The following is a 115343-nucleotide window of genomic DNA, read 5'->3' as shown; positions in this document are numbered from 1 at the left end:
CGCTGAGCACCACCAGCACCGGCCCGAAAATTTCGGTGCGGTAGATATCCATATCGGTCGTTACATCGGTGAAGATCGTCGGGCCGATGAAGTTACCGTCTTCGTAACCCGGCACCTTCACCGCGCGGCCATCGAGTGCAAGCGTCGCGCCCGCCTTCACACCCGATTCGATCAAGCCGAGCACGCGCTGCTTCGCCGCACGCGAGACGACCGGCCCGATGTCGGTGCCCGCTTCGTGGCCCGCGTTGACTTTCAGCGTCTTCGCCTTCTCGACGAGTTCGGGCAACCATTGCTGTGACGCTCCGACCAGCACGACCACCGACGTCGCCATGCAGCGCTGTCCCGCCGCCCCAAAACCCGCCCCGGCCAGTGCATTCAACGTCTGCTCGCGATTCGCATCGGGCAACACGACGGCGTGATTCTTCGCACCCATCATCGATTGAACGCGCTTGCCGTGTTCGCTGCCAAGCCGGTACACATGCGTGCCGACCGCCGTCGACCCGACAAACGACACCGCCTTCACGAGCTCATGCGAACACAGCGCATCGACGACTTCCTTACCGCCGTGCACGACGTTCAGCACGCCCTTCGGTACACCGGCTTCGAGCGCGAGTTCAACGAGCGCCATCGTCGACATCGGGTCTTGTTCCGAAGGCTTCAGCACAAATGTATTGCCGCAGACGATCGCCATCGGGAACATCCACAGCGGGATCATCGCCGGGAAGTTGAACGGCGTGATGCCGGCGCAGACGCCAAGCGGTTGCCGCAGCGTGTAGGTGTCGACACCGCCCGCGACATTCTCCGAGAATTCACCCTGTTGCAGCGTGCCAATCGACGCCGCGTGCTCGACCACCTCTAGCCCGCGGAAGATATCGCCCTCGGCATCGGGCAGCGTCTTGCCCTGCTCGGCGGTGAGAATCTTCGCGATGCGCGGCATATGTTCGCGGATCAGCGCCTGGTACTTCAGCATGATGCGCATGCGCGCGCCGATCGGCGTGTGTTTCCACGTCGCGAAGGCCGCATGTGCGGCACGGATCGCGGCATCGACTTCAGCGGTCGTGGCGAACGGAACGCGCGCGAGCACGTCCTGCGTCGCGGGGTTCACGATGTCGCGCCATTCGGTGGTGTGCGATTCGACGAACTCGCCGTCGATCAGCAACTTCACCGTTGCAACGCCTGCCTTCGATGCCTGAGTGACTGCATTCATCATTGACTCTCTCTTCCGGAACAAAACGGGTTAGCTGGCATGTGTACGCATCATGAGCGTACAACCCAGCGCGACGATACCTAGTGCAACCATGTAGACCACGACGTAATGCGGACTGCCGCCGCCCGCGACGAGCAACGCCGTCGCGATCATCGGTGCAACGCCACCGCCCAGTACGCCTGCCAGTTGAACCGACAACGAGATGCCGCTGTAGCGGATCTCGGCGGGAAACTGCGCGGCGAACAGCTGAGATTCCGGCGCATACAGAATCGGGAACACGACACCGGTGCCGAGCACCATCGCCCACCACACCATCGCCGGATTCCGCGTGCCGAGCATCGCAAAGAACGGCGCCGCGAACAGACACATGATGACGAGGCCGATCAGGAACAACCTGCGCTGACCGATCTGGTCGCTCAACCAGCCGCAGAACGGCATCGTGAACAGCGACAGCACGGCGCCCGCGGTAATCGCATGCAGGATGTCGGCTCTGGGAATCTTCAACTGATTGGCTGCGTACGCAAGCGCGAACGCCACCACCAGATAGAACCAGGTGTTCTCGGCGGTTCGCGCACCGAGGATGATCAAGAGTTCGCGCGGCTGGCGTCGCAATGCAGCGAGCACCGGTGCCTTCACCGGCGCACCGGCCGCTTTCACACGCTCGAAGTCCGGCGATTCCGGCACGCTCACGCGAATCACCCAGCCGATCACGACCAGCACGATGCTGGCGAGAAACGGAATGCGCCAGCCCCACGCGAGCAGTTGCGCTTCGGGCAGGCGCGTCACGGCCGCCATCGCCAGCGACGACAGAATCAAGCCGAAACCGACGCCCGTCTGCGGGAGACTGCCGAAGAAACCTTTTCTGCCCGGAGGCGCGTGCTCGACGGCCATCAACACCGCGCCGCCCCACTCGCCGCCAACGGCCATCCCTTGCAGAAACCGCATCGTCACGAGCAGCGCTGCCGCGCCGTACCCGATGCTTTGATAAGGCGGAATCAGTCCGATCACGATGCTCGGAATACCCATCAGCAGCAGCGTGACGAGCAACATCGATTTGCGTCCGATGCGATCGCCGAAATGGCCGAACACGATGCCGCCCATCGGCCGCCCGATAAAACCGACACCGTAGGTCGCGAACGCCGCGAGCGTGCCGAGCACCGGGTCGAGCGTCGGAAAGAAGATCTTGTTGAATACCAGCGCCGCGGCTGTGCCGTAGAGGAAGAAGTCGTACCACTCGATGGTCGTGCCGGCCATGCTGGCCCAGCCCGCGAAGATGTAGTCGCGGGCGCGCCTGGGCGGCTGCCTCGTCGAGGCCAGTCCATCGGGCGTTGAAGGTATCTGCATGCGGTGTTGTCTCCGATTGTTTTTATGTCGCCAGCCGCGCACGGCTCACGCCACCGGTATTGCGGCAGCATACGGACGAGTATAGTTACTCGAATATTCACAGGGAATACGCGAAAAAGCCCATCCGATATGCAAAAAAACACAAGCCGGCTGCCACAGAACCTGAACTGGGACGATCTGCGCTACTTCCTCGAAGTGGCGCGCACGCAGCGCGCCAGCGGCGCCGCGAAGCGGCTCGGCGTCGATCACACCACCGTGGCGCGCCGCGTGCGGGAACTCGAGACGGCTCTCGGCACGGTCCTGTTCGACAAGTCGCGCACCGGCGGCTTCGTGCTGACCGCCGAGGGCCAGCGTCTGCTCAGCTACGCGGACGCCGTCGAAACAACCGTGCATTCGGCAAGCGAACAACTGGCGGGCAGTACGCAGTCACTGACGGGGCATGTGCGGATCGGATCGACGGAAGGCTTTGGGTGCTTTTTTCTGGCGCCGCAGCTCGCGCGCTTTAGCGGCAGTCATCCGGACGTATCGATCGATCTGCTGCCGGTGCCGCACTTCGTGAGTCTGTCCAAGCGCGAAGCCGATCTGGCGATCACGCTGGAGCGGCCCAAGCGCGGCCAGTATGTCTACACGCGGCTGTGCGACTACCGGCTCAAGCTGTACGGCACCGCCGATTATCTGAAACGTCACGCACCGATCCGCACCGTCGCCGATCTGCGGCAGCACGCGTTCATCGATTACGTCGAGGATCTCGCGTTCAGCCATGAGTTGCTCTATTTGAACCGCGCGGTGCCGAACGTGACGGCGAATTTGTGCAGCACCAGTGTGATCGCGCAATACCACGCGACGTTGCAGGGCAACGCGCTCGCGATTCTGCCGTGTTTCATGGCTGGACCGAACCCCGCGCTGGTCCAGGTGCTGCCCGACGAAGTGGTCGTGACCCGGCGCTTCTGGCTGTGCAGCCGCGAGGATCTGCGCAAGCTGCGCCGGGTCACGTCGCTGTGGGACTATCTGCGCGCCGCCGCCGAGGCTAACCGGCCGCTGCTGATGGGGGAATCGGCGGAAATGCACTACGTGGACGCTACGCAGGCGATCGATGCGATGCCGTTCGCGTAACCAGTCCGCCGTTCGCATATGCACCGACGTCGCGACCCCGTAGTCCCTACGATGGGCTATCGGGCGACCCATCCGGACTCGCCGCTTCTGCTTTCTGGCGAGGAACGAAACGATGGAAGACGTCGTGGTGATTGGTGGCGGCCCCGCGGGCGCAGCCAGTGCGTTGTGGTTGCATCAACTCGGGCTGCGCGTGATGTTGCTCGAGGCCGGCCCCGCTGTCGGCGGATTGCAGTTGCGCAGTCCGTATTCGAACAGGTGGATACCGGGCTTGCTCGGCAAGTCCGGACAAGAGGTCGCCGGGCTTCTGCAAGAACAGTTGCGCGCCGCCTCGGTGCCGCACATCCTCGGATTCAGGGTGACCTCGTTTCGTCATGTGGACGCGTCTGCTGTCTGGGAAGTCTCGAACGGCACCCGGACGTTCCGCGCACGCTATGTCGTGATTGCAACTGGCTCGAAACCGCGTAGCGCAGGGTTCGTGGAATCGGATTGTGTCGCGATTGGGCCCGGCATATCGATGGAGCGGGTTTCGGTTGAGGGCCGGCGGGTAGCCATTCTTGGGGGCGGCGACAATGCGTTCGAGCAGGCGAGTTCGGTGCTGCGCCGAGGGGCTGCCAGTGTGGACATGTATTGCCGTCGTCGGCCGAATGCGCAGTTGCTGTTGCAGCGCCTGATTCCTGCACGACATGTTCACGTCGGACCTTTCAAGGCCGATCAAAGCAGCATGACCGTCAACGGCATTCCCTATGACGTGCTCGGCGTTCAGTTCGGCTTCGACGCCTGTATCCCTGGAGGCCTCGATGTTCCTCTGCGATCAGGCTGCATCGATGTCGACCAGCAAGGCGCGATCCCTTCATTGCCGCGCATCTATGCAGCGGGTGAAGTGACGAACTATTGGCATCCCTGCGTGACGACCTCGTTTGCGCATGGCATCCAGGTGGCGAAGTCCATTCAGCTCAACCTGCTGGCAGAGGCGGCTGAAGGTGCTTCCGAAGCTGCGCGCGAGGTTCTGGTGGTGGATTGAATGCCTGGGGCCTGGGGCAGTTCCTGCCCTGGGTGTGATGACGAAGGCCACATGCGCTTCCTTCCGCATGTGGCCTTCGACGTAACCGTATGCTGCGGCGAACGGTGCAGGTCTATCCCTGGCACCGTCCGCTAACAGGTTTAGCTCAGTGCATTCGCATTCGTATTTGAGCCGCCCTGTCCCATGCCACCTTGTGCGGCCCACTGGAAGTCGTTCACGCCGGCGATGCCATCCGAACCCGCAACATCGTGCGTCTCGATCTGGTTGTACACGCTTGGGTTCTGCAACATCCACTTCGCGGCACCCGAATCGGTTGGCGTCGCATTCGCCGGCGGGTTGTACGCGAGCTGGTACAGCGCGTTCGGGTCCATCGGCGGTGTGTTGTTTGCGCTCATGTAGCTTGCCAGCGCACCCGACGCGCTTTGTGCATTGAACTGCTGACCACCGGTGTTCTGCTGGCCACCGTAGTTCTGCTGACCGCCGTAGTTCTGCGATCCACCGTTCTGGTACGGCTGCACCACCGGACCGTGCCCCAGCGGGATCGTATTGCTGAATCCGCCATTGAAGCCGCCACCGAAGTTAGACGCCTGCGAGGGTGAACCGGTATTCGAGCCACCACCAGGCGCTCCGTTTGTTCCACCGGTGCCGCCCGCGCCACCCATACCGCCCTGCGCGGCCCACTGAAAATCGTTCGCACCCGCAATGCCGTCCGAGCCCGCGACGTCATGCGTTTCAATCTGATTGAACACGCCCGGATTCTGCAGCATGAACTTCGCCGCCGCCGAATCGGTTGGCGTCGCGTTCGCTGGCGGGTTATACGCCAGCGCGTACAGCTGGTTCGGGTTCAGCGACTGCACGTTGTTCGCGCCCATGTAGCTCGCCAGGGCACCCGAGGCGCTTTGCGCATTGAGCTGCTGGCCGCCATTCTGCCCCGACGCCGGAGCGCTGCCACCGGCCTGCGGCGCCCCCTGAAGCATCTGCTCGATTTCCCCGAGCACGGTGGCGAGCGCCTGCTGGAATGCGCTCTGGTTTCTGCTCGCTGCATCGGACTGCATGCCCGGGTTGTATTGAACCTGGTCGGAACCGTTGTTGATAATCACAGTAGTCATCGTACGGCCTCATACGGATAGGTAGATGTGGTGAAGGCGACGCGTGAGATGACTCTAGGCTCCAGCAGCTTTTTCAACGTGCGACATGCGAAGTTGTTTTCCATGGCGCGAAGCGTCGGTGACGATCCGTGTTTCGAGCTGAGCGCCGCATGAGTGCGCGCAAACCGGCGCCCGACTGTCTTCGCAAATCGCGACCGGTGTTCGGTAACGGCGATGTAGCAGGCCACCTGCGATACCGATAATGGGCTTCCATTCGATGAGGATGCGTCGGCTTCGCCACTGCATCCAGAGGTGCTCGTTTCGCACAGGCGAGCGTTTATGCAAGGAGCCCCGCTGTCATGAACAACATATCGATCACTTTCATACCCGACGCCTCTTCCAGCATGGTGTCGGGTTCGCAGTCGAACGGCCAGAACGCGCCGCCCAATGGCGTAGACGCGAAACTCATCACTGAGATTCAGAACATACTGACCACCCTGATGCACAGGCAGGAGGGTGGCACGCAGCCAGGCACGCAGCCGACGAACCCGCAGCAGAACAATTTTCAGCAAACGAATCCGCAGCAAACCACGCAGTCACAGAGGAGTCTGTCGCAGGCACCCACCGGGTCGCCCGCTCAGACTACGAACTCAAGCAGCGCCTCCTATCCCGAGCTGGACAACTACACGGCGCAGAACGACTCGTCGGATCTCGGCAAATGGTCGGATCTTGCCGCAAGCAGCCAGGGCGTCTCGCTCGAGCGGCCGCTCGCCGCGATGCAGATCCTGTCGGGCCAGTCGGGTGCGAACGGACAACCACCGACGCCAGCGCAAAAGCAGGCCGCCATGCAATTCGTCAACGACAACCCGTCGATGAAGAGCGCGATGCAGAACGCGGGCGCGCTGAAATCCGACGGCACCATCGATCAGAAGAAGATGAAAGGCTTGATGGACTCGGTCCATACAAATCTCTCGCAGGCAGACGACAACGTTAAGGCCTACATGAAGAAGCATCCCGATGCGGATGCGGCCTCGCTCAACAAGGTACGGTCGGCCGGTTTGATACAAGCCTACAACGCGCTCGCCGGGGAATCGACCGGCCACCAGGGCGGCAAGAACAACAACAATTACAGCGGCGGGAAAAACAGCGGCGGCATCACGACGAAACAGCAGGTCGACGAACTGCAGGACAACAAGGGTTTCAGTTCCGCGCTGAAGAGTGCTGCCCAGGCGTGGTCGTCGAGCGGCGCATTCGATGCGCTCGATCGCGCCGGTGACGACAAGGCAACCAGCAAGGCTGACGGAAAAATCAGCGACGACAATCTGTCGAACTTCATCAAGAACGATGCGCCGAGCACCGCACAAGGCAACCAGAGCTTTCTCGAAGATGCGAGCCTGCAGAACATCACCGCGAACACCGATACCAGCAAGCTGAATCAGGACATCTTCGCCAATCCGCAGAACTACAGCCCGCAGCAGAAGGCTGCGGTGATGGTGAAACTGATGCAGACACTGGTGAACGTGAAGGCGGGCGGATCGGATGGTCTACGCGATGTCAGCAAGACCGTGGCAGCACTCACTCAGGACATCCAGCAGCTTGCCAGCGATCCCGCCACTCAGGCGTACCTGCAGCAAGCCGTGCCGCCTGCGATGCAGAATCTCGATGGCGAATTTGCGCAGGCCGGCGGTCTCTCCGAGGCGGGCGGCAGTGGCGGCGGTGGTGGCTCGGCGGTGGACGGTTCGGGTGGTCAGTCGCAGGGAGCCTCTTCGAACGTTGCCGATCAGGTGCATGAAGGCTTGAAGGACGCCAAAACCGTGACGCAGTCCCTTAGCGATCTCGCCAAGGGAGAGGGTTTCATGGGGCTCGGCGGCGACAGCGCCGCGGCCGAAGCCGCAGGGGCGGCAGGTGCCGCGGGCGGGGCCGAGGGAGCCGAGGGCGCAGTGGTTGGGGCCGATGCAGCGGTCGCTGGTGCGGAAGGCGGTGCAGCAGCAGCCGAAGGCGTGATGGGTGCGGTAGCCGGCGGTCTTGCCGCGGCGGCGCCGGTGCTGGCAATCGGCGCGGGCATTGCCGGTATCGCGGGCATCGTCATGGCCATCGTCCAGGCGGTGCAGAAGAAGCAACACCAGAACGAGTTCGCCGACAACGTCGATCCGACGTTGAAGCAGTTCGGCATTCCGCTGCCGAGCTGATCTGAGAAGCCTGAAGCGAGGTCATACGATGCGCCGCGTTCTATTCGACCGGAAAGATGAAGTCATGCGTTTTGTCGCGAGGCAAACCGGTGAAAGCCGCTATGACGACTGCTCGACGATCGGGCTCGAGAAGGATGGCGAGATCGTCGCGGGCGTCGTCTATCAAGGGCACAACGGGCCAAACGTGCTGATGCATTTTGCGCTCGGCGGCTCGCGCCATCTGATTACGCCGGCGTTCGTCTCTGCCGTGTTCATGTATCCGTTCCAGGTGTTGCAATGTCATCGCGTGACGGGTCTCGTGCGGGCTGATAACGTCAGTGCGCAACTGCTCGACGAGCATCTCGGCTTCGTGCGCGAAGGGGTGATGCGCGAAGGTGCGGGCGATCGCGAGGACTTCATCATGTACGGGATGCTCGAGCGCGAGTGCCGGTTTTTGCGTGGTCGTTATTTCGAGGCGCTGCAGCGGGAGTTGAATCGTATTGAGGTGGCGGCGTGATTAGTGGTACGTTTTGAGGCTCATGAGTGGAGTAACGGACGTCGATGTGACGTCGCCGTTACATTGGGAGCCTAGCCATGCCAGACAATCTGCTTATCGGCGACGTTGCTCGCCGCACCGGTCGGAGTGTCCACACCATCCGTTGGTACGAGTCTCAAGGACTGTTGCCGGGTGTGGTTCGCGACCAGGGTGGCCGAAGACACTACACGCAGCGGCATGTCAGCTGGCTCGACCTCATGGAGCGCCTGCGCAGTACCGGCATGTCGATTGCGCAGATGCGCAACTACACGGCGCTCGTCGAGCAAGGCGCGGCTACGCTGACAGAGCGTAGGGCGCTGCTTGCTGCACACCGTGCCCGCGTGCAGGAAGCCATCGAGACATGGACCGATGCACTCGCTCTGATCGATGCCAAGGTTGAGTTCTATGACGAATGGGTTGCCATCGGTCAGCGCCCGGCGGTCGAGCCGCATCGACGTCTCCTGACATCGACGGCGGCCGCCAGACAACGGCGAGACGGTTGAGCTGACAATCCCGCGGTAGTGGGCGGCCTTCGAGGTAGTCAGGCTGTTACATCGTTGGAACCTCGACTCGACGGCGCGTGCAACACGCGATCAATCAGCGCGGTGTCACAGTATTCGGTGAGTTCGCGCAACATGCCATCCTCGACGCGGATCACGAAACAGTATGTGTTCGCGTACCGCTCACCGGACACGGTTGTAGCATCGCCGTCGCACTGTACGACCACATAATCTTCGTCCGCGAGAATCCGCGTGGGAGCGATGCTCGACGGCGCCTTGAATTGCGCATAAAGCGGCTTTAACAAGCGTTCTATGACATCGGCCTTACCGTTGTAGGTGCCCGACCATGCCGTGTTCCCGATGATCCGCCAGACAAAATCGTCTGCCATGGCCGCGCGAAAAGGGCCGTGGTCGCGCTGGGCGCGTGCGTCCATGATGCTTTGTACTAGGGCTTTGTTTTGCAGAGTAGTCATTGCTGCGTCTCCGGACAGTGGAAACAGTGGACACGCATACGTTACGACCTGGAGTGCGCTCTAGGTCAAGCGCCAATCAAACGAGGGGCTTAACCATGAATACCCGCTTCAGACCTTTCTCCTCGGCACGATGCGTCTCGATGTAGCCGATGCGAGCGTAAAGCGCGATATTTTCTGTCATCGTCTCGTGGGTGTAGAGCCTGATGACGCGATAGCCTGCCGCTCTGGCTGAGCGCTCGGCGTACTCCAGCAGACTGCGGCCTATTCCTGTTCCTCTTGCAGAAGGTGCGACGGCCACGTTGTCGAGCAGCATCGCATCCGGCTCAGGGACGAGCACGAGAATGCCTTGTAGGGTGCCTTCCACCTCGACAACATAGACCCGGCCTGCGGCGATCAAGACTTCGTAGTCATCCGACATCGGTCCCGGCGGCCGCCCGATACGACTGATATAGGGCGAATAGGCGTGTCGAACGATTTCCTCGATAGCTTGACGGTCGGCCGGGACGGCGCGGCGGGGATCGGGATGCATTGCGATGTTTCTCCAGGATTCGACCGATCACGCGCGCCTGGTCTCGCGAATGGACGAGGCAAGCATCCACATCGCCGCGTAGTAGCTCGCGAGTATCCACAACGCCGACAACGGCAGCGGCGCGTGAAAGCGATCCCATGCCAGCAGGGTGTCGCTGAGCATGAACAGCAGGCCGCCAGTTGCGGCACGTCGTGCAGAGCTGCGCAGACCGTCGTCCGTTGCGCCGTGCATCCACGCGCGAGCCAGCGCCTGAGCGCCCATCGTCGCCAGTACCAGCACATAAATCAGCACAGGCACGCGCAACGCAGACGGCAACGTCGGCCACAGCAACCAGACGTTTAACGCCCCATAGCCGACACAGGCAACCCATGGCAACGGACGAGCGCCAAACCGTGTATCGCCGCTCAGTGCAGCGATAAAGCACAGATGCGCCAGCAAGAAACTGCCTAGCCCCGCCATAAACAGATTCAACGGCAGCATCAGGAAGACATCACCGGCCAGCGACAGGACTATGCCGCGCAGCATCCACGACCGGTAGCGGGGTGCGGCGGTCTGCGCCGTCCATGCGAGCCGCAGGATCAACAGCGTGGCGAGCGGCTTGCATATCCAGTGCAGCCAACGCCACGGCGTGTCCCCCGCATTCATGAGCAACGCGCCGAGAATTGCACCGGCCGCCGCCGCGAGCGTCAGGCATGCAAGCAACCTTGGTCTCGGCGACGAATTCGACGAACCGCGTCTAAGCGGTTCCGACTCTCCATGCAGCGTGCCGTACAACCAGTCCATCAACGGAAACACGATGTTGAAGTTGTACATCTGCATCAAATCCCGTCGATGATGGATTCGATGCAAGCGTCGCATATGGCTGATCCACGGCAGACGGGCGAGCGGATGCGTCTCGGGCAGATGTTCGCAGGCGTGAAAAATCTCATAGCTCAGGTACCCGGCCAGCATCGTGCCGCAAAACAGCGCGGCAACATTGCCGTTGATTTGCGCCAGCAACCACCAGACAACGAACAGCCCCACGCTGTAGAACACGATCAGCCACGCGGGAAAGAGAATGACCCGCCAGTCCTGAGCAGACTCGTAACGCATCCGCTCTTCGACGAAAAAGCTATGGTGATCGCCGGTGTGACGCTTGTAGAACATCGCGGCCAGCCGATGCTTGTAGTGACCGAGATGCTTATGCGCAAAGTATTCGGTCCAGTTGAACAAGACCAGCGCCAACGGAACGGTCAACCACTCGAGCGGCTCGACACGATGCAGTGTTCGCCAGAACAGAAACAGGCAAAGAGCGCCGTACGCCAAAACAAAGCCCCCGTGCAACCAGGGGCTGTAACGCGGATGAATGCCTGCGCGATAGCGCATCCGGAATGCCTGAGTGTCTTGAGGCACAGCGGCTCCTTCTCTCGTTGACGTCGGCAATGTGTCACGAAACGCGACGGGTCGTCTCGCCTTTCTTCAGCGATCCCGTCAAAGAGCGCGTCCACTCCGGTGGTTTCCACAAGTGCCGGAGGCGCTGAAAGAACGGCCCCGGTTGTGCGATATCGCGTAGCAGGTCCCTATATTCGTGAAGCCAGCTGACGAACAGGTTTCGCGTGTGAACCTGATTGACGATGCCATATTCGGGTAGCTCGTCTTGCGATTCCTCGACGAACGTACCGAACAGACGATCCCAGACGATCAGCGTGCCCGCGTAATTCCTGTCGATATAACGAGGATTACGCCCATGATGCGCACGGTGGTGACTCGGCGTGTTGAAAACGAACTCGATGGCGGGATGTAACTTCGGCACCAGCGTGCTGTGGATGAAGAACTGGTACACGAGGTTCAACGCGTAACACATGCCGATCCAGACCGGATTGAAACCGAGCAGCGCGAGCGGAACATACACGAGCCAGCCGCCATTAAATATGTTGGTCGCGTTCTGCCGCATCGCCGTGGAGAAATTCAGGCGCTCCGACGAATGATGCGTCACATGCGCACACCAGAACCAGCGTATGCGGTGCGAGGCCACGTGAAAGAAGTAGTAGGCGAAGTCGACGGCGATGTAGAGCACGATGCCGACGAGCCAGCTCCACGAGATGTCGAACAGCCGGTGCCGGTAAGCGAGCGCGTAGACAGGAAAAGCAATCACGCCCGCGAATACCAGTTCACTGATCTGATAACCAGCGCCCAGCGTGAAGTTCAGAATCGCTTCGCGCGCATCCATCAGCTTGCTGTCGTGGCGGATGCGGAAATACTCCCATAGCGCGACGCCGATGAAGACGGGCGTCGCCACGACGAAGATCATTTGACGTGCGTCCAGCGCCAGCCACGACGCGACGGTTCGACCGACTTCGTAGAGCCCGCTGTGCGTCAAGACTTCAGTGAATGCTTCGATTGTCGCCATATGCGTCTCCCCCAGCTTTCTTGTCTGTAGCGCTATTGAAAACCAGAAGGCCCTCGCAAGGCTTGACTAACGATGTCAGCAAATTGACAATCCGTGCCATTCGCGAATGGTCGTGAATGGGAGTGGCGATGCCGATCAAACGGGTGACAGGCGCGTGGACGCACTTACTGTGCGACTGGCTCGACGCGGAAGCGTTGCCCGCTGCGCGCTTGCGGGCCGAACTGGCCGCACTCGCCGACGATGAGGTCGTGGCGATGGAAACCTGGCAGTCGCTGCTCGAACGCGCGACCGCCATGCGTCCGGCGGTGCTCGCGCCGGGCCTGCAGATCGGAGCGCTCGTCGAACCGCGCCATGTTGGTGTGCTCGGCTATCTCGTGCTGGCTTCGGACACGGTAGGCGAGGCATTGCTCGTCTATCGACGCTACGAACGGCTTTTCTACGGCGTCGATCTCGCCGAAATCGAAATCGACGCTCAGGATGTCGAGATTCGCTGGCCCGCGAGTGTGCCGGCCGTTTCGCAAGTCGTCGACGATGTCGCGATTGCTGCGCTCGTCACCTTCATCGCACGACAATTGAATGCTGCGCCGTCACCGAGCCGGATCAGTTTCGTTCACACGCCGCCCGCCGATTCCGCCACACAAACGCTCTACGAAAACTTCTTCGGATGTCCCGTGGATTTCGGCGACGTCTGCACACGGGTTCGTTTTCCGGCTTCTTATCTGATGAAGCCGATGGCGCACGCGGACCCTGGTTTGCGCGCGTTGCTCGATCGTCAGGCGCAGGCGCTGCTGCTCGCACAGCCGGATCCGGATGCGTTTGAGCGCGCCGTTCAGGAGAGTTTGCTCAAGCTGTTGCCGGAAGGCGCGCCGACTATTTCCCGCGTTGCGCAGGTGTTGCATATGTCGGCGCGTACGCTGCAGCGAAGGCTCGAGGCGGGTGGGGAAACATGGCAGTCGATGCTCGACCGTACGCGGGAGCATCTGGCGCGTCAGTATCTGCTCGATCGAAGTCTGAGCCTGAGCGATATTGCGTTGCTGCTCGGTTACTCGGAGCAGAGTGCGTTTAACCGCGCGTTTCGGCGGTGGACCGACGAGACGCCGGCGCGTGCCCGACGTGGGGAACGTGATGGGCAATGAGCGATCGTGGAATCAGGTTGTTGCCAGGCCCGATTGCTGCGCGGCTTGCATCACCTTCTGCACGTAGGTCGGATCGCCGGTGCCGGCCGGTGTCGAGTTCAGGTTGTTCAGATCGACACCGTTCGGGCCGGAGTTGTACGCGCGTAGCGCGGCGCCCATGTTGCCGCCGAACTGCGAGGAAAGCGCCTTCATGTAGTTCGCACCGGCTTTGATGTTGTCGGCCGGGTTCGAGATATCGCCGCCACCGTATTGCTGAAACTCGTTGTTGCCGAGTTGCATCAGGCCGCCACCTGGGGTATTCGCAATCCCCTTGGATTCCTGCCAGATCTGGCCCGCGATGATGCCGGGAGGTACACCGGTCGATTGCGAAGCCGACATGATCTGATCGTGGTATTTGCTCGCAATGTCGGACGGCGACATGTCGCCGCCGGAGGTTTGCTGCGCTGAGTTAACGGATGAGGCTTGCGAGGGTTGCTGTGCGGGCGGTGGTGACGGCTGTTGTGCGTCCGATGTCACGGGCGGTGGCGGCGGCGGTGCCTGCGTAGATTGCTGACCGCCCTGCGCCCCTGCTGGCGGTGCTTGCGGCGCCTGCTGAGGCGCCGAATCCGGTGAATACGGTTGCGAGGCTGGCGAGGCGGACGACTTGCTGCCGATCGGTGGCGCGTCGTCGTCTCCGCCCTGGTTCTGCATCTGCTGCAGCAGGTACTGGATCATCTCGAGCAGCTGCTCGAGGAACTGCAGGTTTTTCGTCGCGTCGCTTTGCGACGGATCGCTCGGGTTGTTATCGAGCGCAGACGAAGGTTGGTTCTGCATGACGTTGAGCATGGCTTGCTCCCGCATGAGGTTGGCTTGTCGCGATTATTGGTCGCGGCTTGGCTTCGGTCAGTGTGTGATGCGAAGCGAGCGACCGCCATGCGAAGCGAAGCCGGCGACGTGCAGCAATGACTTATGTCTTTGGCAGCGTAGATTTCTTGCTGCGCCGGCGCGGCTTGGGCTCGACGCCTACGCGCGGGTCGCGTGCCAGGACGAGCGCTGTCATTTGCTCGACGGTTTCCTCAAATACCGGATCGGCTTCCGGGACATAGAGCCATTTTCCTAGCACCGGATGCGGTCGCAATGCGGGCATTTCATCGATGAGTGCGGCGTGGCGCTCCTGCGATGTGCATACCAGCAGGCCGTTCCACGGCGCGTCGCGATCGGCGGCGATCAGACACAACAGACCGTCGATATACGCGGCATCGCTGCCGAACATCCGCTTGTGGAGGTAGGTCGGCTCGCGCTCGAAGGCGTCGAAGATCCAGAGGAGAGAATTGCGGATGGTGGATGGCATCGGTGTGGAGTTCCTGGCGACGGCTATGCGGTGAGGTGCAAAGCTACAACCATTCCAGCCCCTTCCTCAAGGTCTCGCGTGCATTGTCTGTAATCACATCGCCATGTGCCACGACGACGCGCTCGAACGGCAATGCGAGGATGCGGGCCACGCTCTCTCTCGCGGCGCGTCGATTCGTGTAAACCACGCGCATCATCGGCGGCCAGGTGACGTTGCCCAGCATGCCATTCAACTTGAGATAGCCGCGTGTCAGCCAGTGCGAATGTGTCTTGAAGTTTTCGACGAGGTCGGAGGTGATGAGTGTCTTTGAAGATGGGTGATAGAAAACGGTCTCCTTCAACATGCTGCCTGCGATTGAGATCGACACTAGATCACTGCGCCAGTCTGGATCTGGTTCTTCCGATAGCACGGCGTCGAAATGTAGATCGCGTCGTTTGCGGTGTAGCCTGGCTGGTCCGTGCAACCTCGCGTCGGGATAGGTCGTCAAGGCCTGTTGCGCGTATACGTGGTGGAACAGATTCGGGCAGACGATGTGGCGGACAGGGCCGATTGCATCGATGGAAGCGCGCAACTCGGGTGTGATCGGTATCGGGGAATGTAATAGCACCGTGCCCGATGAAAGGCGGATCACTGTCATGCGGGTGTCGACGTGGAGCCCGAGGAAACTGTGGGGGGCTTTGCTTACCCAGATGTCTTCGGTGATCTGCTCAAGCTCGCTTGTTTTGAGTTGATGCATGCGGCTTCCTTGGCGATCGGTCGGGTTAGCGAAGCAATATAGGTTCTTCGATTGGATTACTCAATGGGTGTCGACATCGAGAGGTCTGGAAGAAGCGTCTTATATCCGACTGGGTCACGCCGTGCGTTAGTGACGGCGAGCGCGAACGTGTATCGCGTGTCGATCCAAGGAGTGTCCAATCGGTCGAGTTTTCGCAGGGTTGTGGGGTGGCTAATATTTCCCCTACAAAGACTTATATTTTACTTATAATTCACATGAACTCGATTGGCTAGGCCCCGAAAGCTGTGAAGCAGTTGCGCAAGCTCGACCGGCCGCATCAGGTTGCAATCCGCGGCGGTGTAAACACACTGACCACGATGCCAGATTGTCAGAACGTAAAGGCACTGACGAACCATGATTGCGGATATCGCCTCAGAGTCGGCGACTACCGGGTTTTGTTTAACTGGGATGGCGAGATTCGAATCGTCGAAATCGAAGAAGTGAGGAAGCGCGATGAACGCACGTACTAACATTCAGATCATCAACGGAGCCGACGGTAAGCCGGCCTTTGTTGTGATCCCCTACGCGGAATACGTCGCAGGACATAGCGCCGAGCGCGACCTGATTCCGCACGCTGTCGTTAGCCGCACGGTCGACGGCGCAACGCCGGTTCGTGCCTGGCGTGAACACCTCGGCCTCACGCAAGGGGAAGTCGCTGGGCGTTTGGGTATTTCGCAATCGGCCTATGCGCAGCAGGAAGCTAATCCGCGTCTGCGGAAACAATCGAGCTTAAAGATCGCGGCGGCGCTCGGTATCACTGACGGGCAGCTTGATTTTTAAGAATCGGGAAAAACAATGACTACGCCTAGCTGCAGCCCTGTAGGTGCAATTTAGCGTAGTTCGCAGGAAGCGGGAACGGGTGGATTTGCTGACAGCCTTATCAGGCTTGGTGCGCCCGGCTGGGATCGAACCAGCAACCCCTGCCTTCGGAGAGCAGCACTCTATCTTTTCTCCGCTTCGCATCCTCAAAAAGATCGCTGCTTTCGTTTCACAGTCCCTCATCCAATCGTACAACACTCGACGGTTATGTCGCGCAGCTAGTTAACTTCGGCCGTCTCAATTCGACCCTCGGCAGCCCTTCCGTGGGCCTGAGGACGTACATTGGGATCGCTACAGAGCTGCTCCCATCTGACGTGCGCGTTCCCTACATTGGCTGGCCATCCACAGCATGAACCACCCCAGCCCGCCAAAAAATATCTCTAGCAACCCTATCTCGCCTATCAACATGAACGGCGAATCTCGGTGATGCATTTCCGACAATGCGGCGGCGAAAAACGGGAAAAGAATGAGAATCCACCCCGACAATCGAAACCACTGTGCCTTTGACAGTTCTTTCTCTCCGGGCCTGGACGCCATCTCAGCGAACTGCGATCTGCTAATCCCTGACACCTTGGCACTTCGCCACTGTAGCCATTTAAATATCGCACCCGTTACCACAACGAAGATGAGAGCCGACACCCGGGCGTAGTTGTGAACATATGTAGTCATACGTGCGCCTCAAACGTGGAGCGAACCCGTCGCCCCGGTCGACATGGACGCATAATTCTTGTTAATTTCGGAACACGCGTCGAACGGCCGCTCCTGGCCGACTACTGCCCGAAGCAGCGGACTGGATTCGACCCAAAGCGGTCATCGACCCCGCTCCGAAGCAGTCATCCGATGCGGCCGCAATACCTGGTCAGACAACACGGCGAGCACGTGGCTTCCAGATGTTCGTACGTGGCACGTATTTCTCATACCCCGTTCCGTCATCGACGCCGACGACCTGATGGCCGAAACATTCAACCATCGCAACAAGACTGCCGGTGCCGCCATATGGATAACCATGCGGGTTGAACTCCAACACATGCCGTGTTGCTCGCGGTAGGATTGCAATGAGGTCGTAGTCTCCATTCCAGAATGCATCAAGCATGGACGCGAAGTCCCATCCAGGCGTCGACATCTCAGGAGAATGTCGCTTCGGAAGCGGAGTGGAAAACCAATATTCGTTCCACTCAGCCATTTCTTCCGCGGTCAGGTTCGGAAAGTAGGCGCGTTCAGCCTCGGTCAGAGAAGCTGATAGTTGCGACTCGTCGGCGGGCTCATCGCTATCTTTTGCAGCCTTCACGAGGTCAAAGAATTCCGTCAGTCGCTGTAAGGCCTTCTCGCCATTCGATTCGAATTCAACGTAGCAGTAAACCGGACCGTCTGGAGCGGCGGCCGCCTCTAAGACCTTGTCTGAGGACGAGGCGGGGTAGGCAGCCGAAGCCGTCACACGCTTTTTGAAAGGCCACATATATGATTCGAATCAGTGTTGTGTGGTTGGCGCGTGAGGGCGCTTGGACTAGCTATTGTCAACGATTTAGGTGGCTGCGTCGAATGTCTCAAACTGGCCGAACTGAGCCTCACGACGACCGGCTGAGCACGACCCATTCCTGCCAGTGGAGGCGACATCACGTTACTGATAGCTTTCGAAGTCCTACGGACGTCCGGGGCCGTGCGACTGCGGGGTAATATTAGCAAGTGGCTTGCAGACGGCCCCAGAAGTGCTGGAGGTCACAAGGTAGCAACGCTAGCTCTACCAAAGGTACCTAGATGACGATCGTATATCACTACTGCGACGCAACAGCCTTCTTGTCAATTATTGAATCTGGAAGACTCCGTCTCACGAATGCGAGAAGGACGAATGATCGACGGGAACTCGAGTTCTTTAAGGAAAAGGCGTTCGAGTACATCGCCCAGTTTGCAGAGAAAAACGAATCATTGGAGACATTTCACACCGCCCTAGATTTTCATTTCGAACTCGTGGAGGATCTCAGTGAATACCATATTTGCTGCCTATCAAAGGAGAAAGATTCTGTCGGTCAATGGGTTGCATACGCGGACAAGGGCGCGGGATTCGCAATCGGTTTCGACGTCAATGCCCTTAGGTCTGCGGTAGGGGCACCGATCTTAGATGCAAATTTCGCCACGGCACCTTTAGAGAGTACGGCGGGTGACTGGCGGTTTGCGCCAGTAATTTATGGTGACGACAAAAGCTTAAGGCCACACCTCGATAAGATACTAGGGTTCGGAAGAGCACAAGAAGGGGCCGAGATCGGCACAACGCAACCGGCGCGCGACTACATCAACCTGATGTGCGCTTATTTCAAACACCCGGCCTTTCGAGACGAGCACGAATGGCGCGTCATTTACGATGCTACGCGACCGGCTCGTCTTGCCAAGCTACTCGGCGAAGAATCCCAACCCGAAATCCGGTGGCGCTATGGGAAGTATGGTCTCACTCCGTATTGCGAGACGCCTAACATCTCGGACTGTATTCGCGAGGTAGTAGTCGGACCAAGTAATCTAGATCGAGAGACCGGCAGTTATATATCTCAGTTCTTGAGATCGCATGCGATCGACGCCGAGGTCGTAAGATCAGAATGCCCTTATCGTTGAGACGATCGGTTTTATCTTGGCGACCTGCGTCGTCGCCGCTCGCGCGACCGCTTACCGATTGCGGAGCCGATGCATGAATGTCCAGCCCACGATGGAGGCCGACGACGCTATCATGGCCAATAGCCGCTGCGATTCTGCCTACTTCACAATAGCGGCAATCCCTTTTCGGCTCCGTCTCTAGCACGGATCACCAGATGCGCCCCGTTGGTCTGCTCGCTTTGTAAATAGTCGAATACAGCGAGTGCGCGCCTAATGACTTCGCCCATGCTGTCCGCGTGGATGTCATCACGAAGTCGTTCAAGCTGTTCCTTGACTTCAACACTCATATCAAGGTTCAAACGGACCTTCGGTTGCTTTCGAGCTGTGCGCATTTCACTTCCAAATCTAGTGGTAACGCCACAAGGCGGATATCATCCGGTCCTCGCGGCGTACCGCACCAGGCTCTACCTTTCGCGCGCACCGCCAAAAATGCCCAGCACTGTGACGGCACAAAACGCCGTAAGTGTGACGAGCACAGGCAAGCCTCTATAAGCATCAAGCGCGGAAGTCGCGACAACCGCAACAATCGCCAGATTCGACCGCTTGAGACGTGTCAAGCAGCGGACTGTCACGGCGCGCCATGTAGACGGCTCATTGACTTCAAGACTTGCGAAGTCGGCCAGACGCTTTTGCAGTTCCTGTTGCGAATCCATCGTATTCTCCGCGGCAACAAAAGCTGCCGCAGAGACACGGAGCGCAGACACACGTGGAAACCCCCGATGAAAATCACCGGGCTCACGGGTAGCGCTCCGGGTCTCCAACTGCGTCCTCGGGAAAATCCGTGTTAACGGTGGTTTTCCCGGTCTTGAAGGAGAATACGGGCAGGTTTAAAACCTATACAACAATCCCGACGATCGCTCGTCGGCCTGGCAGAACCCCAGCCGCACAGGAGAGGACGCAACGACACTCCCTTATACGGCGGGGCACTTAAATTTCTGTTCCTCGATCAACAGTGTATCGACCGAGGCTAGCTCTCTCTGGTACTACTAAATCCCATCGCTCGTGCCGCATTTGGCGGCCCGTGAAGATAATATACACAAAACACCCCCATTACGCAAGCACTCGATCGCGCCTCGTTCACAGTTCGCGTGGCGCCAAATGGTAGCCGAGCCGCTTCAGCAAGCAGGGTTTTCTGCTCCTGACCTCGGCCATTGAATTGCGGTAAGCTGCGATCAGTCAGCGGCTGACGGACGCTAACGTGAAAACACGCCACTGGTTGTCGGTGGCTCCCAAAACGATCAGATCTCCGGGGAAACATATGCCGACCCTCGTCCACGACTGTCCCCACTGTGGGGCCGCGTATGCTTCGTTCAATATCGTCTACTGCCTCCAGAACCCGACCGACGGCAATCGGTATAACGCGTTTGGCACATGCCCAGCGTGTGGAATGGGATTGTGCGCAGATGTCAAATATTCGTCCTCAGGCTTGAGCCATACGGTTGGAGAACTCCGTAAAATCCCAAACCTAAAGATTAATTCGGTATATCCGTCCAAACCGTTACCGGATACGCCCGAAGACTGCCCACCCGCAGTTAGTCACGCATATATGGAAGGCGCCGATTGTCTCGGAAGTGGTCGATATACGGCTGCGGCGGCCATGTATCGCAGATGCCTCGAAGTAGCCCTCAAAGCTTTTTGTCCGGATGTCGAAGCGTGGAAACTGGAGAAACGCATAGATAAGCTCGCCGCCGAAAATCGTATCACCAAAGACCTGCAAACATGGGCGCACCGCGTGCGGTTAGACGGAAACGACGCGCTCCACGAAGAAGAGCAATTCACGAAGGAAGCGGCAACCGAATTGGCTGAATTTACCCGATTGTTGCTCATCTACCTCTACACGCTTCCAGAGAAAATCAAGCGACGCATCAGGCCTCCCGCGGCCGAGTGAACGTGGCGTCTCCGCCTCCCCCACTCCCACAAACTCCGACTCTGCAATCAATAGCTCGCTCGCAATAGACATCAGAATCGCAAATCAGAAACTTCGATTACCGGGGCACAATAATGCAAGACATTCAGGAAGAAAAATATTTTAGAACCTACGCCTGGTCATATTTTTCCCTTCATGCGGCACAACGGCTACAAGCGTTTCAATTTTTTATCACATTGATCACCGCACTTATAGCCGGATTTGCGGCAATTGCAAAATCAGATATTTATCGCTGGTTTTCCGTAATTTGGTTTCTCATTTCTTTTCTTAGCTTTATATTCTGGAAACTCGAATGCCGAACAAAAGAACTCGTGAAAAATGGCGAAGAAGCCTTGAAATATTTAGATCGCCTGCATCCATTAGACGAAATTAATAATCATCCAAATTATTTGCGAATTTTCGAGCGAGACGAGAGTATAACAAAACAGCGAAGTAAATTCCCGCTTTGGAGTGGCCATTTCAGCTATTCTCGATGCTTCAATTCTGTTTTTGTGTTTTTTGGAGTCACAGGATTGATTGGCGGCATCCTTTGTATACTCATCGGAAAATAATAATTAATTTAGTGAACCATCGAAATCCAGAGAATATCATTCGGTTTTTTCAACATGCTGTACGCCTAAAATTCGGCAACATTCGCGAAGACATTTGCACGCTTATTCTTCCATTATGGAATTGGAACAACAACCCGACTAATGCTGTGGGACACCATAAGGTGTCGATATTAATCTTAGTCCACCTCCAGCAATCAAGCCGAATTGGAACGAGACCTAAGCTTGAACCGGCGCAGCACCGGCTCAACCACGTAACGCGCTCCCAACCACACCACAATTCCGACGATCATCACAGACGCAACCAGAACGATGAGCGTCGCAATAACTTCCATGTCGTCAGGATTCGCCAGCCCGTCATTGCCCGTGACCCGCAGCACAAAGCGGATAGAGTCGTCCAGGAACCACGGCATTTCATACGGCTGGCTTGATATCACGCCCGCGAGCACCCAACCGCCCACCAACGTGACGATGACCTTCACGAGAATCGCCAGAGCCTTCTTCACCTGACCTCCACCGTTCCATACGCCTTGGACGGACTTCCCGGAACAGGAATCGTCGCTCCCTGTCCTCTCAAATACGTCGCTAGCTGTTTGAACTGGCCCGGATTCGCGATCGTGATACACCCTTCGCTCAACCCCATCGGCCCGACAGGATGCAGACGAAAAGCGCCGCGCTTTACACCGTCGACCATCGTAGAGTCACCAGTTTTCGGGTTCCACAGCATGAACCACTCCGTATGGTTGGTCGTGCCGTACCCATACTCGCCCCACAGGTCCCGAAACCACCCGAGACGCCCGCCCGACTGCCGATCAATAATGTAATAAGTGCCCTTCGGAATCGGCCCAATGGCTTGCTGCGACGTCGCCGCAGGGTTGTCCCGGCCATTACCACGCCCCGAAAAAGCAACCATCGCACCGACGCCGTCGCAGTGAAGCACGGACGTATTTTTACCGTTCAAGTCGAAAGTGCATCTAGTCGGCATATCTCAAAACCCCAAGGCAATGTCCGAATAAATCTTACTCGATTAAATCACCGGCAACAGCAACTGCACAGCCGAGCGCCCCATGTGCGGGGCAAGGCGCGCACAACGCTCCGTCGCCGTAATAGACGAGTGTTCAAGTAAATCTCTCACAACGTAGAGCGACGCACCACCCATAACCAGCCAGCTCGCAAACGTATGCCGCAAGTCATGCACGCGAAAATCAGCTATCCCCGCACGTCCACAGGCAGCGCGAAATCCTTTCTGAATCGTTGTTAGCCGGGGCCCGGAAGGCACTGCAAACACTCATCGAGCACCCGCCGCACACCGTTCGACCCACTCTAGCTGCGTCTTTAGCACAGCAATCGCTTCGTCATTGAACGGAACAATCCGACGCCGATGAGCCTTTATATGTTTCGCTTCCAGCACAAACACCCGACGCTCGAAGTCGACGCGAGACCATTCCAGCTTGAGCAGTTCGTTCTTGCGACATCCAGTGTGCGACGTCATCCGTGGTTTCCGCTGGCACGATCTGCGCCAAACGTGTGCAAGCTGGCACGTGCAACGTGACACACCGTCGCGGGTATTAAAGAAGCTGGGAGGATGGGAAACGCTGGAGATGGTGCAACGCTATGCGCACCTCTCGGCCGATCACCTGGCGCATTGGGTACAGGCGCACACGCAGACCGTCGACCTGCAAGCGGTCACAGGCTAACTGTATTTTCACTGTACCTGGGAGAAACGACGAAGAAGAGAAACTGCTGAAACCCTTATCAGGCTTGGTGCGCCCGGCTGGGATCGAACCAGCAACCCCTGCCTTCGGAGGGCAGTACTCTATCCATTGAGCTACGGGCGCATTAACGCGAAAGCGCCGCAACCTGCGAGGAAGACGAGGAGGCAGCGCCAGCGAGACCGAGAGAATACCCGGTTTCCCGTTACCCGTCCACCGCACAGCCTTGACAGACGGGCCCCGGCCGGACCAAAAGCAGCCAAACCAAACCAAAGGGACCCATCACTCCGGGTAAACGACTGCTGAACAAGTCAGCAAGCCCGCTCGCTCTCACTTAAACCTTCCGTCTATAATCGGCGTGGCGATAAATTAACAACAGGTCATAGCTGTCACGCTGTACCGCTCACAATACCGATGGGAGACGAGACAAGCATGAGCGAAGCACCACACGAAGCCCCGATCAAAACCCCCGCGCAGCTCATTGCCGCCATCATTGCCGGTTTTGCTGTCCCCGTAATTATCATCATCCTGCTCGCGTACTACGTTAACAACTCGACGCGCACCGGCGCAGGCACCGACAGCCTCACCGATGCCGCCGTAGGCGAGCGGATCGCGCCAATCGCCCAGGTCGCCATTCGCGACGCTAATGCGCCGCGTGTCTACAAAACCGGTCAGCAGGTCTACCAGGCCGTCTGTTCGGCATGCCATGCGGCTGGTGTAGCCGGCGCGCCGAAGTTCTCCAACACCGGCGACTGGGCCCCGCGCATCGCACAAGGCTTCGCTACGCTCTGGCATACCGCGCTAACCGGTACCGGCGCAATGCCCGCGCGCGGCGGCACGAGCCCCGACGACTACAGCGATTACGAAATCGGTCTCGCCGTCGCCTACATGGCCGACAACTCGGGCGGCAAGTTCGGCGATCCGCCAGTGCCGGCGGCGGCTGGTGCGGCGGCGGCATCTGGTGCTGCAGCTGCATCGGGCGCCGCACCTGCTTCTGACGCCGCGGCAGCATCCGGCGCAGCAGCCGCTTCTGGCGCAGCACCTGCATCGGGCGCATCTGCCGGCGGCTAACAGGTAGCGGGTGACAGCAACGAGGCGGCAGCGACCGCCGCCATTGCCGCAGTCAGTCGGTTACATGGTCAGCGCCGCGAAGCAACATCATCCCTGCACGTGCAATCGCACGCCGCAGGGATTTTTCATTTCGGCTTCGAAACCGATGCAACCGGCATCGTTACCGGCCGACTAAAAGCTTCGACAAACGCCAACGCCGGCACCTCCCGTGCAATCGAAAGAAAGTGTTCGCTCAACGCCTCGGGCCGCAACCACGGGTAACTCAACCCATCCTGCAACGTCGCGAGCGCTACGCCATCCGGGTCCGCCACAACATCCATCCGCGCAATGTGGATGTGAAGGTGCGTCGCCCGCACACCGGCCGCATCGCGTGCAAACATCCAGTGATAGACACCGTGCCCGACCCGCAACGACGCGGTCGCGGGTTCGCGCATCACAACGAGCCACGGCAGCGCATCAACTCGCGCGTCGGTTGCGTCCTCGGTCCCGCTCACATGAAGCGTGTCGCATACGTAGTACGTCCGGCATTGCGCATATTGCGCACCAAAATCACTGACGAGCGTCTTCGCAATCGCAGCAGCACCCACGGTGCGGGCCGGAAAAGCGATGTTTTCGGTAGCAAGGGAGAACGTGAGCACGGCATCCGCCGCGAAGATCTCATCGATACGCTCGGACCGCGTGTTGTCCTTCGCGTCGATATAGGTTTCGAGCGCAACGCGGTACGGGGTGGGCGACAGAGGCAGGGGCATGAGGCTCTCGGCTGAACAGGCCGTGCCACTCTAACGCGCATAATCACCGCCGCGGTCGATGAGCCTCGTGCGGTAAGGGTCTTCCCATCTCACCCCACACACAAGGCCCAACACACTCAAGGCTTCTGCAACAACGCCTTCAAACTCGCCAACCGGTCTTTAGGCGACATCGGCGCCTCATCGGCAGTAGGCGGCGGCGCGTCATCAAGCTCCATCTCCGGAATAAACCGCGAAGGCTCGCACACCACCGTCTCTCGCGCGCGCTTACGCTTCTTGCACCAGTTCAGATGCAAACTGCGTTGCGCCCGCGTAATCGCGACGTACATCAATCGCCGTTCTTCTTCGATACGCGCATCGTCGATTGGCGCATCGTCGGACCCGCCGCGATGCGGCATGATCCCTTCCTCGACGCCGACCAGAAACACATGCGGATACTCGAGCCCCTTCGACGCATGCACCGTAGATAGCCGCACCGCATCGGGATCTTCTTCCTTCCCTTCGAGCATCGACATCAGCGCAACCGTCTGGATCAACCCCAGCAGGTTCTTGCCGGTATCCGCGAGACCATCGGCGTTGTCATAGCCGGTCGCTTCACTGTCACCATCCGCGGAAATCTCCGGCTCGGGCTTGGTGCCCTTACGCTTTAACCACTCGATAAACTCGAGCACGTTCTGCCACTTCGACTGCGCCTGGCGCTCATCGAACGTGTCGTACAGGTACGCCTCGTAGTGAATCGCCTCCATCATGTCGTCGAGCAGCGTCGTCGCGGCATCCTTGTCCGCGCGGTCGGTGAGGCGCTGCATGAAATCGCAGAACGCGCGCAGCGGTTCGACCTGGCGCGCCGACAACCGAGCCTCGATGCCGCCCATATACACCGCCTCGAACAGCGACACCTTCGCCTGCCCCGCAAACGAGCCAAGCGCTTCGAGCGTCGTATTGCCGACACCACGCCGCGGCGTAGTAATCGCGCGAATGAAAGCGGGATCGTCGTTAGCATTCGCGATCAACCGCAAATACGCACAGATATCCTTGATCTCGGCCTTATCGAAAAACGACTGGCCACCCGACAGCACATACGGAATCCGCTCGCGCCGCAGCACCTGTTCGAAGATGCGCGCCTGAAAATTACCGCGATACAGGATCGCGTAATCGCGAAACTGCGCACGCCGTTCGAACTTATGCGCGGACAGCCTGAACACCACTGATTCCGCTTCATGTTCTTCATCGTTGCAAGGCGTCACCGAAATCGTGTCGCCCATGCCGTGCTCGGACCACAACTTCTTCTCGAACAGCTTCGGATTGTTCGCAATGACGTTATTAGCCGCAGTCAGAATCCGCACCGTCGACCGATAGTTCTGTTCAAGCTTCACCAGATGCAACTTCGGAAAATCCTTGCCAAGCTGCGCAAGATTTTCGAGCGTGGCGCCGCGCCATCCGTAGATCGCCTGGTCGTCGTCGCCCACTGCGGTAAACGCAGCGCGCGGGCCGGCCAGTTGCTTGAGCAGTTCGTACTGGCACGCATTGGTGTCCTGGTACTCGTCGATCAACAGGTAGCGCAGTTTGTTCTGCCAGCGGTCGCGCACCTGCTCGTTTCGCGCGAACAGTTCGGCGGGCAAACGGATCAGATCGTCGAAATCGACGGCCTGGTACGCGTGCAGCGTCGCCACGTAGTTGCGATAAACAATCGCCGCCTGTTGTTCGTCTTCATTCGCGGCGATCGCCATCGCCTCGTCGGGCATGATGAGGCCGTTCTTCCACAGCGAGATGATCGACTGGATCTTGCGGATCAGGCCTTTGTCCGTCGTACCGATCTGTTCCTGCACCATGCCGAAGCAGTCGTCGGAATCCATGATCGAGAACCCCGGCTTCAGACCCACATGCTCGGCTTCCTGACGCAGGATCTGCACACCAAGCGAGTGGAACGTGCACACGGTGAGCTGATTGACGGGGACCTTGCGGCCTTCCTTGCCCGGCGTCGTGAGCGTCTTGCCTTCGAGCAGTTTGCCGACGCGCTCGCGCATTTCCGCCGCGGCCTTGTTCGTGAACGTGACGGCGGCGATGTGGCGCGGCTCGAAGCCTTTGGCTTCGATCAGGTGCGCGATCTTCTGTGTGATGACGCGCGTCTTGCCGCTGCCAGCGCCGGCCAGCACAAGACACGGACCATCGAGATAGCGCACCGCTTCGTTTTGAGCGGGGTTTAGACCTGCGGACATCGTCAGTGGATGGGGTGTAACGGTTGAGGGCGCAAGGACCCTTGAGACATGCGGCGCAACGGCTTACCTACGCGAATCCCCGTTGCGCGAGACCGGCGATGTTAACACGGATGAACGACATCTCATGCATCGCGCAACGGCCTGAAGCGGCACCGCGCCGCTAGTCACATAGCCGTAACGTCAAACCCGCGCTCGATCTACGCGCCACCCATGCCAGAATGTCGCCGTTGCGCGCCCTTTTAGCTTTTATCGCAGGAAATGCTCCCATGACTTCACCGCTAAAAACCGGCCTGATGGGTTACGGTTTCGCCGGCCAGACGTTTCACGCGCCGGTCATCGCCCATTGCGGACGCGCAAGCGTCGCCGCCATCGCCACCGGTCAGCCCGAACGCGCGCAGGCCGACTTTCCGGATGCGAAGATCGTCCGCGATCTCGATGCGCTCGTCGCACTCGACGACATCGAATGCATCGTCATCGCGACACCGAACGACACGCACTACGATCTCGCGAAACGCGCGCTCGAAGGCGGCAAGCACGTGGTCGTCGACAAGCCCGTCACGCTGACCGCCGACGAAGCCCGCACCCTCGCCGACCTCGCTCGCACGAAGGGCCTGTTGTTCGCGCCGTTTCACAACCGTCGCTGGGACGGCGACTTCCTCACCGTGCGTGCGCTGCTTGCAAGTGGGCAGCTCGGTCGCGTGACGCATTTCGAATCGCATTTCGACCGCTTCCGTCCGTTCGTGCGGCAGCGCTGGCGCGAAGACGCGACGCGCGGCGGCGGCCTGCTGTTCGACCTCGGCCCGCATCTGATCGACCAGGCGCTGGCGTTGTTTGGCGCGCCGTCGACGGTGTACGCAACCGTCGCGCTGCATCGCGACGCGGGTAGCGCTCCTGATTACGTGCATCTGCAGCTTGGCTACCCGAACCTTGAAGTCGTGCTGCATGCGAGCGCGCTGACGGCGCTCGCGCCGCCGCGCTTCGCGATTCACGGTACGCGCGGCAGCTATGTGAAGCACGGCCTCGACACGCAGGAAGACCAGCTGAAGGCGGGCTTGCGTCCCGGCCAGCCGGGCTTCGGCGGCGGCAATACGCCGGGCCGGCTGCGCGTGCTGGAAGGCGACGACGAAGTAGAAAGCGATCTGCCGACACTCGACGGGGCTTACGCGGACTTCTATCGCGCCGTCGCGGCGTCGATTCACGAAGGGACACCGTTCCCGGTCAGCCCGCAGGACGCCGTCGACGTGATGACGATCATCGAACTCGCCGCCCGCAGCGCAGAGGAGGGCCGCCGGCTGCCGTTCGCACAGCGCGCCTGAACAACCTGAGCACCCGCAAACCTGACAAACCGAAAGCAACCCACCACCGCACAAACGGTTACAAATAAACGGCCCGGCACGTCATCGCGCGTTACCGGCCGGTCGTTCTTGTGCGGTAACGTTTCGGACCGGCGACAATCCCGGACACAACAACAAGGCAACAAGGAGAAAGGTATGCAACGCTTCATTCGCGCACTGGCAGGCGTCGCGCTGGTTTCGTCGCTGGCGGCCTGTGTGGTCGCGCCGCCGGAAACCGTGCACACGGGTCCGACTCCGCGAGAAGTTGCGATCCAGCGTTTCGATCAGGTCAACGGCCGCATCGACAACCTGGGCCGCCGCATCGATAACCGCGTGAACCAGGGCTACTATCCGCCGCCGCAAGGTGCAGCGCTGCATCACCGGCTCGACGTGATCCGCCAGGAATCGCGCGACATGGCCGCGCAGCACGGCGTCGGTCTGTCCAGCGACGAACAGCGCGTGCTGAATCAGGAACTCGACGGCGCCGCGCACGCTATCGACCAGTAAGCGCCTGCTTTCCAAAGACGGCCCGCGCAGCATGACGCTGCGCGGGCCGTCTGCGTTTTTGGCCCCGATCAGCGACCCGGATCCGCCCATATTTTCGGCGCGTGCGACGCTTGCAGCACCGCGCCGGGCATCGCCGCACGCGTGCCCGCGCGGCTCCCAATCGTCCATTTGACAAGCCTCCGGGGCTCGCGTACATTCGGCCGCACGCGTCGGGAGAGCGCGCTGGCCACCGCAGTTTCAAGCAGGCCGCGCCGCCGAAGGGGCACACCCACAAACTCTCAGGCAAAAGGACCGACCGCGTCGAAATCCGTCATTCGCCGTGCATCATCTGGCACCGGTTTTCGCACTCTGGAGAGCGGCAGTAGCCATCATTCTGGCAAGCTGCCCACCGAAGGGGCGCGCGTTTCGCCACGACACCGTTGCACAGTCGTAGCAGCGCAATCTCTCAGGTATCGAGGACAGAGGGGTCATGCACCGTATCGTTCGCAGGCATCAGGCCGCGAGGATTGCGCTGCATGGCCTTTTTTGTTTGCGAAACGCCCGAGGCCCCGATGACCGAACCCAAACGCACCCCGCTCCACGCCACGCATTGCGCGCTTAACGCCCGCATGGTCGACTTTGGCGGCTGGGACATGCCTGTCAACTACGGTTCGCAGATCGACGAACACCGCGCAGTCCGCACCGATGCGGGCATGTTCGACGTCTCGCACATGTGCGTCGTCGATGTGACCGGCGCGAAAGCGCGCGCCTTCTTCGAGCACGCGCTCGCCAACAACGTCGGCAAGCTGCAAACCCCGGGCCGCGCGCTCTACTCGTGCATGCTGAACCCGAACGGCGGCGTGATCGACGATCTGATCGTCTATTACTTCGCCGACGATACCTTCCGCGTAGTCGTCAATGCCGGTACCGCCGAAAAAGACCTCGCGTGGTTCAACCAGCTCAATACGACGGGCGGCTTCGGCCTCACCATCACGCCGCGCCGCGATCTCGCGATCGTCGCCGTGCAAGGCCCGAACGCACGCAACAAGGTCTGGCAAGTCGCGCCGTCCACCCGCACCGCTACCGAACTCCTGAAACCCTTCAACGCCGCGACAATCGACAGCACGCCGTTCGGCGAGTTGATGATCGCGCGCACCGGCTACACCGGCGAAGACGGCTTCGAGATCGTGCTGCCGGCCAGCTTCGTCTGTGAGTTCTGGGATGCGCTGCAACGTCAGGGCGTAAGCCCGTGCGGCCTCGGCGCACGCGACACGCTGCGCCTCGAAGCAGGCATGAATCTCTACGGTCAGGACATGGATGACAACGTGTCGCCGCTCGACGCCGGTCTCGCATGGACGGTCGATCTCACGCAGCCGCGCGACTTCGTCGGCCGGGCGCCGCTCGAGGCAAACGGCGCGCGCAGCACGTTCGTCGGGCTGATCCTGCAGAAGGAAAACGGCAAGGCGGGCGGCGTGCTGCGCGCGCATCAAAAGGTCGTTACACCGCACGGCGACGGCGAGATCACGAGCGGTACGTTTTCGCCGACGATGCAGGAATCGATCGCGTTCGCGCGCGTCCCGACCGCCGTTGCCATCGGCGACACGGTGCAGGTGCAGATCCGTGACAAGAATTTTCCCGCGCGCGTGGTAAAACTGCCGTTCGTGCGCAACGGCAAAGTGCTGGCTGTCTGACCGCCCGCCCCGCGGCGCCCGACCCTTACCTAACGCATACACACCAGGAGCATCCGATGAGCAACGTCCCGGCCGATCTGAAATACACCGAAGAACACGAGTGGATCCGCACTGAAGCGGACGGCACGCTGACAGTCGGCATCACCGACCACGCGCAAAGCACGCTCGGCGACATCGTCTTCCTCGAATTGCCGGAAGTCGGCAAGAGCGTGAAGGCGGGCGATGCGATCGGCGTCGTTGAATCGGTGAAGGCTGCATCCGACATCTATTCGCCGGTAGCGGGCGAGATCGTCGCGGTCAACTCGGCGATCGCCGATACCCCGGACGACGTCAACAGCGATGCATACGGCGCATGGCTCTTCAAGATCAAGCTCGCGGCTGGTGCATCGACCGACGCGCTGATCGACGCCGCCGCCTACAGCAAGCTGATCGATTAACTTTTTACTCACGAACCGCGCGGCGCGCGCCGGCCCAGTCGCCTGAGCCGCGCCCCGCGCCCGCAGGACTGCCATGAAGCTCGAACATCCGGATCGTCTGATGAACCGCACCCCTCTCTCGCTCGCCGCGCTCGAAGTGCACGACGCATTCGCCGAACGGCACATCGGCCCGGATGGCGCCGATCAACAGGCCATGCTCGACGCGCTCGGTTTCGCGTCGCGCGCCGCCCTGATCGACGCGGTCATTCCGCAAGCAATCCGCCGCACTGAGACGCTGCCGCTCGGTCCGTTCGCGCAGCCGAAGAGCGAAGCGGAAGCACTCGCGGCGCTACGTGAACTCGCGGACCAGAACCAGGTGTTCCGCTCGTACATCGGCCAGGGCTATTACAACGCGCACACGCCGGCGGTGATCCTGCGCAATGTGCTCGAAAACCCGGCGTGGTACACCGCGTACACGCCGTATCAACCCGAAATCTCGCAAGGCCGGCTCGAAGCGCTGCTGAATTTCCAGCAGATGATCCTCGACCTGACCGGTCTCGCCATCTCCAACGCATCGCTGCTCGATGAAGCCACGGCCGCCGCCGAAGCGATGACGCTGCTGCAACGCGCGGGCAAGCCGAAGTCGAACGTGTTCTACGTGGCTGACGACGTGCTGCCGCAAACCATCGAAGTCGTGAAGACGCGCGCGAAGCCGGTCGGCATCGAGGTGAAAGTCGGCCCCGCCGCCGAAGCCGCACACGCAAATGCTTTCGGCGTGCTGTTGCAATACCCGGGCGTGAACGGCGATGTGCACGATTATCGCGCGCTCGCCGAAGCGATCCACGCAGCGGGCGGCCACGTGGTCGCCGCCGCCGATCTGCTCGCGCTGACCGTCCTCACGCCGCCCGGCGAATGGGGCGCGGACGTCGCGGTCGGTAACTCGCAACGCTTTGGCGTGCCGGTCGGCTTCGGCGGCCCGCACGCGGCGTACCTCGCAGTGCGCGACGAATTCAAGCGGCAGATGCCGGGGCGCCTGGTCGGTGTGACCGTCGACGCGCAAGGCAAGCCCGCGCTGCGTCTCGCGCTGCAAACGCGCGAACAACATATCCGCCGCGAAAAAGCGACGTCGAATGTCTGCACGGCGCAGGCGCTGCTCGCGATCATGGCGAGCATGTACGCGGTCTACCACGGCCCGCACGGCCTGAAGACGATCGCACTGCGCGTGAACCGCATCGCGGCGCTGCTCGCAGCGGGTGCGAAACAGCTCGGCTACACGGCCGTCAATACGACTTTCTTCGACACGCTCACGTTCGACACCGGCGCGCGCACCCAGGCGCTGCTCGATGCGGCCGTGGCGAAGCGCATCAACCTGCGCCGCGTGAGCGACACGCGCGTCGGACTGTCGATCGATGAAACCACCACGCGCGGCGATCTCGCCGATCTGCTGGCGGTGTTCGCGCAAGCTGCCGGTTCCGCAGATGTACTGCAGATCGATACGCTCGACGCCGAACTGGCGAAGGCTGACGCTCTGTCGATTCCGTCAGAACTCGTCCGCACGAGCACCTACCTGACGCACCACGTCTTCAACCGTCACCATTCCGAAACCGAAATGCTGCGTTATCTGCGCAGCCTCGCGGACAAGGACCTCGCGCTCGACCGCTCGATGATCCCGCTCGGTTCGTGCACGATGAAGCTCAACGCGACCTCGGAGATGCTCCCGGTCACGTGGCCCGAATTCGGCCAGATCCACCCGTTCGCACCGGCCGCGCAAACCGTCGGTTATCGCGAGATGATCGATCAGCTCGAACAGATGCTGGTCGCCGCAACCGGCTACGCGGCCGTGTCGCTGCAACCGAATGCCGGCTCGCAAGGCGAGTACGCGGGCCTGCTGATCATTCACGCGTATCACGAGTCGCGCGGCGAAGGTCATCGCAACGTGTGCCTGATCCCCGCTTCCGCACACGGCACGAACCCGGCCTCCGCACAGATGGCCGGTATGCAGGTCGTCGTGGTGGCCTGCGATGCGCAAGGTAACGTCGACATCGACGACCTGAAGGCCAAGGCCGGGCAGCACAAGGACAAGCTCGCGGCGATCATGATCACGTATCCGTCTACACACGGCGTGTTCGAACAGAACGTCCGCGAAATCTGCGAAATCGTGCATGCACACGGCGGCCAGGTGTATGTGGACGGCGCGAACATGAACGCGATGGTCGGCCTCACGGCGCCGGGCCAGTTCGGCGGCGACGTGTCGCACCTGAACCTGCACAAGACTTTCTGTATTCCGCACGGCGGTGGCGGCCCGGGAGTCGGTCCGGTCGCAGTCGGCGCGCATCTGGCGAAGTTCCTGCCGAACCAGGTGTCGTCGGGTTATGAGCGCGCGCCGCAAGGCATTGGCGCAGTATCGTCGGCGCCGTACGGCTCCGCCTCGATCCTGCCAATCTCGTGGATGTACATCGCGATGATGGGCGCGAAGAACCTCACCGCGGCGACCGAAACCGCGATCCTCAACGCCAACTACGTCGCGAAGAAGCTCGCGCCGCATTACCCGGTGCTGTACTCGGGCCCGGGCGGACTCGTCGCGCACGAATGCATTCTCGATCTGCGTCCGATCAAGGACACGAGCGGCATCACCGTCGACGACGTCGCCAAGCGCCTGATCGACTACGGCTTCCACGCCCCGACGATGAGCTTCCCGGTGCCGGGCACGCTGATGGTCGAGCCGACCGAATCGGAATCGAAGGAAGAACTCGATCGTTTCGTCGAAGCGATGATCGCGATTCGCGATGAGATTCGTGCCGTCGAGGAAGGTCGCGCGGACCGCGAAGACAATCCGCTGAAGCACGCGCCGCACACCGCGGCAGTCGTGGTCGACGACGGCTGGAAGCATGCATATGCGCGCGAAGCTGCCGCGTATCCGCTCGCTTCGCTGGTCGCGCGCAAGTACTGGCCGCCGGTCGGTCGCGCCGACAACGCGTACGGCGACCGCAATCTGTTCTGCTCGTGCGTACCGATCGCCGACTATTCGTGACATAGGCACGCCACAGTCCGGGTGCAACCTCGTTGCACCGTTTTAACGCAGGACCGGCTAACATCACACACCGAATCAGCCTAACGAAGGAGTTTCGCATGGCGAGAATGGTGCGAACGATGCAATGCCGGTCCGTGTCGATGGGTGGTGTGTCAACGGCGGCGGCGACGGATGTGCCCCGCAGGCGGGAAACGAAGACGCCGCTGGCTGCGATGCTGCTCGGCGGAATGATGTTGCTCGGTGTGCAGCATGCGCGCGCCGCGATGAATTTCTGCGCCGCGCCCGCGCTGCAAACCAGTGAACGTACGAACGCAGATCCCGGCGTCAAGGCGCTGGTCGCGAACGTGCAGGCACATCTGAACGATCCGGCGCACGCCGTGGCGCGCCTGCATACCGAAGGCACGCTGCCGCACGAAGGCATTTACGACCAGAGCGTCGAGGCCCAGAAGGACCTCGATCTGTTGCGCGACGCGGCGCTTGCCTGGCGCGCAACCAGTGATGACCGCTATCTGAAGTTTGTCGACCGGGTGTTGTATGCGTGGGTCACGACCTATCAGCCGAGCTTCAATCCCATCGATGAAACGCATTTCGAGGGATTGATCCTCGCCTACGACATGACGGCGAGCGCGTTGCCGGTGAAAACGCGCAATGCGTCGATGGCGTTCCTGACGAAGTTCGCCAACGGTTACATCGCGCAGATCGATGCGCAGCCGCGGCCGCTCACCGGCACGTATCGCAACAACTGGCAGAGCCACCGGGTCAAGCTGATCTCGATGGCGGCTTTCACGCTCGATAACCGCAAGATGATCGATGCGGCGCAGCGGCTGTTCGTCGAGCATGTCGGCGACAACATTGCGCCCGATGGCTCGACGGTCGATTTCGCGGAACGCGATGCGCTGCATTACGTGACCTACGATCTGCAACCGCTCGTCACGGCAGCACTCGCCGCGCGTCGCCACAACCGCAACTGGTTGCCGCAGCGCGCAGCGACCGACGCGTCACTCGCCGATGCGTTGAACTGGCTCACGCCTTACGCGCTCGGGACGAAGACACATGATGAATTCGTGCGTTCGAGCGTGCCGTTCGATGCAAAACGTCGCGAGGCCGGCTTGCCCGGCTACGCGGGTCCGTGGGACCCGAAGAGCGCGACAGAACTGTTTCACCTTGCCGCGCGGCTCGATGGGCGCTACACGCCGATCGCACTGCGGCTGGCACCGACGCCGCCTGCCTGGCTCGCCGTGTGTCTGCCGCTGCCGGCGCGCTAACCCCACTTTTATTTGCAGGAGCAGTAATGGCCGTCAGCGTGTTCGACCTCTTCAAGATCGGCATTGGTCCGTCCAGTTCGCATACGGTCGGGCCGATGCGCGCCGCGCTGATGTTCGTGCAGGGGCTCGAACGCGATGGGCTGCTCGCGAACACGGCTTCCGTGAAGGTCGACCTGTACGGTTCGCTCGGCGCGACCGGTAAAGGTCACGGCACCGATCGCGGCGTGATGCTCGGCCTGCTCGGCGATGCGCCCGATACCGTCAACCCCGACACGATCGTCGAGCGGCTCGAAGCGATTCGCAAGTCGCGCACGCTGGCGTTGCTCGGCAAGCACGACGTGCCGTTCGTGCTGAAAGATCACATCTCGTTCTATCGCCAGGCGCTCGCCGAACATCCGAACGGCCTGACGCTGCGCGCGTTCGATGCACAAGGCGCCGCGCTGCGCGAGTCGACGTATCTGTCGGTAGGTGGCGGTTTTGTCGTGACGGCCGGCGCGCCGAACACGAAGGTGCTGTCGGCCGCCGACCAGCTACCATATCCGTTTCGCAGCGGCAACGATCTGCTCGCGATGTGCGCCGAGAGCGGCAAGTCGATTGCGCAGTTGATGTGGGACAACGAGCGTGCGTGGCATACCGAAGAAGAAACGCGCGCCGGCCTGCTGAAAATCTGGGACGTGATGCAGTCGTGCGTCGCGCGCGGCTGCGGCATCGGCAACCCCGATGCCGCCGGCACGCTGCCAGGGCCGTTCCAGGTCAAGCGCCGTGCGCCGCAGTTGTATCGCTCGCTGTCGGGCAACCCCGAGCGCGCGTTACAGGACCCGCTGTCGATGATCGACTGGATCAACCTGTACGCGATCGCCGTGAACGAAGAGAACGCGGCTGGCGGCCGTGTCGTCACCGCGCCGACCAATGGCGCGGCCGGCATCATTCCGGCCGTGCTGCATTACTACATGCGCTTCATGCCCGGCTCGAACGAGCAAGGCGTGATCGACTTCCTGATGACGGCCGCCGCCATCGGCATCCTGTACAAGCTGAATGCCTCGATCTCCGGTGCCGAAGTGGGCTGCCAGGGCGAAGTGGGCGTCGCGTGCTCGATGGCGGCCGCGGCGCTCGCGGCGGTGATGGGCGGCACGCCCTCGCAGGTCGAGAACGCCGCTGAGATCGGCATGGAACACAATCTCGGCCTCACCTGCGATCCGGTCGGCGGGATGGTGCAGATTCCGTGTATCGAACGCAATGCGATGGCTTCCGTGAAAGCGGTCAACGCCGCACGTATGGCGCTGCGCGGCGACGGCAGCCACTACGTATCGCTCGATTCGGTCATCAAGACGATGCGCGAAACCGGCGCCGACATGAAGACCAAATACAAGGAAACGTCGCGCGGCGGGCTGGCGGTGAATATCGTCGAATGCTGATGCGGCTTGGGCTTGCTAACGGTTTTTTTAAGCGCGGCCGCTCGCCTGTAGCGCTTTCGTAAGCGTGCGCCCCGCGCCCCCGGTGACATCTCGTCGCCTGCCGGCGTAAGCTGTCGAAGCCAGATCACTGACCGGTTTGTCCGACCACCTCACGAGGATTTTCTGCAATGCCGCTGCCGAATGATTCCGCCTCCGCCACCACCACCGGTGCGCGCCTTGTCGTCGATGCGTTGCTCACGCATGGCGTCGAACGTGTTTTCTGCGTGCCTGGCGAAAGTTTTCTCGCCGTTCTCGATTCGCTGCACGATGAAACGGAACGCATCGAGACGATCGTTTGCCGGCACGAAGCGGCGGCGGCCAATATGGCGGAAGCGACTGGCAAGCTGACGGGGCGGCCGGGTGTCGCGCTCGTCACGCGCGGACCGGGTGCGACGCATGCATCGATCGGCGTGCATACGGCGTTTCAGGACTCGACGCCGATGATCCTGCTGATCGGCCAGTGCGCACGCGAGCATCTGGACCGCGAGGCGTTCCAGGAAATCGACTATCGGCGCATGTTTGGCCAGATGGCGAAGTGGGTCGCGCAGATCGACGATCCGCGGCGGATTCCCGAATACCTGAGCCACGCGTTCCATACCGCGACGTCGGGCCGCCCCGGTCCAGTCGTGCTGTCGCTCCCTGAAGATGTGCTGAGCGACCTGTGTCCGGTCGTGCCGGGCGCGCCTCGTTATCACCGCGTGGCGGCAGCGCCCGCACCGGCGCAGATCGAGCGTTTGCGACAACTGCTCGAAGGCGCGCAACGGCCGATGCTGATCGCTGGCGGCAGCGGCTGGACGCCAGCCGCATGCGCGGACCTGCAACGCTTCGTCGAGCAGTGGCAACTGCCGGTTGGACTCGCGTTCCGCTTTCAGGACACGCTCGACAACGAACACCCGAACTACGCCGGCGATGTCGGTCTCGGCATCAACCCCGCGCTCGCCAAACGGATCAGCGATGCTGACTTGCTGCTAGCGTTCGGTCCGCGGCTTGGTGAAGCGACGACCAACGGCTACACGTTGCTCGAGATTCCGAAGACGAAGCAGACGCTCGTGCACGTGCATCAGGGGGCCGAAGAACTGGGCCGCGTGTATGCCGCCGATCTGCCGATCGTCTCCGGCATGCCAGAGCTGGCCGAACAACTTGCCGCGCTGAAAGCGCCCGCTACGCTACCGTGGGCCGGCGCTGCCGAAGAAGCGCACCGCGCGTACCTCGAATGGCGCAAGCCGCGCACGATCCCTGGCGACGTGCAGCTCGGCGAAGTGATGCAGCAGTTGCGCGAGCACCTGCCCGTCGATGCGATCGTGACGAACGGCGCGGGCAACTACGCGACGTGGCTGCATCGGCACTTTTCGTATCGGCATTTCCGCTCGCAGCTCGCGCCGACGAGCGGCGCGATGGGCTACGGCGTACCGGCCGCGATTGCCGCGAAGTCGCTGTATCGCGACCGGGACGTGGTCGCGCTGGCTGGCGACGGCTGCTTCATGATGGCCGCGCAGGAACTCGCGACCGCGATGCAATACGACCTGCACGTGCTGTTCATTGTCGTGAACAACAGCCACTTCGGCACGATCCGGATGCATCAGGAGCGGCACTATCCGAATCGCGTACATGGCACGGGGCTCACCAACCCCGATTTCGCCGCGTTTGCGCGCTCGTTCGGCGCACACGGCGAAACCGTCGAGCGCACCGCCGATTTCCTGCCCGCTTTAGAACGCGCGCGCGCCGCCAAATGCGCGGCGCTGATCGAAATCCGCATGCCGCAGGAAGCGAGCACGCCTGGCGCAACGCTCGAACAGGTGCGCGAGCAAGGGCGCAAGCTGCGGGGCGCAGCCAGCTAGTCCTAGTCTCGGCCTGAACCCCTACGGCCGTCCGCCAATGGACGGCCGGTCTCCCCCTCCTCCCGCGAACAATCGAACTGGGCACCAATTCGCCTTCTGTTCGGCCAATGCGTCGTGTGCCGTTGTAGGCAATATGCGTCAAATCGGGAAATGCCTGCGCAAATCCCACTGTCGCTAACTTGCCAACTTCGCGCCACCTTCGCCCATGAATGACACCCTCACCGCGGTCGACCTCGGCGCCGAGCTCGAGCAGGCGGTCGCTCATCAACAGTCGGGGCACTACGGCGAGGCCGAAGCGGCGTATCGGCGGATTCTTGCTGCGTTGCCCGATAACGCCGACGCCAACCATCTGCTCGGTATGGCGATCGCCCAATCGAACCGGCTCGATAGCGCGCAGCCGTATTTCCGCGCCGCGATCGAAGCCGCGCCTGCGGAGCCGCGCTTCTGGACTGGCTATATCGATGCGCTGACAAACGCCGGCTGGACCGAGACCGCGCGCCAGGTCGTGAAGGAAGCGCAACAGCGCGGCATCGATCCGGTGGCACTCGATCTGCAGCCCGCGCAGATTGCGGATGCATCGGCGGAAGAACTGGCTGCGCTTGTCGCGGAGTTCATGTCGACGCTCGCGGTGCTGCTCGACAAGCGACGCTTTGAAGATGCGGAATCGGTGGCGGGTCAGCTGACTGCGCTGCTGCCCGATTTCGCGCTCGGCTGGCAGGCGCTGGCAACCGCGTTCACGCAACAGGGCAAGCACGCGGCCGCAGTGGAACCGTTGCGCCGCGCAGCACACCTTCTACCCGATGACGAAGGCGTGCAGAGCGATCTGGCCGATGCGCTGGCAGCCGTTGAGACTGAGGCCGTTGCGAAGTCGCACAGCGCACCGGTTACAACCGCATCGTCCGCACCTGCCATCGCGCCACTCACGTATGCCGACGCCACCGCAACGCACGAAGATAGCCGCTTCTATCGACATCTCGCCGGCGGTCTCGTCGCGAACGTCCCCGTGCTGATCCCGACGTTCAACAACGCGACCTACCTGCGCAACATGATTCCGCAGTTGCAGGCCGCGGGCTTGCGCAACCTGGTGATCGTCGACAACGCATCGAGCGCGCCCGACATGCTGTCGTACCTCGACAGGCTTCAGGACGAACACGTCGTGGTCAAGCTCGACCACAACGCCGGGCCGCATAGCATTTTCCTGTCAGAAGCGAACTACGCGCGGCTACCGGACATTTTCTGCATCACCGACCCGGACCTCGAATTCAACCGCGCCCTGCCGCGCGAGTTTCTCTTCGAACTGATCGAAGCCACCGAACATTTCCGCGTCGGCAAAGCAGGCTTCGCACTCGACATCGCGAATCCGCACACGATGCAGGATGACCGCTTCCGTTACGGCGATCGCGACTACTCGATCTGGGAATGGGAATCGCGTTTCTGGCAGCAGCAGATCGGCGCGACGCTGCGAGGAGACCCGATCTACAACGCACCGCTCGATACGACGTTCGCCGTCTACAACAAGCGCTATTTCAATCGCGAGCGGCATATCTGCGGTGTGCGCTTCGCGGGCAGCTACACCTGCCGGCATCTGCCCTGGTACAAGGAATCGGGTTTGAGCGCGGAGGAAGAGGCGTACTACCGCGCGCATCAGAAATGGTCGACGTATCTGAAGCATCGCGTGTAATGCTGCTTTCTCTCACGACTCCACAGCCATGATTCCGAAACTGCTGCACATCATCTGGGTCGGCGATCAGTCGAAGCGCCCGGACAACTGCATCGACACGTGGCGCAAGTTCAACCCCGATCTGCAGATCCGCATCTGGGGCAACGACGACCTGCGCAATCATCGCTGGCCTAACGCCGCGCAGATGCAGGAGATGTGGTCGAAGGAACTGAACGGCGTCGCCGATTTGATGCGCTGGCAGTTCCTCTACTGGTACGGCGGGTTCGCCGTCGATGCCGACAGCGTCTGCGTGCGTCCGCTCGATGCCGAGCTGTTCGACTGCGATCTCTTCACGTGCTGGGAAAACGAACTGGCCGCGCCGGGCCTGATGGCCGCCGGTTATGTCGGTGCGCGGCCAGGGCATCCGCTCTTCAAGAAGATGGTCGACGACATTCGCCGGCTGCCGACCGTCTGCAACGATCGCGCGTGGAAAACAGTCGGACCGCTGCGCTTCACGCAGGCCGTACACGAGTTCAAGCCGAACGATCTGACGGTGTTCCCTAGCCACTACTTCATTCCGCGTCATCACAGCGGCCAGACTTATACGGGCAGTGGCCGGGTGTACGCGAAGCAGTTCTGGGGCAGCACGTTCAACAACTACGAAAGCCTTCGTGCACTGGAATTCAATTGAGCACAGCCCCTCTTCCTCCCGTCCAGCCGGCGCATAGCGTGCTTGAACAATTGCATGCGCCGTTCTTCGTGCAGAAGGTCGCGGTATCGCGGCAACTGGCCGGGCACGACCGCACGGCTGCGCTGGTCAGTATGTGTACGGGCAAGCGCGTGCTGCACGTGGGCTGCGTCGATTCGCCGATCTTCGATCCGCGCAGCAACCTGCATCTGAGCCTGCTGAATTCCGGCGTCTGCACGGAGCTGATCGGCGTCGATGCCGACGAGAACGGCTTGCGCGAACTCGCGCAGCACTGCAATCAACCGCTGTATGCGGACCTCGCACAGGTGCAAGGCCCCGTCGATATCGTGCTGATTCCCGAAGTGCTCGAACACGTCGGCAATGTCGCGTCGTTTCTCGAACAGATCGACCGGATCGATTTCGGCAACGTCGTGATTACTGTGCCCGACGCCGTGCAGTGTTACCCGCGACACTTCGATTTCGTCGATCGCGACGAGACCTTCGTCGAGATCGTGCACCCCGATCATAACTACTGGTTCACGCCGTACACGTTGCTCAACGTGATCCGCAAGTACACGTCGTGGCATGTGAAGGGGATGTTCTTCTTCAACAATATTTCGCTGCTGCTGATTGCATCGAAGGAAGCGCCGGTCGACGTGTCGTAGCATCGCTCGCGCTATAAACAAAAATGCCTTGAGGCCGCGAAGCCTCAAGGCATTTTTTCCATCCAGCGCGACGCGACGTGTGACGTGTCTCGTCGCCGCGCAACCTGCTAGCGCTTACTTACCGCCCACGCTTTCCAGCGTCGTCCACTTGCCGTCGACAACCTTGTACAGCGTGATGCCGCCGTTCTTCAGGTCGCCCTTCGCGTCGTACTGCAGGCTCTTCGACGTGACAGCCGGCATGTCGGTCTTCGCGAGGAACGGCAGGTACTTGGCCGGATCGGTCGAGTTCGCCTTCTTCATCGCGTTGAACATCGCCATTGCGCCGTCGTAGGCGTACGGCGAGTACGTCTGCACGTCTTCACCGAAACGCTTCTTGTACTTCGCGACGTAGTCGTTGCCACCCGGCATTTCTTCCAGCGGCAGACCAGCCAGCGACGCCACCGTACCGTTCGCCGCGTCACCCGCGAGTTGCAGGAAGGTCGGCGTGTGAACCATTTCGCCGCCCATCAGCGGTGCCTTCACGCCAAGCGCCTTCATCTGCTTGGCCATCGGTGCAGCCTGCGAATCGGCGCCGCCGTAATAGATCAGGTCTGGGTTCGCAGCCTTCAGCTTGGTCAGGATCGACTTGAAGTCGACGGCCTTGTCGTTCGTGTATTCACGATCGACGATCGTGCCACCCGCTGCCTTCGCGGCCTTCTCGAACTGGTCGGCCAGACCCTGGCCGTATGCCGTGCGGTCGTCGACGATCGCGATCTTCTTCACGCCGAGCTTCTTCACCGCGAACGTACCGGCGACCGAACCTTGCTGCGTGTCGGACGTCATCATGCGGAACGTGGTCTTGAAGCCTTGTTGCGTGTACTCAGGCGCCGTCGCCATCGCGATTTCCGGAATGCCCGCGTTCGCATAGATGCGCGAAGCCGGAATCGTCGTGCCCGAGTTGAAGTGGCCGAGCATGCCCTTGATGCCGTCGTCGACGAGCTTCTGTGCCACGGTCGTGCCCGTGCGCGGGTCGGCCTGGTCATCCGCCGAATCCAGCACGAAGCGCACCGGCTTGCCGCCGATCACCGGCTTCGTCGCATTGAAGTCTTCGATGGCGAGCGTGACGCCGTTCTGGAAGTCCTTGCCGTAGTGTGCCTGGGCGCCCGTCATCGGACCCGCGAAACCCACCTTGACGTCCTCTGCCTGCTGCGCGTGTGCGGTCCCCGCCAGCGACATTGCGGCAACCAGTGTTGCGCCTGCCAGCTGTTTCATCGTGTGTTGCATAGCTTCTCCTTGGTTCAGGTGTAAATGGAGCGATTGCGGGGTCGCCGTACCGCTTCCGTTATTTTTTGAATGGATCGATAAGGTTCGCTCAACCGATCGTCATCAAATTAGCATTGCCCCCTGCTGCTGCCGTATTCACGCTCACCGAACGCTCCGTCAGCAGACGTTCGAGCGCGTAATCTTCCTCGCCGCTTTCCAGTGCCCGTGCCGCGACACCCTGCACCGAGACGATCGGTCCCGAACGTTTCGCGACTTCCTTCACCAGCGCGAGCAGTTCGTCGCTGTCGCCTTCGAACAGCACGGCATCGAAGGCGGCGTCGGCGTTCTTGCGCACGCTCGCATGCTGCTTCAGCGCGGCGGGCAGCGCGGCGACAAGCTGCTCGCCAGCTGCGCCTTCAAACAACGCGCGGTTGCCGGTGGCCAGTGCCGCGGCGAACTGCACACGCGCACCGCTCGCGGTGGTCGGTACACACAGCACCGTGCCGCGTGCGCTGAGCGTGTACGTGTTGCGCTCACCGGTCGGGCCTGCCAGCACGGCGGTCGCACCGGCCAGCACGTGCGCCAGATAGGCTTCGCAACGTGCTGCCAGCGCGGCTTCGCGCTCGCCGATCAGCCAGTCGCGCAACGTAGTCAGCGCGGCCTGGGCGGACGGCACAGAGTGTGGATTGTCGCTGTTTTCCGCTGCTTGCGGTGCGTCCACTATGAGCGTCTGCGCGAGCGACTTCGGCAGGCCGGCCGGGCGTGTGGCCAGCAGCCGCTGCAGATACAGCGCGCCGCCGGCCTTCGGACCGGTACCCGACAGCCCTTCGCCACCGAACGGCTGCACCCCGACCACCGCCCCGATCACGTTGCGGTTCACATAAATGTTGCCGACATGCGCACGGGCAAGCACGTGCGCAATCGTCTCGTCGATGCGCGTATGAATGCCGAGCGTCAGGCCATAACCGGTAGCGCGAATCTGTTCGAGCAGCTTGTCGAGCGCACTGCGGCGATAGCGCACGACATGCAGCACCGGACCAAACACTTCGCGCTTCAGTTCGTCGATGCTGTCGAGTTCGATCAAAGTGGGCGGAACGAACGTGCCGTGCGTACCGCCGTCGGGCATCGACAGCTGAACCACTTTGCGACCCTTCTCGCGCATCGCCGCGATGTGTGCATCGATGCCGCGCTTCGCTTCGGCATCGATCACCGGACCGACATCCACCGACAGACGATCCGGATTGCCCACCGCGAGTTCGCGCATCGCGCCGGTCAGCATGTCGAGCGTACGGTCTGCAATATCATCCTGCAGACACAGAACGCGCAACGCGGAACACCGTTGACCGGCCGAATCGAATGACGACTGCAACACGTCCGCGACGACCTGTTCCGCGAGCGCCGACGAGTCGACGATCATCGCGTTCTGGCCGCCGGTTTCGGCGATCAGCGGGATTGGGCGGCCGTCGGCATCGAGGCGGCTAGACAGTGTCTTGTTGATCAGGCGCGCGACTTCCGTCGAACCGGTGAACATCACTGCACGCACGCGCGCATCGGCCACCAGTGCCGCGCCGACCGTTTCGCCATCGCCCGGCAGCAGCTGCACCGCGCCCGCCGGTACACCGGCTTCGCGCAGGATGCGCACGGCCTGGGCCGCGATCAACGGGGTTTGTTCGGCGGGTTTGGCTAGCACCGTGTTGCCGGCGGCCAGCGCCGCGGCCACCTGGCCCATGAAGATCGCGAGCGGGAAATTCCACGGGCTGATACACACCACCGGGCCGAGCGGCCGGTGCGTGTCGTTCGAAAACTCGCTGCGAATCTGCGTCGAGTAGTAGCGCAGGAAATCGATCGCTTCGCGGATTTCCGACACCGCGTTCGCCAGCGACTTGCCCGCTTCGCGTACGACGAGACCCATCAACGTGTGCATCTGCGCTTCGAGCAGATCGGCGGCACGCGCGAGACAATCGGCGCGCGCTTCGACCGGCGTCGCTTGCCAGATCGGCGCGGCCGACACGGCATGCGTCAGTGCAGCGCTAACCTGCTCGGACGTCGCATCGACGACGGTGCCGACCAGGTCGCGATGATCGGCGGGATTGCGTACATCGCGCGCCACGCCGTCGGGGATCGCGTGATCTTCGAGCATCGGCGCGGCGCGCCACGGATGATGCGCACTCGCCAGCAACGCCGACGACAGCGACGCGAGCCGGTGTTCGTTCGACAGATCGAGGCCCATCGAATTGACGCGCTCCGCGCCGTATAGATTGCGCGGCAGCGGAATCTTCGCGTGCGGTGCGCCGAGCGGCACGATCTTGGTGGCTTCGTCAACCGGATCGGCGATCAGTTCCTTGACCGGCACCGATTCATCGGCGATGCGGTTCACGAACGACGTGTTCGCGCCGTTCTCGAGCAGACGGCGCACGAGGTACGCGAGCAGCGTTTCGTGCGTACCGACCGGCGCATACACGCGGCACGGCCGGTTCAGTTTCCCAGCAGACAGCGGGCCGGTCACTTCCTCGTACAGCGGTTCGCCCATGCCGTGCAGGCACTGGAACTCGTACTGGCCAGGATAGTAGTTCTGGCCGGCCAGGTGATAGATCGCCGACAGCGTGTGCGCGTTGTGCGTCGCGAACTGCGGATACACCGCATCGGGCGCGCTGAGCAGCTTTTTCGCGCACGCCACGTACGACACATCGGTGTAGATCTTGCGCGTGTACACCGGATAGCCTTCGAGCCCATCCACCTGCGCGCGTTTGATTTCGGTGTCCCAGTACGCGCCCTTCACGAGCCGCACCATGATGCGGTGACGGCTGCGGCGCGCCAGATCGACGATGTAGTCGATCACGAACGGGCAGCGCTTCTGGTACGCCTGCACGACAAAACCGATACCGTTCCAGCCCGCCAGCTCCGGATCGAAGCACAGCGCTTCGAGCAGATCGAGCGAAATTTCGAGGCGATCCGCTTCTTCGGCGTCAATGTTCAGACCGATGTCGTAGCGGCGCGCGAGGATGGCGAGCGCACGCACGCGCGGCAGCAGCTCACTCATCGTGCGTTCGTGCTGCGCGCGCGAGTAACGCGCGTGCAGCGCCGACAGCTTGATCGAGATGCCCGGACCTTCATAGATGCCGCGGCCGCCAGCGGCCTTGCCGATCGCGTGGATCGCCTGTTCGTACGATGCGTAGTAGCGCTGTGCATCGGCTTCGGTCGTCGCGGCTTCGCCGAGCATGTCGTACGAGTAGCGGAAGCCGCGTGCTTCGTATTTGCGGCTGTTCGCGAGCGCTTCGGAAATGTTTTCGCCGGTGACGAACTGTTCGCCCATCAGGCGCATCGCCATGTCGACGCCCTTGCGGATCAGCGGCTCGCCGCCCTTGCCGATCATGCGCGTCAGCGCCGACGACAGACCCGTCTCGCTGTTCGTGGTGATCAGCTTGCCGGTGATCATCAAGCCCCACGTCGCAGCGTTGACGAACAGCGACGGCGCCTGGCCGACGTGCGACTTCCAGTCGCCCTTGCTGATCTTGTCGCGGATCAACGCATCGCGCGTCGCACGGTCGGGAATGCGCAGCAGCGCCTCGGCGAGACACATCAGCGCGACGCCTTCCTGGCTCGACAGAGAGAACTCGTGGATCAAGCCTTCGACGCCGCCGCCCGAACGCTTCGCGCGCAGTGTCTCGACGAGTCGACTGGCCAGCGCCTCAACCTCGCTGGCGAGATTCGCAGGCAAACGCGCCTGGCCGATCAGGAACGGCACACACTCCGGCTCGGGCCGGCGGTACGCAGCTGTGATCGCCGCACGCAGCACCGATTGCGGCTGCACGTTCTGCGCAAATTCGAGGAACGGATGGGAGGCGCCGTCTTCTTCCGCCTCGACGCTGGCGGCATCGGCCAGTTCGGTCGAGCCGTGGGTACCGGATAGTTCGGCGGGCAACTGGCCGTGCTCGATTTTCTCGAGGTAAGCGAAGATCGCCTGCTTGATCAGCCAGTGTGGAGTGCGTTCGAGACGGGTCGCGGCATCTTTCAGCCGGGTGCGCAGGAGGTCGTCGACCTTGACGCCAAGGGTGGTGCTAGCCATGTTTCCTTCTGTACGGGCCAGCGAGACGGACGCCGGCCAAAGACTAAAAAGTTGGCCGAATCGTACGCCTCCCAATAAAAAGGTGCAACCAGTCCACCGCTGCGGTTGCACCATTGCCAAACCTTTGCTGCGTAACGGTTTGCGCCCGACCGCATGGGGTGGTCCGATGCGGACCGTGATCGGGATTTACCCTGGCGATTTTCTTGAGGGTTGCCCTCAACCAGAATGGGTGTCCGGCCGTTATACAGATCACACAGAGCACGCGCATCAGCGTGCGAAAAGCAGTCCCGGGGAGCAGTGAAATGGAAAAGTGGGTAGTAATTGCAGGTATCTGGGCGATGTGCGCGCTCTGCGCCATCTTCTTTATTCGTGGCGCGACTTGCTCCGCGACGCGGCGTGAGGCCGAGCGGGAGGCGCGTAAGGCGCCGGCGAGGTTGGGGTCTGAGGTTTCGGCGGAGCGCTAAGCCGATCAGCCAGACCGGTTGGCGGTTGCGTTACGCGGTCCGCGGGCTGAACCGGCTGCAGGTGTCGTCGGGTGAGACATCCGGCCAACCGCTGAAGCGGTCCGTCATGCGGTGCGCTGGCTGCGACTTTAAACGCTGAGTGAGCTGAACCGGCCGCAGGTGTCGTCGAGTGAGACATCCCGCGGACCGTTGAAGCGCTCCGTCACGCCGTGCCGCGAGTGCGTTACGCGGTGAGTGGGCTGAACTGGCTGCAGGTATCGTCGGGCGAGACGAGTTGGTCGTGCACGCGGCACAGCCGGCTGGTTGCGACGCTCGCGCCGAAGCCGGAGCCGAACACCACCAGGCCGGCGATCTCCTGCTCCAGAACGTGCCGATCGTCGACGCGGTGACGGCACGCGGCGCAGCGCGCGCGCTGTGCGTCACCCCGCGCCGCGAAGGCTTCGCCTCCGTGGGCGGATGCGTTCGCCACGTTCGCCGCGTTGTTTGTCACGCCCCTCATCCCTGCCCCAGACTATTCCAGTACGGCGCAAACACATGCGCCGACAGCACATAGCCGAACACGATATTGACCGCGACCCCGGCCGTGAAGGCGAGGAACGGACGCACGCCGGTGGCAGTCAGCGACCGCAGCCGCGTCGTCAGTCCAATACTGAAGAAGCAGAAGATAAACGCCCACGTGCGCAGCGCCGTGATCGGGGCGACGAATTCCGGTGTCACCACCTTGCGGTAATCCACCAGCGAGTAGTGACGGGTAATCCACGTCACCAGCAGCGACGCGATCACGAAGCCGATCACAAACTTCGGGAAGCGCGCCCAGATCTCACCGGCATCGACCTTGGCCTTCACGCCCGTAGCATCGGTGTCCCAGCGCGTCGTCGCCACGATCGCGAGCACGAACGCCCAGACGCCGATCCAGATATCACGGCCCACCACCTTCATCAGCGTGAATGCCTGCAACGCTGCATCGGGCGCACCGGCGATCGTGCTGCCAGCCTGCTTCGCCAGATCACCGTATGCCTGCGCGGCCGCGATGCCGGCAGCGTCGGCGAATTCCGAGGTACCGATCCACGCACCGCCAACAGCCGTCGACAGACCGAGCGCACGCGACGCGAACGGCAACACGAAGATCATCACGATCGCCCACGCGATAACCAGCGTGATCGCCACCGATGCCTGCTCGCGCTTCGCCCGCACCGCGCCGGCAATCGCGATCGCTCCCGACACGCCGCACACTGCGCCGCCCACACCGAGCACCGCAGCGAAGCGGTGTTCGAGGCCGAACGCCCTTCCGGCGAAGAAAATCACGAAGAACGTGATCAGCGATACGATCGTCGCCTGGCCGATCGCAACCGGCCCTGCCCACACGATCAACGTGAACGGCAGCGTCGCGCCGAGCAGCACGATGCCGACCTTGATGTAAAACTCGACGCGCAGGCCGGCCTTGAACCATTCGGGCAGCGTGAACACGTTCGACACGATGAGGCCGAGCACCAGTGCAACCAGCGGCGGTTCGAGGTCGTACTTCGAGGCGTTGACCCACGCGCCGAGCACGAAGATCAGCACCGAGACGACGAACAGAATCAGGAACGACGGCAGAAAATGCGCGAGGCGCTGTTTCAGCGCGGCGAGGCTCACGCCGAACAGCACGGCAAAGCCGACGAACAGCGCGACGTAGTTCGGTAGATGTTTGGCCAGATCGCCGGCAGCCTGTCCGACGCTCGACCATTTGGCCGGTGCAACCGCGATCCATTTGATGCTGCTACCCGACGCGAACAATGCCCACGCAATCAGGATAGTCAGCAGGCCGACCCAGACGGCCCACCAGTCTTCGGTGGAGAAGAGACCGCCACCGCGCGTGCTGTGGGTGGTATCGGCGGCCGGCTGTGCGTGCGCCGGCAGACTCTGGTTGGTGTCGCTCATCGGCAATGCCCCGGAGAGTAGTAGATCGTCGGCGCGCTGATGGAAGATGAATTGTTGTGGAAAGTGCAGCGAAACATGCGCCGATTCGGCGAAATATAGTTGAGCCGTAGTCGAAAACGAAACGACCTTTCGCTCTATGAATATGACTTAAAGGGATTAGCCGGCGCGCCACCGCACGGGTTGTGCGGTCGTCTATGCCGATCAGATGTCGAGCGGGTCGACTTCGAGATTCCAGCGCAGCACGCCCTTCAATGTGCGCAGCATCGGTTGCCATGCGTGCAGCGTCGCCTGCAGCGCGCCGCGCGACGCGCTCTCCACCAGCAGCTGGGCGCGATGCACGTGCATCACCTTGACGATGGTCATCGGTACGGCGTCGTAGACGGTGACGCGTTCCGCCGACGGAATCTCCGTCAGCGCCGCCGCAGCCTGCTGCAGGAACGCAAGCGCCGCTTCGAGCGTGCGTCCTTCGGCGCGCAGCAGCGCCTGGTAGACGAACGGTGGCAACTGGGCGTCGCGCCGCTCCGACAGCGTCGACGTGGCGAAGCCGACATAGTCGTGGCGCGCCAGCGCGTGATACAGCGCGTGCCGCGGATAGCGAGTCTGCACGAGCACCTCGCCGGGCAGTCCCGCGCGCCCGGCCCGGCCGCTGACCTGCATCAGTTGTGCGAACAGGCGCTCGCTGGCGCGGAAGTCGTGCGAGAACAGCGCGGTGTCGGCATTCAGCACGCCGACCAGCGACACGCGCTGGAAGTCGTGTCCCTTCGCGATCATCTGCGTGCCGACGAGGATATCGACTTCGCCCGCGTGCACATCGGAAAACAGCGCCTGGGCGCTGCCCTTGCGGCGCGTGCTGTCGGCATCGATGCGCAGCACGCGCGCGCCGGGCACCGCGGTCGCGAGTGTCTCTTCGACGCGCTGCGTGCCGCGCCCGAGCGGCGCGATATCGACGTTGCCGCAATCGGGACAGGCGCGTGGAATTCGCGCTTCCCAGCCGCAATGGTGGCAACGTAGCGCGCGCTCCGGTTTGTGCAGAACGACGTAGGCGCTGCAGCGCGGGCAACCCGCGACCCAGCCGCAGGCGTCGCATGACAGCACCGGCGCATAGCCGCGTCGGTTGAGGAAGACGAGGCTTTGCTCACCGCGCTCGAGTCGCGTTCGCAGTGCGGCAAGCAGCGGCCCCGACAATCCTTCCACCGATGCCCGGCCGCGCCGCCGCTCTTCTTCGAGGTCGATTAACCGCACCGACGGCAGCACCGCATCGGCCACTGCGCGGCGCGATAGCGTCAGACGTCGGTAGCGTCCTTGATCCGCCTGCCACCAGCTTTCCAGCGATGGCGTTGCGGAGCCGAGCACCACCGGTACGTCGAGTTGCTTGGCGCGCCATACGGCAAGATCGCGCGCCGAGTAGCGCAAACCTTCCTGCTGTTTGTACGCAGGGTCGTGTTCTTCGTCGACGACGACCAGCGCGAGTTTGGGCAACGATGCCAGCACGGCGAGTCGCGTGCCGAGCACGATGTGCGCTCGGCCGGAGTGGGCGGCGAGCCAGTTGCGCGCGCGCTCGCCTTCCGCGAGGCCGCTGTGCAGCGTAACGATTGCGCTGTCGGGGAGCATCGCGAAGCGCGCGCGAAACGCCGCTTCGAACTGCGGTGTGAGGTTGATTTCCGGGACCAGCACGAGGGCTTGTGCGTCGGGTCGTCTTGCGAGCAGATCGGCTAGCGCGCGGAGATAGACCTCGGTTTTGCCACTGCCGGTTACGCCGTGTAGCAGGAACGATGCGAAACCCTGGGTCTCGCGGATTGCGTCGACGGCGGCGGCTTGTTCGTCGGTGAGGGTGGGGAGCGTTGGGGGGGTGTTGAGTTGCGCGGTCGGTGTGTTCGTTGCAGTCGGCGTGTTCGTTGCAGTCGGCGTGTTCGCTTCCTGCATTGCGCCCAGCGCACTGGACCGCTGAAGTGCGTTCAATTCAGCAGGTGCGCTATAGCCCGCCCCGGCTTCGATCACATCAAGCGCAACCCAGCCTTCCGTGCACCACGCATCGAGCGTGGCGATCGCCTTCGGATGAAGCGCGCGAGCCTCGGCCGCCGACAGCGTACCGGCTTCGCCAAGCGCCGCCGCGAGACGCCGCAGCGCAGTAGCGCGCGCCGGCACCGCGTCGGGCAACGCGATGCTGCCGGCCGGCAACAAGCGATACCGCTCGTCGGGGGCGAGCAGGCGCGCCCACCGCGACGCGTCGCGCAGTGCTTGCGGCAGCGCAGGCAACGCGACTTCGCCGAGACCGCGCTGGTAGTAGTCGGCGGCGAAGGCGACGAGCGCGAGCCAGTGTGCCGATAACGGCGGGCAAGCGACACAGAGATCGTCCACCGAGCGCAGCCGCTCAGCCGGAACGTCAGTGTCAGTGGTCACTTCGCACACGAGCCCAACCACCTGGCGCTTGCCGAACGGCACCGCGACGAGCATGCCCGGCGCCGGCGCAAAGCGCTCGTCGCAGCGGTAGTCGAAGAGGGTCGGCAGCGGGTGATCGAGCGCGACGCGGACGAATCTCGGGCTCACTCGCGTGCCGCCGCCAGCGAGTAGCCCCCGGACAGCGCTCCCTGCGAACCGGTGAGATACCGGCCGAAGTTAAAGTAAAACATCACTTTCAGCGCTAAGTTTTGGATTCGGCAGAACAATTGCGATCCGATCGATGCCTGTGGATAACTTTGTTAAGAACTCTGCTCAGAAGCGCGGAAAACGGCGTCCGGCCGGCCTCCCATCGGATTTCACACGGTTTGCCCACCTCGCGGAAACCCTTGCCAGTCAAGGGATAGCCTCAAAACGCACTTGACTTGCAACGATTATCGAGCGACGAAACCTTCTACCGCGCCGCAACGAGAGGAATGTGTATAAGTCAAGTCTTGACAACTGCAAATGACCGCCCGGCGGCCCCGGTAGGGCCGGTTCACCCTTAGGGTGAGAGCCCGCGTCACCGCATCGCAACAAAAGCGTCATGTACTCAAGACGCATTCACGCCGGCACCCGCCGATGCAGCGCGCATCGCGCGGCTGTGCCGGTGTACTTCGTCGACGAGTTCGGCGACATTTTCCGGCGGCGTGAACTGCGAGATGCCGTGCCCGAGATTGAACACATGCCCCGGATGATCGCCAAAGCTGTCGAGCACCGCGCGCGCTTCGCTGCGAATCGCGGACGGCGGTGCGAACAGCACGGAGGGATCGATGTTGCCTTGAAGCGCAACCTTCCCACCGACGCGCTCGCGTGCCTGCGCGAGATTGACGGTCCAGTCGAGGCCGACCGCATCGACGCCCGTCGCCGCGATGTCTTCCAGCCAGAGCCCGCCGCCTTTCGTGAACGTGATGACCGGCACACGCTGGCCATCGTGCTCGCGCTTCAACTGCGCGACGACCTGTTCGATGTAGTGCAGCGAAAAGCGTTGATAGATGCCGTCGGCGAGCGCGCCGCCCCAGGTGTCGAAGATCATCACGGCCTGGGCACCCGCTTCGATCTGCGCGTTCAGGTAAGCGGCCACCGCCTGCGCGTTGATTTCGAGAATGCGGTGCATCAGGTCGGGACGGCTGTAGAGCATCGACTTCACGGTGCGGAAATCGTCGGAACCGGCGCCTTCGACCATGTAGCACGCGAGCGTCCATGGGCTGCCGGAGAAGCCGATCAGCGGCACGCGCTGGCGGCCCTGCGCATCGGTCAGCGCGCGGCGGATCTCGCTAACCGCGTCGGTTACATAGCGCAGCGTGGCATCGATGTCGGGTACCGCGAGACGCGCAACGTCGTCTTCAGTCCGCACGGGGCGCGCGAACTTCGGCCCCTCGCCAGCGGCAAAGTCGAGGCCGAGGCCCATCGCATCGGGGATCGTCAGGATGTCGGAGAACAGGATCGCGGCGTCGAGCGGATAGCGCTCGAGCGGCTGCAGCGTGACTTCGGTTGCGTAGGCCGGGTTCTTCGCAAGACCGAGGAAGCTGCCCGCACGGCTGCGCGTTGCGTTGTATTCGGGCAGATAGCGGCCCGCCTGACGCATGAGCCAGATCGGCGTGTAGTCGGTCGGCTGGCGCAGTAGCGCGCGCAGGAAAGTATCGTTGAGAAGTTGATGGGCCACGTTGCGTACGACCAAAGGCAAAGACGCATTTTACCGGACGTGGCTCGGTGCATCGTGATTGATGTGCGGGATAAGTTGGGGCGTGCGGTGCGGCGCCTGGGTGTGGGCCGGAGATTTTCATCGCCATATTGCCGGGCTATGATCAGCGGCCTCAGCGCAGACGACAAACCATAGGACTTGCGGAGGCGCCGGGTAGCGCATTACGCGCTACCGGCATGGGACCTAAGTAAGTGCTGAAGCACTGACTCCGGCCGACGGCTGAAGCGCTAACCTGGATCGACACGGAGACCCGATGAAAAAGATTCGTGCATTCGCCACCCTCGGCGCACTGTTGTGCGCTGGAGCTGTGTTTGCCCAAACCGCACCTGCGGCAGCAACTGCAATAGCACCTGCGGCCACAGCACCGGCATCGCGGCTCGACGACATCCTCGCGCGCGGCACCTTGCGCGCGTGCACCACCGGCGACTACAAGCCGTATTCGTTCCTCAGGCCGGACGGTCAGTTCGAAGGTATCGACATCGACATGACCAACTCGCTGGCGAAGTCGCTCGGCGTGAAGGCGGAGTTCGTCAAGACGTCGTGGTCGAACCTGATGAACGACTTCATCGCGAAGTGCGACGTCGCTGTGGGCGGCGTATCGACCACGCTCGACCGGCAGCGGCGCGCGTTCTTCACGCAGCCGTATCAGATCGACGGGAAGGCGCCGATCGTGCGCTGCGACGACGTGGAGAAATTCCAGACCGTCGCGCAGATCGACCAGCCATCGACACGCGTGGTCGTGAACCCCGGCGGCACCAACGAGCGCTTCGCAAAGCAGTACTTCCCGCACGCAACCCTGACCGTCTATCCCGACAACGTGACGATCTTCAAGCAGATCCTCGCGGGCAAGGCCGACGTCATGGTGACCGATGCATCGGAGACGCTGTTGCAGCAAAAGCTGAATCCGGGGCTGTGCTCGGTGCATCCCGACAAACCGTTCCAGTACGGAGAGAAAGCGTGGCTCGTGCCGCGCGGCGATGTCGTGTTCCAGCAGTATGTCGACCAGTGGCTGCATCTGCTGCAGGCGACCGGCGAATATCAGGCGATCTCGGACAAGTGGTTGAAGTGAGTATCTGAACGACATCACGAAGCCGGCTCTAGCCGGCTTTTTTTGTGTAGATAGCCACTGGCGATCGTCTCACCGAGCCTCCGCAGGTAGGCAAATGCTGAAAACACCGCCAACGTATGCCACCCGCATTCTTTTTTTCACGTGATCGATATATCGCGATCCGCAATGCATCGTAACAGTGCATCTTTTATTTCAGTTTGATAAGACTCCTGCCTGTCATCGATCGATCGCTCACAATCCCGGCATGTCTTCCCATGCAATTTTTCAGCGCTTTTAACCTTTTGGTGAACACCTCTCTATGCTTCACAGATCGTATTAGTCGAATCACTTCAAGCGCCTGTTTAAGCATCGGTAAAAAGGATGTTTTAAACCTTTTCAAATGGCAAAAAATCCCGGAGAGCCTTATCTGGCGGGCGTTACAACCTGAAACACTTTGTTACCGCGCTCATAGGTTTATTCGCCCACAATGCCTTTCAACGGTTCCAACACGGATGTGGCCAGGTGCGTAGTGTGAGCGGACATGAAGCACTTGCCGGTCGGCGTATGCCGAAGCCCTGCGAAGGGGCATCCCTGCTGGATTCGTGGTCGACGTTATTGCGTCGTTCCCCGGTTCCTCCATTGGTCTCCTCGCGCTAACCCCGTAGCGTGTGGTTTTTAGCGGGCTCCAGGCCCGCTTTTTTTTCGCCCAGCCAAACGTTTGCGTCTAACGTTTGTGCCGATCGAGTTCGTGTTTGAGAACGGACTCCGGTCACCGCTGACGTCGCTCCAATCGAGCTTCGTTTATCCGACAGGCCGCGCATATTGCGCGGCCTTTGCGCTTATGCGGTCTTGTTTTCCGTGATCTGCAGCTCGCGCATCATCCGCTCGCGCATAACGAACTTCTGTACCTTGCCGGTCACCGTCATCGGTAGTTCGTCGACGAAGCGGATGTACTTCGGCACCTTGTAGTGCGCGATCTGTCCGCGACAGAATTCCTGCACTTCTTCCGCCGTAGTCTGCTCGCCGGGACGCAGCACGACCCACGCGCACACTTCCTCGCCGTACTTCGCATCGGGCACGCCGAACACCTGCACGCTCTGGATCTTCGGATGACGGAACAGAAACTCTTCGATCTCACGCGGATAGATGTTCTCGCCGCCGCGAATCAGCATGTCCTTCAAGCGACCGACGATGTTGCAGTAGCCCTCGGCATCAAGCGTCGCGAGATCGCCGGTATGCATCCAGCCGTCGACGATGCTCTCGCGCGTCTTCGCCTCGTCGCCCCAATAGCCGCGCATCACCGAATAGCCCTTCGTGCACAATTCGCCAGTTTCGCCGACGGGCACGATGTTGCCGAGCGCATCGACGATCTTCACTTCGAGATGTGGCTGGATGCGACCGACCGTGGTCGTGCGTTTGTCGAGCGGATCGGTGGTCGAACTCTGGAACGACACGGGGCTCGTTTCGGTCATGCCGTACGCAATCGTGATCTCGGCCAGATGCATCTTCGATACGACGCGCTTCATCGTCTCGATCGGACACGGCGAGCCGGCCATGATGCCAGTTCGCAAACGCGACAGGTCGTAGCTCGCGAAGTCGGGGTGATCGAGTTCGGCGATGAACATCGTCGGCACGCCGTGCAGTGCTGTGCAACGCTCTTCAGATACCGCTGCGAGCGTCGCCACTGGATCGAACGCTTCGCCGGGGAACACCATGTTCGCGCCAACCGATACGCACGCCAGCACCGCGAGCACCATCCCGAAGCAGTGATATAGCGGCACCGGAATGCACAGCGCGTCTTCTTCGCTCAGCTTCATCGCTAACGCGATATAGCGGGCGTTATTGACGACGTTGCGGTGCGTGAGCGTCGCTCCCTTTGGATTACCAGTCGTGCCGCTCGTGAACTGGATGTTGATCGGATCGTCGGCGTGCAGCGTTGCATCGATCGCATCGAGCTTTGCCGTATCGAGCGTTGCCCGCCCCTGCTCGACCACCTCGGAAAAGCTCAGCATGCCCGGCGTTTCGGTATCGCACATGCGAATCACGATGCGCAGTTCGGGCAGGCGCGCGGCGTGCAGATCGCCGGGCGTTGCGCTCGCGAGTTCGGGTGCCAGTTCCTGCAGCATCTCCAGATACATCGACGTCTTGAAGCGCTCCGCGGCGATGATCGCCTTGCAACTCACCGCGTTCAGCGCGTATTCGAGTTCGGCCAGCCGGTAAGCCGGATTGATGTTGACCAGCACGGCACCGATGCGCGCCGTAGCAAACTGCGTGAGCAGCCATTCGACACGATTGGGCGACCAGATGCCGACGCGGTCACCCGCACCGATACCGAGCGCGAGCAACCCGGCCGCCAGCACATCGATCTCCTGCGCGAATTCGCGCCACGTCCAGCGGATGCGCTGCTCGCGGAACACGACGGCAGGCCGGTCGGCGAAACGCGCCGCGGTGTCGTGCACGAAGTGCGCGATCGTAGCGTCGCTGAGCGGGATCTCCGTCGAGCCGCGCACATACGACAGACCGTCTTTCGGTTCGATCAATGCGCCGTCGCCTGCGATTTGCGTTGCCATGATGTCGTCTCCAGGGAGGAGTCCCGCTCGATTAATCGAGAGCTTCCTGCAATGATTTTGAAACCGATTCTGCCACTGCGGGACGACCTGGCGGCATCAAGTCTTACCCGCGGTATGCGCACATCGCATCAGATCACATCGCGTCGCGCGAACACCTTTCCGTAATCGTCAACTACAGGCGAAAAAAAAGCAGCCACGCAGGCTGCTTTTCTTCAACACGATTGCGTCAGTGCTGACCGCGCAATTTGCGCAAACGCTGAATTGCCGCGAGCTGCGCCGTCGCATACGCCAGTTCCGCCTGAGCGGTCGCGTATTCGAGGTTCGAGCCCGTGTTCTGCAGCGCCTCTTCCGCACGCTTGCGAGCCTGTTCGGCCTTCGCTTCGTCGAGATCCTTGCCGCGGATCGCCGTGTCGGCCAGAACCGTCACCGCGCCCGGCTGCACTTCGAGAATGCCGCCGGCGACGAACACAAACTCTTCTTCACCGTTTTCCGCTTCGATACGCACCGCACCCGGACGAATCCGCGTGATGAGCGGCGTGTGGCCCGGCAAGATGCCGAGCTCGCCCGCTTCGCCCGGCAGTGCGACGAATTTCGCCTGGCCCGAGAAGATCTGCTCTTCCGCGCTGACGACGTCTACCTTGATGGTTGCCATTTCCTGTCGACTCCTACTGGGTTAAGCGTAGACCATGAGCACCGGCGTTGCGGTCGGCACGTGGATCGTGCTGACCGCGCGAGGCCGGCGCCCGCTGCGTTACACCCAACCTTTACTGGATCTTCTTGGCCTTTTCGAAGGCTTCGTCGATCGTGCCGACCATGTAGAACGCCTGCTCCGGCAGATGGTCGCATTCGCCGCCAACGATCATCTTGAAGCCGCGGATCGTTTCCTTCAGCGGCACGTACTTGCCTGGCGAACCCGTGAACACTTCCGCAACGTGGAACGGCTGCGACAGGAAACGCTGGATCTTACGCGCGCGTGCAACGGCGAGCTTGTCTTCCGGCGCCAGTTCGTCCATGCCCAGAATCGCGATGATGTCGCGCAGTTCCTTGTAGCGCTGCAGCGTTTGCTGCACGCCGCGCGTGATCGAGTAGTGCTCTTCGCCGATCACGTTCGGGTCGATCTGACGCGAGGTCGAATCGAGTGGGTCGACAGCCGGGTAGATCCCCAACGACGCGATGTCACGCGACAGCACGACGGTTGCGTCAAGGTGGCCGAAGGTCGTAGCCGGCGACGGGTCGGTCAAGTCATCCGCAGGGACGTACACGGCCTGCACCGACGTGATCGAGCCAGTCTTGGTCGACGTAATGCGCTCTTGCAGCTTGCCCATTTCTTCAGCCAGCGTCGGCTGATAACCCACGGCCGACGGCATCCGGCCGAGCAGTGCCGACACTTCGGTACCGGCCAGCGTGAAACGGTAGATGTTGTCGACGAAAAACAGCACGTCCAGACCTTCGTCACGGAAGTGCTCGGCCATCGTCAGGCCGGTCAGCGCCACGCGCAGACGGTTGCCCGGCGGCTCGTTCATCTGGCCGTACACCAGCGCGACCTTGTCGAGAACGTTCGAGTCCTTCATTTCATGATAGAAGTCGTTCCCTTCGCGGGTACGCTCGCCCACACCGGCGAACACGGAGTAACCACCGTGTTCCTTCGCGATGTTGTTGATCAGTTCCATCATGTTGACTGTCTTGCCCACGCCCGCACCGCCGAACAGACCGACCTTGCCGCCCTTCGCGAACGGGCAGATCAGATCGATAACCTTGATGCCGGTTTCGAGCAGTTCGGTGGACGGCGACAGTTCGTCGAACGCCGGAGCCTTCTGGTGGATCGAGCGCGTCTTTTCGCTCGAGATCGGGCCCGCTTCGTCGATCGGGCGACCGAGCACGTCCATGATCCGGCCGAGCGTCGCCTTGCCGACCGGCACGCTGATCGGCTTGCCGGTGTTCTTCACCACCACGCCGCGGCGCAGGCCGTCGGATGCGCCCAGACAGATGGTCCGCACGACGCCGTCGCCCAGCTGCTGCTGGACTTCGAGGGTCAGTTCCGAACCTTCGAGAATGAGAGCGTCGTAAATCTTCGGCATGGTTTCACGCGGGAATTCCACGTCGATCACCGCGCCGATGCACTGTACGATCTTGCCTTCTACCAAAGCAGTAGTACTCATCGCTTTTCCTTTAGATACTTGATTCTTTACTCGCGCAAAGGCGCAGTTTCGAGACGTTTATTCCGGCTTGCCACAAGGTCGGACTGCGAGGTCAGACAGCGGCAGCGCCGCCGACGATTTCCGACAGTTCCTTCGTAATCGCGGCCTGGCGGCTCTTGTTGTAGACCAGCTGCAGTTCGTTGATGACGGTCTTCGCATTGTCCGAAGCCGCCTTCATCGCCACCATCCGGGCCGACTGTTCCGACGCCATGTTTTCCGCCACAGCCTGGTACACCAGCGCCTCGACGTAGCGCACCAGCAGTTCGTCGACCACGGTCTGCGCGTCCGGCTCGTAGATGTAGTCCCACGAGGTTTTCGGCGTTTCGCTGTTCGACTCCGGCTGGCTGTCGAACTGTTCCGCCGACAACGGCAGCAACTGCTCGATCACGGGCTCCTGCTTCATCGTATTGACGAAGCGCGTGTACGCGAGGTACACCGCCGAAACCTTGCCTTCCGAGTACATGTCGAGCTGAACCTTGACCGCGCCGATCAGCTTTTCGAGGTGCGGCGTGTCGCCAAGCTGCACGACGTTCGACACCACCTTCGCGCGCAGACGGTTCAGAAAACCGAGACCCTTGCTACCGATCGCCGTGGCTTCGATAGTCTGGCCCTGGCCTTCCAGTTCCTTGAATTTCTGCAGCGACGCACGCATCACGTTCGTGTTCATCCCGCCACACAGACCTTTATCGGTCGTGACCAGGATGAGACCGGCCGTCTTCGCGCCTTCGTTCGACACCATGAACGGGTGACGATACTCCGGGTTCGAACGGCTCATGTGCGCAGCGATATCGCGGACCTTGTCGGCGTACGGGCGAGCAGCGCGCATGCGCTCCTGAGCGCGGCGCATCTTCGATGCAGCCACCATCTCCATCGCTTTCGTGATCTTGCGCGTGTTTTGCACGCTCTTGATCTTGCCGCGAATTTCCTTCATTCCAGCCATTGCTTGCTCCTTGTCGACCTGAGTGAGCGCTTGAACTGTCGACCCGAGTGCGCGCTTTAGCGCGCTACCCGGGTCTCATGCAGAGCACTTACTCCAGTCCCATGATCAGTAAGCGCCGGACTTCTTGAAGTCTTTGAGAGCCGTATGCAGCAGGGCTTCGTCGTCCTTCGAGAGTTCCTTGGTGTCTTCGATGCGCTTGATCAGGTCAGCGTGGCTCGTCTTCAGGAATTCGCGCAGGCCCTTTTCGAACGGCAGCACCTGTGCAACTTCCAGATCGTCGAGGTAACCGTTGTTCGCTGCGAACAGCGCGACAGCCAGTTCCCACACCTGCAGCGGCTGATACTGCGGCTGCTTCAGCAGTTCCGTCACACGGCGGCCGCGTTCCAGCTGCTTGCGGGTTGCTTCGTCGAGGTCCGATGCGAACTGCGCGAATGCAGCCAGTTCACGGTACTGCGCGAGGTCGGTACGGATACCGCCCGACAGCTTCTTCACGACCTTCGTCTGAGCCGCACCGCCCACACGCGATACCGACACGCCGGCGTTAATAGCCGGGCGGATACCTGCGTTGAAGAGGTCGGTTTCCAGGAAGATCTGGCCGTCGGTAATCGAGATCACGTTCGTCGGAACGAACGCGGTCACGTCGCCGGCTTGCGTTTCGATGACCGGCAGTGCCGTCAGCGAACCGCTCTTGCCCTTCACTTCGCCGTTCGTGAACTTCTCGACGTAGTCTTCCGACACGCGAGCCGCACGCTCGAGCAGACGCGAGTGCAGATAGAACACGTCGCCCGGGTACGCTTCACGGCCCGGCGGACGGCGCAGCAGCAGCGAGATCTGGCGGTAGGCCCAGGCCTGCTTGGTCAAATCGTCATACACGATCAGTGCATCTTGACCACGGTCGCGGAAGTATTCGCCCATCGTGCAGCCGGCGTACGGTGCGAGGTACTGCATCGCAGCCGATTCCGACGCCGACGCGGCGACGACGATCGTGTATTCGAGCGCGCCCGTTTCTTCGAGCTTACGCACCACGTTCATGATCGACGAAGCCTTCTGACCGATCGCGACGTAGATACAGAAGAGGTTCTTGCCCTTCTGGTTGATGATCGCGTCGACGGCAACTGCGGTCTTGCCGCACTGACGGTCGCCGATGATCAGCTCGCGCTGGCCACGGCCAACCGGTACCATCGCGTCGATCGACTTCAGACCCGTTTGCACCGGCTCCGACACCGACTTACGCCAGATCACGCCCGGCGCGATCTTTTCGATAGCGTCGGTCTTCTTTGCGTTGATCGGGCCCTTGCCGTCGATCGGGTTGCCGAGCGCATCGACCACGCGGCCGAGCAGTTCCGGACCCACCGGCACTTCGAGAATGCGGCCCGTCGTCTTGACGATGTCGCCTTCCGAGATGTGTTCGTACTCGCCCAGAATCACGGCGCCGACCGAGTCGCGCTCGAGGTTCAACGCGAGACCGAACGTGTTGCCCGGGAATTCGAGCATTTCGCCCTGCATCACTTCCGACAGGCCGTGAATACGCACGATACCGTCGGTCACGGAGATCACGGTGCCCTGGTTGCGAACGTCTGCGCTCGCTTCAAGGCCCTGGATCCTGCTCTTGATCAGCTCGCTGATCTCAGAGGGATTGAGTTGCATTATTCGCTCCTGATAGTCAATTCTGTTGCGTGCCAGCCGCGTACGCGCTGCAGGCGCTTCAAGCGGTAAGCGCCGTCTGCATACTGGCGAGCCGTGCGCGAACCGAGGCGTCGAGCACTTCGTCGCCAACCGTCACACGCACGCCGCCGATCAGCGACGCGTCGACCTCGACGGTCGGCTTCAGCTTGCGTTGGAACCTGCGTTCAAGACTTGCGATGAGGTCGTTCAACTGCGCGCCTTCAAGCGGAAACGCGCTGACGATCGACGCATCGGCTGCGCCTTCGCGAGCGTTCTTCAACGCTTCGAACTGCGTGGCGATTTCCGGCAGCAACTGCAGGCGATGATTGTCGACCAGCATCTGCACCAGATTCTTCGCCTGCGCATTGTCCTTGAGCGGCGACTTCACCGCGGACAGCAGCAGCTCGCTGACCTGGGCACGGCTGATCTTCGGGCTCGTAGCGACCGACAGCACTTCGGGCAGACGCGCAACCTGTGCCAGCTCCTGCACGAGCGTGGACCAGGCGGCGATGTCACCAGCTTCGGCCACGCCAAACAGCGCTTCTGCGTACGGACGGGCGATGGTTGCAAGTTCGGCCATGATCAGAGCTCGGCTTTCAGTTGATTCAGCAGGTCGGCATGTGCCGACTGGTCGACTTCGCGCTTCAGGATCTGCTCTGCGCCTTTCACGGCGAGGGCGGCGACTTCGCCGCGCAGCGTTTCGCGTGCCTTCACGACTTGCTGATCGGCATCGGCCTTGGCCTGCGCGACGATACGGGCTGCTTCGGCATGCGCCTGAGCCTTGATTTCGTCTGCGACCGATACTGCGCGCTTTTCAGCGTCAGCGATACGTTGTTGACCGTCATTGCGCGCCTGCGCGAGTTCCTGGTCGACACGCTTGTGAGCCGCTTCGAGCTCCGCCTTGCCTTTTTCAGCAGCGGACAGGCCGTCGGCGATCTTCTTCGAGCGTTCGTCGAGCGCTTTGATCATCGGTGGCCAGACGAACTTCATCACAAACCACGCGAGGATCAGGAACACGACCATTTGCGCAAACAAGGTTGCGTTGAGATTCACGGTGTTTCCTTAAACGTTACTGGTTCGGAAAGTGAAACGGCAAGGCGCTCATCGATTCATTGCCCGATCAGCGCCTAGTACCCGTTCCGCCCTGCGCCTCATCGACTGGCGATCAGGCGCACACTTCCGAGGAACCTCAGCCTGCTACCGCTGCCAGCTTCGACAGCAGCGGGTTCGCGAACGCAAACAGCATTGCCACACCAACGCCAATCAGGAACGCCGCGTCGATCAGACCAGCCAGCAGGAACATCTTGGTTTGCAGCGGGTTCATCAGTTCAGGCTGGCGCGCACATGCTTCGATGTACTTGCCGCCCATCAAGCCGATACCGATACAGGCGCCGACAGCACCCAGGCCGATGATGATGCCGATACCGATGGCGGTCAGACCCTGGATGTTGGCGATGAAAGCTTGCATGATCACTCCTTTGTGAAAAGTCTTTTTGGAACTGGGATTTAAAAAAAACTAAAACGATTCTTTTATCCGACTGGCCGCTGTTTAGTGGCTGTCGTGTGCCTGGCCGATGTACACCAGCGTCAGCATCATGAAAATGAACGCCTGCAACAAAACAATCAGGATGTGGAAGATCGCCCACACGCTGCCTGCAATGACATGGCCGACGAAGCCAAGCACCGTCGTGTCCGCACCGAAGCTCCAGAGGCTGCCGAGCAGGGCAATCAGCAGGAACAGCAGTTCGCCTGCGTACATGTTGCCGAAGAGCCGCAGGGCAAGCGAAACCGTCTTCGCGACGAACTCGATGATGTTCAGGAAAAGGTTCGGGATCCACAGCAGCGGATGCGCGCCGAACGGAGCGGACAGCAGTTCGTGCACGAAGCCGCCGACGCCCTTGATCTTGAAGTTGTAATAGATCATCAGCACGAACACGCCGAGCGCGATGCCGAACGTGCCGTTCAGGTCAGCGGTCGGGACGATGCGATGATGGGGAATGGCTTGCGACAAACCGAGCCAGCCGATGACGTGGCCGGGGAGATCGACGGGGATGAAGTCGAGCGAGTTCATCAGCGCGACCCAGACGAAGACGGTCAGCGCGAGCGGCGCGATAAACGCGCGATTGCCGTGGATGATGGATTTCGACTGGTCTTCGACGAGCTCGACGAGCATTTCAATCGCGCACTGGAAACGTCCCGGCACGCCCGAGGTCGCCTTGCGTGCTGCAACCGTCAGGATCGCGATGGTGGCGAGGCCGCACAGGATCGACCAGAACAGCGTGTCCAGATTCCACACGTGGAAATCGATGATCGACGTCTGGTGCGAGGTGGAAAAGTTCTGCAAGTGGTGCGCGATGTACTCGGACGGATCCATCGCGTGCGTGCCTTCGCTAGCTGCCATATCGTTAATGCCACCCAAATTGTCGAAAATCGGTTCAGGCCGTTCCGGGCGCCGTTGGGCGCCTCGGGGAACAGACCTGCGCGAGTCGAGTCGCGTCGTTTTGTACCCGCGCGCCTCTTGCCGGTGCTGTGCACCGGCGAATTATTCGTTACGTCGTCACCGCAAGGCGAGCGCGATCCAGTACGTCTTCAGCGCGATGAGGTAGGTCACGAGCAGCGGGATCCACTGAACGTCGTGATACCGGAATGCGATGCCAACAAACATCGCAATCGTCACCCCCATCTTGAGCGCTTCGCCGACCATCCAGCTCATCGCTGTCGCGGCGCCACTCAGTGTTTTCAGACGTGCCGCGAACAGCGCGCCCGGCACCCAGCAGATCGCTCCCCCCAGGAACGCGGACAGCGCAGCGGCGCCCGGCGGCTTGAAGAAAAGCCACCACAACAGCGTCGCACCCAGGGACAAAACCATTTGCGCAGCCACAACCCGAAAAGGCGTAACGCGCGATGGACGACTCACATTGGGGCCAAACAGTTTTTCTGCTTCAGCCCGCGTGAGCGGAACGATATTTTTATCCTCTTGCCCGGCATCCCACGCGTCTTCACGCGACACGGGGTTTGCACTGGACGACGCGGCAGAAACATCATGCGCTGCGCGGTGTTCGTCGTGCCTTTGGTTCGGCGCTTGACCCGCCATCGCAATCTTCCGCAAAGTCCTGTTCCAGCCCGCGAGGCTTACGCACTACTTACGGGGTTGCCTAGCAAATAAATCCGGGCGATTGTAAGCGATAGTTGCAGGCAATTCAAGACTTTAGGCCCGTCAATCGCCTGGGTGAAACGTCGCTTCACGATACGGAAGAAACGGCTTGACAAGGTTACGGGCGGTGTCTGTAAGGCGGCGTGCTGTAAAGGCGCTGCGACGTGCGTATTGCTTCGCGCGGTCTCCTGTTTTTAGGCAAATTCGTGCGAGTGTGCCGCGCGGGCGATGTCAGAAATGCGACAGCAGAAAACCGCCGGCCAGTCCGCTCAGCAGCCAGAACGGCAGCGAGTACAGGTGAAAGGCGCCCCACATGCCGCGCTCGCCGGATAACCGCACGGCGATCAGATTGGCGAGCGATCCGATCGCCAGGCCAAAGCCGCCGACGCTGACGCCAAACGCAAGCGCACGCCAGTCGCGGGTGAATTCGGCCAGCATGATCGCGGCCGGCACGTTGCTGATGCCCTGCGACAAAATGGCGCTGGCGGCATAAGCGCGCAGCGGCGTCGTGAGTCCGAGGTGGCTGACCGTTTCATGCACGGCCGGCAGCGCTGCGACGCTGCGCAGCACGACGAACATGAACACGAAGATCAGCAGCAACAACCAGTCGATCTTCAACACGATCTTCGGGCGCCACGCGAGGAAACCGATCGCGACGCCTGCGAGGCCGATTCCCGCGTGGTGCGCATCGGCCAGCACGACGAACGCGGCAAACAGCAGCACGGCCACGCCGAGCAGGCTGCGGTCGACGGGATGCGCGTCGATCTCCTTCGACAGATCGAGCGGCACTGCGCGAAACGCGAACACCGCGAACAGATAGAGCAGCGCCATCAACACCGCGCACAGCGGCGCGAGCGCCCAGACGAAAGCGCCAAACGACACACCGCTCGTTTGCCAGAGAAACAGATTCTGCGGATTACCCAGCGGCGTCAGGACCGAACCGGCATTCACCGCGAGCGCGATGAAGATCACGAGGCGCCTGAGCGGCAACGGCGTCAATTGATGCAGCGACAGCGTCAGCGGGATGACGACGAAAAGCGCGACATCGTTGGTGAGGAGGGTCGATAGCGCGGCCGCGAGGCTGATCAGCAGACACGCAAGACCACGCTCCGAATGGATGTAGTGGACCACTCGATGTGCGAGCCACATCAGGAATCCCGACCATTCGACAGCCTTCGTCAGGATCAGCAGCCCTGCCAACGTCAGCACCGTTTGCCAGTCGATCAGCGCCGGCAGCGCGGCCCACGGCTTGCGATGAAACAGCTGCAGGGCGATCAGCGCGACGACGAGTACCGACAGGACCGGCTCCTTCGTCGCGAGCCCTAGCAGCCTGCGCAGCGCAGACTGGGGTGCCCTGTCGGCGCTGACGTTATCCTGCACGGCGTACGGTCATCACGCGGCAGCGTTGCCGCGCAGTCGAGCGAGAATCCCTTCGAGCGCGTCGAGGTCACCGAAATCGATGGTGACATGGCCGCGGCCGCGCCGGCCGAGCTTGATTTTCACGGTCGACGCGAGCAGATCCGATAGTTCTTCTTCGAGTCTGCGTGTATCGCGCCCGCCGTCGTTGGCCACGCGTGCCTTGACCGCCGGAGCCGCCTTCGTCGTGGCCGTTACGAGCTTCTCGGTCTCGCGCACCGACATGCGCTTGTTGACCACCTGGTTCGCGAGCGTGATCTGCGTCGCGGCATCGACGGCGAGCAGCGCACGCGCGTGGCCCATGTCGAGATCGCCAGCGAGCAGCATCGTTTGCACCGGCGCGGCGAGATTCAGCAGGCGCAGCAGGTTCGACACAGCGCTGCGCGAACGCCCTACCGATTCGGCCGCCTGTTCGTGCGTGAAATTGAACTCGTCGAGCAACCGCTGGATGCCCTGCGCTTCTTCAAGCGGATTCAGGTCTTCGCGCTGGATGTTCTCGATCAGCGCCATCGCGGCGGCGGTGTGGTCAGGCACGTCCCTGACCAGCACCGGCACCTCGGAGAGACCCGCCAGCCGGGCCGCACGGAAGCGCCGCTCGCCCGCGATGATCTCGTACATCTCTTCGTTCACGGGCCGCACGAGGATCGGCTGCATCAAACCCTGCGCGCGAATGCTCGCGGCCAGTTCCTGCAACGCACCCTCGTCCATCCGCGTACGCGGCTGATACTTGCCGGCCTGCAATTTACCGAGCGGCAGCACATGCGGCGCGCTGTCGATCTTCACCGCTTCAGCGATATCCGCGCTACCGCCCAGCAACGCTTCCAGCCCGCGGCCCAGCCCCTTCTTTCTTGCTACTGCATTCATCGTGCTTCCTCGATCCGCTTGGGATGCATCGCCGCGCGTCAAAGCGCGCGGACCCGTTCAATCATTTCGGCGCCGAACTGCACGTAGGCCTGCGCGCCACGCGACGCGCGGTCGAACACCACGCCCGGCAAACCATAGCTGGGCGCCTCTGCCAGCCGCACGTTGCGCGGAATCACGACGTCGAACACCTTGTCGCCGAAATGCTCCTTCAACTGATCCGATACCTGCTGCTGCAGCGTGATGCGCGGATCGAACATGACGCGCAGCAAGCCGATCACCTTCAGGTCGCGGTTCAGGTTCGCGTGCACCTGCTTGATCGTATTCACGAGATCCGATAGACCTTCGAGCGCGAAATATTCGCACTGCATTGGGATCACCACGCCGTGCGCCGCGCACAGGCCATTCAATGTCAGCAAGGACAGTGCCGGCGGGCAATCGATCAGCACGAAATCGTAGTCACCGGTGACATGCTCGAGCGCGTTTTTAAGCTGACGCTCGCGGTTCTGCACGCTGACCAGTTCGACTTCGGCGCCAGCCAGTTCGCGGTTGGCCGGCAACACGTCGTACAGGATCGCTTCGGGCCGCACACGCGCATCCGCGATCCGAACACCGTCTACAAGCACTTCGTACACCGTGCTCTCGCACGCCGACTTGTCGACGCCGCTGCCCATCGTCGCGTTGCCCTGCGGGTCCAGGTCGATGAGCAGAACACGTTGTCCCTGCGATGCGAGGCTCGCGGCGAGGTTGACTGCTGTCGTCGTCTTGCCGACGCCGCCCTTCTGGTTCGCAACGCAGAAGATTTTTGCCATCGTTGGTGTGTCCCTTTTCGACCCTGGATGATTGGAATAATGCGGTGCTGTTCTGTCACGCTTCGCGAGGCTGACTGTCCGCGTCCACGATGACTTCGATCAGATGCCGTTCTGCATCGAGCGACGGCACATTGAGCCGGATAATCTGCTGCGCGCGGGCGCCGGCCGGCAATCTTTCGATCTCGCCATCGGGGCGTACACCCTTCATCGCCCAGATCGCGCCGTTCGGCGCAACGAGATGACGGGCCAGTGTAACGAAATCCGCGAGCTCTGCGAATGCGCGCGAGACGATCACATCGAATTGACCAGGCACCTCGACGCCGGGGCGCAGTGTTTCAACCCGTCCCGTCACCACCGACAGGTTCGCCAGCCCGAGTTCGGCCTTGGCTTGCGCCTGGAATGCCGTTTTCTTCTGAACAATGTCGTTCAGCGTGACGGTCCAGTCTGGAAATGCGATGGCGAGGACGATGCCTGGTAGACCGCCGCCCGAGCCGACATCGAGAACCGACGAAGCGCCTCGCCCTGCCAGATGCGGAACGATCGAAAGGGAATCGAGGATGTGCTGGATGACCATCTGGCGCGGATCGCGGATCGCCGTCAGGTTGTAGACGGCGTTCCACTTGATCAGCAGCGCGACGTAGTCGAGCAGCTTGCCCAGTTGCGCGTCGCTGAGCTGGACGCCCAGTTCGTCGGTGCCCTCTTTCAGCAGAACGGCCCATGCTTCGCGACCGGCATCGGCGCGGCCGGTGCCTCGGTGTTGCTGTGCCGTCATTGGGTCACCGGTGTGCTGCCGCTGTCGCCGTTGCTTGCGCTGCCCGCGGGTTTTGCCACACGCCGCCCCAAGCCGCGCTTCAGATGGACCATCAGCAATGAAATGGCCGCGGGCGTGATACCGGAGATACGCGACGCCTGGCCAATCGTCTCCGGCCGGAACTGCGTCAGTTTCTGGCGCGCTTCGAACGAAAGACCTCGGACCTCGGCGTAATCGAGGCCATCCGGCAACCGCGTGTTTTCGTGTGCTTCGTTGCGTTCGATTTCGTCGGCCTGCCGCTCGATGTAACCCTGGTACTTGATCGCGATCTCGATCTGCTCCTTGATCTGGGCGAGCAGAACTTCATCGGTGGCGAGCGGCTCAGCGGGGCCACATGTGCCGTCGCGCAAGCCGCAAATGCCGTCGTAGCTCACACCCGGACGACGCAGCAGGTCGGCCAGACTGTATTCGTGATCGATTGCCTTGCCGAGCAACGCGGTCGCTTCGTCGGCGGGCAACGTCTTCGGATTGACCCATGTCGCACGCAGCCGCTCTGTTTCACGTGAAACAGCGTCGCGCTTGCGGCTGAATGCGTCCCAACGGGCGTCGTCGACCACACCAAGTTCGCGACCGGCTTCCGTCAAGCGCATGTCGGCGTTGTCTTCGCGCAGGCTCAACCGATACTCGGCCCGGCTCGTGAACATCCGGTACGGCTCGGACACACCGCGCGTGACCAGATCGTCGACAAGTACACCGAGGTACGCCTGATCGCGGCGCGGGCACCAGGCATCCTTGCCCTGCACCTGCAAACCTGCGTTGATACCGGCCAGCAAGCCTTGAGCCGCGGCTTCCTCGTAGCCAGTCGTACCGTTGATCTGACCCGCGAAGAACAGGCCGTTGATAACCTTGGTCTCCAGCGATGCCTTCAATCCACGCGGATCGAAGTAGTCGTACTCGATCGCATAGCCCGGCCGCAGGATGTGCGCGTGCTCAAGTCCGTTCATCGAGCGGACGAGCTCGAGCTGGATGTCGAAAGGCAAGCTCGTCGAAATACCGTTCGGGTAGAACTCGTTGGTGGTCAGCCCTTCTGGCTCGAGGAAGATCTGGTGCGATTCCTTCGATGCAAAACGATGGATCTTGTCTTCGATCGACGGACAGTACCGCGGCCCCACCCCTTCGATCACGCCTGTATACATAGGCGACCGGTCGAGACCGCTGCGGATAATGTCGTGTGTCCGCGCGTTGGTATGCGTCACCCAGCACGGCACCTGCCGCGGATGTTGAGCCGCGTTGCCGAGAAAGGAAAACACTGGCACCGGGTCGAGATCGCCGGGTTGTTCTTCCAGCTTCGAAAAATCGATCGTGCGACCGTCGATACGCGGTGGCGTGCCGGTTTTCAACCGTCCCTGCGGCAGCTTCAACTCTTTGAGCCGCGCGGACAAAGAAACCGCGGCAGGATCGCCTGCCCGACCGCCGGTGTAGTTATTCAAGCCGACGTGAATCTTCCCGTCGAGGAAAGTCCCGGCTGTCAGCACGACCGCACGCGACCGGAAGCGGACTCCCACCTGGGTCACCGCGCCGACTACCCGGTCGCCTTCGACCATCAGATCTTCGACGGCTTGCTGGAACAGCCAGAGATTCGGTTGATTCTCGAGACGATGTCGGATCGCCTGCTTATAAAGCAGACGGTCCGCCTGCGCCCGCGTCGCACGGACGGCCGGCCCTTTCGATGAATTGAGGATGCGAAACTGAATGCCGCCCTCGTCGGTTGCCGCCGCCATCGCGCCACCCAACGCATCGACTTCCTTGACCAGATGACCTTTACCGATCCCGCCAATCGACGGGTTGCAGCTCATCTGACCGAGCGTTTCGATGTTGTGCGTGAGCAGGAGCGTCGTGTTGCCCATGCGCGCAGAGGCCAAAGCGGCCTCCGTGCCAGCATGGCCACCGCCGACGACGATTACGTCAAATTCTGTGGGATAAAGCATCGCGGATCTCACGCAAGAAACCCTGCGTAAGCCTTTCTCAGGAAAATGTATGCGCGAATTATAGCGGGTTCGCTATTGGCCCGAATTTCGTCCGAGTGGCTAGCCATAAAAAAGCGCCGTGTTTCACGTGAAACACGGCGCCTGATTTGCCGATCGGCAGTGGCAACTGAATGCGTTACGCCACTTTCTTCGCTAAACCCAGATAGGTCTCGATGACTCGGGGATTTTGTGCAAGCTCGCTTGCCGGTCCTTCAAGCGCTAGTTCTCCTGTTTCGAGAACATAGCCATAGTCGGAAATCTGCAGCGCGGCTCGTGCGTTCTGTTCGATCAGCAATGTCGCGACATTGCTCGTCCGCAGCGCGCTGATGATGTGGAAGATTTCCTTCACGATAAGCGGCGCCAGCCCGAGGCTCGGTTCGTCGAGCATCAGCAAGTCCGGCTTCCCCATCAGCGCACGTCCAACTGCGAGCATCTGCCGTTCGCCGCCCGACAGCGTGCCCGCTGCCTGCTTGCGCCGTTCCTTCAAGCGCGGAAACAGATCGAAAACCGGCTCCAGCTGATCAAGATAATTCCGTTCGCCCGCCCGCTTGCGCCGATAGGCACCGAGCACCAGGTTGTCTTCGACGGTCATCGTCGCGAACAGCTCGCGCTTCTCCGGGACCAGACACATGCCGCGTGAGACCCGTTTTTCGACCGGGATCGCACTGACATCTTCGCCGCAATAGACGATCGCTCCTTTCGCGTGGCCGATCACGGGTAATGCGCCCATGATCGCGTTCAGCAGCGTGGATTTGCCCGCGCCGTTCGGCCCGATCACCGACACGATCTGGCCAGCGCGCACTTCGATTGCCGCGCCGTGCAGCGCCTCGACCTTGCCGTAGCGAACCGCGAGGCTGCTCACCTTAAGGATCGGCTCCGCGGTACTGTTTGCTTGTGTCGTCATCATTCCACCCCGCCGAGATAGGCTTCCAGCACCGCCGGATCTTTCTGCACGTCTTGCGGCAACCCTTCGGCTATACGTGTTCCGAATTCCATGACCACGAGGCGATCGGTCAGATTCATCACGAAATCCATATCGTGCTCGACCAGCAGCACGCTCATGCCCTCTTCCTTCAACTTGCGCAGTAGCGTCGCCAGCTGCTGCTTTTCCTGGTAGCGCAACCCCGCCGCGGGCTCGTCGAGCAGCAGCAACGTCGGGTCGCAACACAGCGCGCGCGCGATTTCGAGAATCCGTTGCTGTCCGAGCGCGAGACCGCCTGCCTCCTCAAACATTTGCTGTTCCAGCTCGACCCGGCGAATCTGCCGCGCCGCCTCCGCCATCAGTCGACCCTCTTCCGCCTGGTTCAACCGGGCGACGCTGCGCCACACGCCGGCATGTCCACGCAGATGCGCGCCGATCGCGACGTTCTCGAGCACCGTCATACCCGGCAGCAGCTTGACGTGCTGGAAGGTCCGACCGATTCCGCGTTTGACGATTTCACGTGAATTCAGCGAATCGATCCGCTCACCGCGGAACCTGATTTCACCGCTGGTCGCCTGCAGCACGCCGGTCACCAGATTGAAGGTCGTCGACTTACCGGCACCGTTCGGTCCAATCAAACCGATGATCTGCCCTGCCTGCACCCCGAAGCTGACGTCGTTAACAGCAACCAGACCGCCGAACTGCTTGCGCGCCTTGTCGACGCTCAACAACGGTTCGCCGGCGGTCGGCTTGCTGCGCTGCGGCAACGCTTCGGCGTGCTCCGGCACGTGCGCCCGCGGACCGCGCGGGAACAGCCGCGCGACGAACGGCCACACACCCTGGCGCGCGTACTGGAGCAGCAGCACCATCAGAATGCCGAAGACGATCACCTCGAAGTTGCCGTTCTCGCCGAGCAGCTTCGGCAGCAAGGTTTGCAGATAGTCCTGCAGGATCGTGAGAATCGCCGCGCCGAGCACTGCACCCCACACATGCGCGACTCCACCTACCACCGCCATGAACAGAAACTCGATCCCGTGATTCAGACCAAACGGCGTCGGATTCACCGAGCGCTGCAGATGCGCGTACAGAAAGCCCGAGATCGACGCCAGCACAGCGGCATAGACGAAGATCACCACACGCATCCACGCCGTGTTCACGCCCATCGCCTCAGCCATCAGACCGCCGCCGCGTAGTGCGCGAATCGCCCGCCCCGGCCGACTATTAAGCAGATTCTGAACAGACACGACCGCAGCGAGCACGACGATCCAGATCAGGTAATAGATGTGGCGACCCGATTCGAGCGCAATGCCGAACACGTTGAGCACCGGAATGCCGTTGATGCCGTCGTACTTGCCAAGCATCTCGAGATTGCCGAACAGATAGAACAGCGCAAGTCCCCACGCGATCGTACCGAGCGGCAGAAAGTGGCCGGACAAACGCATCGTCACCAGGCCGAGTAGCAGCGCGATCAACGCTGTGAGCAATACGCCGACGATCAACGCGAGCCACGGCGATACGCCGAACTGCGTCGTTAGATACGCCGTCGCATACGCCCCAACGCCGACGAACGCAGCCTGCCCAAAGCTCGTCATCCCGCCAATGCCGGTGAGCAGCACAAGCCCGATCGCGACAATCGAATACAGCCCGATGTAGTTGAGCAGCGTGACCCAGTACTCGGGCACACGAACCACCCCCGGCAACACCGGCAACGCGAACATCACCACGAGGAACACCCAGAACAGCCCGTTTCTGAAGAGAGATTTCATCGTGTCAGTCCTCGTCCTCTTCGGCGTGCGGGCTCGCAAGACTGCGCCACAGCAGCACCGGGATGATCAACGTGAACACGATCACTTCCTTGTAGGCACTCGCCCAGAACGACGAATACGATTCGAGCACACCGACCAGCACCGAGCCGGCTGCCGCAAGCGGATAGCTGACCAGCCCGCCGATGATCGCCCCGACAAAGCCCTTCAACCCGATCAGGAAGCCGGAGTCGTAGTAGATCGTCGTGAGCGGCGCGACGAGGATGCCGCACAGTACGCCGAGCCCTGCGGCGAGCGTAAAGGCAAGCCGTCCGGCCTGGGTCGTGCCGATGCCGACGAGCCGCGCGCCGAGCCGGTTCACCGACGTCGCACGTAGCGCCTTGCCGGAAATCGTGCGGTCGAAATACAGATACAGCGCCACGATCAACACGACAGCCGTACCGACTACCCACAGGCTTTGCCCGGAGATCGACAGGCTACCGACGTTGAACGTCGCATCAGAGAACGCGTTGGTCCGCGAACCTTCCGCGCCGAACATCACGAGGCCGAGGCCGACCAGCGCGAAGTGCACCGCCACCGCAACGATCAGCAGCAGCAAGGTGGTGGCTTCGGCGATCGGCTCATAAGCGAGCCGGTACAGGAACGGTCCCATCGGAATCACGATCAGCAGCGTGAGCGCGATCTGCACGATCATCGGTAGCGGGTGCATGAAGGCGCCGCGCGTCACCGCGTAGACCGCAACCGGAAACAGCAGATACTTGCCTGCCAGCACAGCGAGCGTGCGCGCCGCGTGCCTGCGGCGTTCCGCGTGCCGCGCGAGCCCCGCCGTCTCCACGACGAAACACGCGACACCCATCGCGATCAGCAGCCAGCAGGTCGCTGGAAATTTCTGTGTCTGCAGCGCGGCAAGCGTGAGCGCGCCATACGAAACGAATTCGCCCTGCGGGATAAAGATCACGCGCGTGACCGAGAACACGAGCACCAGTGCCAGCGCGAGCAGCGCATAGATCGCACCGGTGGTGATCCCGTCTTGCGCGAGGATCGCCGCAATTGATAGATCCATACTTCCTCTTCGTGTGTTGCCTGAACCTCGAAACCGGCCACCGCGAACCCACGCCGCAGCGACGCGCAAACTGCGGCGCGCGTGACTCACCCACCGCACCGCAATGCGGTGGGCGGGTGCCATTGTCGTCGATCAGAAAAACGGGCGGCGTCGGCGCCGCCCATGCGCGAGAGGCGCGTACCGCTTCAGTCGTTCTGCAGCTTCCACTTGCCGTCGACCACCTCGACGATCACGCGGGCGCGTTTGTCGAGACCGTTATGGTCAGTCGGCGTGGTGTTCATGATGCCGTGCGAAACCGGCAGTTCCTTGACGTTTTCGAGCGCGCTGCGCAGCGCCTCGCGGAACTCCGGCGTACCGGGCTGGGCCTTCTTTAGCGCCTCAGGAATCGCCCGCTGCAGCATCTGGCCTGCATCCCATGCATGACCGCCGAACGTCGCCACCGAGCCCGTTCCATAGGCCGCTTCATACGCTGCCTTGTACGCAAGCGACGACTTCTTCACCGGGTTCGAATCCGGCAGTTGGTCGGCAACCAGAATCGGGCCGACCGGCAGCAGCTCGCCTTCGCAATCTTTGCCGCACACACGCAGGAAGTCGTTGTTCGCGACGCCGTGGGTCTGATAGACCTTGCCCTTGTAGCCGCGCTCCTTCAGCGTCTTGGCGGGCAGTGCCGCCGGCGTGCCCGATCCGGCGATCAGGATCGCATCCGGATTGGTGCCCATGATTTTGAGCACCTGCCCCGTCACCGATGCATCGGTGCGGTTAAAGCGTTCATTCGACACCAGCTTCAGGTGATGGGCATTCGCCGCCGTGCTGAACACGTTGTACCAGCTGTCGCCGTACGCATCCGCAAAGCCGATGAAGCCAACCGTCTTCACGCCGTGCCGCTCCATATAGTCGGCGATTGCGTCGCCCATCAGGCTGTCGTTCTGCGGCGTCTTGAACGCCCATGCGCGCTTTGCATCCATCGGCGAGATGATTGCGGCCGACGCCGCCAGCGAGATCACCGGCGTCTTGCCCTGCAACGCAATGTCGAGCATCGCGAGCGCATTCGGCGTGACCGTCGAGCCCAGGATCGCGTCGACGTGATCCTCGTCGATCAGCTTGTGCGTGTTCTGCACCGCGTGGCTCGTATCGGATGCGTCGTCGAGCACGATGTACTCGACGCTCTTGCCGCCGATTTCCTTCGGCAACAACGCGATCGTGTTCTTCTCCGGAATGCCGAGCGATGCTGCCGGTCCCGTCGTCGACAGCGTCACGCCGATCTTCACCTGCGCGTTCGCCACACCTGCCCCGCACACCAGCGCCGCGGCAATGCCGGCGCGCACCCACTGTTGTCTTGTCGTTTTCATGGTCCGTCTCCAAACGCTTTGTCTACCTACCGTGTGATCCGGCCGCGAGCCGGGCTCTTGAATCTAGTGATCGGGTCCGGGCATGCCAAGCATGGTTTTCCCTGCTCGGCAGATACGCAACATGCACAACATGCGCAACAAAAAAGGCACGTCGATTGCACGTGCCTTTTGAGTGTCCGGTCCAGTTCGCCAGTTCTCCGTTCAGTCGACAGCAAGTTGCGACTTGCTGCCGACAATCTGCACCATCACGCGCGTCCGCTGGTCGAGACCGACATGCTCGCTCGCGCTCATATTGAAGATGCCGTGTGACGCGAGCAGAGGCTTAGTGCGCTCAAGTGCCGCATGCAATGCCGTGCGCAAGGCACCGGAGACCGTTCGCGCATCGACATGGTTTTCGCTCGTGAATTTGCGAGTGTTCCTGGATGTCAGGCTGCTCGCTGCCCCGACTATCGCAGTCACGATCGATGCCGCACTGGTCCACTGCCAAGCCCGCTTCATTGCGCTCCTCACACCCGTTGTTCGCTGCGTCGCCGTGTTTGTTCGAATTGGTTCTAGCGATTTCAAATACCGACCAAGCGGTCGGTGAATGGCGAGTTTAACGGACGCAAACTGCGCGCGGCAAGCGTTTTGCAAGCATCAGACAAATGGAAAATGCCGTGCGCACCGGCATGGGGACAAACGCGCGCGATAACGAAAATGCGAGTGTGCGAACGAATAAAAATTAGCGAACGCACAAAATAAAAAGCGCTGTTGGAATCATCCAACAGCGCTTTCGTGTGGGCACTGAGTGCCTCATGTCTCCTCGTTCTCCACCTGCAAATTTTCGCGGTGCATCAGAACTGCGTGAAGATTAAACGGCGGCCCCTGGACGGGCAACTAGCATTTACCCTAGTGGTGCACTGCGGCACTGATTTGGGGCGTCTCAGTACGCATCAATAGCGCGATTATTTGCGCCGTTCCCACGCAGCTTCACGCGATTCACTTCAAGATTTATCTCGGAGACCGAAGCATTTTTTCAATCGCGCGTTTCATGCGCGCAAGGGCCTCACACGCGCGACAATTTCACCGACAATGCCACGCCGGAATGCCAGCACACACGCGATAAAAATCAGTCCGGTGACGATGGTCGCCGACTCACCGAGCGAGCGAAACCAGTCGACCCCGGTCCACGATGCGAGCGCCGTGCCGATATCGCCGAGACGGTCTTCGAGCGCGACGATCAGCGCGGCGCCGAGCAGCGGCCCAAACAGCGTGCCCATGCCGCCAACCAGCGTCATCAGGATGACGAGGCCGGACATCGTCCAGTACGCATCGCCCAGGGTTTCGAAGCCCAGCACCAGCACCTTCAGCGAACCGGCGAGCCCGGCAATCCCCGCCGAGAGAATAAAGGCGAGCAGCTTGAAGCGATCGGTGTCGTAACCCAGCGATATCGCGCGCGGCTCGTTCTCCTTGATCGCGGTGAGCACCTGGCCGAACGGCGAATGCACGATGCGTACGATCAGCAGGAACACGAGCACCATCACCGCGAGCACCACGTAGTAGAGCGTCAGGTCCGGACTGAGATCGAGCAGACCGAACAGCTTGCCGCGCGGCACGCCTTGCAGTCCGTCTTCGCCGTGCGTGAACGGCGCCTGCAAATACACGAAGTACACCATCTGCGCGAGCGCGAGCGTCACCATTGCGAAGTAGATGCCCTGCCGCCGGATCGCAAAGAGCCCGACGACGAGTCCTAGCAGCGTCGCCGCGACGATGCCCGCGAGCACACCGAGTTCCGGTGTGAGTCCGAGCGTCTGGATCGCATAGCCGGTCGTATAACCAGCGGTGGCGAGAAACATCGCGTGACCGAACGACAGCAGACCGGTGTAACCGATCAGCAGATTGAACGCCGCCGCGAACAGCGCGAAGCACAGCACCTTCATCACGAACAGCGGATACACGCCGACAAACGGCACGACGAGGAGCACGAGCAGCAACAGACCATAGAGCGCTTTCTTCTGCATCATTTTTCCTTGCCGAAGAGCCCGGCCGGACGGATCAGCAGCACGAGCGCCATGATGACAAACACCACCGTCGCCGAGGCTTCCGGATAGAACACGCGCGTGAGCCCTTCAATTACGCCAAGCATCAACCCCGTCACGATCGATCCCATGATCGACCCCATCCCGCCGATCACGACGACCGCGAACACGGTGATGATCATCGGTTGGCCCATGAGCGGCGAGACCTGGATGACCGGTGCGGCGAGCACACCTGCGAACGCGGCGAGCGCGACGCCGAAGCCGTAGGTGAGCGTCACCATGCGCGGCACATTGATGCCGAACGCTTCGACGAGTTTTGGATTTTCGGTGCCTGCGCGCAGATACGCGCCAAGACGCGTGCGCTCGATCACGAACCAGGTCGCGAAGCAAACCACCAGCGAGGCCACCACGACCCACGCACGATAGTTCGGCAGGAACATGAAGCCGAGGTTGGTCGCACCCGACAGCGCCTCAGGAACGTCGTACGGCTGTCCTGACGAACCGTAGATCGAGCGGAACACCCCTTCGACAACCAGCGTGATGCCAAAGGTCAGCAACAGCCCATACAGATGATCGAGCTTGTACAACCAGCGCAGCATCGAGCGTTCGATGGCCATGCCGACCAGACCGACGATCAGCGGCGCCAGCACCAGCATGACCCAGTACGGCAGATTGAAATACGACAGCCCCATCCATGCGAGCATGGCGCCCAGCATGAACAACGCGCCGTGGGCGAAGTTGATCACGTTGAGCAGGCCGAAGATGATCGCGAGGCCCAGGCTCAGAATTGCATAGAACGAGCCGTTCACGAGCCCGAGCAACAACTGGCTCAGCATCGCCGGCAGCGGAATGCCAAAGATATCCATTGAACGCGTATTCCGTCGTCAAGGTGAAACCAACTACGGCCAGCCGCCCGCCGCCGGCGCGTCACATCTGGCGGGCGACCTCAGTGCTCGCCTACTTCCACAACGCGCAGCGCGTTTCCTGCTTCGTCGTAAAGGCCTGTTCGCCCGGAATCGTCGCGGTGATCTTGTAGTAGTCCCACGGTTCTTTCGATTCGGCGGGCGTCTTCACCTGCATCAGGTACATGTCGTGGATCATGCTGCCGTCCTGACGGATGTAACCCTTCGCGTAGAAGTCGTCGATTTTCTGCTTCTTCAACTGCGCCATCACCTTGTCGGAATCGGTCGAGCCAACCGCTTGCACCGCCTTCAGGTAGTTCGTCGCCGCTGAGTAGTCGGCGGCCTGCAGGCTCGACGGCATCTTCTTCATCTTGTCGAAGTAGCGCTGCGCCCACTTGCGCGTCGTCTCGTCCTTGTTCCAGTACCAGCTGTCGGTCAGCACGAGGCCCTGAGTGGTTTCGAGTCCGAGACTGTGGATGTCGTCGATAAACACCAGCAGTGCAGCCAGCTTCATCGTCTTCGTGATGCCGAACTCCTTCGCTGCCTTGATCGAGTTGACCGTATCGCCACCCGCGTTCGCGAGGCCGAGAATCTGCGCCTTCGATGCCTGCGCCTGCAACAGGAACGACGAGAAGTCAGACGCCGACAACGGCGCCCGCACTGCACCGAGTACCTGGCCGCCGTTCGCCTTCACGACATCCGAGGTCGCTTTTTCCAGCGCCTTGCCGAACGCGTAGTCGGCGGTCAGGAAGTACCACGTCTTGCCGCCCTGCTTCGTCACTGCTGAGCCGGTGCCCTTGGCGAGCGCGACCGTGTCGTACGCATAGTGGATCGTATACGGCGTGCATTGTTCGTTGGTCATCGTATCGGCGCCCGCGCCGACGTTGATGTACACCTTGTGCTTCTCGCCCGCGACCTGGTTCATCGCGAGGCCGGTCGCCGAATTCGTACCACCGATCAGCAGATCGACACCGTCGCGATCGAACCATTCGCGCGCCCGCGATGCTGCAATGTCCGCCTTGTTCTGGTGATCCGCGTAGACGAGCTGGATCGGCTTGCCGTTGACCTTGCCGCCGAAATCCGCGATTGCCATGCGGATCGACTCGAGTCCGCCCTGACCGTCGATGTCGGCGTAGAGCCCCGACAGGTCGGTGATGAAACCGATCTTTACCGCGTCGTCGGCTGCCCGCGCCGTGCCGATCGTCAGCGCGGCGCCTGCGGCGAGCGCAAAACAGAATGACGATAGTCGCGCGAGTGTGGTCCTTTTCATGCGTGTCTCCTTCGTTTCATGCGTTGTTGTTAGATCTGGTTTCAAACCCCGAGCAGGTCGTGCAGCACCGGCATCTTGCATTCGAGTTCCCCGGCCCCGAAGTGTTCGACGATACGTCCATGCTCCATCACATAGAAGCGATCGGCGAGCGGCGCGGCAAAGCGGAAGTTCTGTTCGACCATCACGATCGTGTAGCCGCGCGCTTTCAGCGTCATGATCATGCGTGCAAGCGTCTGCACGATGACCGGTGCAAGTCCTTCGGAAATTTCATCGAGTAGCAGCAGATTCGCACCGGTGCGCAGGATGCGCGCCACCGCGAGCATCTGTTGCTCGCCACCGGAGAGGCGCGTGCCCTGGCTCATGCGGCGCTCCGCGAGATTCGGAAACATCGCGTAGATTTCGTCGAGCGACATCGCATTCGCAGCCGCACCGACCAGCGGCGGCAACAGCAGATTCTCTTCACACGACAGACTCGAGAAAATGCCGCGCTCTTCAGGGCAATAACCGATCCCGCAATGGGCGATGCGATGCGTTGCAAGTGCAATCGTCTCGCGCCCGCCGATGCGGATCGAACCGGTACGCCGACCGGTCAGCCCCATGATCGCGCGCAACGTCGTGGTGCGGCCTGCACCATTGCGGCCGAGCAGCGTGACAACCTCGCCGCGGTGCACGGTTAGATCGACGCCGTGCAATATGTGGGATTCACCGTACCAGGCCTGTAGCCCGGCAATTTCCAGCGCCGGCTCTGCGCTGCTTGCCGCGTCGCTGACCTCGATGTTCTCGCGTTCGGTCACGGTGTTCATGCGTGGGCTCCTGCCAGCGCTGCCTCGGCACTGCCCATATAGGCCTGCATCACGAGCGCGTTCTTCGAGACTTCCGCATAGCTGCCTTCAGCGAGCACTTCGCCGCGTTGCAGGACCGTGATCGTGTCGGAGATGCCGGCAATCACGTTCATGTTGTGCTCGACCATGAGGATGGTGCGACCGCTCGATACTTTTTTGATCAACGCAGTGACGCGGTCCACGTCTTCGTGTCCCATGCCTTGCGTCGGTTCGTCGAGCAGCATCAGTTCGGGTTCCATCGCGAGCGTCGTGGCGATTTCGAGCGCGCGCTTGCGGCCGTATGAAAGCTCGACGGTTGGGACATCGGCGAAATCGGTGAGACCGACCTGCGTGAGCAGATCCATCGCGCGATCGTCGAGTTCGCGCAGCGTGCGTTCGCTTTTCCAGAAATGAAATGCGGTGCCAAGCGAACGCTGCAAGCCGACGCGAACGTTCTGCAACACCGTCAGATGCGGAAACACCGCGGATATCTGGAACGAGCGAATGATGCCGCGCCGCGCGATCTGCGCGGGCCGTTCACCGGTAATGTCGACACCGTTGAACACGATCTGCCCGGCAGTGGGCACGAGAAACTTCGTGAGCAGATTGAAGCAGGTGGTCTTGCCGGCGCCGTTCGGGCCGATCAGCGCATGGATGGAACCTCGGCGCACGCGCAGGTTCACCCCGTTGACGGCGATGAAGCCTTTGAACTCCCGTGTCAGTCCCCGCGTCTCGAGAATCGTATCGCCGAGAATCATGTTCCCTTCCGTGCGAAGTAAGGCGAAGCACGACGAACTTCTGCGCGAGCGCCTCGCGACATGAAGACGACGACAACCCCGTGCCGTTCGTGACGTGGTGCGTCAATGCGGACGGTAATCCATGCCGCACCACGCAGCATGGAGGCCATTGTCGCGCCAATGATGCAGCGCAATCATTGGGATTTGCACTTAGTGACCCTTAGCGACACTTCGATGCCTGGCGCTCTTGTGGAGCAACCAGGCGTTTGTGTCTACGGGAAAGCACTGACGTACATGTCATGCAATCGACATGGCGGGCGTGGGAATTGCGTTGAGTGAAGAAGCGGAAGCGGTAAGACGCGCGCGTCGATCGGCGCGAATCATTTCGCTTGCGCGCTCGGCGATCATCAACGTCGGCGAGTTCGTGTTGCCCGACGTGATGTTCGGCATGACCGATGCATCGACGACGCGTAGTCCTTCGACACCGAGCACACGCAAGCGGCTATCGACAACGGCGCCGGCATCGTCGGCGGTGCCCATGCGGCAGGTGCCAACCGGATGGAAGATCGTCGTGCCGACCTGACCCGCTGCGGCCCGCAGTTCTTCTTCCGTCTGGAACTGGAGACCGGGCAGGATCTCCTGCGGCTGATAGCGCGCAAGCGCGCTCGCACCCACGATACGGCGCGTGAGACGCAACGCGTTGGCGGCAACGTGACGGTCGTAGTCGGTGGAGAGATAGTTCGGTGCGATCGCGGGCGGTGCATGCGGATCGCGCGACGCGATGTGCACGCTGCCACGCGACGTCGGACGCAGGTGACACACCGACGCCGTGAACGCATTGAAACGATGCAACGGCTCACCGAAGCGATCGAGCGACAACGGCTGCACGTGATACTGCAGATCGGGTCGCGTGAGCGATGGATCGTCGGGATCGGACTTCGCGAACGCGCCGAGTTGCGACGGCGACATCGACATCGGGCCGCTCTGGAACAACGCGTACTGCAAACCGATCTGCAGCTTGCCCCACCAGTGCGCAGACAGCGTGTTGAGCGTACGCACACCGTCGACCTTGAACGCCATGCGCAGTTGCAGATGGTCCTGCAAGTTCTCGCCAACACCGCGCAGATCATGCACGACGTCGATACCGAGTCCCTGCAGACGCGTACCGTCGCCGACACCGGACAGTTCCAGCAAGTGCGGCGAGTTGACCGATCCCGAACTCAGCACCACTTCGCAGCGCGCCTTCGCGAGATAGTCGATCCCGTTGCCGCGATACTCGACGCCGACGCAACGCTTGCCTTCGAATACGACGCGTTGTGTAACGGCGCCGGTGATGATGGTCAGGTTCGGACGCGCAGACGCTGCGCGCAGATACGCCTTCGATGCGTTCCAGCGAATGCCGCGTTTCTGGTTGACGTCGAAGTAGCCGACACCGGTGTTGTCACCGCGGTTGAAATCGTCGGTGGCGGGGATGCCGGTTTGCTGTGCGGCCTGTGCGAAGGTCTCGAGAATCTTCCATTGCAGGCGCTGCTTCTCGACGCGCCACGGGCCACCGCTGCCGTGCCATTCATTCGCACCGCCGTGATGATCCTCGCTGCGTTTGAAGACCGGCAGCACCGCGTTCCACGACCATGCGGGGTCGTCGGTTACGCGCGCCCACTCGTCGTAGTCTTCGCGCTGTCCGCGCATGTAGATCATGCCGTTGATCGACGAGCTGCCGCCGAGCACGCGACCACGCGGATACGACAGCGAGCGGCCATTGAGGCCGGCTTCCGGCTGCGTCTTGTAGAGCCAGTCCGTGCGCGGATTGCCGATGCAGTACAGGTACCCGACCGGCACATGGATCCAGTGGTAATCGTCCTTGCCACCCGCTTCGAGCAGCAGCACCGACACGTCTGGATCTTCGGTCAGCCGGTTGGCGAGCACGCAGCCCGCCGTGCCGGCACCGATCACGATGTAGTCGAACTCGCCTTCCAGCGTTCGACTGGACGCACGTGCGTCACCTTCAGTCTTGCTCACCGTCGTCTCCTTCATGAGCCGCCGTCCGCGGCATGCATGGTGACAGTTACAGCGCGTGTGTTACTTCGCCACCGGCATCGTGAACTCGGCGCCCTTCGCGATGCTGTCGGGCCAGCGCTGCATGATGCTCTTGTAGCGCGTGTAGAACCGCACGCCTTCTTCGCCGTACGCGTGATGATCGCCAAACAGCGAACGCTTCCAGCCGCCGAACGAATGCCATGCCATCGGTACCGGAATCGGCACGTTGATGCCGACCATGCCGATCTGGATCTGCCGCGAGAATGCGCGCGCGACGCCGCCATCGGAGGTGAAAAGCGATACGCCGTTCGCGAATTCGTTGGCGTTGATCAGTTCAACCGCGGAAGCGAAGTCCGGCACACGCACGATGCACAGCACCGGCCCAAAAATCTCTTCGCGATAAATCGTCATGTCGGTTTTCACGCCATCGAACAATGTGCCGCCGAGGAAGAACCCCTGCTCATGACCCGCCACTTCATGCCCGCGCCCATCGACCACGAGCTTCGCGCCTGCCGCTACGCCAGCATCGATATAACCCTTCACTTTCTCGCGATGCACAGCTGTGACGAGCGGACCCATTTCAGCTTCGCCATCCATGCCGTTCAAGATCTTCAGCGCCTTCACGCGCGGCGTCAGTCGTTCGATCAGTTCGTCTGCAATGTGGCCGACCGCCACCGCTACCGAAATCGCCATGCAGCGCTCGCCAGCCGAGCCGTAGGCTGCGCCGATCAGCGCATCGACGGCTTGATCGAGATCTGCGTCGGGCATCACCACCAGATGATTCTTCGCGCCGCCCAGCGCCTGTACGCGCTTGCCGTGCTTCGTGCCTTCTGTATAGATGTATTCGGCAATCGGCGTCGAGCCGACAAACGACAGCGCGCTCACGTCCGGATGCACGAGCAACGCATCGACGGCGACCTTGTCGCCGTGCACGACGTTGAATACGCCATCGGGCAAGCCCGCTTCCTTCAGCAGTTCGGCAAGCCGCACCGCAGCCGACGGATCGCGTTCCGATGGCTTCAGCACAAACGTATTGCCGCATGCGATCGCGACCGGGAACATCCAGGCCGGCACCATCATCGGGAAATTGAACGGCGTAATGCCGGCGACCACGCCGAGCGGCTGACGCAGATTCCAGTTGTCGATGCCACCGCCGATCTGATCGGTGAAATCGGTCTTCAGCAGATTCGGAATGCCGCACGCGAATTCGACGATCTCGATGCCGCGCATCACCTCGCCCTTCGCATCGGAGAACACCTTGCCGTGTTCGCGGGTGATCAGCTCGGCCAGCTCGTCGTGGTGCCGGTCGAGCAGTTCCTTGAACTTGAACATCACGCGCGCCCGCTTGATCGGCGCGGTTTCGCTCCACGCCGGGAACGCGGTTTTCGCTGCGGCCACCGCAGCGTCGACTTCCGCGACGCTAGCGAGCGGCACGCGGGCGCTTACCTTGCCGAGCGCCGGATTGAAGACGTCGCCGAAACGGTCGCTCGTCCCTTCGACCGCGCGGCCGTTGATCATGTGGGTCAGTGCGCGCACGCGCGTTTCGTTTTGATGTGTCTCGCTCATGGGTTCCTCGTTCGGTGGGTCTCGTGTGTCGGGCGTCGCCGCGGCTTCTCGAATTCACTGATGCACAGCGTAATCGCGAGACCCGCAGCAAATCCAATGAGTTATGCTCAATTGCGTTATAAGGCGCGCTAATATCAGCGGATGGACCCGACGCTATGGACTTAACCCTTCTACGGGCGTTCGTGACCGTCGCGCGCGAGGGCAACCTCACGCGCGCGGCCGTGCACCTGCACCTGACCCAGCCAGCCGTGAGCCTGCAGATCAAGAATCTGCAGGAAACGCTCGGCGTGACGCTTTTCACGCGCACGTCCCACGGTCTCACGCTGACGCGCGACGGCCAGTCGCTGCTGCCGCACGCCGAACGTGCGCTGGTCGCAGCCGGCGATGTGCAGCGCGCGGCCGCAACGCTGCGCCATGAAATCCGCGGACGGCTGCGTATCGGCACAATCCTCGATCCGGAATTTCTGCGCCTCGGCGGCTTTCTGAAGCAGCTCGTCGAAACCTGGCCGCACATCGAAACCGCATTGCGGCACGGCATGTCGGGCTGGGTGCTCGACCAGGTGCGGGCGCGCGAGCTCGACGTGGGCTACTACATCGGTCGGCCCGCCGAAGACGAAGGACGCGACGGCAGCGTTTTTCATACGGTGACGCTGACACATTTTCAGTACCGGGTGCTCGCTCCCGCCGGCTGGAAAGACCGCGTGAAGACCGCGCGCGACTGGCGTGCGCTTGCCGCGCTGCCGTGGATCTGGACACCGCCGGCGTCGGCGCATCACCGGTTGTTGTCCCGCCGGTTCGCCGAGGCCGGCGTCACGCCGGTCAAGGTCGCGGAAGTCGATCAGGAGCCGTCGATGCTCGATCTCGTCAAATCGGGTGTCGGCCTCACGCTCGCCCGCGACGCCACCGCGCTGGCCCAGGCACATGCTCATGCGCTAACGATCGTCGACGGCATCACGGTGCCGACCGAACTCGCGTTCGTCACGCTGGCCGCACGCAAGGAAGAACCTGCGATTGCCGCCGCGTTGAAGCTGATCGAGCAGCAATGGTCCACCTAGCTTCACAACGCGTGACGGAGCGAGCCGCAACACCACAGGCAATATGAGCAGCGCTGATAAAGGCGAGCGTAACAACACCGTCACGCGCTTTTTGCTAGATTCAGACTTTGTGCACGGCGCCTCGACGCCGTGCTGCCGTTTTTACTCCCGGATCCAGTCCGCATAACTCGCCCGGTTGTCGTGAGCGCTGCGGTTCAGCCATCCATCGTCCGTCGTTTCATCAGGAGCTTCACATGGCACGCAACATCGAAATCAAGGCCCGCGCACGGCAGTTCGACCAGCTTCTCGCCCGCGCCGCTGAACTCTCGCCTGAAGCACCGCTGATCTTTCGCCAGCAGGACTTTTTCTACGACGTACCGCGTGGGCGCCTGAAATTGCGCCAGTTCGATGACGGCACGCCTGCCGAACTGATCTTCTACCAGCGCGACGACCGCGACGGCCCGAAGGCGTCGTACTACACGCGCAGCCCCGTGACGAACCCGGAAGCGATGCACTCGCTGCTCGCCACCGCGCTCACGACGCGCGGCATCGTGACCAAGGAACGGCATGTGTATATCGTGGGGCGCACGCGGATTCATCTCGATCGCGTCGACGGCCTTGGCGATTTCATTGAACTCGAAGTGCTGCTAGCGCAGGACGATGACGAGGAAGGCGGCGAAGTCGAAGCACACGCGATGTTCGCGAAGCTCGGCGTGCCGGAGTCCGATCTCGTGGCCGTGGCTTATGTGGACTTGCTGAACGCCGATTCGGAGCCGCTGCAGGCCGCCTGATGAAGCCTGATTGAGAGGCCCGCGCGCGACGACAGCAACGCGCATGGCCCCTCGCAGCCGGGCTTCAGGCCGGCGCCGCCCCGGCCGCCAGGTGACCGAGCGGCAACGGCCCGTTGCGCTTGAACGTGGTCAGCACGATATTGGAGCGCACGCTGTCGACGCCCGTCACGCGCATCAGCTTCTTCATCACGAACGACGACAGCGAGCCGAGGTCCGGCGCGACGATGCGCAGCAGATAATCGGCGTCGCCGACCACCGCGTGACACTCGAGCACTTCCGGTAGCGCGTCGATCTGCTGCTGGAACTGCTCGATGATCGAATCGCCGTGATGCGCGAGCTTCAGACTCGTGAAGGCCGTCACGCCGAGGCCGAGCTTTTCCGGCCGCAGCACGACGCGGTAGCCATCCACGATGCCGGTCGCTTCGAGCCGCTGGAGCCGGCGGCCGATCTGCGACGGCGACAGCGGCACCTGTTCGCCGAGCTGCTGATGGGTAGCCCGGCCGAAGCGCTGCAACACCTCCAGCAGCGCGAGATCGAAGTGATCCAGTTCAAGCATGAAGCTCCTCCGCGTATTTTCCGTTTATATGCGAACTAATCGCATCTATCGTTTTTAAACTGACGAATACGTGCTCATTCAGCGCGATGTCCGCTCTAAGGCTGCAAATCTACCTGAATCGGCAGGTGCCTGCAGCGACGTGCCCACCTCCGCCCTGGAACAGGCATGTACCGGCTGCGCGGAAAAGCGTGAAAATAGACGACCCGGGGCGTGCGCTCAAATCAACCGGCGCGTTCGATCCAACCACAGGCAGGTGACACGATGATCCACAAACTGACTTCCGAAGAACGCGCGACCCAACTCGCGAGTCTCGCCGGCTGGAATGCGGCGACCGGCCGCGACGCGATCCAGCGCCAGTTCAGCTTCGCCGACTTCAACGAGGCCTTCGGCTTCATGACACGCGTGGCCATCAAGGCACAGGAGATGGACCACCATCCCGAGTGGTTCAACGTCTACAACAAGGTGGAAATCACGCTGTCGACCCACGAGGCGAATGGTCTGACCGAACGGGATATCAAGCTCGCGCGTTTTATCGACGGGATTGCGAAAGCGGCGTCGCGGGACTGATGCGGGGCGTAGTTATGCCCGCAATGCGCGGCTGGAACATGCGGCGAACGGGGATTGAAAGGGGTTTGGAGGTCGGCAGGCGTGCAAACCTTCAGTTCTACAGGCTGTTCTTAAGGCGGGTGTAAGAATCCCAGGCATCACCGGCGATGGGGTCTAAACGTTCCCGCGCCAGCGCGTTCTGACGCTGTACAATCATCAGCGCATAGGGCTTGGAGAGCGCGCTAGCCTCCTTGCACAGAACAAGTTCGTCGCCGCTTGCAGGTGAGCGGGCACGCCAGAAGTTGATCGCGGCTTCCAGTTCGTGGATCGTAATATCGGACATGATTCTCGTGGTTGCACCCTGGCGTATCGTACGGCAACGCTGCACGGTTCCCGCGCAGCAGACACCGCGGTGAACCGTGACCTGATATGCCTAACCCATTGTACTTGAGCGAAATCCATGCGACTCCTTCTGATCGAAGATGACCGCCCCATCGCACGCGGCATCCAAAGCAGCCTCGAACAAGCCGGCTTCACGGTCGACATGGTCCACGACGGCATCTTCGCCGAACAGGCTCTCACCCAAAACCGCCACGAACTCGTGATCCTCGATCTGGGTCTGCCCGGCATCGACGGAATGACGCTGCTGTCGCGCTTTCGCCAGAGCAACCGGCACACGCCGGTCATTGTGCTGACCGCGCGCGACGAGCTGAACGACCGTGTGCAGGGCCTGAATTCCGGCGCCGACGACTACATGCTGAAGCCGTTCGAACCCGCCGAACTCGAAGCGCGCATCCGCGCCGTGATGCGTCGTAGCGGTCCGCACGGCGATATGCCGCGTCCGGAAGTATCGCTGGGCGGGGTGCGCCTGTCGGGTGTCGACCGCCGCATCTTCAACGACGACAAGCCGCTCGAACTGTCGCCGCGCGAATTCGCCGTGCTCGAAATGCTGTTGCTGCGCCACGGCCGCGTGGTCAGCAAGGCACAGTTGCAGGATCACCTGACCCACTTCGGCGGCGATCTCGGCGATACCGCGATCGAGGTCTACGTGCACCGTGTGCGCAAGAAACTCGAGAGCTGCCGCGTCGAAATCGTCACGGTGCGCGGCTTCGGCTACCTGCTGCAGGAAATCCGCCAGGCGGCCTGACCGCAGCGCGGTATCGGGGCTTCCCGGAGCCCCACCCTGCCTGGCGCCAGGCAGGGGCAGCGGTGCGCACCCGGCAATGCACGCTATGATGCAGGCTTGCTGCGCGCTGCGCCGGCACAAGCCGACGCAGCGCGGTTCTTTCGCCCACGATCCCACGATCCGCTGTCGAGCTTCATCACGACCATGCCCTACCCAGCCGCAAACAGTTTGCGGCGCTCGCTGCTGCGCCGCCTCGCCGCCCCACTTTCGCTGCTCGCGCTCATGAGCGGCCTGATTGCCTACTGGCTTGCGTGGCAATACACGCAGCATGTCGTCGACCGCTCGCTGGCCGACCTCGCCACCGCCATCTCCAAGCAGATCCAGATCGCCGGTCCCGATGCGTCGATCACCGTGCCGCCGCTCGCACAGGCGATGTTCTCCGATCCCGTCGAACAACTCGTGTACCGGATCAGCGACGGCGAAACTGAAATTGCCGGCGATCCGAAGCTGCCGCTACAGGGCGTCAGTGTGCGCCGCATGCATTACGCGTATGTGTTCGAGACCGAGCATGAAGGCACTACCGTGCGCGTCGCGCAGGTCCGCGTCGATCAGTCGGCCGGCAATCCGATCGTCGTCGAAGTGGGCCAGCCAGTACGTCACCGCTTTCAGATCGCCGCGGAATTCCTCGTGGCCATCATGATGCCGCTGTTGCTGTTGCTGCTGGCCGGCTGGGTGATCGTGTGGCGCGTCGTGAACCAGCAGCTCAATCCGTTGACCGATCTCGCCGATTCGCTGAACCGGCAAACCCACACCTCGCTCGAGCCCGTCGACGAAACCTATGTGCCCGTCGAAATCCGGCCGCTGACAGGCGCGCTGAACGCGCTGCTGGGGCGCCTCAAGACCGCCCTCGATGCCCAGCGCAAGTTCATCGCCGATGCCGCCCACCAGCTGCGTACGCCGCTCACCGCCGTCAAGCTGCATGCCGAGCAGGCCGCCGTCGCACGCGACCCGCAGCTGGTGCTTGCCGCCGTGCGCGAGCTGCGTGCCGCGGCGGATCGCGCGGTGCGGCTGTCCAACCAGTTGCTGTCGCTGGCGCGCGCGGAACCGGGTGAACAGGCTGCGCGCTTCGTGAGCATCGACATGGCCACACTCGCATTCGAGACCGGTGCAGAATGGGTGCCGCGCGCGCTCGCCGCGCACGTCGATCTTGGCTTCCAGCGTCTCGACGCCCCGGAAAACGGCCATCCGCTGATCGCGCGCGGCAACCCGGTGCTGTTGCATGAGGTAATCGCGAACCTGCTCGACAACGCGTTGAAGTACGTACCGCCGTCGCGCTTCGACGGCGGACGCATCACGGTGACGGTGTCGCAGGTATCGATTGAAGACATCGCCACGGCGGAGATCATCGTCGAGGACAACGGGCCGGGCGTGCCGAAGAACCAGCAGGCGGATCTGTTCAAGCGGTTCTTCCGCGGCGACGGCCAGAGCGATGGTGGCGTGGACAGCGGCGCGGGTCTCGGCCTCGCGATCGTCCACGACATCATGGCGCTGCATCACGGCAGCGTGCATTACGAGGACGCGCCGGAGGGCGGTGCGCGCTTTATCGTACGGATCCCGCTGGTTGCAAGCAGCGCAGCCGGTGCTGGTCCCGGTGCCCACGACGAACGGCGCAGCGAAAAGAAATCGGCGCACCAAGCGCCGATCGATTTCTAGCAACGGGCTGCGCGCATCGCGCAGCATGGCCTCATTTCTTCTTCTTGCCTTTCTTCGCGTCTTTTTTCGATGCGTCTTTCTTCGACGGCTTGTCCGGCGGCGCGAGCATCGTGCCGCGGCACTTGCGCGACCCGCAACGGCACTCGTATTCGCGCTTGAGCTTCTTCGTCTGCCGCGAATCGATCACGAGACCATAGTCGTAGAACAGTTCTTCATCGACCTCGATGTCGCGCAGCGCATGAATAAACACCTGCCCGTCGATCTCTTCGGCTTCGCAGTTCGGCCCGCACGAGTGGTTGATCCAGCGCGCGTTGTTGCCGTCCACCTTGCCGTCGATCACGTCGCCGTTATCGAGTGCGAAGTAGAACGTGTGATTCGGTTCCGCCGGATTGTGCGGATGGCGGCGCAACGCTTCCTTCCACGAGATCCGCTCGCCCTTGTACTCGATCACGCGTTCACCCGTCGCGATCGCTCCGGTGGCAAATACACCCTTGCCGTGTACGCCCGAACTGCGCACGGCGATCCTGCGTGAACCCATTGAATGAATCCTTGTGAAAAACGGGAGGTGAAAAGTCCTGCCACGGCGACACTGCATGGGCATTCGCGCCGCGCATAGCAAACGCGGCGCCTTGCGGGCGCCGCGTCGACCTGTGCCGCATGTGCGGCACAATCGGCATCCTACACGCTTGGACAGGCTTCGTTCAACAGTCAATAAGACTGGCGTGCATTGTGTGCAGGTTTGCGTGGGTCAATGTGCCGCGATATTCGCGCAGCGACAGGTTCTAACACGCACTCATCGTTGCCCAAACGAAATCTCGCCGAACAACGCCTTCTGGTCGCGCGGCTGCGAGCGCCAGTATTGCGGCGGCGCCTCGACGCTGGCGCCCAGTTGCGCCGCTGCATGCCACGGCCAGCGCGGATCGTAGAGCATCGCGCGCGCCATTGCGACGAGGTCCGCATCGCCCTCACTGACGATCTGCTCCGCATGGGTGGCGTCGGTGATCAGGCCCACTGCGATGGTCGGCAGACCGGTTGCTTGCTTGATGGCGCGGGCAAACGGCACCTGGTAACCTGGCTCGAGCGGAATCTTCTGTAGCGGCGAGACACCGCCCGACGACGCATCAATCCAGTCGCAACCGCGTTTTTTCAGCTCGTCGGCGAACGCTAGCGTGTCGTCGAGCGTCCAGCCACCGTCCACCCAGTCGCTGGCCGAGACGCGCACGCCGACCGGTTTATCCGCGGGGAACGCCGCGCGCACGATGTCGAAGATCTCGAGCGGAAAGCGCATCCGGTTTTCAAGCGAGCCGCCGTATTCGTCGGTACGCTGATTCGCGAGCGGCGACAGGAACTGGTGCAGCAGGTAGCCGTGCGCCGCGTGAACCTCGAGTGCATCGATGCCCAGCCGGACTGCGCGTCGGGCCGTTGCAGCGAACGCTTCGCGAATGCGGTTGAGACCGGCCGCATCGAGCGCGAGCGGCGGCTCTTCACCGTCCTTGTGCGGTACCGCCGACGGCGCATGCGGCAACCAGCCGCCGTCCGCCACCGGAATCAACTGGCCACCGTCCCACGGCGCGGCGCTCGATGCCTTGCGCCCCGCATGGGCCAACTGCATCGCGACGCGAATAGGGGAGTGCTTGCGGATCGCTGCGAGCACGGGCTTGAGCGCCGCCTCGGTGACGTCATCCCACAATCCGAGATCGCCGGGGGTGATACGGCCGTCCGGTTCGACGGCCGTCGCTTCGATGCACAACAGACCCGCGCCCGACAGCGCGAGATGACCGAGGTGGATCATGTGCCAGGCGGTGGCTTCGCCGCGCTCGGCCGAATACTGGCACATCGGAGACACAACGATACGGTTAGGAAGCGTCACGCTGCGCAGCGTGAGCGAAGAAAACAGAGCGCTCATGGATTGAAATCCGAAAAGGCAAATGAGCGATCGAGAATAGCACCGCGGTCGATTTGCTGCAGGGCACCGAACCGGGTCTGCGGGCGGCGCACGAGCACGTAAATAGACCCGCTAAACCCGCACTCGAGCAAGCGTTACGGCTTTGCCTCGACCTGATCCAGCCACTCGCCGAACATGCGACGCGCGGCCGCTTCGAGCGCCGGTCCGAGGCGCGCCGTCTCGTCGCGCAGTTGCAGAACATCCGCGCCTTCGGCGGCGATTTCGGCAGCGTGACCGATCAGCCAGGGCTCGAAACGGTCGGCACGAATCTCCGGATGACACTGCAAACCGAGCACGTGATCTCCCCACGCGAACGCCTGGTTCTCGCACACCGCTGTCGATGCGAGACGTGTCGCGCCGTCCGGGAGATCGAAAGTATCGCCGTGCCAGTGGAGCATCGAGGTGTGCGCCGCATCCAGATGCCGCACCGGCGATGCACGGCCGGCGTCGGTCAGCGTCAGCGGCGACCAGCCGAGTTCGGTCTGCGCACCCTTGTAGACGCGTGCGCCGAGCACGCGCGCGATCAACTGCGCACCGAGACAGATGCCGAGCGTCGGCAGGCCTGCCGCAATCCGCTTCTCGATCTTCTCGACAAGCGGCACCAGCGCGGGATAACGCAGATCGTCGCAGGCGTTGATCGGACCGCCCAGCACCACCATCAGGGACGGTGCAACAGGGTCCGGGGCCTCGATGCGCGCAAACCCCACGTCGAGATAGCGCACCGGACGGCTACGCTCGCCGAGGACCAGTTCCAGACTGCCCAGATCCTCGAAGTGCACGTGGCGGATGGCCAGAACTTCTGGATTCATCGGCGGCTTCCGTCGTCAGGTTGGCAAAAGACAGGTGGCCGCGCGGTACCGGACGAACCGGATGCACGGCAAGACTGCCGCCCGAAGGCGGCTATGGGTCGCAGTGTAGCGGACTCAAACACGGACCTGATCGTAGACCTGAACAACGGACTCAGACCGGCTGGACGAATACCTTCCAGGTCCTTTTCTGTGTCGCCACGTCGGCCGTCTCGTGTACCGAGCAGTCTAGACGCAGATCGGTATCCCCAAGCGACAGGTCGAGTAACGCGCAATGATGCGGCGTCTTCTTCGGATTCTTGCTCGGCTCGAAATACGTACAGGTCACGCACATCCGGTGTAGCGGAATGTGGCCCTGTGCTTCGAGCTGACGAATCGTCTTCAGCAGCGTGCGATAGAAAACCGATTGCTCGTCGCTGCGCAACGTGCCGACCGCCTTCGACAGGAAGTCCGGCCACTGCGCCGCGCGCTTTGCCGCCGTGCGCCCGCGTGTGGTCAAACGCACAGCCAGTGCGCGGCCGTCGTCGAGTGCACGACGTTTTTCGACGAGCCCCTTGCCTTCCAGCGTGCTGACCGCGTCACTGGTCGTAGCGGCGGTCAGTGCAGTTTCACGGGCGATCTCGCCAAGTCGCATCGGCCCCTTGCGCTGCATCAGCAGCACCAGGATCTCTCCCTGGGTCGGTGTGAGACCCGCACCTTCCGCCCATTCCCATGCCTGGCTCCGCATGGCCGTGCTCAGTCGTAACAGGCTGTGGGTGACACGTCCCATCGCCTGCTCTCCGTAAACGCCTTCGCTCATGATCTTTGTTTGGTTGTTGACAGCTTTTCGCTGCATGGTCGGTCGCCATGCGTCAAAACGCCGGCAGCCTGGTGGGGGCACTTCCGCCTGAATCCCGGGCGGGTCGACTTCGTACATCTACTGATTTGAAAAGTATCTCAAAAAAGTACCGTACTGTTTCCTCGCGCTTCTTTCATTTCATTACGCGTGGGACACATCCACTCGAACGATCGCGCAGGGTACGGAAACAACATTCTATTCGAGAGCGGCGAATCGTACAGCTAAGTTATCCGACGGAATCTGTGGATAACTACAGGAACAAGCGCTTAACAACCTGTGCACGATTTCTTGACAACTTGCAGGGCGATGACCGGGTGTCTCAGGTTATCCATGTTTCGCGCGGTCTGCACACAGTCGAATCGCGCGGTTGTGCCGCGCGCAGCGTGATGACTCTGCAGGGAATTATCAGGTTGTCCACAGATGCCGTCGACCCTTGTTAACTACTACTACAGACGTATACATCAGTTCTATAAAAACCTTAGGAAGGTGCTGTCGGAAATAAAGTCGAAAATAAAAAACCCGCTCGAAGCGGGTTCAGGACCTGGGGTTGACACGATTTCCGCGTATTCGCGCTACGCGCGCCACTGCAGGCACTGCTGCCGCACCGCTTCGTGCAACGACTTTTCCTCGGTGACGACGCCGCGCAGCCAGGTTGCATCGTTGATCTGGCTACGTGCAATCGCGCCGACTTCGTCGAGTGCCCGGCCCGAGCCGAGCGCGTCCGCATGCGGTGCGATGCGCTCGAGCGTCTCGATGATGTCTTCCGAAATGGTTTTGCGCGCGCCGGTCTGCGGATCGATGCAGGTGCCCGCCAGACCGAAGCGGCAGGCCTCGAAACGATTGAACGTGTAGACGAGGTAGTCGTCCTCTTTCGGCATCAACGGTTTGTCGAGCAGCAGATGACGCGCCAGCGTCTGGATGTAGCAGGCGATCGCCGCAGCGCGGTCGACGGAAAACGGCGTGTCCATCACGCGGACTTCGATCGTGCCAAAACCCGGTTTGGGACGGATATCCCAGTAGAAATCTTTCATGCTGTTGACGACGCCCGTGTTCACCATCTTCGAGAAGTATTCCTCGAAGCTGTCCCACGTGAGCACGAACGGTGCGCGGCCCGATAACGGAAACGCGAATACCGAGTTCAGGCGTGCCGAATGAAAGCCGGTGTCGACACCCTGCACGAACGGCGACGATGCCGACAGCGCGATGAAATGTGGAATAAAGCGCGACATCGAATGCAACAGATACAGCGCACTATCCGAATCCGGACAACCGATGTGCACGTGCTGGCCGAACACCGTGAACTGCTTCGCGAGGTAGCCGTAAAGCTCGGACAGGTACTGGAAACGCGGCGTATCGACGATCTGCCGTTCGCTCCATTGCTGGAATGCGTGCGTACCGCCACCGCATAGACCGACGTTCAGGCGGTCGGCGGCTGCAACGAGCGTGTCGCGGATCGTGCGCAGATCGGTGACGGCCTGCTCGTGCGAAGTACAGATGCCGGTGGACAGCTCGATCATGCTCTCGGTGATTTCCGGCGTGATGTTGCCCGGAATTTTTTCATCCTTGATGAGCCGCAGCAGATCGGTGCCGGCTTTGGTCAGATCGTAATCGTGCGTGTTGACGATCTGCATTTCGAGTTCGATACCGAACGTAAACGGTTTCGAATCGACGAAGGGTTCGAGTGACATGGCGTTCCCTGGGTCAAATCGGCCGGATGTTTCGAAGACATCCGGCCGTGGCAAAACGGTACATGAAGGCGTCGCTCTACTCGCGACGCTCGCCGACGAGCGCGAGACTGCGATACACCAGCCACGGGCTGACGATCTGCAGTACGACGATCGAACACATCACGACCGCGCGCAGCATCGGATCGAAATTCGGATACAGCGTGTAGGTGTCGTCGACGAGCAGATACGCAAGCGCCGACATCGGCGATAACGACAAACCGAGCGCGACGCCCTGCTTCCAGTTCAGCCCGCTCGGCTTCGCGAAGGCTAGCACGCCGAGCAGTTTGGCAATGAGCCGCGCAATGATCAATCCCACTGCGGCGACCCCGCCGAGCGCGATATCTTTCCACTCGAACGTGGTGAGCGTCAGCACGAACAGGATCACGGTCAGCAGCCATCCCGCTGTGCCGAAATGCTGCGGCCAGAGTTGCGGACGCGCTTCGAGATTCTTCACGATGATGCCGGCGGCCAGCAGACTCAGGATCGTCGACAGCTTGAACAGATGCGCAACGGCAATGGCCAGCAGCACAAGACCGAACAGTGCGACGAACGAATGCTCGTCCTGCATGTTCATGCGCCGGTAGAAGAAATTACAGGCACGTGCGAGCCCATATGCCAGGATCAACGAAGCGATGAGCAGATACAGCGGCTGCAGGATCGTCGCGAACACGTTGCCGTACACCTCCTGATGCAGCCAGCTCGAAGCGAGCTTTTCGATCACGACCGCATACATGCTGTTCAACGCAGTGAGCGCCATCAGCCGTTGCGTGACCTGACCTTCTGCGCGCAACTCGGTCTTCAGCTGGATCACCATCGCGGGTGACGTCGCCATCGCGATCGATGCCAGCACCATCGCGACCATCGTCGGGACTTTCAGGAGCAGCAGTACGACGAGGACGAATATGAAGGTCAGCGTCGACTCGGCGAAGCTCGAGAGAATCAGCCAGTAGTTGCGACGCATCCACCGTAGATCGAGCCGGCTGCCGAGTTCGAACAGCAACAGCCCGAGCGCAACATCGAGCAGCGGCCGCGCAGCGGATGCCGCACTCGCATCGATCACACCCGAGCCCGCCGCACCGGCGATCAGACCGATCACCGCATAACCAGAGATGCGCGGCAGATGCCACGCTCGATAACAGAGTTCGCCGCACAGTCCTGCGGCAAGCAACGCCAGACCGGCCCAGAAAATTGCGTCGGGCGTGAGTGGCCACGCGGGAAAAAATGAAAACGCCGACTTCATCGTGGTGGCTTCTCCTTTGGCAGCGACAGCTGTACCCGCCTCGTGCGGGGGGCGTTGTGGCGGACTGAGCGTACACCGCGTTCATGGCGAAATACGCTGCGGCCGATCCACATCGCGAGCTGTCAACGATCGGATGAAAACAGAACGCACCGGTACTGCATCACTGCCTGTCGCAACGGATGTCGCGCAGCGGGAGCAGTCGGCCCGTATGAAAAGAACGCCGTCGACTTTCGAATCAGATTCTGATTGACCGGCAACCGTTCCGTTGATGCGTCCGTCGCTCGAAGCAACGGCAACGCGGGAAGAACGGCGATTGTGCCACAGCTTTTTCGTACTCGACTGAAAGTGTCTCGAACACGCTTGCAAAACGGTAAAACCAACCGTGATCTTGCTGGATTGAAGGAAAAAGCGACCGGGTATGGAACGTGGTTTCGTCCAGGTTTGCTGCGCTGTTAAAGATAGATAGATCGGACCTGCTGTGCCTTTTTCGGCTGTGATCGTCAGACAGCTCGTGCGGCCCTTTGGTTTAAATGGTTTACCTGTATGTATACGTAGTAGCAGTTAACAAAGGGGTCGCATTTCTGTGGACAACCCCGGTTTACCGAAATGAATCATCTGCTTGGCGAATGCATAACCGGACGCGAAGCGTGCGTGACTGTGGCTTGCTTCTTTGCATAACTTTGCCGCGTCGCGTGCCGAAACGAAGTTACCCCGTTTACGTCCACATCGAGTCCACACGCGTTGCGCGTGCATTCACGATAGTTATCCACAGCCTGGCGTGGACAAGTCTGGGGCGCGTTAAACGAGAAAGAGGCGGATCGGTTCAGCGGATCGTGCCGTGGCGCAGCGCGCGTAGCAGGAAGCGCGCGGGGTCGATTGTGTCGGCGAGATCGCGTTCGATCGGCCACGGCTCGCCTTCGATCTGCGAGGCGATCAGCTCGGCACCGAGCGCGGCCCACACCAGACCGCGCGAGCCATAAGCGAATGCGCCATAGAGACCGTCGGCGCGTGGCAGATCCAGTGGCCATGCGCCGCGCAGACGCTCGGCATCGCGGGTAGCGGCGGTTTCGTCGGCGAGCTGACCGATCATCGGCAGGCGGTCGTGTGCGACACAGCGAAACGCGACGCGTCCGGCGAAGGTGGACGGGTCCTGTGCGCGCACTGCGGGATCTAGTGACGGCATCATCTGTGCGAGGCGTTCGAGATTCTCGCGATGATCTGCGGCGCGCACGAATGAGTCCATGTCATCGACGTTGTAGGTCGCACCCGTCAGCGTGGTGCCGTCGGCGAGCGGCACCGCGTAGCCTGCACCGATGAGCGGCACCTGTGGCGCCACGATGCTGTCGCGCGGTAGTAGCGTGAGCTGGCCGCGCACACGCTGTGTCGCGGCATGCTGGAGGCCGGTGATCCGTGCGGCCTCGTGCGCGTTCGCTACGATCACGACCGGCGCCGAGATGACTGCGCGACCGGACGTATCGATCACCATCCATTGATCGCCGCTGCGTTCGATCCGTGCGACTTCAACGTTAAAACGCCGCTCGAGCTGTACGCCGGCCGCGGCGCACTGTGCTGCGCACAGCGCAGCAGGATCGAGCCAGCCGCCGCGCGGATAGAACCATCCGCCGTGCGCGAGTGGCACCTTCGCGATACGTTGCGCTTCGTCGCGCGACAGAGGTGCGACAAAATCACGCGGCCACGCGAACGTAGCGAACGCGTCGGTCATGGCTTGCAGTTCGGCATCGTCGTCGGCAAGTTGCAGCAGGCCCTGGGTGCTGCGTGCGAGATCGTGGCCTGCGTGTTCGAGTGCGATCCAGCGTTGCAATGCGTACGCGAAACCAGCGCGCGTAATGCGCGACGTACCGCTGTCATCGCGCGAAAGCTGCGGATGAAAAACACCCGCAGGATTGCCCGATGCTTCGTGTGCAACGCCGGCGTGCCGCTCGAGCGACGTTATCTGCCAGCCACGTGCAGCGAGTCGCTCGATGGCTGCGCACCCCGCGAGTCCCGTGCCGATCACGACGGCATGTCGCGCGCGGACTGCCAGCGGTAGCGGTGGCTCATGTCGGCGTACGCGCCAGCGTGGTGCGAAGCGGCCGACCAGCATCGCGCGTTTCCAGCCGAAGCCTTCCACCTTGCGATACTCGAAACCCGTCTGCGTGAGCGCGCGTTTCACATCGCCGGCGCTCGTATACGTGGCGAAAGTCGCATCGTCGCCGGCCAGACGCGCGAGCATCTTGAAGATCGCCGGTGTCCACAATTCGGGATTTTTCGCAGGCGCGAAACCGTCGAGATAGAACGCATCGGCACGCAGCCACAGCGACGGCAGTGTCTCGAGCGCATCGCCGAACGCGAGCGTCAGCGTGACACGGCCGTCTTCGAATTCCAGTCGATGCACGCCGGGCACGAGTGTCGGCCAGGCATCGGCGAGTGTCTGTGCGAGCCCGGCGATCGATGCTTCCGCAACCGTCGCCGCGTACGCGGTTCGCAAATCGGCCCCGGTAAACGGGTGCTTTTCTGTCGAAACGAAATGCAAGCGCTCGCAGCGCGCAGGGTCTGCGCGCCACGCAGCCCAGGTTGCGAGGAAGTTGATTCCCATGCCGAAACCGGTTTCCAGCACGGTGAAAATCCGCCGGCCCTGCCATCGTTGCGGCAGACCATTGCCGTGCAGAAACACGTATTCGGCCTGGGCTAAACCACCGACGGCGCTGTGATAGATGTCGTCGTGGCGCGGCGAAAACGGTGTGCCGTTGTCGCGAAATGCGAGCGTCGCGGGGATGAGCGGGTTGGTCATGCGTGGTGAAAAAACACTCGAACGGGCGTCTGAACGCTGCCGGGAAAGCCTCGGCCAGCGCGGGTTTCAAGCGTTACGGGCGTGATCCGGGCCGCGCTGCGTTGGCAAAAACCAACGCCCGATGGCGACAAAAATCGATGTCGCGCAGCAAGCAGGGTTCCGCCGAGGTCAAAAATGGCACTTTCCATGGGAGATCAGGCAAAGAACGCTGTAATTCTTCGAAACCCTTATCCTGCATGGGTTTGCGCTGCGCTATCATAGCAAGCGCCGCGGAGGGAAGCGGCAGCACGGCCGTCACGTATCACTTTGCGCGACGCGTTTGTCCGGACCGCCTCCGGAGCCGTCGCTGCTCAATGGCGCGGCTCGCGCACGTATAATCGGCGCGTTCGCGCTGTTCGTGTCAACCTAAACTCAGAAAGGAACCTTAATGAACAAACAGGAACTGATCGACGCCGTCGCAGGACAGACGGGCGCCAGCAAGGCTCAAACCGGTGAAACGCTGGACACGTTGCTTGAAGTGGTCAAGAAGGCTGTGTCGAAAGGTGACTCGGTCCAGTTGATCGGCTTTGGCAGCTTCGGTTCGGGCAAGCGCGCAGCACGTACGGGCCGCAACCCGAAGACCGGTGAAACTATCAAGATCCCGGCCGCCAAGACTGTCAAGTTCACGGCTGGTAAAGCGTTCAAGGACGCAGTCAACAAGCGTTAAGCACCCGGTTGCTTTTTTGTTGACGCCCGCCTCAGGCGGGTTTTTTTTCGTCCGCGTTTTTCGTTTATGTTTTTGCGCGGCGATTTTTTTATCGGGTTTTTCCGCGTGTGCATGTGGACTGGCGACACACGTCGCCGGCCCTTTTTGTCTAGTCGCTTTAGTCGTGCCGATGCACGATTTCTCCATCGCCGTGATCGTGATCGTGGTCATGATCATGGTCGTCTTCGGCATCGAGATTCCACGCAGGGAACGGATCGGCGAAATGCGACCAGGCTTCGGCTCCCTGCGCGTACTCGTCGTCGTTCAGCAGACACGCATCGAATTTTCCTCGCCACAACGCCGGATCGATATCGACACCGATCATCACCAGTTCCTGGCGACGGTCACCGATACTTGTATCGTGCAGATCACCGTACCAGTCGGCGGTGATTTCCGCGAGCAGCTCGTCGTCGCCCTCGGGCCACTCGCTATGGTCCTGCGCGGCCCACCACATTCCCGCCGGCCCATGGCGACACGCGCCGCCTGCCTGCGATAGCGAACCTGCGATGTCATTACGCGTCGCGAGCCAGAAAAAGCCCTTGCTACGCAGTACACCCTTCCACTCTTCATGCAGCAGCGCCCACAACCGTTCCGGATGAAACGGCCGCCGCGCGCGATAAACGAAGTTGCCGATACCGAATTCGTCGGCTTCGCCGTGATGCGCGTGGTCGTGATCGTGTTGCAGCGAGGCGAGCCAGCCCGGTGCATTCGATGCTTCGTCGAAATCGAAACGTTTCGTGTCGAGCACTTCGGTGAGCGGAACCACGCCAAACCGGCTGAGCACCTGCACCGCGCGCGGATTGATGTGAGCAAGAATGTGCTGCAGACGCGTGAGATCGTCGGCACTGACAAGGTCGGTCTTGTTCACGACGAGCACGTCGCAGAACTCGATCTGTTCGATCAGCAATTCGACGAGCGTGCGATCGTCTTCGTCGGTGGCGGCGAGGCCTCGTTCGGCGAGCGCGTCGGCACAGGCATAGTCGCGCAGGAAGTTGAACGCGTCGACGACCGTCACCATCGTATCGAGCCGCGCAACGTCGGATAGCGACACGCCGTCGTCGTCGACGAACGTGAAGGTTTCGGCGATCGGCATCGGTTCAGCGATACCGGTCGATTCAATCAGGATGGCATCGAAACGCTGTTCGCCGGCAAGCCGCCGGATCTCGGTCAGCAGATCGTCGCGCAGCGTGCAGCAGATGCAGCCGTTCGACATCTCGACGAGCTGCTCCTCGACGTGCGACAACGCGGCGGCATCGCGCACGAGCGTGGCATCGATGTTGACGGCGGCGAGATCGTTGACGATCACGGCTACACGCAGGCCCGCGCGGTTCGCGAGGATGTGATTGAGGAGCGTGGTCTTGCCCGCGCCCAGAAAACCCGAGAGCACGGTGACGGGCAGTGGCGGCTGTTTCATCGCAGTACGGAAAGCAGGAGGAAATGGGAGGCGGCCGGCCTTGGCGAATGAGACCCGGAACGCCCGGCGGCAGCACGAAGCCGCATTGTGCATCAAACGCCGCGCGGCCGCCCGGCGGACCCGCGGTTCGCGATAAGCACGATAAGCGGCGAACGGTGTTAGCTGGAAAGCCTCAGATCGGCCGGCGACATCACACGCTACTCAGCGCGACGCCTGCAACAGGTTCCATTTCTGCAGGATGGCGACGATCTGCTTCGCGTACTGGTCGCGCAGCGAAGGCGTTTCCGAGTGGTACGCTCCGACCGCCTGCCAGGTATTGCCGTATTTGTTCATCTTCTGGCGCAGATGCCAGGCGGCGATGTAGACGTTCTTGCACGGCTGCATCAGCGTATCGGATGAAATGCCGTAGTGAGCGAGCGTCGGGAGATGGATCGAATTGATCTGCATCACGCCGTAGTCGGTCGAGCCGTTCGCGTTCTTATGCAGCGCTTCCGGCCGGTTATGCGATTCCTGCCACGCGATGGCGCGCAGGATGAGCGGGTTGACCTTCTGATAGTTTGCCGCCTCGTCGAAGCAATCCGCGCGCGCGGGCCCGGCGGCACACAGTGCACCTAGCGCAGCGGCAACGGTGAAGGCAGCCAGTTTCATCGATCGGATAAGACGCCCAGGTGGGACGTTCAGGATTGCCAGGCCGGATGCATGGAAAACATGCGACGCGTTCGAAAATCCCAAATTTTTGGAGCAGCGCACTAACTGGAATACGGGAAAACCCCGGTTCAAGCGACGCCTTTCGATGCCGAACCGCCCGTATCATACCGGCAGGCTGGCATGCGTCAAGTTGGCTGACCGACATAGGCATCGAAAAAGCGAAATCTTCCGGACGTCTGTCTCTGTTATAACGACGGCGAGCCCGAAATCGGCAATCGCGATGTCGAAAACTTTCGAAATCTTTCGATAACTTAACGGCACAGACCGACGATTAGAGGAATTTCACTGCGTCAATTCTTTTGTGACAAATTCGACATGAAAAGCTGCTACTGTTCAAACTTTTAGGATATCGGGTAGCACGCACCTGGACTGGGCCACATCGCTATTCCAGCGCGTGAAAGCAAGCGAGGAGGTTGCCGCTGCCCGGATATCCGCCGCGCATGACCGTCGGTGACTGTAGATAGTCGCCGGTATCGACATCACATTCCATGAGAATAAATCGTATGGCATTGCGGCGCGTTACCACTGCGCTGCTGGTTGCTGGACTGATCACCGCGCAGATTGCACACGCACAGGTGACACTCAATTTCGTCAACGCTGACATTGATCAGGTGGCGAAAGCAATTGGCGCAGCGACTGGCAAAACGATCATTGTCGACCCGCGCGTAAAGGGTCAACTCAATCTCGTTTCGGAAAACCCGGTGCCTGAAGATCAGGCGCTCAAGACATTGCAATCCGCGTTACGGATGCAAGGGTTCTCTCTGGTCCAGGATCACGGCGTATTGAAGGTCGTGCCGGAAGCCGATGCGAAGCTGCAGGGTGTGCCGACGTATGTCGGCAACGCACCTGCCGCGCGCGGCGATCAGGTGATCACACAGGTATTTCAGCTCAAGAACGAATCGGCCAACAATCTGTTGCCGGTGCTGCGTCCGCTGATCTCGCCGAACAACACGGTGGCCGCCTACCCTGCGAACAACACGCTCGTCGTGACCGACTACGCGGATAACGTGCGGCGTATCGCGCAGATCATCGCGGGTGTGGATACGGCAGCGGGTCAGCAGGTGGCGGTCATACCGCTGCGTAACGCGAACGCACTCGACACCGCACAGTCGCTGTCGAAGATGCTCGATCCGGGTGCGATCGGTAGTACGGATACGACGTTGAAAGTCTCCGTCACTGCGGACCCTCGCACTAACTCGCTGCTGCTGCGTGCATCGAACGCGGCGCGGCTCAATGCAGCGAAACAGCTTGCGAAAGAACTCGATGCGCCGACTGCGCAGCCCGGCAACATGCACGTCGTGCCGTTGCGCAATGCCGATGCGGTGAAGCTCGCGAAGACGCTGCGCGGGATGATGGGCAAAGGCGGTGACAGCGGTTCGTCGGCCAGTTCCAACGATGCGAATTCGTTTAATCAGAACGGCAACGGTTCGCAGTCGGGCAATGGCGGCAGTTTCTCGACGGGGACGTCGGGCACGCCGCCGCTGCCTTCGGGGTTGGGGAGCTCGTCGGGGTCGTTGGGTGGCTCGTCGGGTTCGACCACTGGCGGTGGCACTGCCGCCGCGGGCCTGCTCGGTGGCGACAAGGACAAGGGTGACGATAACCAGGCTGGTGGCATGATCCAGGCCGATGCGGCCACCAACTCGCTGATCATCACGGCACCGGACGCGGTGTACCGCAATCTGCGTTCGGTCATTGACCAGCTGGACGCGCGGCGCGCGCAGGTCTATATCGAAGCGCTGATCGTTGAGCTGCAAGCGAATACGAATGCCGATCTCGGGATTCAGTGGCAAATTGGGAACAACTCCCTCCTTGCTGGCACCAACCTCGCGGCAACCGGCACCAATAGCATTATCAATCTGACGGCGGCGGCGGCGGCGGGGCCTGCTGGCCTTGCGGGGGCACTGGCGGGGACTGGCGGTAGCGGAGGCATTTCACAGGGGCTCAACGTTGGTTGGGTGCACAACGTTTTCGGCGTCAAGGGGCTGGGGGCATTGTTGCAGGCACTGTCCCAGTCCAACGACGTGAACGTGCTGTCAACGCCTAACCTCGTCACGCTCGACAATGAAGAAGCCAAGATTGTGGTCGGCCAGAACGTGCCGATTACGACGGGCTCATATGCAAATCTGAACAGCGGTAGCAACGCCTCCGCGTTCAACACGGTCGACCGGGTAGACGTCGGCTTGACGCTCGATATCAAGCCGCAAATCACCGAAGGCGGAATTCTCAAGTTGCAACTTGCGACTGAAGATTCGTCGGTCGTAGCAGGCACGACTACTCCGTCGAGCAACCCGAACGGTCCCACGTTCAACAAGCGTTCGATCCAGTCGACGGTGCTCGCCGATAACGGCGAGATCATCGTGCTCGGCGGCCTGATGCAGGACAACTACAACGTCAGCAACAGCAAGGTTCCGCTGCTGGGCGACATTCCGTGGCTTGGTCAGCTGTTCCGCTCGGAATCGAAGGCCCGCACGAAGACCAATCTGCTGGTATTCCTGCGTCCCGTGATCATCAGCGACCATGCGACTGCCCAGGCAGTGACGCAGAATCGCTACGACTACATCCAGGGTGTACAGGGTGCATACAAGTCGGACAACAACCTGATCCTGGACAAGGACGATCCTGTGGCACCGCCGATGCCGATCGGTCCGGCTGAAGGTGGCTCGACACTGAACCTGTTCGACGTCGACAAGATGCGCCGTCAGCAAGCGGCACGAGCAGCGGGCGCTGTTCCCGCCGCGCCCACCCCCGCAAGCGCCCCCGTCGCTCCCCTCGAATCCCCAGGAGCCCATCCGTGAGCACGCTGGCACCGGCATCGGCTGCGACAGCTTCCGGCGAGCGCGAGCCGCCCTCGCCGCTTGCCGCTCGCCTGTTGCCCTACGGTTTCGCGAAGACCGGTCAGATCCTGATCGCGCATCAGCACGCCGACGGTCTCGAAGTGTGGATCAGCGAGCGCACGACCGATGCCGCGCTCGCCGAAGTGGGACGCAATTTCGGCGCGCTGTCGGTGCTGCGGATACCCCCTGACGATCTCGTACAAGCGATCAACCAGGCGTACGCGCGCCAGGACGGTAGCGCCGCGCAGGTGGTCGGCGAAGTGGAAGGCGAAGTCGATCTGTCGCGACTGATGCAGGAGATTCCCGAGGTCGAGGATCTGCTGGAGTCGGAAGACGACGCGCCGATCATCCGCATGATCAATGCGCTGCTCACCCAGGCCGCACGCGAACAGGCATCGGACATTCACATCGAGCCGTTCGAGAACGCATCGGTGGTGCGCTTTCGCGTCGACGGTACGTTGCGCGATGTCGTGCGCCCGAAGAAAGCGCTGCACGGTGCATTGATTTCGCGGATCAAGATCATGGCGCAGCTCGATATTGCCGAGAAGCGTCTGCCGCAAGATGGTCGTATCACGTTGCGCGTGGGCGGGCGTCCGGTCGACGTGCGCGTATCGACGCTGCCGACGGGCCACGGCGAGCGCGCCGTGCTGCGTCTGCTGGAAAAAGACGCGGGCCGACTGAACCTCGAAGCACTCGGCATGGCCGCCGACACGCTCGTGAAGTTCGACAAGCTGATCTCGCGGCCGCACGGCATCGTGCTCGTCACCGGGCCGACCGGCTCGGGCAAGACGACGACGCTGTATGCGTCGATGTCGCGACTCGAAACCACGACGACGAACATCATGACCGTCGAGGACCCGATCGAATACGACCTGTCCGGCATCGGCCAGACGCAGGTGAACGAACGTATCGGCATGTCGTTCGCCCGGGCGCTGCGTTCGATCCTGCGGCAGGATCCGGACGTGATCATGATCGGCGAAATCCGCGACCTCGAAACCGCGCAGATCGCGGTGCAGGCCTCGCTGACGGGCCACCTGGTGCTCGCGACGCTGCACACGAACGATGCGGCGTCGGCGGTGACGCGGTTGACCGACATGGGCGTCGAGCCGTACCTGCTCGCGTCGTCGCTACTGGGCGTGCTCGCACAGCGGCTGGTGCGACGGTTGTGTCCGGTCTGCAAGGAAGAGCGCATCGAGGAAGGCGAAGACGGCCAGCGGCACACACAGTGGCATCCAGTGGGCTGCGACAAGTGCGGTCATTCCGGTTATGCGGGACGTCGCGGCGTCTATGAATTGCTGCTGATCGACGACCACATCCGCACGCTGGTTCACCGCAACGCTCCCGATGCCGAAATTCTCCAGGCGGGTCGTGCGCAGGGCATGCGCACGCTGCGTGAAGACGGCGACCGCTGGCTCGCGTCGGGGCTCACCTCGCTCGAAGAAGTGATTCGCGTGACGGGCGGAGTGTAAAAGCATGCCGGCATTTCGTTTCGAAGCAATCGATGCGGCCGGCAAGGCGCAGAAAGGCGTACTCGATGCCGACAGTGCACGCGGTGCGCGCACGCAGTTGCGCACCCAGGGACTGACACCGCTGGTGGTCGAACCGGCCGCCACCCGCACGCGCGGCGAACGGCAACAGCGGTTATCACTTGGGCGCCGGCTGTCGCAACGCGAGCAGGCTATCGTCACGCGCCAGCTCGCCAGTCTGCTGATTGCGGGCCTGCCGCTCGATGAAGCGCTTGCCGTTCTCACCGATCAGTCGGAGCGCGATTACATCCGCGAGCTGATGGCGTCGATTCGTGCCGAAGTGCTCGGTGGGCATTCGCTTGCGAATGCGCTATCGCAGCATCCGCGCGATTTCCCCGAGATCTATCGCGCGCTGGTCGCTGCGGGCGAACACACCGGCAAGCTTGGTCTCGTGCTGTCGCGGCTCGCCGACTACATCGAACAGAGCAACCAGCTGAAACAGAAGATCGTGCTCGCGTTCACCTACCCGGGCATCGTCACACTGATCGCCTTCGGCATCGTGACGTTCCTGCTGAGCTATGTGGTGCCGCAGGTGGTTAGCGTGTTCGCGAGTACCAAACAGCAACTGCCGTTTCTCACCATCATGATGATGGCGTTGTCCGGCTTCGTGCGGCACTGGTGGTGGGCGACGTTGATCGCGATCGCCGTGGTGGCCTACATCGTGCGCGCGACGTTGCGACAGGCCGGACCACGCCTCGCCTTCGACCGCTGGCTGCTCACCGCGCCGCTCGCAGGCAAGCTCGTGCGCGGCTACAACACGGTGCGCTTCGCAAGTACGCTCGGCATCCTGACAGCAGCCGGTGTGCCGATTCTGCGCGCGTTGCAGGCGGCAAGCGAAACACTGAGCAACAAGGCGATGCGCAACAACATCGACGATGCGATCGTGCGGGTGCGCGAAGGCACGTCGCTGTCGCGCGCGCTCGGCAATACGAAGACATTTCCGCCGGTGCTCGTGCACCTGATCCGTTCAGGCGAAGCGACCGGCGACGTAACGACGATGCTCGATCGCGCATCCGAAGGCGAATCGCGCGAACTCGAACGGCGCACGATGTTTCTCACCAGCCTGCTGGAGCCGCTGCTGATTCTCGCGATGGGTGGTGTGGTGCTGGTGATCGTGCTGGCGGTGATGCTGCCGATCATCGAGTTGAACAATCTCGTGCAGTGATAGCGTCAGGCGCGGCACTCAGTGCCGCGCAGTATCAGCGAACGTAGATCGTAGGGCCAGGTGCGTTGGCGGGCAGGAACACTTCCGAATGCGCGCCGTTGCGATCGATGATGATCGAGCGGGGGCGTACTTCGGCAAGCGTTGCGCCTTGCATGAGCTTACCGCCGAGCGACACGGCCCGCGGCGGTTCGTCACCGGTGCTGACAATCGCGGATGAACCGCCGTCCAGCACAAGGATGCCGAACAGCCGCACGTTCTGATTGACGCTGCGTGTGAGCTGCCCGCCGAATATCGTGGCGGCCTGGTCGGTGGACACCGGAACGCGGGCCGCCGCAGCCGGCACAGGCGGCGAGTGCGACGTGAGCGTGACGATCCAGTACGTAAGCGTCGCGCAGAATACGGCGAACAGCGCGAGCGAAAGGAGGCGGGTTTGGATAGCGTTCATGCGCCATATTGTACGGACTATTGTGAATTTTGCGTTGAGTTGAAACCCTGCAACCGCATGACATTAAAATGACCGGTCGGGCGTGTTCAATAGCGTCCCACACGACGCAGCGAAGTACGCCCTGACCCGGCAAAATCGAGAGCCCAATTTTTTGAACGAGGTAGCAAGCTATGCAGATGTGGACCAATCGCCGCGCTGAAATCGCGGGTGTGCGCGCTGGCCGTCAACGGGGGTTCACGTTGATCGAAGTCATGGTGGTGATCGCGATTCTCGGCATTCTGGCCGCGCTGATCGTGCCAAAGATCATGAGCCGCCCGGACGAAGCGCGTCGCGTCGCCGCCAAGCAGGACATCGGCACGGTCATGCAGGCCATGAAACTCTATCGCCTCGACAACGGCCGTTATCCGTCTCAGGACCAGGGCCTGCGCGCACTGATCGAAAAACCGACCACCGATCCGGTACCGAACAACTGGAAGGACGGCGGTTATCTCGAGCGCCTGCCGAACGATCCGTGGGGCAATGCGTATCAGTATCTGAATCCGGGCGTGCACGGCGAAATCGACGTGTTCAGCTATGGAGCAGACGGTAAGCCCGGCGGCGAAGGCAACGACGCCGACGTGGGTTCGTGGCAATAGCGCGCCGATAGTTTTCTGATCCGCGTCCACTCGCCCTTTCGCACGACCGCTCGCACCATGCGTACGCCCCGCCCGTTTCATGCCGACGTTCCGTGCGAGGCGTCGGTGCCATGCGCGCCGCATGCGGCGTCGCGGCGCGTGCGGCTGCAGCGCGGTTTTACGCTGCTGGAAATGATGGTGGTGCTGGTGATCGCGGGGCTGTTGCTGTCGCTGGCATCGATGTCGCTGAACCGCAATCCGCGCAGCGATCTGAATGAAGAAGCGCAGCGTCTTGCGTTGCTGTTCGAATCGGCGGGCGACGAGGCGCAGGTGCGGGCCCGGCCGATCGCGTGGCAACCGCTCGACGGTGGCTTTCGCTTCGACGTGCATACCGACGACGGCTGGCGTCCGTTGCGTGACGATCTGCTCGGCCAGCGTCAATGGCAAGGCGGCGTGACGGGAGTCGCGATCGACTATCCCGGCTCGGACACGCATCCGGATCGCATCGTGTTCGGCACCGAGAGTATCGACGAACCGGTGCAGGTCACGCTGTATTCGGCGACGGGTAATCGCGCGACGATCATCGGTACGGGCAATGGCCGCTATGAGGTGCGTTGAGATGCGGCGAACGGGATGTTGGAAGCACGCCGCGGGCCGTACGGCGGCGAGTGGTTTCACGATGATCGAGGTGCTCGTCGCGCTCGCGATCATCGCGGTGGCGCTGTCGGCGTCGCTGCGCGCGGTGGGCAGTCTCGCCACCGGCGAAGCGGATCTGCACCGGCGCTTGCTGGCCGGCTGGAGCGCCGACAATGCGCTCGCGCAGTTGCGGTTGACACATACATGGCCCGATATCGGGTCGCAGACTTTCGACTGTTCGCAGGGTAATTTGCAACTGACGTGTACGGAGAATGTGGCGGGCACGCCGAACCCACTGTTCCGCCGCGTGGAAGTAACGGTGACGTTGTCCGGAAAGCCGGGCAATCTCGCGGAGATGGTGACGGTGGTGGCGAATGAAACCAATCGTTCGCTCTAAGCGCCGCGGGGTGCATCGTCGCCGGACGGTGGCCGGCTTCACGCTGATCGAGCTGCTGGTGGCGATCGCGATCATGGCGGTCATCGCGGTGTTGTCGTGGCGCGGGCTCGACCAGATCATGCGCGGCCGGCAGACGATCACCAACGCGATGGAAGACGAGCGCGTGTTCGCGCAGATGTTCGATCAGATGCGCATCGACGCACGTCAGGCGGCCACCGACGACGAAGCAGGCCAGCCCGCAGTATCGGTGCGTGGCAATGTGCTGCAGATCGTTCGCGAGCTCAATGCACCGGGCGTCGCGCCGCGTCTGGAGGTGGTGCGTTACCGCATTGGCAATGGGCGGGTGGTCCGCTATGTGTCGCCGCCGCTCGGCAACCTGAACGACTTGCAGCGGGCGTTGCAGGCGGGCAGTGAGAATGACTGGAGTTCGGTGGCGCTGATGAGCGGCGTCGGGGCGATCAACGCACGGCTCTATGTGCCGAAGGTCGGCTGGACCACGCAGATGAACGACGTGCAGTCCGCGATCACCGAGAACGCCAATAACCTGAAGGTGCCGCAACTGGGCAATGCGCCGTTGCCGCGCGCCGTGAGCGGGCTTGAGGTCAGTATCGGAGCGACGTCGCTGGCGAAGCCGGTGACGCGCGTGTTTCTGGTCGGCGAGTGATCGAGTGCTGGAGTGACGGAGTGAGACATGATGGGCGTTGAGGCGATGCGAGCATGGCTGCCGGTCCGGCGGGGCGCTGCCTCGAGCCGTGCCTGCGCTCGCCGTCGCGGCCCGCATGGGCATCGTCCTCTGCATGGTCCTCATCATTGCTCTCATCAAGCAGGGCGCGAGCGTGGCGCGGCCATCATCAGTGCGTTGCTGGTCGTCGCGCTGTCGGCCATTCTCGTGGCGGGCATGCTGTATCGCCAGCAGGTGCAGATCCGTCGTATCGAGAACCAGCGTCTGCTTGCGCAGGCGCAATGGGTGTCGCGTGGCGCGCTCGACTGGACTCGTCTGATCCTGCGCTCGGAGGCCGATAGCTCGGGCGGTATCACCTACCTCGGCGGCGTATGGGGCGTGCCCATCGCCAAGACACGGCTCTCGGATTTTCTCGGGCAGATCGGTGAAAAGCGTGCACAGGAAGGCTCGGACACGTATCTGTCCGGCTCGATCGAAGACGCCGAAGCGAAATTCAATCTGCGCAATCTCGTGTCGAGCCCCGCGCCCGGCACGCTGCAACTCGATATCGCGCAGATCCAGGCATTCCAGCGTCTGCTCACGACGCTCGGTATCAACGGCCAGCTCGCCAAGACCACGGCAATTCAGATACGCCTCGCGCTGTTGCATTCGGCGACCCGTTTTCAGGCGCCGCCGCTCACGGGTGGACCGGGTTCGACGACGACGATCGGAAGCGGCGGAGGCGATGGCAGCGGCTTCACCGACAAACCCGGTATGGACGACGACAGCAGCGACACGGGTGTCCCGCCGCTGCAGATGACAAGCGTCGATTCGCTACTCGATGTGCCCGGCTTCACGTCGGAACAGGTCGCCCGCCTGCGCCCGTTCGTCACCGTGCTGCCGACGGCCACCCCGATCAACATGAACACCGCCACTGCCGAAGTGATCGCCGCCGTCGTGCCCGGCATGAATGTGTCGAACGCGCAGGCACTGGTCGCGCGCCGCGAGACGGTGTTTTTCCGCAATGTCGGCGATGTGACGCTCGCGCTTCAGGCCGCCGGCGTGCAGAACGTATTGATCGATCCGAACCAGCTCGATGTGAACACCAGTTATTTCCTGGTCCATGGCCGCGTGCAGCACGAACGCGCGGAAGTGGACCGCACGACGCTCGTCTATCGCGACTCGTTGACGCATACCACCCGTATCGTGCGGGTGCGAGACCAACTATGAACAACGCCTTTTCCGGAGAGAGTGGCCTTTGAGCACACTGATCGTCCTACTGCCGCCGCGCGACCCGGCGGTTCCGTCGCAGGAATGGCAACTGCCGGAGCTGCCGTTCCTGCTGCTCGACAAGTCCGGGCGCACGCAGCGTGCGGGCCGTTCCGCGCTCGCGCTGCTGCCGCGCGCATCGTCGACTGTCCTGATCGTCGCCGCGCGCGACGTGCTGATGCTTGCCACCGCCTTGCCGCCGTTGAAGGGGCCGCGGTTGCGTCAGGCGTTGCCGAACATCGTCGAGGATCAACTGATCCAGGACCCGCAAACCTGTCACATCGCCGTCGATCCGAAGCCGCTCGACGCGCGCCAGCACGTGGTTGCGATTATCGATCGCGGCTGGTTCAGGTTCATCACCGAATCGTTTGCCGCGGCAGGGCATCGCAGTTTGCGGGCGGTGCCAGTGACGCGCTGTCTGCCGTCGGCGGCGCCGCTCGCGGCACCCGGGAAGGCGACCGAACCCGGCGACGCCGAGGCCGCGCAACCGAGCGTCGAAGAACTGGCCGCCGCTGCGGCTGAACTGACGACGGTGGTCGCCGCGGTGCTCGGCACCGTGGTGTCGACTGCGCCGGCGCTGCTAGGCGAAGCCACGCTCGATACCGGTGCGCCGCGTGTCGAACTGGCTGTCCTGCGTGGCGTGCTGGGCGAAGGGCTGGCCGTGCCCGCGAGCACGGTGCAGACGACCCTTGCCGCGCTATCGGGCGCAGCGCCCGTCAAGCTGCACGTGTTGACCGACATGCCGGGCAGCGAGCCGCGCCTTGCTGGAAATGCGCGCGGCAGTCTTGCGTCGTACGTAACCGGCGCGCAGCCGCTACCGTTCGAAACCCTGGCGCGGCGCGCGCTGGAGAGCCGCTTCGACCTGTGCCAGTTCGAATTCGCGTCGCAGCCGTGGCGGCTCGATCGCGCGACGCTGCGGCGTTTGCGTGTCCCCGTGTTGCTGGGAGTGGCGGCGCTGGTGGTGGCGATCATCTGTACGAATGTGCAATGGCTGATGCTCGCGCGGCAACGCGACGCGTTGAGCGCGCAGATGACCGAACTGCTGCTGAATGCGTTCCCGAAGACGACCGTGGTGCTCGACGCCCCCGATCAGATGACGCGTCAGTTGCAACAACTGCGCGTGGCCGCCGGCGAACTGTCACCGGACGATTTCCTGTCGCTGGCCGACGGTCTGGCACGTTCGCTCGGGCCGATTCCGGTGAACGCGGTCGCTGCGCTCGATTATCACGAGCGTCGCCTCGACGTGACGTTCAAACCCGAGGTCAAGGTCGATCCGGATCTGGCCAGGCGGCTTGCGGGTAACGGGCTGTCCGGCACGGTCGATAGCGACACCGTCGGCAAGTGGACGATCAAGCACGGGAACGCACAATGAAAGCGCAATTACTCGAAGCCTGGGCGACATTCTGGGACGCGCGCAATGCGCGCGAAAAGGCGCTGCTTACGTGGGGCGGCGTGGCGCTGGCCATCGTGATCGGCTGGTCGGTGCTGTGGGCGCCGGCGCAGCAGGGCCGTGCGCATCTGCGCGACGACCTGCCCGCGATGCAGCGGCATCTCGCGGAGATGACCGCGCAGGCCAACGAAGCGCAGGCGCTGTCGGGCGCCGCGCAAGGCGTGGCGCCAACCGGCGGTGCGCTCAAGGATGCACTGTCCACCTCGCTCACCGAGCATGGTCTCGCGCCCACCCAGGTGCAGGTACTCGGCGATGTCGTTCAGGTGCAGCTGAAGAACGCGTCTTTTCCGGCATGGATCGTGTGGCTCGACGACGTGCGCAAGCAGTTGAAAGTGCAGGTGGCGGAGGCGCACGTGACGGCGCTGAAGGCCGACGGTCAGGTCGACCTGACGGCGTCGCTGCAACCGTCGACCACGAAATGACCGCGATGACTGCACAAGTACAAGGTTTGGCATGAGTCTCTGGATGCGACGCGCTCGCGTCGTGCTGCCGTGGGTGCTGGTGGGGACGGTATCGTGCGCGGTCGTGCTGCTGGCGATGTTGCCGGCGGCCTGGATTACGCCGCAGTTCGCGAAGAAGACGCAGGGGCATATCAACCTCGTCGATCCGGCGGGCTCGCTGTGGCACGGCTCGGCGACGCTGATGCTGGCCGCGGGACCGGATGCGAGCGCGGCGACGCTGCTGCCCGGGCGGATCGAATGGCGCACGGCGTTCTGGCCGCTCTTTATCGGCCGGGTTCGGATGGAGATGCGGCAGAGCGACGCGATGCCCGATCCGGTGAACGTCGATGCCGCGGCGAGTAGCGCGACGCTGTCGGCGGGCAGTATT

101 protein-coding genes, 2 tRNA genes, 4 pseudogenes and 2 riboswitches (2 of these 109 only partly in view) are annotated in these 115343 nt (G+C 61.8%); of the genes and pseudogenes, 42 read left to right on the top strand and 65 right to left on the bottom strand.

What is annotated here, in order from left to right:
• Both BWP39_RS17210 and BWP39_RS17205 read right to left on the bottom strand, forming a co-directional pair.
• Positions 1 to 1207, bottom strand: partial view of a CoA-acylating methylmalonate-semialdehyde dehydrogenase gene (locus BWP39_RS17210; protein ID WP_096722698.1) — the 5' portion only. The gene continues 320 nt to the left of window position 1, outside the view; the window shows 1207 of its 1527 coding nt (coding positions 1-1207); the start codon lies at positions 1205 to 1207; the stop codon falls past the left edge of the window.
• 30 nt (positions 1208 to 1237) lie between these two features.
• Entirely contained in the window at positions 1238 to 2551 is a 1314-nt protein-coding gene (locus tag BWP39_RS17205; RefSeq protein WP_096722086.1) for an MFS transporter, read from the bottom strand.
• A 129-nt stretch (positions 2552 to 2680) separates the two neighbouring features.
• Between BWP39_RS17205 and BWP39_RS17200 the strand changes: the two genes are divergently transcribed.
• Positions 2681 to 3664, top strand: a complete 984-nt coding sequence (locus BWP39_RS17200; RefSeq protein WP_096722084.1) for a LysR family transcriptional regulator — start codon at positions 2681 to 2683, stop codon at positions 3662 to 3664.
• Positions 3665 to 3776: 112 nt separating this feature from the next.
• Positions 3777 to 4685 (top strand): FAD-dependent oxidoreductase, encoded by a 909-nt coding sequence (locus BWP39_RS17195; protein ID WP_096722082.1) that lies wholly within the window; start codon positions 3777 to 3779, stop codon positions 4683 to 4685.
• 140 nt (positions 4686 to 4825) lie between these two features.
• Here BWP39_RS17195 and BWP39_RS17190 read toward each other — a convergent pair whose 3' ends face one another.
• A complete protein-coding gene (locus tag BWP39_RS17190) occupies positions 4826 to 5794 on the bottom strand; it encodes a hypothetical protein (RefSeq protein ID WP_096722080.1) in 969 nt (322 codons plus the stop codon).
• A gap of 338 nt (positions 5795 to 6132) precedes the next feature.
• Here BWP39_RS17190 and BWP39_RS17185 point away from each other — a divergent pair, with 338 nt between their 5' ends.
• The 3 genes from BWP39_RS17185 (at position 6133) to BWP39_RS17175 (ending at position 8979) form a co-directional block, all read left to right on the top strand.
• On the top strand, positions 6133 to 7962 hold the full coding sequence (locus BWP39_RS17185) for a type III effector HrpK domain-containing protein (RefSeq protein ID WP_096722078.1): 1830 nt from the start codon (positions 6133 to 6135) through the stop codon (positions 7960 to 7962).
• Positions 7963 to 7990: 28 nt separating this feature from the next.
• Positions 7991 to 8458, top strand: a complete 468-nt coding sequence (locus BWP39_RS17180) for a GNAT family N-acetyltransferase (RefSeq protein WP_096722076.1) — start codon at positions 7991 to 7993, stop codon at positions 8456 to 8458.
• A 77-nt stretch (positions 8459 to 8535) separates the two neighbouring features.
• The gene (locus BWP39_RS17175; protein WP_096722074.1) at positions 8536 to 8979 is read left to right on the top strand and encodes a MerR family transcriptional regulator; all 444 of its coding nucleotides are present in this window, start codon (positions 8536 to 8538) and stop codon (positions 8977 to 8979) included.
• Positions 8980 to 9017: 38 nt separating this feature from the next.
• Here the strand turns inward: BWP39_RS17175 and BWP39_RS17170 are convergent, their stop codons facing one another.
• The 4 genes from BWP39_RS17170 to BWP39_RS17155 all read right to left on the bottom strand — a co-directional run bounded on the left by BWP39_RS17170 (position 9018) and on the right by BWP39_RS17155 (position 12367).
• Positions 9018 to 9449 (bottom strand): nuclear transport factor 2 family protein, encoded by a 432-nt coding sequence (locus BWP39_RS17170; protein ID WP_096722072.1) that lies wholly within the window; start codon positions 9447 to 9449, stop codon positions 9018 to 9020.
• Between the two features lie 76 nt (positions 9450 to 9525).
• Complete coding sequence (locus tag BWP39_RS17165; RefSeq protein WP_096722070.1) at positions 9526 to 9978, bottom strand: GNAT family N-acetyltransferase; 453 nt, start codon at positions 9976 to 9978, stop codon at positions 9526 to 9528.
• A gap of 27 nt (positions 9979 to 10005) precedes the next feature.
• The gene (locus tag BWP39_RS32120) at positions 10006 to 11370 is read right to left on the bottom strand and encodes a lysoplasmalogenase (protein ID WP_157915151.1); all 1365 of its coding nucleotides are present in this window, start codon (positions 11368 to 11370) and stop codon (positions 10006 to 10008) included.
• A 34-nt stretch (positions 11371 to 11404) separates the two neighbouring features.
• Complete coding sequence (locus BWP39_RS17155; RefSeq protein WP_096722068.1) at positions 11405 to 12367, bottom strand: sterol desaturase family protein; 963 nt, start codon at positions 12365 to 12367, stop codon at positions 11405 to 11407.
• Positions 12368 to 12495: 128 nt separating this feature from the next.
• On the opposite strand from BWP39_RS17155, the gene BWP39_RS17150 reads away from it, so the two are divergent.
• Entirely contained in the window at positions 12496 to 13503 is a 1008-nt protein-coding gene (locus BWP39_RS17150) for a helix-turn-helix transcriptional regulator (RefSeq protein WP_207556871.1), read from the top strand.
• 12 nt (positions 13504 to 13515) lie between these two features.
• On the opposite strand, the gene BWP39_RS17145 is transcribed toward BWP39_RS17150, so the two are convergent.
• The 3 genes from BWP39_RS17145 to BWP39_RS17135 all read right to left on the bottom strand — a co-directional run bounded on the left by BWP39_RS17145 (position 13516) and on the right by BWP39_RS17135 (position 15569).
• Positions 13516 to 14328, bottom strand: a complete 813-nt coding sequence (locus BWP39_RS17145; RefSeq protein WP_157915150.1) for a lytic transglycosylase domain-containing protein — start codon at positions 14326 to 14328, stop codon at positions 13516 to 13518.
• 121 nt (positions 14329 to 14449) lie between these two features.
• Positions 14450 to 14833 (bottom strand): hypothetical protein, encoded by a 384-nt coding sequence (locus BWP39_RS17140; protein WP_096722062.1) that lies wholly within the window; start codon positions 14831 to 14833, stop codon positions 14450 to 14452.
• Positions 14834 to 14876: 43 nt separating this feature from the next.
• Positions 14877 to 15569, bottom strand: a complete 693-nt coding sequence (locus tag BWP39_RS17135) for a DUF4336 domain-containing protein (RefSeq protein ID WP_096722060.1) — start codon at positions 15567 to 15569, stop codon at positions 14877 to 14879.
• A gap of 284 nt (positions 15570 to 15853) precedes the next feature.
• Between BWP39_RS17135 and BWP39_RS32365 the strand changes: the two genes are divergently transcribed.
• Both BWP39_RS32365 and BWP39_RS17125 read left to right on the top strand, forming a co-directional pair.
• Positions 15854 to 16078 carry a type II toxin-antitoxin system RelE family toxin gene (locus BWP39_RS32365; protein ID WP_235851432.1) on the top strand — a complete coding sequence of 75 codons (225 nt, stop codon included), beginning with the start codon at positions 15854 to 15856 and terminating at the stop codon, positions 16076 to 16078.
• Positions 16062 to 16388 (top strand): helix-turn-helix domain-containing protein, encoded by a 327-nt coding sequence (locus tag BWP39_RS17125; RefSeq protein WP_096722058.1) that lies wholly within the window; start codon positions 16062 to 16064, stop codon positions 16386 to 16388. Before BWP39_RS32365 ends, BWP39_RS17125 begins: the two co-directional genes overlap by 17 nt.
• 107 nt (positions 16389 to 16495) lie before the next feature.
• On the opposite strand, the gene BWP39_RS31750 is transcribed toward BWP39_RS17125, so the two are convergent.
• Positions 16496 to 16569, bottom strand: a tRNA-Ser gene (locus tag BWP39_RS31750).
• A gap of 717 nt (positions 16570 to 17286) precedes the next feature.
• The gene (locus BWP39_RS17115; protein WP_096722054.1) at positions 17287 to 17883 is read right to left on the bottom strand and encodes a hypothetical protein; all 597 of its coding nucleotides are present in this window, start codon (positions 17881 to 17883) and stop codon (positions 17287 to 17289) included.
• A 299-nt stretch (positions 17884 to 18182) separates the two neighbouring features.
• On the opposite strand from BWP39_RS17115, the gene BWP39_RS17110 reads away from it, so the two are divergent.
• The gene (locus tag BWP39_RS17110; protein WP_096722052.1) at positions 18183 to 19028 is read left to right on the top strand and encodes a DUF2971 domain-containing protein; all 846 of its coding nucleotides are present in this window, start codon (positions 18183 to 18185) and stop codon (positions 19026 to 19028) included.
• Positions 19029 to 19171: 143 nt separating this feature from the next.
• On the opposite strand, the gene BWP39_RS17105 is transcribed toward BWP39_RS17110, so the two are convergent.
• Both BWP39_RS17105 and BWP39_RS17100 read right to left on the bottom strand, forming a co-directional pair.
• Positions 19172 to 19366: a hypothetical protein gene (locus BWP39_RS17105; protein WP_207556870.1), complete on the bottom strand. Its 195-nt coding sequence runs from the start codon at positions 19364 to 19366 to the stop codon at positions 19172 to 19174.
• Between the two features lie 105 nt (positions 19367 to 19471).
• Positions 19472 to 19720: a hypothetical protein gene (locus tag BWP39_RS17100; protein ID WP_096722048.1), complete on the bottom strand. Its 249-nt coding sequence runs from the start codon at positions 19718 to 19720 to the stop codon at positions 19472 to 19474.
• Positions 19721 to 20613: 893 nt separating this feature from the next.
• Here BWP39_RS17100 and BWP39_RS17095 point away from each other — a divergent pair.
• Positions 20614 to 20955 (top strand): DUF4145 domain-containing protein, encoded by a 342-nt coding sequence (locus BWP39_RS17095; RefSeq protein WP_096722046.1) that lies wholly within the window; start codon positions 20614 to 20616, stop codon positions 20953 to 20955.
• Positions 20956 to 21068: 113 nt separating this feature from the next.
• Complete coding sequence (locus BWP39_RS31535; protein ID WP_133116891.1) at positions 21069 to 21545, top strand: RipA family octameric membrane protein; 477 nt, start codon at positions 21069 to 21071, stop codon at positions 21543 to 21545.
• A gap of 194 nt (positions 21546 to 21739) precedes the next feature.
• Here the strand turns inward: BWP39_RS31535 and BWP39_RS31530 are convergent, their stop codons facing one another.
• The 3 genes and pseudogenes from BWP39_RS31530 to BWP39_RS32360 form a co-directional block, all read right to left on the bottom strand.
• On the bottom strand, positions 21740 to 22048 hold the full coding sequence (locus tag BWP39_RS31530) for a hypothetical protein (protein ID WP_133116890.1): 309 nt from the start codon (positions 22046 to 22048) through the stop codon (positions 21740 to 21742).
• Positions 22045 to 22527, bottom strand: a complete 483-nt coding sequence (locus BWP39_RS17085) for a DUF2778 domain-containing protein (protein WP_096722044.1) — start codon at positions 22525 to 22527, stop codon at positions 22045 to 22047. The genes BWP39_RS31530 and BWP39_RS17085 overlap by 4 nt, the downstream gene beginning before the upstream one ends.
• A 42-nt stretch (positions 22528 to 22569) precedes the next feature.
• A pseudogene (locus tag BWP39_RS32360) lies at positions 22570 to 23034 on the bottom strand (site-specific integrase).
• Between BWP39_RS32360 and BWP39_RS17075 the strand changes: the two are divergent.
• Positions 23033 to 23239, top strand: a pseudogene (locus BWP39_RS17075) (tyrosine-type recombinase/integrase); the annotation flags it as partial. The pseudogenes BWP39_RS32360 and BWP39_RS17075 overlap by 2 nt on opposite strands.
• A gap of 65 nt (positions 23240 to 23304) precedes the next feature.
• Here BWP39_RS17075 and BWP39_RS17070 read toward each other — a convergent pair.
• Positions 23305 to 23380: transfer RNA gene (locus BWP39_RS17070), tRNA-Arg, on the bottom strand.
• A 306-nt stretch (positions 23381 to 23686) separates the two neighbouring features.
• On the opposite strand from BWP39_RS17070, the pseudogene BWP39_RS17065 reads away from it, so the two are divergent.
• Positions 23687 to 24313: pseudogene (locus tag BWP39_RS17065) on the top strand (c-type cytochrome); the annotation flags it as partial.
• Positions 24314 to 24450: 137 nt separating this feature from the next.
• Here BWP39_RS17065 and BWP39_RS17060 read toward each other — a convergent pair.
• The gene (locus tag BWP39_RS17060; protein WP_096722042.1) at positions 24451 to 25074 is read right to left on the bottom strand and encodes a nuclear transport factor 2 family protein; all 624 of its coding nucleotides are present in this window, start codon (positions 25072 to 25074) and stop codon (positions 24451 to 24453) included.
• A 116-nt stretch (positions 25075 to 25190) separates the two neighbouring features.
• The gene (locus BWP39_RS17055) at positions 25191 to 27287 is read right to left on the bottom strand and encodes a UvrD-helicase domain-containing protein (protein WP_096722041.1); all 2097 of its coding nucleotides are present in this window, start codon (positions 27285 to 27287) and stop codon (positions 25191 to 25193) included.
• 266 nt (positions 27288 to 27553) lie between these two features.
• On the opposite strand from BWP39_RS17055, the gene BWP39_RS17050 reads away from it, so the two are divergent.
• The 11 genes from BWP39_RS17050 (at position 27554) to BWP39_RS32110 (ending at position 41815) form a co-directional block, all read left to right on the top strand.
• Complete coding sequence (locus BWP39_RS17050) at positions 27554 to 28603, top strand: oxidoreductase (protein WP_096722040.1); 1050 nt, start codon at positions 27554 to 27556, stop codon at positions 28601 to 28603.
• Positions 28604 to 28777: 174 nt separating this feature from the next.
• Positions 28778 to 29128, top strand: coding sequence for a hypothetical protein (locus BWP39_RS17045; protein WP_091017099.1), 351 nt, complete (start codon positions 28778 to 28780; stop codon positions 29126 to 29128).
• Between the two features lie 200 nt (positions 29129 to 29328).
• Positions 29329 to 29432, top strand: a riboswitch (glycine riboswitch).
• Between the two features lie 34 nt (positions 29433 to 29466).
• Positions 29467 to 29600, top strand: a riboswitch (glycine riboswitch).
• Positions 29601 to 29679: 79 nt separating this feature from the next.
• Positions 29680 to 30798 carry a glycine cleavage system aminomethyltransferase GcvT gene (gene gcvT / locus BWP39_RS17040; RefSeq protein ID WP_096722696.1) on the top strand — a complete coding sequence of 373 codons (1119 nt, stop codon included), beginning with the start codon at positions 29680 to 29682 and terminating at the stop codon, positions 30796 to 30798.
• A gap of 56 nt (positions 30799 to 30854) precedes the next feature.
• Positions 30855 to 31235, top strand: a complete 381-nt coding sequence (gene gcvH, locus BWP39_RS17035; protein WP_096722038.1) for a glycine cleavage system protein GcvH — start codon at positions 30855 to 30857, stop codon at positions 31233 to 31235.
• A 73-nt stretch (positions 31236 to 31308) separates the two neighbouring features.
• The gene (gene gcvP / locus BWP39_RS17030) at positions 31309 to 34245 is read left to right on the top strand and encodes an aminomethyl-transferring glycine dehydrogenase (protein ID WP_096722036.1); all 2937 of its coding nucleotides are present in this window, start codon (positions 31309 to 31311) and stop codon (positions 34243 to 34245) included.
• Between the two features lie 98 nt (positions 34246 to 34343).
• Positions 34344 to 35510 (top strand): alginate lyase family protein, encoded by a 1167-nt coding sequence (locus BWP39_RS17025; protein ID WP_096722034.1) that lies wholly within the window; start codon positions 34344 to 34346, stop codon positions 35508 to 35510.
• A 26-nt stretch (positions 35511 to 35536) separates the two neighbouring features.
• The gene (locus BWP39_RS17020) at positions 35537 to 36925 is read left to right on the top strand and encodes an L-serine ammonia-lyase (RefSeq protein WP_096722032.1); all 1389 of its coding nucleotides are present in this window, start codon (positions 35537 to 35539) and stop codon (positions 36923 to 36925) included.
• A gap of 167 nt (positions 36926 to 37092) precedes the next feature.
• Positions 37093 to 38802: a thiamine pyrophosphate-binding protein gene (locus BWP39_RS17015; RefSeq protein WP_096722030.1), complete on the top strand. Its 1710-nt coding sequence runs from the start codon at positions 37093 to 37095 to the stop codon at positions 38800 to 38802.
• A gap of 205 nt (positions 38803 to 39007) precedes the next feature.
• The gene (locus BWP39_RS17010; protein ID WP_096722028.1) at positions 39008 to 40483 is read left to right on the top strand and encodes a glycosyltransferase family 2 protein; all 1476 of its coding nucleotides are present in this window, start codon (positions 39008 to 39010) and stop codon (positions 40481 to 40483) included.
• Positions 40484 to 40511: 28 nt separating this feature from the next.
• Entirely contained in the window at positions 40512 to 41153 is a 642-nt protein-coding gene (locus tag BWP39_RS32115; RefSeq protein WP_207556865.1) for a glycosyltransferase family 32 protein, read from the top strand.
• Between the two features lie 38 nt (positions 41154 to 41191).
• Positions 41192 to 41815, top strand: a complete 624-nt coding sequence (locus BWP39_RS32110) for a methyltransferase domain-containing protein (RefSeq protein ID WP_207556864.1) — start codon at positions 41192 to 41194, stop codon at positions 41813 to 41815.
• A 114-nt stretch (positions 41816 to 41929) separates the two neighbouring features.
• Here the strand turns inward: BWP39_RS32110 and BWP39_RS17000 are convergent, their stop codons facing one another.
• The 6 genes from BWP39_RS17000 to hemE all read right to left on the bottom strand — a co-directional run bounded on the left by BWP39_RS17000 (position 41930) and on the right by hemE (position 53609).
• On the bottom strand, positions 41930 to 43078 hold the full coding sequence (locus BWP39_RS17000) for a branched-chain amino acid ABC transporter substrate-binding protein (RefSeq protein WP_096722026.1): 1149 nt from the start codon (positions 43076 to 43078) through the stop codon (positions 41930 to 41932).
• An 88-nt stretch (positions 43079 to 43166) separates the two neighbouring features.
• A complete protein-coding gene (gene putA / locus BWP39_RS16995; RefSeq protein ID WP_096722024.1) occupies positions 43167 to 47123 on the bottom strand; it encodes a trifunctional transcriptional regulator/proline dehydrogenase/L-glutamate gamma-semialdehyde dehydrogenase in 3957 nt (1318 codons plus the stop codon).
• Between the two features lie 687 nt (positions 47124 to 47810).
• Positions 47811 to 48077: a hypothetical protein gene (locus BWP39_RS16985; RefSeq protein ID WP_207556863.1), complete on the bottom strand. Its 267-nt coding sequence runs from the start codon at positions 48075 to 48077 to the stop codon at positions 47811 to 47813.
• 5 nt (positions 48078 to 48082) lie between these two features.
• Positions 48083 to 49507 (bottom strand): YeiH family protein, encoded by a 1425-nt coding sequence (locus tag BWP39_RS16980; RefSeq protein WP_096722020.1) that lies wholly within the window; start codon positions 49505 to 49507, stop codon positions 48083 to 48085.
• A 201-nt stretch (positions 49508 to 49708) separates the two neighbouring features.
• Positions 49709 to 52054, bottom strand: coding sequence for a primosomal protein N' (locus BWP39_RS16975; RefSeq protein WP_096722018.1), 2346 nt, complete (start codon positions 52052 to 52054; stop codon positions 49709 to 49711).
• A 442-nt stretch (positions 52055 to 52496) separates the two neighbouring features.
• Entirely contained in the window at positions 52497 to 53609 is a 1113-nt protein-coding gene (gene hemE, locus BWP39_RS16970) for a uroporphyrinogen decarboxylase (protein ID WP_096722692.1), read from the bottom strand.
• 292 nt (positions 53610 to 53901) lie between these two features.
• On the opposite strand from hemE, the gene BWP39_RS16965 reads away from it, so the two are divergent.
• Positions 53902 to 54717: a transporter substrate-binding domain-containing protein gene (locus BWP39_RS16965; RefSeq protein WP_096722016.1), complete on the top strand. Its 816-nt coding sequence runs from the start codon at positions 53902 to 53904 to the stop codon at positions 54715 to 54717.
• 818 nt (positions 54718 to 55535) lie between these two features.
• Here BWP39_RS16965 and BWP39_RS16960 read toward each other — a convergent pair.
• The 27 genes and pseudogenes from BWP39_RS16960 to BWP39_RS16830 form a co-directional block, all read right to left on the bottom strand.
• Positions 55536 to 57266 carry an AMP-binding protein gene (locus BWP39_RS16960; RefSeq protein WP_096722014.1) on the bottom strand — a complete coding sequence of 577 codons (1731 nt, stop codon included), beginning with the start codon at positions 57264 to 57266 and terminating at the stop codon, positions 55536 to 55538.
• Between the two features lie 226 nt (positions 57267 to 57492).
• On the bottom strand, positions 57493 to 57918 hold the full coding sequence (locus BWP39_RS16955) for a F0F1 ATP synthase subunit epsilon (protein WP_087738538.1): 426 nt from the start codon (positions 57916 to 57918) through the stop codon (positions 57493 to 57495).
• Positions 57919 to 58030: 112 nt separating this feature from the next.
• Positions 58031 to 59425 carry a F0F1 ATP synthase subunit beta gene (gene atpD, locus BWP39_RS16950; RefSeq protein WP_091017064.1) on the bottom strand — a complete coding sequence of 465 codons (1395 nt, stop codon included), beginning with the start codon at positions 59423 to 59425 and terminating at the stop codon, positions 58031 to 58033.
• 91 nt (positions 59426 to 59516) lie between these two features.
• Entirely contained in the window at positions 59517 to 60404 is an 888-nt protein-coding gene (gene atpG, locus BWP39_RS16945; protein ID WP_091017062.1) for a F0F1 ATP synthase subunit gamma, read from the bottom strand.
• 105 nt (positions 60405 to 60509) lie between these two features.
• A complete protein-coding gene (gene atpA, locus BWP39_RS16940; protein WP_091017059.1) occupies positions 60510 to 62051 on the bottom strand; it encodes a F0F1 ATP synthase subunit alpha in 1542 nt (513 codons plus the stop codon).
• 58 nt (positions 62052 to 62109) lie between these two features.
• Entirely contained in the window at positions 62110 to 62649 is a 540-nt protein-coding gene (locus BWP39_RS16935; protein ID WP_096722012.1) for a F0F1 ATP synthase subunit delta, read from the bottom strand.
• Between the two features lie 2 nt (positions 62650 to 62651).
• Positions 62652 to 63122: a F0F1 ATP synthase subunit B gene (locus BWP39_RS16930; RefSeq protein WP_096722010.1), complete on the bottom strand. Its 471-nt coding sequence runs from the start codon at positions 63120 to 63122 to the stop codon at positions 62652 to 62654.
• Between the two features lie 136 nt (positions 63123 to 63258).
• Complete coding sequence (atpE, locus tag BWP39_RS16925) at positions 63259 to 63537, bottom strand: F0F1 ATP synthase subunit C (RefSeq protein WP_096722008.1); 279 nt, start codon at positions 63535 to 63537, stop codon at positions 63259 to 63261.
• 81 nt (positions 63538 to 63618) lie between these two features.
• Positions 63619 to 64470: a F0F1 ATP synthase subunit A gene (gene atpB / locus BWP39_RS16920; protein WP_096722006.1), complete on the bottom strand. Its 852-nt coding sequence runs from the start codon at positions 64468 to 64470 to the stop codon at positions 63619 to 63621.
• Positions 64471 to 64626: 156 nt separating this feature from the next.
• Complete coding sequence (locus BWP39_RS16915) at positions 64627 to 65163, bottom strand: ATP synthase subunit I (protein ID WP_096722004.1); 537 nt, start codon at positions 65161 to 65163, stop codon at positions 64627 to 64629.
• A 291-nt stretch (positions 65164 to 65454) separates the two neighbouring features.
• Complete coding sequence (locus BWP39_RS16910) at positions 65455 to 66603, bottom strand: SLC13 family permease (protein ID WP_207556862.1); 1149 nt, start codon at positions 66601 to 66603, stop codon at positions 65455 to 65457.
• Positions 66604 to 66615: 12 nt separating this feature from the next.
• Entirely contained in the window at positions 66616 to 67503 is an 888-nt protein-coding gene (locus BWP39_RS16905) for a ParB/RepB/Spo0J family partition protein (protein WP_096722002.1), read from the bottom strand.
• 38 nt (positions 67504 to 67541) lie between these two features.
• On the bottom strand, positions 67542 to 68312 hold the full coding sequence (locus tag BWP39_RS16900) for a ParA family protein (RefSeq protein ID WP_091017044.1): 771 nt from the start codon (positions 68310 to 68312) through the stop codon (positions 67542 to 67544).
• 55 nt (positions 68313 to 68367) lie between these two features.
• Complete coding sequence (gene rsmG / locus BWP39_RS16895) at positions 68368 to 69084, bottom strand: 16S rRNA (guanine(527)-N(7))-methyltransferase RsmG (RefSeq protein ID WP_096722000.1); 717 nt, start codon at positions 69082 to 69084, stop codon at positions 68368 to 68370.
• Positions 69081 to 71051, bottom strand: a complete 1971-nt coding sequence (gene mnmG / locus BWP39_RS16890; RefSeq protein WP_096721998.1) for a tRNA uridine-5-carboxymethylaminomethyl(34) synthesis enzyme MnmG — start codon at positions 71049 to 71051, stop codon at positions 69081 to 69083. The genes rsmG and mnmG overlap by 4 nt, the downstream gene beginning before the upstream one ends.
• Positions 71052 to 71226: 175 nt before the next feature.
• Positions 71227 to 71997 carry an ABC transporter ATP-binding protein gene (locus tag BWP39_RS16885; RefSeq protein WP_407944794.1) on the bottom strand — a complete coding sequence of 257 codons (771 nt, stop codon included), beginning with the start codon at positions 71995 to 71997 and terminating at the stop codon, positions 71227 to 71229.
• Entirely contained in the window at positions 71994 to 73778 is a 1785-nt protein-coding gene (locus BWP39_RS16880) for a branched-chain amino acid ABC transporter ATP-binding protein/permease (protein WP_096721996.1), read from the bottom strand. Before BWP39_RS16880 ends, BWP39_RS16885 begins: the two co-directional genes overlap by 4 nt.
• A gap of 4 nt (positions 73779 to 73782) precedes the next feature.
• A complete protein-coding gene (locus BWP39_RS16875) occupies positions 73783 to 74838 on the bottom strand; it encodes a branched-chain amino acid ABC transporter permease (protein WP_096721994.1) in 1056 nt (351 codons plus the stop codon).
• A gap of 185 nt (positions 74839 to 75023) precedes the next feature.
• Positions 75024 to 76187 (bottom strand): ABC transporter substrate-binding protein, encoded by a 1164-nt coding sequence (locus BWP39_RS16870; protein ID WP_096721992.1) that lies wholly within the window; start codon positions 76185 to 76187, stop codon positions 75024 to 75026.
• Positions 76188 to 76388: 201 nt separating this feature from the next.
• A pseudogene (locus BWP39_RS32355) lies at positions 76389 to 76550 on the bottom strand (ABC transporter substrate-binding protein); the annotation flags it as partial.
• Between the two features lie 665 nt (positions 76551 to 77215).
• Complete coding sequence (locus tag BWP39_RS16860; protein ID WP_170043864.1) at positions 77216 to 78187, bottom strand: branched-chain amino acid ABC transporter permease; 972 nt, start codon at positions 78185 to 78187, stop codon at positions 77216 to 77218.
• Positions 78187 to 79071, bottom strand: coding sequence for a branched-chain amino acid ABC transporter permease (locus BWP39_RS16855; protein WP_096721988.1), 885 nt, complete (start codon positions 79069 to 79071; stop codon positions 78187 to 78189). The genes BWP39_RS16860 and BWP39_RS16855 overlap by 1 nt, the downstream gene beginning before the upstream one ends.
• A 91-nt stretch (positions 79072 to 79162) precedes the next feature.
• The gene (locus BWP39_RS16850; protein WP_096721986.1) at positions 79163 to 80377 is read right to left on the bottom strand and encodes an ABC transporter substrate-binding protein; all 1215 of its coding nucleotides are present in this window, start codon (positions 80375 to 80377) and stop codon (positions 79163 to 79165) included.
• A 41-nt stretch (positions 80378 to 80418) separates the two neighbouring features.
• On the bottom strand, positions 80419 to 81180 hold the full coding sequence (locus BWP39_RS16845; RefSeq protein WP_096721984.1) for an ABC transporter ATP-binding protein: 762 nt from the start codon (positions 81178 to 81180) through the stop codon (positions 80419 to 80421).
• A complete protein-coding gene (locus BWP39_RS16840; protein ID WP_091017019.1) occupies positions 81177 to 81956 on the bottom strand; it encodes an ABC transporter ATP-binding protein in 780 nt (259 codons plus the stop codon). Before BWP39_RS16840 ends, BWP39_RS16845 begins: the two co-directional genes overlap by 4 nt.
• Positions 81957 to 82232: 276 nt before the next feature.
• Positions 82233 to 83954: a GMC family oxidoreductase gene (locus BWP39_RS16835; protein ID WP_235851431.1), complete on the bottom strand. Its 1722-nt coding sequence runs from the start codon at positions 83952 to 83954 to the stop codon at positions 82233 to 82235.
• Between the two features lie 60 nt (positions 83955 to 84014).
• Positions 84015 to 85538, bottom strand: coding sequence for a CoA-acylating methylmalonate-semialdehyde dehydrogenase (locus tag BWP39_RS16830; RefSeq protein ID WP_096721980.1), 1524 nt, complete (start codon positions 85536 to 85538; stop codon positions 84015 to 84017).
• 155 nt (positions 85539 to 85693) lie between these two features.
• On the opposite strand from BWP39_RS16830, the gene BWP39_RS16825 reads away from it, so the two are divergent.
• Both BWP39_RS16825 and BWP39_RS16820 read left to right on the top strand, forming a co-directional pair.
• Complete coding sequence (locus BWP39_RS16825) at positions 85694 to 86593, top strand: LysR family transcriptional regulator (protein ID WP_096721978.1); 900 nt, start codon at positions 85694 to 85696, stop codon at positions 86591 to 86593.
• Positions 86594 to 86826: 233 nt separating this feature from the next.
• On the top strand, positions 86827 to 87363 hold the full coding sequence (locus tag BWP39_RS16820) for a class IV adenylate cyclase (protein ID WP_096721976.1): 537 nt from the start codon (positions 86827 to 86829) through the stop codon (positions 87361 to 87363).
• 64 nt (positions 87364 to 87427) lie between these two features.
• Here the strand turns inward: BWP39_RS16820 and BWP39_RS16815 are convergent, their stop codons facing one another.
• Positions 87428 to 87919 carry an Lrp/AsnC family transcriptional regulator gene (locus tag BWP39_RS16815; RefSeq protein WP_096721974.1) on the bottom strand — a complete coding sequence of 164 codons (492 nt, stop codon included), beginning with the start codon at positions 87917 to 87919 and terminating at the stop codon, positions 87428 to 87430.
• 261 nt (positions 87920 to 88180) lie between these two features.
• Here BWP39_RS16815 and BWP39_RS16810 point away from each other — a divergent pair, with 261 nt between their 5' ends.
• Positions 88181 to 88486: a 4a-hydroxytetrahydrobiopterin dehydratase gene (locus BWP39_RS16810; protein ID WP_096721972.1), complete on the top strand. Its 306-nt coding sequence runs from the start codon at positions 88181 to 88183 to the stop codon at positions 88484 to 88486.
• Positions 88487 to 88583: 97 nt separating this feature from the next.
• Here BWP39_RS16810 and BWP39_RS16805 read toward each other — a convergent pair whose 3' ends face one another.
• Positions 88584 to 88808: a DUF3717 domain-containing protein gene (locus tag BWP39_RS16805; RefSeq protein ID WP_096721970.1), complete on the bottom strand. Its 225-nt coding sequence runs from the start codon at positions 88806 to 88808 to the stop codon at positions 88584 to 88586.
• Between the two features lie 117 nt (positions 88809 to 88925).
• On the opposite strand from BWP39_RS16805, the gene BWP39_RS16800 reads away from it, so the two are divergent.
• Positions 88926 to 89612, top strand: a complete 687-nt coding sequence (locus BWP39_RS16800) for a response regulator (protein ID WP_075155370.1) — start codon at positions 88926 to 88928, stop codon at positions 89610 to 89612.
• A 183-nt stretch (positions 89613 to 89795) separates the two neighbouring features.
• Complete coding sequence (locus tag BWP39_RS16795) at positions 89796 to 91304, top strand: sensor histidine kinase (protein ID WP_096722685.1); 1509 nt, start codon at positions 89796 to 89798, stop codon at positions 91302 to 91304.
• Between the two features lie 31 nt (positions 91305 to 91335).
• On the opposite strand, the gene BWP39_RS16790 is transcribed toward BWP39_RS16795, so the two are convergent.
• The 7 genes from BWP39_RS16790 to mnmC all read right to left on the bottom strand — a co-directional run bounded on the left by BWP39_RS16790 (position 91336) and on the right by mnmC (position 100651).
• Positions 91336 to 91842, bottom strand: a complete 507-nt coding sequence (locus tag BWP39_RS16790) for an SET domain-containing protein (protein ID WP_096721968.1) — start codon at positions 91840 to 91842, stop codon at positions 91336 to 91338.
• 255 nt (positions 91843 to 92097) lie between these two features.
• Positions 92098 to 93210, bottom strand: a complete 1113-nt coding sequence (locus tag BWP39_RS16785; RefSeq protein ID WP_096721966.1) for an NADH:flavin oxidoreductase/NADH oxidase — start codon at positions 93208 to 93210, stop codon at positions 92098 to 92100.
• A gap of 134 nt (positions 93211 to 93344) precedes the next feature.
• Positions 93345 to 94058, bottom strand: a complete 714-nt coding sequence (locus BWP39_RS16780) for a glutamine amidotransferase (RefSeq protein ID WP_096721964.1) — start codon at positions 94056 to 94058, stop codon at positions 93345 to 93347.
• Positions 94059 to 94209: 151 nt separating this feature from the next.
• Positions 94210 to 94854: a MarR family winged helix-turn-helix transcriptional regulator gene (locus BWP39_RS16775; RefSeq protein WP_096722683.1), complete on the bottom strand. Its 645-nt coding sequence runs from the start codon at positions 94852 to 94854 to the stop codon at positions 94210 to 94212.
• A gap of 611 nt (positions 94855 to 95465) precedes the next feature.
• Positions 95466 to 96581, bottom strand: a complete 1116-nt coding sequence (locus BWP39_RS16770; protein WP_096721962.1) for a YbdK family carboxylate-amine ligase — start codon at positions 96579 to 96581, stop codon at positions 95466 to 95468.
• Between the two features lie 76 nt (positions 96582 to 96657).
• Positions 96658 to 97860, bottom strand: a complete 1203-nt coding sequence (locus tag BWP39_RS16765) for a cation:proton antiporter (RefSeq protein WP_096721960.1) — start codon at positions 97858 to 97860, stop codon at positions 96658 to 96660.
• An 823-nt stretch (positions 97861 to 98683) separates the two neighbouring features.
• Entirely contained in the window at positions 98684 to 100651 is a 1968-nt protein-coding gene (gene mnmC / locus BWP39_RS16760) for a bifunctional tRNA (5-methylaminomethyl-2-thiouridine)(34)-methyltransferase MnmD/FAD-dependent 5-carboxymethylaminomethyl-2-thiouridine(34) oxidoreductase MnmC (protein WP_096721958.1), read from the bottom strand.
• A gap of 427 nt (positions 100652 to 101078) precedes the next feature.
• Between mnmC and BWP39_RS16755 the strand changes: the two genes are divergently transcribed.
• Positions 101079 to 101357 carry an HU family DNA-binding protein gene (locus BWP39_RS16755; protein ID WP_091016988.1) on the top strand — a complete coding sequence of 93 codons (279 nt, stop codon included), beginning with the start codon at positions 101079 to 101081 and terminating at the stop codon, positions 101355 to 101357.
• A 157-nt stretch (positions 101358 to 101514) separates the two neighbouring features.
• Here the strand turns inward: BWP39_RS16755 and BWP39_RS16750 are convergent, their stop codons facing one another.
• Together BWP39_RS16750 and BWP39_RS16745 are read right to left on the bottom strand one after the other, a co-directional pair.
• Positions 101515 to 102810: a GTP-binding protein gene (locus BWP39_RS16750; RefSeq protein ID WP_096721956.1), complete on the bottom strand. Its 1296-nt coding sequence runs from the start codon at positions 102808 to 102810 to the stop codon at positions 101515 to 101517.
• A gap of 201 nt (positions 102811 to 103011) precedes the next feature.
• Positions 103012 to 103458 carry a lytic transglycosylase domain-containing protein gene (locus tag BWP39_RS16745; protein ID WP_096721954.1) on the bottom strand — a complete coding sequence of 149 codons (447 nt, stop codon included), beginning with the start codon at positions 103456 to 103458 and terminating at the stop codon, positions 103012 to 103014.
• Positions 103459 to 104006: 548 nt separating this feature from the next.
• Here BWP39_RS16745 and gspD point away from each other — a divergent pair.
• Genes gspD through gspF form a run of 3 tightly spaced genes read left to right on the top strand, consistent with a single transcriptional unit; the run spans position 104007 to position 109043 of the window.
• Positions 104007 to 106313, top strand: a complete 2307-nt coding sequence (gene gspD / locus BWP39_RS16740) for a type II secretion system secretin GspD (protein ID WP_096721952.1) — start codon at positions 104007 to 104009, stop codon at positions 106311 to 106313.
• A 5-nt stretch (positions 106314 to 106318) separates the two neighbouring features.
• Positions 106319 to 107821, top strand: a complete 1503-nt coding sequence (gene gspE, locus BWP39_RS16735; RefSeq protein ID WP_207556933.1) for a type II secretion system ATPase GspE — start codon at positions 106319 to 106321, stop codon at positions 107819 to 107821.
• A 4-nt stretch (positions 107822 to 107825) separates the two neighbouring features.
• Positions 107826 to 109043 carry a type II secretion system inner membrane protein GspF gene (gene gspF, locus BWP39_RS16730; protein WP_096721948.1) on the top strand — a complete coding sequence of 406 codons (1218 nt, stop codon included), beginning with the start codon at positions 107826 to 107828 and terminating at the stop codon, positions 109041 to 109043.
• A gap of 34 nt (positions 109044 to 109077) precedes the next feature.
• Here the strand turns inward: gspF and BWP39_RS16725 are convergent, their stop codons facing one another.
• Complete coding sequence (locus BWP39_RS16725) at positions 109078 to 109488, bottom strand: type II secretion system protein N (protein ID WP_096721946.1); 411 nt, start codon at positions 109486 to 109488, stop codon at positions 109078 to 109080.
• A 170-nt stretch (positions 109489 to 109658) separates the two neighbouring features.
• On the opposite strand from BWP39_RS16725, the gene gspG reads away from it, so the two are divergent.
• The 8 genes in view from gspG to BWP39_RS16685 are tightly spaced (at most 57 nt apart) and all read left to right on the top strand, a layout consistent with a single transcriptional unit that may run on beyond the window.
• Positions 109659 to 110123, top strand: coding sequence for a type II secretion system major pseudopilin GspG (gene gspG / locus BWP39_RS16720; protein ID WP_096721944.1), 465 nt, complete (start codon positions 109659 to 109661; stop codon positions 110121 to 110123).
• Between the two features lie 57 nt (positions 110124 to 110180).
• A complete protein-coding gene (locus tag BWP39_RS16715) occupies positions 110181 to 110720 on the top strand; it encodes a GspH/FimT family pseudopilin (RefSeq protein ID WP_096721942.1) in 540 nt (179 codons plus the stop codon).
• Position 110721: 1 nt separating this feature from the next.
• The gene (gene gspI / locus BWP39_RS16710) at positions 110722 to 111135 is read left to right on the top strand and encodes a type II secretion system minor pseudopilin GspI (protein ID WP_096721940.1); all 414 of its coding nucleotides are present in this window, start codon (positions 110722 to 110724) and stop codon (positions 111133 to 111135) included.
• Entirely contained in the window at positions 111113 to 111799 is a 687-nt protein-coding gene (locus BWP39_RS16705) for a PulJ/GspJ family protein (protein ID WP_096721938.1), read from the top strand. The genes gspI and BWP39_RS16705 overlap by 23 nt, the downstream gene beginning before the upstream one ends.
• A gap of 27 nt (positions 111800 to 111826) precedes the next feature.
• Positions 111827 to 113026, top strand: a complete 1200-nt coding sequence (gene gspK / locus BWP39_RS16700) for a type II secretion system minor pseudopilin GspK (protein WP_207556858.1) — start codon at positions 111827 to 111829, stop codon at positions 113024 to 113026.
• Between the two features lie 28 nt (positions 113027 to 113054).
• Positions 113055 to 114437: a type II secretion system protein GspL gene (gene gspL, locus BWP39_RS16695; RefSeq protein ID WP_096721936.1), complete on the top strand. Its 1383-nt coding sequence runs from the start codon at positions 113055 to 113057 to the stop codon at positions 114435 to 114437.
• Entirely contained in the window at positions 114434 to 114937 is a 504-nt protein-coding gene (gene gspM / locus BWP39_RS16690; protein ID WP_096721934.1) for a type II secretion system protein GspM, read from the top strand. Before gspL ends, gspM begins: the two co-directional genes overlap by 4 nt.
• 31 nt (positions 114938 to 114968) lie before the next feature.
• On the top strand, positions 114969 to 115343 hold the start of the coding sequence (locus tag BWP39_RS16685) for a type II secretion system protein N (RefSeq protein WP_096721932.1). Its footprint extends 405 nt past the window's final position; the window shows 375 of its 780 coding nt (coding positions 1-375); its start codon is at positions 114969 to 114971; its stop codon lies off the right edge, out of view.

The sequence above is a fragment of the Paraburkholderia acidicola genome (genome assembly GCF_002362315.1).
Taxonomy (GTDB): domain Bacteria; phylum Pseudomonadota; class Gammaproteobacteria; order Burkholderiales; family Burkholderiaceae; genus Paraburkholderia; species Paraburkholderia acidicola.
The sequence above is the reverse complement of the archived record's forward strand: the minus strand, read 5'-3'. Positions and strand labels throughout refer to the sequence as shown.

What these genes read in the sequence shown, in the direction of transcription:
- BWP39_RS17205 (WP_096722086.1), bottom strand. Translation starts at nt 2,551, where the DNA reads ATGCAGATACCTTCAACGCCCGATGGACTGGCCTCGACGAGGCAGCCG.
- BWP39_RS17200 (WP_096722084.1), top strand. Translation starts at nt 2,681, where the DNA reads ATGCAAAAAAACACAAGCCGGCTGCCACAGAACCTGAACTGGGACGAT.
- BWP39_RS17195 (WP_096722082.1), top strand. Translation starts at nt 3,777, where the DNA reads ATGGAAGACGTCGTGGTGATTGGTGGCGGCCCCGCGGGCGCAGCCAGT.
- BWP39_RS17190 (WP_096722080.1), bottom strand. Translation starts at nt 5,794, where the DNA reads ATGACTACTGTGATTATCAACAACGGTTCCGACCAGGTTCAATACAAC.
- BWP39_RS17185 (WP_096722078.1), top strand. Translation starts at nt 6,133, where the DNA reads ATGAACAACATATCGATCACTTTCATACCCGACGCCTCTTCCAGCATG.
- BWP39_RS17180 (WP_096722076.1), top strand. Translation starts at nt 7,991, where the DNA reads ATGCGCCGCGTTCTATTCGACCGGAAAGATGAAGTCATGCGTTTTGTC.
- BWP39_RS17175 (WP_096722074.1), top strand. Translation starts at nt 8,536, where the DNA reads ATGCCAGACAATCTGCTTATCGGCGACGTTGCTCGCCGCACCGGTCGG.
- BWP39_RS17170 (WP_096722072.1), bottom strand. Translation starts at nt 9,449, where the DNA reads ATGACTACTCTGCAAAACAAAGCCCTAGTACAAAGCATCATGGACGCA.
- BWP39_RS17165 (WP_096722070.1), bottom strand. Translation starts at nt 9,978, where the DNA reads ATGCATCCCGATCCCCGCCGCGCCGTCCCGGCCGACCGTCAAGCTATC.
- BWP39_RS17155 (WP_096722068.1), bottom strand. Translation starts at nt 12,367, where the DNA reads ATGGCGACAATCGAAGCATTCACTGAAGTCTTGACGCACAGCGGGCTC.
- BWP39_RS17150 (WP_207556871.1), top strand. Translation starts at nt 12,496, where the DNA reads ATGCCGATCAAACGGGTGACAGGCGCGTGGACGCACTTACTGTGCGAC.
- BWP39_RS17145 (WP_157915150.1), bottom strand. Translation starts at nt 14,328, where the DNA reads ATGCTCAACGTCATGCAGAACCAACCTTCGTCTGCGCTCGATAACAAC.
- BWP39_RS17140 (WP_096722062.1), bottom strand. Translation starts at nt 14,833, where the DNA reads ATGCCATCCACCATCCGCAATTCTCTCCTCTGGATCTTCGACGCCTTC.
- BWP39_RS17135 (WP_096722060.1), bottom strand. Translation starts at nt 15,569, where the DNA reads ATGCATCAACTCAAAACAAGCGAGCTTGAGCAGATCACCGAAGACATC.
- BWP39_RS17125 (WP_096722058.1), top strand. Translation starts at nt 16,062, where the DNA reads ATGAACGCACGTACTAACATTCAGATCATCAACGGAGCCGACGGTAAG.
- BWP39_RS17115 (WP_096722054.1), bottom strand. Translation starts at nt 17,883, where the DNA reads ATGTGGCCTTTCAAAAAGCGTGTGACGGCTTCGGCTGCCTACCCCGCC.
- BWP39_RS17110 (WP_096722052.1), top strand. Translation starts at nt 18,183, where the DNA reads ATGACGATCGTATATCACTACTGCGACGCAACAGCCTTCTTGTCAATT.
- BWP39_RS17100 (WP_096722048.1), bottom strand. Translation starts at nt 19,720, where the DNA reads ATGGATTCGCAACAGGAACTGCAAAAGCGTCTGGCCGACTTCGCAAGT.
- BWP39_RS17095 (WP_096722046.1), top strand. Translation starts at nt 20,614, where the DNA reads ATGGAAGGCGCCGATTGTCTCGGAAGTGGTCGATATACGGCTGCGGCG.
- BWP39_RS31535 (WP_133116891.1), top strand. Translation starts at nt 21,069, where the DNA reads ATGCAAGACATTCAGGAAGAAAAATATTTTAGAACCTACGCCTGGTCA.
- BWP39_RS17085 (WP_096722044.1), bottom strand. Translation starts at nt 22,527, where the DNA reads ATGCCGACTAGATGCACTTTCGACTTGAACGGTAAAAATACGTCCGTG.
- BWP39_RS17060 (WP_096722042.1), bottom strand. Translation starts at nt 25,074, where the DNA reads ATGCCCCTGCCTCTGTCGCCCACCCCGTACCGCGTTGCGCTCGAAACC.
- BWP39_RS17055 (WP_096722041.1), bottom strand. Translation starts at nt 27,287, where the DNA reads ATGTCCGCAGGTCTAAACCCCGCTCAAAACGAAGCGGTGCGCTATCTC.
- BWP39_RS17050 (WP_096722040.1), top strand. Translation starts at nt 27,554, where the DNA reads ATGACTTCACCGCTAAAAACCGGCCTGATGGGTTACGGTTTCGCCGGC.
- BWP39_RS17045 (WP_091017099.1), top strand. Translation starts at nt 28,778, where the DNA reads ATGCAACGCTTCATTCGCGCACTGGCAGGCGTCGCGCTGGTTTCGTCG.
- gcvT (WP_096722696.1), top strand. Translation starts at nt 29,680, where the DNA reads ATGACCGAACCCAAACGCACCCCGCTCCACGCCACGCATTGCGCGCTT.
- gcvH (WP_096722038.1), top strand. Translation starts at nt 30,855, where the DNA reads ATGAGCAACGTCCCGGCCGATCTGAAATACACCGAAGAACACGAGTGG.
- gcvP (WP_096722036.1), top strand. Translation starts at nt 31,309, where the DNA reads ATGAAGCTCGAACATCCGGATCGTCTGATGAACCGCACCCCTCTCTCG.
- BWP39_RS17025 (WP_096722034.1), top strand. Translation starts at nt 34,344, where the DNA reads ATGGCGAGAATGGTGCGAACGATGCAATGCCGGTCCGTGTCGATGGGT.
- BWP39_RS17020 (WP_096722032.1), top strand. Translation starts at nt 35,537, where the DNA reads ATGGCCGTCAGCGTGTTCGACCTCTTCAAGATCGGCATTGGTCCGTCC.
- BWP39_RS17015 (WP_096722030.1), top strand. Translation starts at nt 37,093, where the DNA reads ATGCCGCTGCCGAATGATTCCGCCTCCGCCACCACCACCGGTGCGCGC.
- BWP39_RS17010 (WP_096722028.1), top strand. Translation starts at nt 39,008, where the DNA reads ATGAATGACACCCTCACCGCGGTCGACCTCGGCGCCGAGCTCGAGCAG.
- BWP39_RS32115 (WP_207556865.1), top strand. Translation starts at nt 40,512, where the DNA reads ATGATTCCGAAACTGCTGCACATCATCTGGGTCGGCGATCAGTCGAAG.
- BWP39_RS17000 (WP_096722026.1), bottom strand. Translation starts at nt 43,078, where the DNA reads ATGCAACACACGATGAAACAGCTGGCAGGCGCAACACTGGTTGCCGCA.
- putA (WP_096722024.1), bottom strand. Translation starts at nt 47,123, where the DNA reads ATGGCTAGCACCACCCTTGGCGTCAAGGTCGACGACCTCCTGCGCACC.
- BWP39_RS16980 (WP_096722020.1), bottom strand. Translation starts at nt 49,507, where the DNA reads ATGAGCGACACCAACCAGAGTCTGCCGGCGCACGCACAGCCGGCCGCC.
- BWP39_RS16965 (WP_096722016.1), top strand. Translation starts at nt 53,902, where the DNA reads ATGAAAAAGATTCGTGCATTCGCCACCCTCGGCGCACTGTTGTGCGCT.
- BWP39_RS16960 (WP_096722014.1), bottom strand. Translation starts at nt 57,266, where the DNA reads ATGGCAACGCAAATCGCAGGCGACGGCGCATTGATCGAACCGAAAGAC.
- BWP39_RS16955 (WP_087738538.1), bottom strand. Translation starts at nt 57,918, where the DNA reads ATGGCAACCATCAAGGTAGACGTCGTCAGCGCGGAAGAGCAGATCTTC.
- atpD (WP_091017064.1), bottom strand. Translation starts at nt 59,425, where the DNA reads ATGAGTACTACTGCTTTGGTAGAAGGCAAGATCGTACAGTGCATCGGC.
- atpG (WP_091017062.1), bottom strand. Translation starts at nt 60,404, where the DNA reads ATGGCTGGAATGAAGGAAATTCGCGGCAAGATCAAGAGCGTGCAAAAC.
- atpA (WP_091017059.1), bottom strand. Translation starts at nt 62,051, where the DNA reads ATGCAACTCAATCCCTCTGAGATCAGCGAGCTGATCAAGAGCAGGATC.
- BWP39_RS16935 (WP_096722012.1), bottom strand. Translation starts at nt 62,649, where the DNA reads ATGGCCGAACTTGCAACCATCGCCCGTCCGTACGCAGAAGCGCTGTTT.
- atpE (WP_096722008.1), bottom strand. Translation starts at nt 63,537, where the DNA reads ATGCAAGCTTTCATCGCCAACATCCAGGGTCTGACCGCCATCGGTATC.
- atpB (WP_096722006.1), bottom strand. Translation starts at nt 64,470, where the DNA reads ATGGCAGCTAGCGAAGGCACGCACGCGATGGATCCGTCCGAGTACATC.
- BWP39_RS16915 (WP_096722004.1), bottom strand. Translation starts at nt 65,163, where the DNA reads ATGGCGGGTCAAGCGCCGAACCAAAGGCACGACGAACACCGCGCAGCG.
- BWP39_RS16905 (WP_096722002.1), bottom strand. Translation starts at nt 67,503, where the DNA reads ATGAATGCAGTAGCAAGAAAGAAGGGGCTGGGCCGCGGGCTGGAAGCG.
- BWP39_RS16900 (WP_091017044.1), bottom strand. Translation starts at nt 68,312, where the DNA reads ATGGCAAAAATCTTCTGCGTTGCGAACCAGAAGGGCGGCGTCGGCAAG.
- rsmG (WP_096722000.1), bottom strand. Translation starts at nt 69,084, where the DNA reads ATGACGGCACAGCAACACCGAGGCACCGGCCGCGCCGATGCCGGTCGC.
- mnmG (WP_096721998.1), bottom strand. Translation starts at nt 71,051, where the DNA reads ATGCTTTATCCCACAGAATTTGACGTAATCGTCGTCGGCGGTGGCCAT.
- BWP39_RS16885 (WP_407944794.1), bottom strand. Translation starts at nt 71,997, where the DNA reads ATGATGACGACACAAGCAAACAGTACCGCGGAGCCGATCCTTAAGGTG.
- BWP39_RS16880 (WP_096721996.1), bottom strand. Translation starts at nt 73,778, where the DNA reads ATGAAATCTCTCTTCAGAAACGGGCTGTTCTGGGTGTTCCTCGTGGTG.
- BWP39_RS16875 (WP_096721994.1), bottom strand. Translation starts at nt 74,838, where the DNA reads ATGGATCTATCAATTGCGGCGATCCTCGCGCAAGACGGGATCACCACC.
- BWP39_RS16870 (WP_096721992.1), bottom strand. Translation starts at nt 76,187, where the DNA reads ATGAAAACGACAAGACAACAGTGGGTGCGCGCCGGCATTGCCGCGGCG.
- BWP39_RS16860 (WP_170043864.1), bottom strand. Translation starts at nt 78,187, where the DNA reads ATGCAGAAGAAAGCGCTCTATGGTCTGTTGCTGCTCGTGCTCCTCGTC.
- BWP39_RS16855 (WP_096721988.1), bottom strand. Translation starts at nt 79,071, where the DNA reads ATGGATATCTTTGGCATTCCGCTGCCGGCGATGCTGAGCCAGTTGTTG.
- BWP39_RS16850 (WP_096721986.1), bottom strand. Translation starts at nt 80,377, where the DNA reads ATGAAAAGGACCACACTCGCGCGACTATCGTCATTCTGTTTTGCGCTC.
- BWP39_RS16845 (WP_096721984.1), bottom strand. Translation starts at nt 81,180, where the DNA reads ATGAACACCGTGACCGAACGCGAGAACATCGAGGTCAGCGACGCGGCA.
- BWP39_RS16840 (WP_091017019.1), bottom strand. Translation starts at nt 81,956, where the DNA reads ATGATTCTCGGCGATACGATTCTCGAGACGCGGGGACTGACACGGGAG.
- BWP39_RS16830 (WP_096721980.1), bottom strand. Translation starts at nt 85,538, where the DNA reads ATGAGCGAGACACATCAAAACGAAACGCGCGTGCGCGCACTGACCCAC.
- BWP39_RS16825 (WP_096721978.1), top strand. Translation starts at nt 85,694, where the DNA reads ATGGACTTAACCCTTCTACGGGCGTTCGTGACCGTCGCGCGCGAGGGC.
- BWP39_RS16820 (WP_096721976.1), top strand. Translation starts at nt 86,827, where the DNA reads ATGGCACGCAACATCGAAATCAAGGCCCGCGCACGGCAGTTCGACCAG.
- BWP39_RS16815 (WP_096721974.1), bottom strand. Translation starts at nt 87,919, where the DNA reads ATGCTTGAACTGGATCACTTCGATCTCGCGCTGCTGGAGGTGTTGCAG.
- BWP39_RS16810 (WP_096721972.1), top strand. Translation starts at nt 88,181, where the DNA reads ATGATCCACAAACTGACTTCCGAAGAACGCGCGACCCAACTCGCGAGT.
- BWP39_RS16805 (WP_096721970.1), bottom strand. Translation starts at nt 88,808, where the DNA reads ATGTCCGATATTACGATCCACGAACTGGAAGCCGCGATCAACTTCTGG.
- BWP39_RS16800 (WP_075155370.1), top strand. Translation starts at nt 88,926, where the DNA reads ATGCGACTCCTTCTGATCGAAGATGACCGCCCCATCGCACGCGGCATC.
- BWP39_RS16795 (WP_096722685.1), top strand. Translation starts at nt 89,796, where the DNA reads ATGCCCTACCCAGCCGCAAACAGTTTGCGGCGCTCGCTGCTGCGCCGC.
- BWP39_RS16790 (WP_096721968.1), bottom strand. Translation starts at nt 91,842, where the DNA reads ATGGGTTCACGCAGGATCGCCGTGCGCAGTTCGGGCGTACACGGCAAG.
- BWP39_RS16785 (WP_096721966.1), bottom strand. Translation starts at nt 93,210, where the DNA reads ATGAGCGCTCTGTTTTCTTCGCTCACGCTGCGCAGCGTGACGCTTCCT.
- BWP39_RS16780 (WP_096721964.1), bottom strand. Translation starts at nt 94,058, where the DNA reads ATGAATCCAGAAGTTCTGGCCATCCGCCACGTGCACTTCGAGGATCTG.
- BWP39_RS16775 (WP_096722683.1), bottom strand. Translation starts at nt 94,854, where the DNA reads ATGAGCGAAGGCGTTTACGGAGAGCAGGCGATGGGACGTGTCACCCAC.
- BWP39_RS16770 (WP_096721962.1), bottom strand. Translation starts at nt 96,581, where the DNA reads ATGTCACTCGAACCCTTCGTCGATTCGAAACCGTTTACGTTCGGTATC.
- BWP39_RS16765 (WP_096721960.1), bottom strand. Translation starts at nt 97,860, where the DNA reads ATGAAGTCGGCGTTTTCATTTTTTCCCGCGTGGCCACTCACGCCCGAC.
- mnmC (WP_096721958.1), bottom strand. Translation starts at nt 100,651, where the DNA reads ATGACCAACCCGCTCATCCCCGCGACGCTCGCATTTCGCGACAACGGC.
- BWP39_RS16755 (WP_091016988.1), top strand. Translation starts at nt 101,079, where the DNA reads ATGAACAAACAGGAACTGATCGACGCCGTCGCAGGACAGACGGGCGCC.
- BWP39_RS16750 (WP_096721956.1), bottom strand. Translation starts at nt 102,810, where the DNA reads ATGAAACAGCCGCCACTGCCCGTCACCGTGCTCTCGGGTTTTCTGGGC.
- BWP39_RS16745 (WP_096721954.1), bottom strand. Translation starts at nt 103,458, where the DNA reads ATGAAACTGGCTGCCTTCACCGTTGCCGCTGCGCTAGGTGCACTGTGT.
- gspD (WP_096721952.1), top strand. Translation starts at nt 104,007, where the DNA reads ATGAGAATAAATCGTATGGCATTGCGGCGCGTTACCACTGCGCTGCTG.
- gspF (WP_096721948.1), top strand. Translation starts at nt 107,826, where the DNA reads ATGCCGGCATTTCGTTTCGAAGCAATCGATGCGGCCGGCAAGGCGCAG.
- BWP39_RS16725 (WP_096721946.1), bottom strand. Translation starts at nt 109,488, where the DNA reads ATGAACGCTATCCAAACCCGCCTCCTTTCGCTCGCGCTGTTCGCCGTA.
- gspG (WP_096721944.1), top strand. Translation starts at nt 109,659, where the DNA reads ATGCAGATGTGGACCAATCGCCGCGCTGAAATCGCGGGTGTGCGCGCT.
- BWP39_RS16715 (WP_096721942.1), top strand. Translation starts at nt 110,181, where the DNA reads ATGCGTACGCCCCGCCCGTTTCATGCCGACGTTCCGTGCGAGGCGTCG.
- gspI (WP_096721940.1), top strand. Translation starts at nt 110,722, where the DNA reads ATGCGGCGAACGGGATGTTGGAAGCACGCCGCGGGCCGTACGGCGGCG.
- BWP39_RS16705 (WP_096721938.1), top strand. Translation starts at nt 111,113, where the DNA reads ATGAAACCAATCGTTCGCTCTAAGCGCCGCGGGGTGCATCGTCGCCGG.
- gspK (WP_207556858.1), top strand. Translation starts at nt 111,827, where the DNA reads ATGATGGGCGTTGAGGCGATGCGAGCATGGCTGCCGGTCCGGCGGGGC.
- gspM (WP_096721934.1), top strand. Translation starts at nt 114,434, where the DNA reads ATGAAAGCGCAATTACTCGAAGCCTGGGCGACATTCTGGGACGCGCGC.